This is a genomic window from Achromobacter sp. FW305-C-28, assembly GCF_058783235.1.
Window position 1 is genome coordinate 54715 of the sequence record NZ_JBYSYL010000007.1, and the last position, 112040, is coordinate 166754.

111 protein-coding genes and 1 tRNA gene (2 of these 112 only partly in view) are annotated in these 112040 nt (G+C 67.2%); 57 read left to right on the top strand and 55 right to left on the bottom strand.

Going from position 1 to position 112040, the window contains the following annotated elements:
- Window positions 1–227, top strand: the end of a protein-coding gene (locus AC3WMR_RS18070) for a flavodoxin family protein (protein ID WP_492265607.1). It extends 433 nt beyond the left edge of the window; only the last 227 of its 660 coding nucleotides appear in the window; its start codon lies beyond the left edge, outside the window; it ends in the stop codon at window positions 225–227.
- Here AC3WMR_RS18070 and AC3WMR_RS18075 read toward each other — a convergent pair.
- From AC3WMR_RS18075 to AC3WMR_RS18110, 8 genes are all read right to left on the bottom strand, one after another.
- Window positions 136–1158: an alpha/beta hydrolase family protein gene (locus tag AC3WMR_RS18075; RefSeq protein ID WP_492265608.1), complete on the bottom strand. Its 1023-nt coding sequence runs from the start codon at window positions 1156–1158 to the stop codon at window positions 136–138. The two genes, AC3WMR_RS18070 and AC3WMR_RS18075, sit on opposite strands and share 92 nt — an antisense overlap.
- An 87-nt stretch (window positions 1159–1245) precedes the next feature.
- Window positions 1246–2112, bottom strand: coding sequence for an AraC family transcriptional regulator (locus tag AC3WMR_RS18080; protein WP_492265609.1), 867 nt, complete (start codon window positions 2110–2112; stop codon window positions 1246–1248).
- A gap of 51 nt (window positions 2113–2163) precedes the next feature.
- Window positions 2164–3123 (bottom strand): proline dehydrogenase family protein, encoded by a 960-nt coding sequence (locus tag AC3WMR_RS18085; RefSeq protein WP_492265610.1) that lies wholly within the window; start codon window positions 3121–3123, stop codon window positions 2164–2166.
- A 90-nt stretch (window positions 3124–3213) separates the two neighbouring features.
- Window positions 3214–4128: a DMT family transporter gene (locus AC3WMR_RS18090; protein ID WP_492265611.1), complete on the bottom strand. Its 915-nt coding sequence runs from the start codon at window positions 4126–4128 to the stop codon at window positions 3214–3216.
- A 190-nt stretch (window positions 4129–4318) separates the two neighbouring features.
- Complete coding sequence (locus AC3WMR_RS18095) at window positions 4319–5566, bottom strand: D-amino acid dehydrogenase (protein ID WP_492265612.1); 1248 nt, start codon at window positions 5564–5566, stop codon at window positions 4319–4321.
- Window positions 5567–5747: 181 nt separating this feature from the next.
- A complete protein-coding gene (locus AC3WMR_RS18100; RefSeq protein ID WP_492265613.1) occupies window positions 5748–6185 on the bottom strand; it encodes an Rrf2 family transcriptional regulator in 438 nt (145 codons plus the stop codon).
- Between the two features lie 19 nt (window positions 6186–6204).
- Window positions 6205–7422 (bottom strand): NO-inducible flavohemoprotein, encoded by a 1218-nt coding sequence (gene hmpA / locus AC3WMR_RS18105; protein WP_492265614.1) that lies wholly within the window; start codon window positions 7420–7422, stop codon window positions 6205–6207.
- A 111-nt stretch (window positions 7423–7533) separates the two neighbouring features.
- Window positions 7534–8196 carry a 4'-phosphopantetheinyl transferase family protein gene (locus AC3WMR_RS18110; protein ID WP_492265615.1) on the bottom strand — a complete coding sequence of 221 codons (663 nt, stop codon included), beginning with the start codon at window positions 8194–8196 and terminating at the stop codon, window positions 7534–7536.
- Window positions 8197–8309: 113 nt separating this feature from the next.
- Here AC3WMR_RS18110 and AC3WMR_RS18115 point away from each other — a divergent pair, with 113 nt between their 5' ends.
- The 20 genes from AC3WMR_RS18115 to AC3WMR_RS18210 all read left to right on the top strand — a co-directional run bounded on the left by AC3WMR_RS18115 (window position 8310) and on the right by AC3WMR_RS18210 (window position 25558).
- Window positions 8310–9047 carry a beta-ketoacyl synthase chain length factor gene (locus AC3WMR_RS18115; protein ID WP_492265616.1) on the top strand — a complete coding sequence of 246 codons (738 nt, stop codon included), beginning with the start codon at window positions 8310–8312 and terminating at the stop codon, window positions 9045–9047.
- Window positions 9023–9922: a lysophospholipid acyltransferase family protein gene (locus AC3WMR_RS18120; protein WP_492265617.1), complete on the top strand. Its 900-nt coding sequence runs from the start codon at window positions 9023–9025 to the stop codon at window positions 9920–9922. The genes AC3WMR_RS18115 and AC3WMR_RS18120 overlap by 25 nt, the downstream gene beginning before the upstream one ends.
- 44 nt (window positions 9923–9966) lie before the next feature.
- Window positions 9967–10227: a phosphopantetheine-binding protein gene (locus tag AC3WMR_RS18125; protein ID WP_025135430.1), complete on the top strand. Its 261-nt coding sequence runs from the start codon at window positions 9967–9969 to the stop codon at window positions 10225–10227.
- A gap of 16 nt (window positions 10228–10243) precedes the next feature.
- Window positions 10244–10501, top strand: a complete 258-nt coding sequence (locus AC3WMR_RS18130) for an acyl carrier protein (RefSeq protein ID WP_025135429.1) — start codon at window positions 10244–10246, stop codon at window positions 10499–10501.
- Window positions 10498–11046 (top strand): COG4648 family protein, encoded by a 549-nt coding sequence (locus AC3WMR_RS18135; RefSeq protein ID WP_492265618.1) that lies wholly within the window; start codon window positions 10498–10500, stop codon window positions 11044–11046. Before AC3WMR_RS18130 ends, AC3WMR_RS18135 begins: the two co-directional genes overlap by 4 nt.
- A gap of 3 nt (window positions 11047–11049) precedes the next feature.
- Window positions 11050–12738, top strand: a complete 1689-nt coding sequence (locus AC3WMR_RS18140) for an ApeI family dehydratase (protein WP_492265619.1) — start codon at window positions 11050–11052, stop codon at window positions 12736–12738.
- The gene (locus tag AC3WMR_RS18145; protein ID WP_492265620.1) at window positions 12725–13477 is read left to right on the top strand and encodes a glycosyltransferase family 2 protein; all 753 of its coding nucleotides are present in this window, start codon (window positions 12725–12727) and stop codon (window positions 13475–13477) included. Before AC3WMR_RS18140 ends, AC3WMR_RS18145 begins: the two co-directional genes overlap by 14 nt.
- Window positions 13474–14397 carry a lysophospholipid acyltransferase family protein gene (locus AC3WMR_RS18150; RefSeq protein WP_492265621.1) on the top strand — a complete coding sequence of 308 codons (924 nt, stop codon included), beginning with the start codon at window positions 13474–13476 and terminating at the stop codon, window positions 14395–14397. Before AC3WMR_RS18145 ends, AC3WMR_RS18150 begins: the two co-directional genes overlap by 4 nt.
- On the top strand, window positions 14390–14839 hold the full coding sequence (locus AC3WMR_RS18155) for an acyl-CoA thioesterase (protein ID WP_492265622.1): 450 nt from the start codon (window positions 14390–14392) through the stop codon (window positions 14837–14839). The genes AC3WMR_RS18150 and AC3WMR_RS18155 overlap by 8 nt, the downstream gene beginning before the upstream one ends.
- Window positions 14836–15564, top strand: coding sequence for an outer membrane lipoprotein carrier protein LolA (locus tag AC3WMR_RS18160; protein ID WP_492265623.1), 729 nt, complete (start codon window positions 14836–14838; stop codon window positions 15562–15564). Before AC3WMR_RS18155 ends, AC3WMR_RS18160 begins: the two co-directional genes overlap by 4 nt.
- On the top strand, window positions 15548–17875 hold the full coding sequence (locus AC3WMR_RS18165; protein WP_492265624.1) for an MMPL family transporter: 2328 nt from the start codon (window positions 15548–15550) through the stop codon (window positions 17873–17875). Before AC3WMR_RS18160 ends, AC3WMR_RS18165 begins: the two co-directional genes overlap by 17 nt.
- A gap of 42 nt (window positions 17876–17917) precedes the next feature.
- Entirely contained in the window at window positions 17918–19165 is a 1248-nt protein-coding gene (locus AC3WMR_RS18170) for an NAD(P)/FAD-dependent oxidoreductase (protein ID WP_492265625.1), read from the top strand.
- 7 nt (window positions 19166–19172) lie between these two features.
- Window positions 19173–19742, top strand: a complete 570-nt coding sequence (locus AC3WMR_RS18175) for a DUF3261 domain-containing protein (protein ID WP_492265626.1) — start codon at window positions 19173–19175, stop codon at window positions 19740–19742.
- Window positions 19739–20938 (top strand): beta-ketoacyl-ACP synthase, encoded by a 1200-nt coding sequence (locus AC3WMR_RS18180; protein ID WP_492265627.1) that lies wholly within the window; start codon window positions 19739–19741, stop codon window positions 20936–20938. The genes AC3WMR_RS18175 and AC3WMR_RS18180 overlap by 4 nt, the downstream gene beginning before the upstream one ends.
- Complete coding sequence (locus tag AC3WMR_RS18185) at window positions 20935–21390, top strand: hotdog family protein (protein WP_492265628.1); 456 nt, start codon at window positions 20935–20937, stop codon at window positions 21388–21390. Before AC3WMR_RS18180 ends, AC3WMR_RS18185 begins: the two co-directional genes overlap by 4 nt.
- On the top strand, window positions 21387–22118 hold the full coding sequence (fabG, locus tag AC3WMR_RS18190; RefSeq protein ID WP_492265629.1) for a 3-oxoacyl-ACP reductase FabG: 732 nt from the start codon (window positions 21387–21389) through the stop codon (window positions 22116–22118). The genes AC3WMR_RS18185 and fabG overlap by 4 nt, the downstream gene beginning before the upstream one ends.
- Window positions 22118–23341, top strand: a complete 1224-nt coding sequence (locus AC3WMR_RS18195) for a beta-ketoacyl-ACP synthase (protein WP_492265630.1) — start codon at window positions 22118–22120, stop codon at window positions 23339–23341. The genes fabG and AC3WMR_RS18195 overlap by 1 nt, the downstream gene beginning before the upstream one ends.
- 35 nt (window positions 23342–23376) lie before the next feature.
- Entirely contained in the window at window positions 23377–23817 is a 441-nt protein-coding gene (locus tag AC3WMR_RS18200; protein WP_492265631.1) for an excinuclease, read from the top strand.
- Window positions 23818–23954: 137 nt separating this feature from the next.
- On the top strand, window positions 23955–24416 hold the full coding sequence (locus AC3WMR_RS18205; RefSeq protein WP_025135414.1) for a GatB/YqeY domain-containing protein: 462 nt from the start codon (window positions 23955–23957) through the stop codon (window positions 24414–24416).
- A 56-nt stretch (window positions 24417–24472) separates the two neighbouring features.
- Entirely contained in the window at window positions 24473–25558 is a 1086-nt protein-coding gene (locus AC3WMR_RS18210; RefSeq protein ID WP_492265632.1) for a hypothetical protein, read from the top strand.
- A gap of 76 nt (window positions 25559–25634) precedes the next feature.
- On the opposite strand, the gene dinB is transcribed toward AC3WMR_RS18210, so the two are convergent.
- Complete coding sequence (gene dinB, locus AC3WMR_RS18215; RefSeq protein ID WP_025135413.1) at window positions 25635–26717, bottom strand: DNA polymerase IV; 1083 nt, start codon at window positions 26715–26717, stop codon at window positions 25635–25637.
- 181 nt (window positions 26718–26898) lie between these two features.
- On the opposite strand from dinB, the gene AC3WMR_RS18220 reads away from it, so the two are divergent.
- Complete coding sequence (locus AC3WMR_RS18220; RefSeq protein ID WP_445658658.1) at window positions 26899–27324, top strand: PaaI family thioesterase; 426 nt, start codon at window positions 26899–26901, stop codon at window positions 27322–27324.
- Between the two features lie 4 nt (window positions 27325–27328).
- On the opposite strand, the gene AC3WMR_RS18225 is transcribed toward AC3WMR_RS18220, so the two are convergent.
- Window positions 27329–27781 carry a BPTD_2524 family lipoprotein gene (locus AC3WMR_RS18225; RefSeq protein ID WP_492265633.1) on the bottom strand — a complete coding sequence of 151 codons (453 nt, stop codon included), beginning with the start codon at window positions 27779–27781 and terminating at the stop codon, window positions 27329–27331.
- Between the two features lie 182 nt (window positions 27782–27963).
- Here AC3WMR_RS18225 and AC3WMR_RS18230 point away from each other — a divergent pair, with 182 nt between their 5' ends.
- A complete protein-coding gene (locus tag AC3WMR_RS18230; protein ID WP_492265634.1) occupies window positions 27964–29868 on the top strand; it encodes an alpha/beta hydrolase family protein in 1905 nt (634 codons plus the stop codon).
- Here AC3WMR_RS18230 and AC3WMR_RS18235 read toward each other — a convergent pair.
- Window positions 29858–31087 (bottom strand): sensor domain-containing diguanylate cyclase, encoded by a 1230-nt coding sequence (locus AC3WMR_RS18235; protein ID WP_492265635.1) that lies wholly within the window; start codon window positions 31085–31087, stop codon window positions 29858–29860. The two genes, AC3WMR_RS18230 and AC3WMR_RS18235, sit on opposite strands and share 11 nt — an antisense overlap.
- A gap of 553 nt (window positions 31088–31640) precedes the next feature.
- Between AC3WMR_RS18235 and pgaA the strand changes: the two genes are divergently transcribed.
- From pgaA to pgaD, 4 genes are read left to right on the top strand one after another with little or no spacing between them, the layout of a single operon-like run.
- Window positions 31641–34163 carry a poly-beta-1,6 N-acetyl-D-glucosamine export porin PgaA gene (gene pgaA / locus AC3WMR_RS18240; RefSeq protein ID WP_492265636.1) on the top strand — a complete coding sequence of 841 codons (2523 nt, stop codon included), beginning with the start codon at window positions 31641–31643 and terminating at the stop codon, window positions 34161–34163.
- 7 nt (window positions 34164–34170) lie between these two features.
- A complete protein-coding gene (pgaB, locus tag AC3WMR_RS18245) occupies window positions 34171–36210 on the top strand; it encodes a poly-beta-1,6-N-acetyl-D-glucosamine N-deacetylase PgaB (RefSeq protein ID WP_492265637.1) in 2040 nt (679 codons plus the stop codon).
- On the top strand, window positions 36207–37544 hold the full coding sequence (gene pgaC / locus AC3WMR_RS18250; RefSeq protein ID WP_492265638.1) for a poly-beta-1,6-N-acetyl-D-glucosamine synthase: 1338 nt from the start codon (window positions 36207–36209) through the stop codon (window positions 37542–37544). Before pgaB ends, pgaC begins: the two co-directional genes overlap by 4 nt.
- Window positions 37541–37993, top strand: coding sequence for a poly-beta-1,6-N-acetyl-D-glucosamine biosynthesis protein PgaD (gene pgaD, locus AC3WMR_RS18255; RefSeq protein ID WP_492265639.1), 453 nt, complete (start codon window positions 37541–37543; stop codon window positions 37991–37993). Before pgaC ends, pgaD begins: the two co-directional genes overlap by 4 nt.
- Here pgaD and AC3WMR_RS18260 read toward each other — a convergent pair whose 3' ends face one another.
- On the bottom strand, window positions 37994–39259 hold the full coding sequence (locus tag AC3WMR_RS18260; RefSeq protein WP_492265640.1) for an MFS transporter: 1266 nt from the start codon (window positions 39257–39259) through the stop codon (window positions 37994–37996).
- Window positions 39260–39462: 203 nt separating this feature from the next.
- Here AC3WMR_RS18260 and AC3WMR_RS18265 point away from each other — a divergent pair, with 203 nt between their 5' ends.
- Window positions 39463–40266, top strand: coding sequence for an AraC family transcriptional regulator (locus AC3WMR_RS18265; protein ID WP_492265641.1), 804 nt, complete (start codon window positions 39463–39465; stop codon window positions 40264–40266).
- 216 nt (window positions 40267–40482) lie between these two features.
- A complete protein-coding gene (locus tag AC3WMR_RS18270; protein ID WP_492265642.1) occupies window positions 40483–43155 on the top strand; it encodes a penicillin-binding protein 1A in 2673 nt (890 codons plus the stop codon).
- Window positions 43156–43250: 95 nt separating this feature from the next.
- Here the strand turns inward: AC3WMR_RS18270 and AC3WMR_RS18275 are convergent, their stop codons facing one another.
- Window positions 43251–43967, bottom strand: a complete 717-nt coding sequence (locus tag AC3WMR_RS18275; protein WP_492265643.1) for a metallophosphoesterase — start codon at window positions 43965–43967, stop codon at window positions 43251–43253.
- Window positions 43968–44155: 188 nt separating this feature from the next.
- Here AC3WMR_RS18275 and AC3WMR_RS18280 point away from each other — a divergent pair, with 188 nt between their 5' ends.
- Together AC3WMR_RS18280 and AC3WMR_RS18285 are read left to right on the top strand one after the other, a co-directional pair.
- On the top strand, window positions 44156–45331 hold the full coding sequence (locus AC3WMR_RS18280; RefSeq protein WP_025135400.1) for a PepSY-associated TM helix domain-containing protein: 1176 nt from the start codon (window positions 44156–44158) through the stop codon (window positions 45329–45331).
- On the top strand, window positions 45328–45522 hold the full coding sequence (locus AC3WMR_RS18285; protein WP_025135399.1) for a hypothetical protein: 195 nt from the start codon (window positions 45328–45330) through the stop codon (window positions 45520–45522). Before AC3WMR_RS18280 ends, AC3WMR_RS18285 begins: the two co-directional genes overlap by 4 nt.
- 16 nt (window positions 45523–45538) lie before the next feature.
- Here the strand turns inward: AC3WMR_RS18285 and AC3WMR_RS18290 are convergent, their stop codons facing one another.
- The gene (locus AC3WMR_RS18290) at window positions 45539–46366 is read right to left on the bottom strand and encodes an aldo/keto reductase (protein ID WP_492265644.1); all 828 of its coding nucleotides are present in this window, start codon (window positions 46364–46366) and stop codon (window positions 45539–45541) included.
- Window positions 46367–46536: 170 nt separating this feature from the next.
- Between AC3WMR_RS18290 and AC3WMR_RS18295 the strand changes: the two genes are divergently transcribed.
- Window positions 46537–48342, top strand: coding sequence for an ABCB family ABC transporter ATP-binding protein/permease (locus tag AC3WMR_RS18295; protein WP_492265645.1), 1806 nt, complete (start codon window positions 46537–46539; stop codon window positions 48340–48342).
- Window positions 48343–48394: 52 nt separating this feature from the next.
- The gene (locus AC3WMR_RS18300) at window positions 48395–48784 is read left to right on the top strand and encodes a Rieske (2Fe-2S) protein (protein WP_175219896.1); all 390 of its coding nucleotides are present in this window, start codon (window positions 48395–48397) and stop codon (window positions 48782–48784) included.
- A gap of 73 nt (window positions 48785–48857) precedes the next feature.
- Here AC3WMR_RS18300 and AC3WMR_RS18305 read toward each other — a convergent pair whose 3' ends face one another.
- On the bottom strand, window positions 48858–49844 hold the full coding sequence (locus AC3WMR_RS18305; protein ID WP_492265646.1) for a bile acid:sodium symporter family protein: 987 nt from the start codon (window positions 49842–49844) through the stop codon (window positions 48858–48860).
- A gap of 105 nt (window positions 49845–49949) precedes the next feature.
- Here AC3WMR_RS18305 and AC3WMR_RS18310 point away from each other — a divergent pair, with 105 nt between their 5' ends.
- Window positions 49950–50792, top strand: a complete 843-nt coding sequence (locus tag AC3WMR_RS18310; RefSeq protein ID WP_492265647.1) for a LysR family transcriptional regulator — start codon at window positions 49950–49952, stop codon at window positions 50790–50792.
- Between the two features lie 61 nt (window positions 50793–50853).
- Here the strand turns inward: AC3WMR_RS18310 and AC3WMR_RS18315 are convergent, their stop codons facing one another.
- The 8 genes from AC3WMR_RS18315 to AC3WMR_RS18350 all read right to left on the bottom strand — a co-directional run bounded on the left by AC3WMR_RS18315 (window position 50854) and on the right by AC3WMR_RS18350 (window position 58275).
- Complete coding sequence (locus AC3WMR_RS18315) at window positions 50854–51387, bottom strand: OsmC family protein (RefSeq protein ID WP_175192545.1); 534 nt, start codon at window positions 51385–51387, stop codon at window positions 50854–50856.
- A gap of 57 nt (window positions 51388–51444) precedes the next feature.
- A complete protein-coding gene (locus AC3WMR_RS18320) occupies window positions 51445–52914 on the bottom strand; it encodes a c-type cytochrome (protein WP_492265648.1) in 1470 nt (489 codons plus the stop codon).
- Window positions 52908–53720, bottom strand: coding sequence for an ABC transporter ATP-binding protein (locus AC3WMR_RS18325; RefSeq protein ID WP_492265649.1), 813 nt, complete (start codon window positions 53718–53720; stop codon window positions 52908–52910). The genes AC3WMR_RS18320 and AC3WMR_RS18325 overlap by 7 nt, the downstream gene beginning before the upstream one ends.
- Window positions 53714–54733 carry an ABC transporter permease gene (locus tag AC3WMR_RS18330; RefSeq protein ID WP_492265650.1) on the bottom strand — a complete coding sequence of 340 codons (1020 nt, stop codon included), beginning with the start codon at window positions 54731–54733 and terminating at the stop codon, window positions 53714–53716. The genes AC3WMR_RS18325 and AC3WMR_RS18330 overlap by 7 nt, the downstream gene beginning before the upstream one ends.
- Window positions 54720–55751 carry an ABC transporter substrate-binding protein gene (locus tag AC3WMR_RS18335; protein WP_492265651.1) on the bottom strand — a complete coding sequence of 344 codons (1032 nt, stop codon included), beginning with the start codon at window positions 55749–55751 and terminating at the stop codon, window positions 54720–54722. The genes AC3WMR_RS18330 and AC3WMR_RS18335 overlap by 14 nt, the downstream gene beginning before the upstream one ends.
- A gap of 166 nt (window positions 55752–55917) precedes the next feature.
- Window positions 55918–56238, bottom strand: a complete 321-nt coding sequence (locus tag AC3WMR_RS18340; protein WP_175192549.1) for a hypothetical protein — start codon at window positions 56236–56238, stop codon at window positions 55918–55920.
- Window positions 56239–56385: 147 nt separating this feature from the next.
- Entirely contained in the window at window positions 56386–57264 is an 879-nt protein-coding gene (locus AC3WMR_RS18345; RefSeq protein WP_492265652.1) for an N-formylglutamate amidohydrolase, read from the bottom strand.
- Between the two features lie 24 nt (window positions 57265–57288).
- Window positions 57289–58275, bottom strand: a complete 987-nt coding sequence (locus tag AC3WMR_RS18350) for a Bug family tripartite tricarboxylate transporter substrate binding protein (RefSeq protein ID WP_492265653.1) — start codon at window positions 58273–58275, stop codon at window positions 57289–57291.
- A gap of 151 nt (window positions 58276–58426) precedes the next feature.
- Here AC3WMR_RS18350 and AC3WMR_RS18355 point away from each other — a divergent pair, with 151 nt between their 5' ends.
- Window positions 58427–59350, top strand: a complete 924-nt coding sequence (locus tag AC3WMR_RS18355; RefSeq protein ID WP_492265715.1) for a LysR substrate-binding domain-containing protein — start codon at window positions 58427–58429, stop codon at window positions 59348–59350.
- A gap of 73 nt (window positions 59351–59423) precedes the next feature.
- On the opposite strand, the gene AC3WMR_RS18360 is transcribed toward AC3WMR_RS18355, so the two are convergent.
- The 5 genes from AC3WMR_RS18360 to AC3WMR_RS18380 all read right to left on the bottom strand — a co-directional run bounded on the left by AC3WMR_RS18360 (window position 59424) and on the right by AC3WMR_RS18380 (window position 62741).
- Complete coding sequence (locus AC3WMR_RS18360; protein ID WP_025135384.1) at window positions 59424–59639, bottom strand: hypothetical protein; 216 nt, start codon at window positions 59637–59639, stop codon at window positions 59424–59426.
- A gap of 102 nt (window positions 59640–59741) precedes the next feature.
- Window positions 59742–60848 carry an AGE family epimerase/isomerase gene (locus tag AC3WMR_RS18365; RefSeq protein ID WP_492265654.1) on the bottom strand — a complete coding sequence of 369 codons (1107 nt, stop codon included), beginning with the start codon at window positions 60846–60848 and terminating at the stop codon, window positions 59742–59744.
- A gap of 151 nt (window positions 60849–60999) precedes the next feature.
- Window positions 61000–61212 (bottom strand): hypothetical protein, encoded by a 213-nt coding sequence (locus tag AC3WMR_RS18370; RefSeq protein WP_006218759.1) that lies wholly within the window; start codon window positions 61210–61212, stop codon window positions 61000–61002.
- A gap of 345 nt (window positions 61213–61557) precedes the next feature.
- The gene (locus AC3WMR_RS18375) at window positions 61558–61779 is read right to left on the bottom strand and encodes a hypothetical protein (RefSeq protein ID WP_492265655.1); all 222 of its coding nucleotides are present in this window, start codon (window positions 61777–61779) and stop codon (window positions 61558–61560) included.
- Window positions 61780–61847: 68 nt separating this feature from the next.
- Entirely contained in the window at window positions 61848–62741 is an 894-nt protein-coding gene (locus tag AC3WMR_RS18380) for a DMT family transporter (protein WP_437340702.1), read from the bottom strand.
- A 175-nt stretch (window positions 62742–62916) separates the two neighbouring features.
- Here AC3WMR_RS18380 and AC3WMR_RS18385 point away from each other — a divergent pair, with 175 nt between their 5' ends.
- Entirely contained in the window at window positions 62917–63387 is a 471-nt protein-coding gene (locus AC3WMR_RS18385) for an Lrp/AsnC family transcriptional regulator (RefSeq protein WP_025135380.1), read from the top strand.
- Between the two features lie 102 nt (window positions 63388–63489).
- Window positions 63490–63723 carry a hypothetical protein gene (locus AC3WMR_RS18390; protein WP_025135379.1) on the top strand — a complete coding sequence of 78 codons (234 nt, stop codon included), beginning with the start codon at window positions 63490–63492 and terminating at the stop codon, window positions 63721–63723.
- Window positions 63724–63812: 89 nt separating this feature from the next.
- Here AC3WMR_RS18390 and AC3WMR_RS18395 read toward each other — a convergent pair whose 3' ends face one another.
- The 3 genes from AC3WMR_RS18395 to AC3WMR_RS18405 form a co-directional block, all read right to left on the bottom strand.
- Window positions 63813–64406 (bottom strand): BPSL1445 family SYLF domain-containing lipoprotein, encoded by a 594-nt coding sequence (locus AC3WMR_RS18395; protein ID WP_492265656.1) that lies wholly within the window; start codon window positions 64404–64406, stop codon window positions 63813–63815.
- 248 nt (window positions 64407–64654) lie between these two features.
- On the bottom strand, window positions 64655–64909 hold the full coding sequence (locus AC3WMR_RS18400) for a hypothetical protein (protein WP_492265657.1): 255 nt from the start codon (window positions 64907–64909) through the stop codon (window positions 64655–64657).
- Between the two features lie 157 nt (window positions 64910–65066).
- Entirely contained in the window at window positions 65067–65930 is an 864-nt protein-coding gene (locus AC3WMR_RS18405) for a MurR/RpiR family transcriptional regulator (RefSeq protein WP_492265658.1), read from the bottom strand.
- Window positions 65931–66094: 164 nt separating this feature from the next.
- On the opposite strand from AC3WMR_RS18405, the gene AC3WMR_RS18410 reads away from it, so the two are divergent.
- Both AC3WMR_RS18410 and AC3WMR_RS18415 read left to right on the top strand, forming a co-directional pair.
- Window positions 66095–67093 (top strand): Bug family tripartite tricarboxylate transporter substrate binding protein, encoded by a 999-nt coding sequence (locus AC3WMR_RS18410; RefSeq protein ID WP_492265659.1) that lies wholly within the window; start codon window positions 66095–66097, stop codon window positions 67091–67093.
- 12 nt (window positions 67094–67105) lie between these two features.
- Window positions 67106–68059 (top strand): M14 family metallopeptidase, encoded by a 954-nt coding sequence (locus tag AC3WMR_RS18415; protein ID WP_492265660.1) that lies wholly within the window; start codon window positions 67106–67108, stop codon window positions 68057–68059.
- Between the two features lie 83 nt (window positions 68060–68142).
- Here AC3WMR_RS18415 and AC3WMR_RS18420 read toward each other — a convergent pair whose 3' ends face one another.
- The 3 genes from AC3WMR_RS18420 to AC3WMR_RS18430 all read right to left on the bottom strand — a co-directional run bounded on the left by AC3WMR_RS18420 (window position 68143) and on the right by AC3WMR_RS18430 (window position 70279).
- Window positions 68143–68577 carry a GNAT family acetyltransferase gene (locus AC3WMR_RS18420; protein ID WP_492265661.1) on the bottom strand — a complete coding sequence of 145 codons (435 nt, stop codon included), beginning with the start codon at window positions 68575–68577 and terminating at the stop codon, window positions 68143–68145.
- 314 nt (window positions 68578–68891) lie between these two features.
- Window positions 68892–69809 carry a PhzF family phenazine biosynthesis protein gene (locus AC3WMR_RS18425; RefSeq protein ID WP_492265662.1) on the bottom strand — a complete coding sequence of 306 codons (918 nt, stop codon included), beginning with the start codon at window positions 69807–69809 and terminating at the stop codon, window positions 68892–68894.
- Window positions 69810–69973: 164 nt separating this feature from the next.
- A complete protein-coding gene (locus tag AC3WMR_RS18430) occupies window positions 69974–70279 on the bottom strand; it encodes an NIPSNAP family protein (protein ID WP_199163619.1) in 306 nt (101 codons plus the stop codon).
- A 364-nt stretch (window positions 70280–70643) separates the two neighbouring features.
- Between AC3WMR_RS18430 and AC3WMR_RS18435 the strand changes: the two genes are divergently transcribed.
- On the top strand, window positions 70644–70802 hold the full coding sequence (locus tag AC3WMR_RS18435; protein WP_183003318.1) for a DUF6726 family protein: 159 nt from the start codon (window positions 70644–70646) through the stop codon (window positions 70800–70802).
- Between the two features lie 73 nt (window positions 70803–70875).
- Here the strand turns inward: AC3WMR_RS18435 and AC3WMR_RS18440 are convergent, their stop codons facing one another.
- From AC3WMR_RS18440 to AC3WMR_RS18490, 11 genes are all read right to left on the bottom strand, one after another.
- Window positions 70876–73716: an autotransporter family protein gene (locus AC3WMR_RS18440; RefSeq protein ID WP_492281580.1), complete on the bottom strand. Its 2841-nt coding sequence runs from the start codon at window positions 73714–73716 to the stop codon at window positions 70876–70878.
- Window positions 73717–74367: 651 nt separating this feature from the next.
- Window positions 74368–74444, bottom strand: a tRNA-Pro gene (locus AC3WMR_RS18445).
- A gap of 191 nt (window positions 74445–74635) precedes the next feature.
- Complete coding sequence (locus tag AC3WMR_RS18450) at window positions 74636–75052, bottom strand: MerR family transcriptional regulator (protein ID WP_492265664.1); 417 nt, start codon at window positions 75050–75052, stop codon at window positions 74636–74638.
- Between the two features lie 58 nt (window positions 75053–75110).
- Window positions 75111–75449 carry an integration host factor subunit alpha gene (locus AC3WMR_RS18455; protein ID WP_025135360.1) on the bottom strand — a complete coding sequence of 113 codons (339 nt, stop codon included), beginning with the start codon at window positions 75447–75449 and terminating at the stop codon, window positions 75111–75113.
- Between the two features lie 3 nt (window positions 75450–75452).
- The gene (pheT, locus tag AC3WMR_RS18460; RefSeq protein ID WP_492265665.1) at window positions 75453–77870 is read right to left on the bottom strand and encodes a phenylalanine--tRNA ligase subunit beta; all 2418 of its coding nucleotides are present in this window, start codon (window positions 77868–77870) and stop codon (window positions 75453–75455) included.
- A gap of 12 nt (window positions 77871–77882) precedes the next feature.
- Window positions 77883–78905, bottom strand: a complete 1023-nt coding sequence (gene pheS, locus AC3WMR_RS18465; protein ID WP_006387999.1) for a phenylalanine--tRNA ligase subunit alpha — start codon at window positions 78903–78905, stop codon at window positions 77883–77885.
- 77 nt (window positions 78906–78982) lie between these two features.
- Window positions 78983–79342 carry a 50S ribosomal protein L20 gene (rplT, locus tag AC3WMR_RS18470; protein WP_006387998.1) on the bottom strand — a complete coding sequence of 120 codons (360 nt, stop codon included), beginning with the start codon at window positions 79340–79342 and terminating at the stop codon, window positions 78983–78985.
- A gap of 17 nt (window positions 79343–79359) precedes the next feature.
- Window positions 79360–79557 (bottom strand): 50S ribosomal protein L35, encoded by a 198-nt coding sequence (gene rpmI / locus AC3WMR_RS18475; protein ID WP_003812834.1) that lies wholly within the window; start codon window positions 79555–79557, stop codon window positions 79360–79362.
- Between the two features lie 374 nt (window positions 79558–79931).
- Window positions 79932–81458, bottom strand: a complete 1527-nt coding sequence (locus tag AC3WMR_RS18480; protein ID WP_492265666.1) for a YifB family Mg chelatase-like AAA ATPase — start codon at window positions 81456–81458, stop codon at window positions 79932–79934.
- A gap of 88 nt (window positions 81459–81546) precedes the next feature.
- Window positions 81547–81798, bottom strand: a complete 252-nt coding sequence (locus tag AC3WMR_RS18485; protein ID WP_025135357.1) for an accessory factor UbiK family protein — start codon at window positions 81796–81798, stop codon at window positions 81547–81549.
- A 150-nt stretch (window positions 81799–81948) separates the two neighbouring features.
- Complete coding sequence (locus AC3WMR_RS18490) at window positions 81949–82374, bottom strand: DUF5339 family protein (RefSeq protein WP_492265667.1); 426 nt, start codon at window positions 82372–82374, stop codon at window positions 81949–81951.
- A 540-nt stretch (window positions 82375–82914) separates the two neighbouring features.
- On the opposite strand from AC3WMR_RS18490, the gene AC3WMR_RS18495 reads away from it, so the two are divergent.
- A complete protein-coding gene (locus AC3WMR_RS18495; RefSeq protein WP_006218735.1) occupies window positions 82915–83253 on the top strand; it encodes a P-II family nitrogen regulator in 339 nt (112 codons plus the stop codon).
- Window positions 83254–83284: 31 nt separating this feature from the next.
- Window positions 83285–84523, top strand: coding sequence for an ammonium transporter (gene amt, locus AC3WMR_RS18500; RefSeq protein ID WP_025135355.1), 1239 nt, complete (start codon window positions 83285–83287; stop codon window positions 84521–84523).
- 136 nt (window positions 84524–84659) lie between these two features.
- On the opposite strand, the gene ptsP is transcribed toward amt, so the two are convergent.
- The 7 genes from ptsP to rfbD form a co-directional block, all read right to left on the bottom strand.
- On the bottom strand, window positions 84660–86435 hold the full coding sequence (gene ptsP, locus AC3WMR_RS18505; protein ID WP_492265716.1) for a phosphoenolpyruvate--protein phosphotransferase: 1776 nt from the start codon (window positions 86433–86435) through the stop codon (window positions 84660–84662).
- Between the two features lie 43 nt (window positions 86436–86478).
- On the bottom strand, window positions 86479–86748 hold the full coding sequence (locus AC3WMR_RS18510) for an HPr family phosphocarrier protein (RefSeq protein WP_025135351.1): 270 nt from the start codon (window positions 86746–86748) through the stop codon (window positions 86479–86481).
- A 109-nt stretch (window positions 86749–86857) separates the two neighbouring features.
- Window positions 86858–87259, bottom strand: coding sequence for a PTS sugar transporter subunit IIA (locus AC3WMR_RS18515; RefSeq protein ID WP_492265668.1), 402 nt, complete (start codon window positions 87257–87259; stop codon window positions 86858–86860).
- A gap of 13 nt (window positions 87260–87272) precedes the next feature.
- Complete coding sequence (gene gshB / locus AC3WMR_RS18520) at window positions 87273–88244, bottom strand: glutathione synthase (protein WP_492265669.1); 972 nt, start codon at window positions 88242–88244, stop codon at window positions 87273–87275.
- 180 nt (window positions 88245–88424) lie between these two features.
- Window positions 88425–88976: a translation initiation factor IF-3 gene (gene infC, locus AC3WMR_RS18525; RefSeq protein WP_076812461.1), complete on the bottom strand. Its 552-nt coding sequence runs from the start codon at window positions 88974–88976 to the stop codon at window positions 88425–88427.
- A 20-nt stretch (window positions 88977–88996) separates the two neighbouring features.
- Complete coding sequence (thrS, locus tag AC3WMR_RS18530) at window positions 88997–90949, bottom strand: threonine--tRNA ligase (RefSeq protein ID WP_199163611.1); 1953 nt, start codon at window positions 90947–90949, stop codon at window positions 88997–88999.
- A 334-nt stretch (window positions 90950–91283) separates the two neighbouring features.
- On the bottom strand, window positions 91284–92198 hold the full coding sequence (gene rfbD / locus AC3WMR_RS18535) for a dTDP-4-dehydrorhamnose reductase (protein ID WP_492265670.1): 915 nt from the start codon (window positions 92196–92198) through the stop codon (window positions 91284–91286).
- A gap of 400 nt (window positions 92199–92598) precedes the next feature.
- On the opposite strand from rfbD, the gene AC3WMR_RS18540 reads away from it, so the two are divergent.
- Window positions 92599–93240 carry a response regulator gene (locus AC3WMR_RS18540; RefSeq protein ID WP_492265671.1) on the top strand — a complete coding sequence of 214 codons (642 nt, stop codon included), beginning with the start codon at window positions 92599–92601 and terminating at the stop codon, window positions 93238–93240.
- 75 nt (window positions 93241–93315) lie between these two features.
- On the opposite strand, the gene hemN is transcribed toward AC3WMR_RS18540, so the two are convergent.
- Window positions 93316–94743 carry an oxygen-independent coproporphyrinogen III oxidase gene (gene hemN / locus AC3WMR_RS18545; protein WP_492265672.1) on the bottom strand — a complete coding sequence of 476 codons (1428 nt, stop codon included), beginning with the start codon at window positions 94741–94743 and terminating at the stop codon, window positions 93316–93318.
- 119 nt (window positions 94744–94862) lie between these two features.
- On the opposite strand from hemN, the gene AC3WMR_RS18550 reads away from it, so the two are divergent.
- The gene (locus tag AC3WMR_RS18550) at window positions 94863–95126 is read left to right on the top strand and encodes a hypothetical protein (RefSeq protein ID WP_492265673.1); all 264 of its coding nucleotides are present in this window, start codon (window positions 94863–94865) and stop codon (window positions 95124–95126) included.
- 36 nt (window positions 95127–95162) lie between these two features.
- Here the strand turns inward: AC3WMR_RS18550 and AC3WMR_RS18555 are convergent, their stop codons facing one another.
- Window positions 95163–96650, bottom strand: a complete 1488-nt coding sequence (locus AC3WMR_RS18555; protein ID WP_492265674.1) for an ArnT family glycosyltransferase — start codon at window positions 96648–96650, stop codon at window positions 95163–95165.
- 299 nt (window positions 96651–96949) lie between these two features.
- Between AC3WMR_RS18555 and AC3WMR_RS18560 the strand changes: the two genes are divergently transcribed.
- From AC3WMR_RS18560 to AC3WMR_RS18610, 11 genes are all read left to right on the top strand, one after another.
- Window positions 96950–97648, top strand: a complete 699-nt coding sequence (locus tag AC3WMR_RS18560) for a FadR/GntR family transcriptional regulator (RefSeq protein WP_492265675.1) — start codon at window positions 96950–96952, stop codon at window positions 97646–97648.
- Entirely contained in the window at window positions 97645–99360 is a 1716-nt protein-coding gene (locus AC3WMR_RS18565) for a thiamine pyrophosphate-binding protein (protein WP_492265676.1), read from the top strand. The genes AC3WMR_RS18560 and AC3WMR_RS18565 overlap by 4 nt, the downstream gene beginning before the upstream one ends.
- An 18-nt stretch (window positions 99361–99378) precedes the next feature.
- A complete protein-coding gene (locus AC3WMR_RS18570) occupies window positions 99379–100620 on the top strand; it encodes a Zn-dependent hydrolase (RefSeq protein WP_492265677.1) in 1242 nt (413 codons plus the stop codon).
- A gap of 18 nt (window positions 100621–100638) precedes the next feature.
- On the top strand, window positions 100639–102138 hold the full coding sequence (locus tag AC3WMR_RS18575) for an aldehyde dehydrogenase (RefSeq protein WP_492265678.1): 1500 nt from the start codon (window positions 100639–100641) through the stop codon (window positions 102136–102138).
- A 195-nt stretch (window positions 102139–102333) separates the two neighbouring features.
- The gene (locus AC3WMR_RS18580) at window positions 102334–103908 is read left to right on the top strand and encodes an ABC transporter substrate-binding protein (protein WP_492265679.1); all 1575 of its coding nucleotides are present in this window, start codon (window positions 102334–102336) and stop codon (window positions 103906–103908) included.
- A 90-nt stretch (window positions 103909–103998) separates the two neighbouring features.
- Entirely contained in the window at window positions 103999–105006 is a 1008-nt protein-coding gene (locus AC3WMR_RS18585) for an ABC transporter permease (RefSeq protein WP_492265680.1), read from the top strand.
- Complete coding sequence (locus tag AC3WMR_RS18590) at window positions 105003–105842, top strand: ABC transporter permease (RefSeq protein WP_025135336.1); 840 nt, start codon at window positions 105003–105005, stop codon at window positions 105840–105842. The genes AC3WMR_RS18585 and AC3WMR_RS18590 overlap by 4 nt, the downstream gene beginning before the upstream one ends.
- A 9-nt stretch (window positions 105843–105851) precedes the next feature.
- Window positions 105852–107486, top strand: a complete 1635-nt coding sequence (locus AC3WMR_RS18595) for an ABC transporter ATP-binding protein (RefSeq protein WP_492265681.1) — start codon at window positions 105852–105854, stop codon at window positions 107484–107486.
- Window positions 107487–107513: 27 nt separating this feature from the next.
- Window positions 107514–107807: a cupin domain-containing protein gene (locus tag AC3WMR_RS18600; protein ID WP_492265682.1), complete on the top strand. Its 294-nt coding sequence runs from the start codon at window positions 107514–107516 to the stop codon at window positions 107805–107807.
- A gap of 22 nt (window positions 107808–107829) precedes the next feature.
- On the top strand, window positions 107830–108894 hold the full coding sequence (locus tag AC3WMR_RS18605) for a histone deacetylase family protein (protein ID WP_492265683.1): 1065 nt from the start codon (window positions 107830–107832) through the stop codon (window positions 108892–108894).
- A 7-nt stretch (window positions 108895–108901) separates the two neighbouring features.
- The gene (locus AC3WMR_RS18610; RefSeq protein WP_492265684.1) at window positions 108902–109918 is read left to right on the top strand and encodes a DMT family transporter; all 1017 of its coding nucleotides are present in this window, start codon (window positions 108902–108904) and stop codon (window positions 109916–109918) included.
- 29 nt (window positions 109919–109947) lie between these two features.
- Here the strand turns inward: AC3WMR_RS18610 and gntR are convergent, their stop codons facing one another.
- The gene (gene gntR, locus AC3WMR_RS18615) at window positions 109948–110973 is read right to left on the bottom strand and encodes an HTH-type transcriptional regulator GntR (RefSeq protein ID WP_492265685.1); all 1026 of its coding nucleotides are present in this window, start codon (window positions 110971–110973) and stop codon (window positions 109948–109950) included.
- Window positions 110974–111106: 133 nt separating this feature from the next.
- Between gntR and AC3WMR_RS18620 the strand changes: the two genes are divergently transcribed.
- Both AC3WMR_RS18620 and AC3WMR_RS18625 read left to right on the top strand, forming a co-directional pair.
- Window positions 111107–111649: a TRAP transporter small permease gene (locus tag AC3WMR_RS18620; RefSeq protein ID WP_492265686.1), complete on the top strand. Its 543-nt coding sequence runs from the start codon at window positions 111107–111109 to the stop codon at window positions 111647–111649.
- Window positions 111650–111687: 38 nt separating this feature from the next.
- Window positions 111688–112040, top strand: the 5' end (the start) of a protein-coding gene (locus tag AC3WMR_RS18625; RefSeq protein WP_492265687.1) for a TRAP transporter large permease. The gene runs 928 nt beyond the window's last position; the window shows 353 of its 1281 coding nt (coding positions 1–353); the start codon lies at window positions 111688–111690; the stop codon falls past the right edge of the window.

Consider the following 112040-nt stretch of genomic DNA (forward strand, 5'->3'; position numbering starts at 1 on the left):
AGTTGCAGGAATTTGCCCGCTACACGCATGCGGACTTCGTCGGCTGCGTGCACGGGTCGGGCAACACCCGCGGCGAGATCGCGGCAGACCCGCGCCACCCGCTGCTGGCCGCCCAGACCCTGGGCGCCGAGTTCTTCACGCGGAAATACTCGGACTACCGGCTAGAGACGCCACGCAGTCGCAACGTATGGGCGTCGCCCCCGCCAGCCGACGCTCGCCCCGCATGAGCCAGCCCAACGCGATGGGCCAGAGCGTATCGCGGAAACGTTCGTGGAAGAAGGCGAAATGGCCAATGGCCTCCAGCCCCAGCGAGGCGGGCGCCAGCCGCAGATGGGTGCGCGCGCTGCCCGTGAAATAACCCAGCAACCGGCCGATGGCGGCTTCGGTGCCGAATTCGTCGTCGGTCACGCTCAACGCCAGGATGGGCGCCGTGATCGCCGCCATCGCGGCCACCCGGCGTGCGCCTGCTGGCCCGCCGCGCGTCTCGAAACGCGGGCCCATGAAGCTCCAGTCCCGCACCACGCCGCGTGGCGTGTCTTCCAGCCAGCCCAGCCGGCGTCCCGGGAAGTAGCCCAGGCCAGCAGCCAGCAGCGGCATGGCCACGTGCCATTTGGCCAGCATGCGCAGGCGATGCCCTGCGGCGTAATCGCGCCAGTAGGCGTATTGCGCGCCCATGGTGAAGATGCGGCGCAAGCCCTGCGCGGACGGCGCCAGGCCCGTGACGAAGCCGCCGATGCTGTGCGCCACCACGTCCACGGGCTGGCCTGGAAAATGCGCCGCGACAAAGCGCAGCACCGCTTCGAAGTCCTGCTCGCCCCAGTCCATCCACGAGGCCTGGAACCCCCGCAGGGAATCGGGACGCGACTCGCCGATGCCGCGATAGTCGTAGGTGACGACGTCGAAGCCGTGCTGGTACAGGTAGGCGGCGAAGCGGGCGTAGTAGCGGCAGCGCACGGAAGTGGCCGCGTTGATGACGACGACGGGCCGTCGGGCTGCCCCAGGTTCAGCGTCATCAGGCCGATTCCCATCAGGCCGGATGGCGTCGAACCAGGCCGCCTCTGGATCGGCGCCGCTCGCGGCCGCATCCGCATGGCGCCACACATAGCCCCCCAGCGCCACCCCATCCGCGGCACGCAAGGTGATGCGTTGAGCTTCCATTTTCACATTCCTTTTTATCAATCGATAAAGCAAAGAAACCCATCGAATGACTCGATTAAAGCCGTGCAAAACACCTGCTTCAACCGATTATTCGTTGCTCATCACATGATTTACAGGAATGTCTGAAGCCCCCATGGCGCGGGCGGCCGACCGGTTCATCACCCCGGGCGGACTGCCGTAGACCTGCTTGAATACCCGCGTCAGATGGGCCTGGTCCGCGAACCCGACCGCCGCCGCGGCCTGCGCCAAGGGCAAGCCACCGCGCAGCAGCGCACGGGCGCGCGCCACCCGCCAGTTGCGCAGCCATGCCTGCGGCGGCAGACCATAGCGCCGCGCAAACTGCTTGACCAGCGTGCTGCGGTGCTTGCCTTCGGCCTGCGCCAGCGCCTGCAGGTCCGGCGCGCAGGCCGGATCGGACCGCATGCGCTCGAACAGCAGCGCGCAGACATCCGGTTCGGTCGAACCCGTTGCCCCGCCCCCGTCCGTCCCCTCGCTGGACGGCTGCCCATGCGCGGCCAGCAAGGCGAACAACGCTGCCGACAAGCGGCCGCGGCGCACGGCGTCGCCGGTTTCGTCCGGCGCCAGCGCCGCCAGCCATTGATCGCACAGCGCCGCGTCGCGGATGACCGGCCCCGGCAACGCCAGGCCGTTCTCACGCAACGCCCATGCATGATCCCGAAACCAGGCTGGCTCGATATACGCCATGCGATACGCCAGCAAGCCCGCCGAGGTGCCGCCGGTATGCACCTGCCCGGGCGCGATCACCACCAGGTCGCCCTCGCCCGCCTCGAAGGCAGCACCGCGCACGGTGAAGGTACAGCGCCCCTGGGCGATGGCGCCGATGGACCAGGCGTCGTGAAAGTGGGCGTCGAAACGGTAGGCGCGCAGGTCGGCAATCAGCACGTCGCCGGGCAGGCCCGCGCCGCAATGCCAGATATGTTGGGAAACCGCCATCGAAAGACCGCCAGCAAAAAACAGGGCACGCCACCGCGAGGATGACGGCGGCTAGCCGAAATAGTCGGCATCCGACGCCAGCGAGCGCGCCAGCAGCCAGGCATTGCGGGGATTTTCGCCCACCCGGCGGATGGCGTAGGGCCACCAGTCGGCGCCGAACGGCAGATACACCCTGACGTTATAGCCCAGCCGACGCAGCGTCAGCTGCCAGTCGGGCCGCACACCGTAGAGCATCTCGAATTCAAAGGCATCGGGCGCCCAGCCGCGCTCGCGGGCCAGCGCCATGATGGCGCCGGCCAGGCGGTCGTCGTGGGTGCCGAACACCGGCAGACAGCCGGCCTCGCGCGCAGCGGGCGACAACATGATGGACGCGGCGTCCAGATAGGCGTGGTCGATGCCCGCGCGGCCCGCGTGGTCCAGCGCGCGCTCCGGAAAGGCCCCCTTCACCAGCCGCAGCGAGGTGCGCTGGCCGATCGCCCAGGCCAGGTCTTCGGGGGTGCGGCGGCGTCGCGCCTGCAAGGTCAGGCCGATGGGCAGGCCTGCCGCCAGCAGCGTGCGGTGCAGCGCGCAGGTACGGTCACGGATGGCCGAGTCTTCCATGTCCAGCACCACCCAATCGCGGCCGCCGGCCGCCGCCTGGCGCGCGCTGTCGGCGATGCGCCGCGCGTTGCCCGCCCCCAGCGCGTCGTCGCGCATGTAGCCAATGGCGGTGGGGTCGATGGAGACGTGCACATCCAGCCCCGCCTGGCCCAGGGCCGTTGCCGCCTCGATCGCCTGGCGCACGTTGTGCTCGATGGCGGCCGGGTCGGCCACGTATTCACCCAGGTAGAACAGCGACGCGCGGATGCCGTGCGCCTCGCGCAGCCGGACGGCGGTGCGCACCGCCTGGGCGATGTCGGCGCCGCCGACGAAGCGCCGCGCCAGCGAGGTCCGGGCGGCCAGGCCGCGCATGGCCCGGCCGATGCCCGGGCTGCGCGCCAGCGTGATGGCGGTTTTCTGGAATAGGCTCATGGGCGCTCCGTGCGAAAAGCGCCACTATGGAAGGGCCGCGCGGGCCTGTCTTGAACAGGAGTGAATCCCGCGCGGCGTGCACCGATTGCGTCAGACCTTGCCGGCGGCCAGCCCCGCCGCCCGGCCGCGGCCGAACAAGGGGCGCTGCACCGTCTGCGCCAGCAACACCCCGGCCAGCGTCACCGCCCCGCCCAGCAGGTGATAGCCGTGCAGTTGTTCGCGCAGCAGCACGAAGGCAGCCAGCGCGGTAAACAGCGGCAGCAAGTTGATGAAGATGCTGCAGCGGTTGGGCCCCAGGCGATGCACGCCTTCGATCCACAGGAACGACAGCAGCACCGACGAGAAAATGCCGGCATACAGGATCAGCGGAATCGTCTTCGTGTCCAGCGCGGCCTGCGCCGCGGGCACCTGCAAATACAGCGGCAGCATGTACAACAGCGCAAAGATCGACTGCACGAAAGTGGACTGCCACGCCGGCACCGGCACCTTCCAGTGGCGCAGCAGCACGCCATACAGCGCATAGGAGAACGCCGCCAGCAGCATCAGGCCGTCGCCCACGTGGATGCCGTGCTGGAACACGCTGAGCATGTCGCCCTGCCCCACCAGGTACAGCAGCCCCAGGAACGACAGCGCGCCCCCGGCCGCCATGCCCAGCGTCAGCGGATCACGCAGGATCACCACGCTGAGCAGCATGCTCAGCAGCGGAATCAGCGCGGTCAGGATCGCCATGTTGGTGGCGGTGGTGGTTTCGGCGGCGCGGTACGACAGCGCCTGGAACAGGGCCGACGACAGCGCACCGTACAGCGCCAGCTTGGGCCAGTGGCGCAGGATGGTCTTGCGGTTGCGCCAGGCGGGTACGGCCGTGAAGAGACTCATGATCGCCAGCGCCAGGATCAGCCGATAGAAGGTGATGGCAGTGGGCGAGATGGCGCTGGCGGCCATCTTGGACACGATGACATTGCCCGCCCAGAACAGGATGGCGAACAATGGAAACAGGTAGGACATGATGGGTTCACTCGCAGGAGGGGAATCGGCACATCCGCGGCCAGGCAAGCGCCCGGCCAGCAGATGACCGCCATCCTATTGAGCGCCCGCGCGCCCGTCTGCCGATGAACTGGCACAGACTATCTTGAAATGGACATTTTTCCAGCCCCGCCGTCACGAGGCGGCAACGCCAGCCTGGATCGCGCCGCGGTCAGGGCCGGAACATGGCCTCGTCCAGCGGCGCCTGCAATCCCGCCATGCGCGCCGTCAGCAGCGCCGCGCTGCCGCAGGCCAGCGTGAAGCCCAGCGCGCCCTGGCCGATGTTCAGCCACAGGTTGTCCGCGGCCGGGCTGCGGCCGATCAGCGGCTTGCCCGTGGGGGTGGCCGGACGCAGGCCGGCCCAGGGAATGGCCTGCCCCAGGTCCAGCGCCGGAAAGGCTTCGGCCACCTGGCGCTTGAGCAGCGCGATGCGCACGGGGTCGATGTCGGCGTTGCCGCTGCCGATGTCGACCATGGCGGCAATGCGCAACACCCCGCCGACGCGGGCGTAGACGATGCGGCGTTCGTAGTCGGTGACGCTGATGCGCGGCGCCACGGTGTCGTCGTCCGCCAGCGGCACGGTCAGGCTGTAGCCCTTCAGAGGATACAAGGGCACGTCGTGCCCCAGCGGCCGCAACAGGTCGCGCGTGCCGATGCCCGTGGCCAGCACGATGGCATCGGCGCCGATGTCGCCGTCGCGGGAGTGCACGGCCACGATGCGGCGGCCTTCCCGCTGCAAACCCGACACCGGGTTCGACATGGCGCACTGCACATTGGCCAGGCCTTGCAGCCGGTCGAACAGGGCCTGCGTGAACTGGCGGCAATCGCCGGCTTCTTCGCTGGGGGTGTAGATAGCGCCTGCCAGGCTGGCGCCCATGCCGGCCAACGCGGGTTCGCGCGCCAACGTCTGGGCCGCGTCCAGCACCTGCTGATCGGACCCGTGGGCGGCCTGGTAGGCCACCAGCGCGCGCGCCTTGTCCAGCAGGGCCGCGCTGCGGTAGGCGATCAGCTTGCCGTTCTTGAGATGGCCGAATTCCAGGTTTTCCTGGTCCAGCAGGGTGTGCATGGCGTCGCGGCTCAGATACGACAGCGCCAGCAGTTGCGCGGTGGAATCGCGCGCCACCGACGCGCGGCAGGCCAGCGCGAATTGCAGGCTCCAGCGCCATTGGTGAGGGTCCAGCCGTGGCCGAAAACGCAGCGGCGAATCGTTGCGCAGCAACCAGCCGGGCACACTGGGCAGCACCCCTGGCCCGGCCAGCGGCGCCACGTAGCTGTAGCTGAGCTGGCCGCCGTTGGCATAGCTGGAGACCTCGGCCGGGTGCGCATGCGCATCCACCAGCACCACGTCATGCCCCTGGCGCGCCAGGAAATAGGCCGACGTCACGCCCACCACCCCGGCCCCGATTACGCACACGCGCATACCTGCATCCAAATAAAAGATTGGCAACCTTTCTATTCTGGCGGGTGAGACGAACGGTAGCAAATCACCAGGCCCGGGGTAGCCATAACCCAGGCTCATGGGCCCGGCGGGCGCGCCCCGACCCGAGCGACTGACCCCACGCGGACAACAAAGCCGGCCGTCCGCCGCGACGGGCGCAGGCCTACGCCGCCCGATGCAGCTTGATGATGGCCGCGGCCGTCGGGTCGCGCACCAGGTCGGCCAGGGTATGGCCATTGAGGGCGTCATAGAAAGCCTGCAGCGTCTGCGCCAGCACGCCCGCCAGGCGGCAGGCGCCGTCCAGCGCACAGGGCGGCTCGCGGCAGTCGATCAGGGGTCCCTGCTGTTCCAGTTCGCGCACCAGGTCGCCCAGCCGGTACTGCCCGGGCGGATGCGCCAGCGTCAGGCCGCCGCCCTTGCCGCGCGACGTGCTGACCCAGCCGCGTTGCGACATGAAGTGCACCACCTTGACCAGGTGGTTGCGCGACACGTCAAAGCGCGCAGCGATCTCCGGAATGGTGACCGCCGCGGGCCGGTCGCGGCATTGCGTCAGGTACATCAGGACGCGCAGGCCGAAGTCGGTGAATCGGGTCAGTTGCATGGGCGCCAGGATACACCGGTCAGGCGGGTGCGCCGCCGCTGCCGAAGGCCTCGGCGTGGATCCGGTCCGCCGCCACCCCCAACGCCAGCAGCGTCTCGCGCTGGGCCCGCATGAAGCCGGCCGGGCCGCACAGGTAGTAATCGGCGTCCGGCACGATGGCCTGGTCGCGGATGGCGTGCAGGTCGACGCGGCCGGCATGGTCGTAATCGCGCCCCGGCTGGTCGCCGCTGGCGACTTCCTCGTAGAACACCGCCTTGCGCACGTTGCCGCGCGCGGCGGCCACTGCGTTCACGTGGTCTTTCATGGCATGCGCGGCGCCATTGCGGCAGCCGTGCACGAAACGGATCTGGCGCGGGTCGTCGGAAGACACCAGGTGGTTCAGCATCGACACCATGGGCGTCAGGCCCACCCCGCCGCTGACCAGCACCACCGGCGCGGCGTTGTCTGCGCGCAGGTGAAAATCCCCCTGCGGCGGCGCCACGTCCAGCACGCCGCCTTCCTGCAGGCGGTCATGCAGCGCGTTGGAGACGCGGCCGGCAGGCGTCTCTGCGCCCGCGGGTTCGCGCTTGACGGAAATGCGCAGGCGGTCCTGCCCCGGCGCGTCCGACAGGCTGTATTGGCGCGGCTGCATCAGGCCCAGTTCGGGCACGAAGATGCGCACCGACACATATTGGCCGGGGCGGTAGTCGGGCACCGCGCCGCCGTCGGCCGGCGCCAGGTAGAACGAGGTGATGTCCGCGCTTTCGGGCTGCTTGCCCACCACGCGGAAGGCGCGCCAGCCGGTCCAGCCGCCCGGCTTGGCCGCCGACTCCGCATACAGCCGAGCCTCTTCGGCGATCAGCATGTCGGCCAGCTGGCCATAGGCGGCAGCCCAGGCGTCCACCAGTTCATCGGTGGCGGCTTCGCCCAGCACCTCGCCGATGGACGCCAGCAGGTGGCGGCCCACGATCGGGTAATGCTCGGGCCGGATGCCCAGGCTGACGTGCTTGTGCACGATGCGCGTCACCACCGGCGCCAGCACCGACGGGTCGTCGATGTGCTCGGCATAGGCGGCCACCGCGCCCGCCAGCGCCTGCTGCTGCTCGCCGCCCGCCTGGTGCCCCTGATTGAAGACATGCTTGAGTTCGGGATTGCCGTCAAACATGCGGGCGTAGAAATGGCGGGTCAACGCCACCCCATGGGTCTTCAGGACGGGGGCCGTGGCCTTGACCAGGGCGCGGATCTGCGGGCTCAACATCGACTGCTCCTTGCGCTGCGGATGGCGCCGGCGGGGTTGCCGGGCATCCGGTTTTAAAGATGCATTAATAATACATGTTTAAATGCGCACGGCAAAACCACCTGATGCGTGTCAGCCCGCACCGCCCTCCCATTGGCCCAGTTGCCGCAGCGGCGGCAGCTCGCAGCCGGCCGCCGTGCGCCAGTCGATACCCGGGTCCGGTTCGCCCGCGGCGATCTGCCAGACGGCTGCCGCAACCCAATCGTCGCCCAGTTGCCAGACCGCCGCCCGCCAGCGCCCGGGCGGCGGGCACAGCGCCGGGCGGCCCGAAAGCTGGGGCGCCAGGCCGACCGAGGCCATGTCTGCCGGAAAATCCAGCCCGGCAGCTTTGATGAAGGCTTCTTTCAGGGTCCAGAGCAGGTAGAAGCGCGTCTGCCGCAACGGCATGGCGGTGTCCTGCAGCCAGGCGCGTTCGGTATCGCTGCACACCCAGCCGGCCAGGGCGTCGAGATCGCGTGGCCGCAGGCGTTCCAGGTCGGCGCCGACGGCCCGGCCGGCCGGCGCCTGCGCACACAGGGCGTGGCCGCCACTGTGGCTCAGCGATAGCGCGTGGGGCCCGGCGCTGGCAGCGCGCACCTCTTGCAGCAGCGCGCGGCTGACGCGCCAGTCAAGCCAGGCCTTGGCCGAGCGGATGGCTGGGGCGCGGCGAGTGTCGTCGGCGGATAGCTGCTCAGGCCGGTATTGATGGGCGGCGCTTTGGCTGGCCCACCACAAGGCAAGTTCCCGATTACTCACGCCATTTGGTAACAAATTGATATTTCAAAATGACAAATACGTGCCGTTAACACGATCTTGGTAACGTCTAAAAACAATTCACCTATTTACGATCATAGTAATATCGCGCGCTTATGCTGACCTTCTCAATCGCGCAGTGGCAGGGTTGGACATCGGGTATTGAAGACGCGAGCAGCTGGAAGCATTGGGCTGAACATCCTTATTGTCCCGTTGGCGAAACCTGCCCGCCCCGCCTGGAATTCCTGCCTTCGATGCAGCGCCGTCGCCTGACCCCGATGGCGCGCTCGGTGTTCGAATGCGCCTGGCCGGTGGCTGATGGTCACGCCCCCATGCCGCTGGTATTTGCCTCGCGCCACGGCGAAACCACTCGCAATTTCGGCTTGCTGCAATCCCTGGCTGCCGGCGAACCGCTGTCGCCAACCGCTTTCGGCCTGTCGGTGCACAACGCCATCGCCGGACAGTGGTCAATCATACGCCGCGAAACCACCGAATCCGTGGCCCTGTCGGTCGAAGACGACGGATTGGAACACGCTTTCCTGGAAGCCGGGCTCCTGCTGGCCGAGGGCCACGCCGACGTGCTCGTGGTGCTGGCCGAAGAACGCCCTCCCGTTCCGTATGCGCCCTGGATCGACGACGTGCCCTTCTCGTACGCGGCGGCCTTCCGCCTGCGCGCCGGCACCGATTGGCGTCTCGAAGCGGCCACGCGCCCGGCCTTGTCCGACAAGTCCGGCGCCGGTGCGTCGCAGCCCTGGCCCAATACCCTGAACCTGCTGCGCCATCTGGCGCTGCACACCCCCACCTGGCGGCACGCTAACCGCGCCCGCCAATGGCTCTGGACCCGTTCGGCATGACGCCCTCGCCGCTTTCCCCCGCTCCCGCCGTCGCACGCCAGGACTTCTGGCTCTGGCGCCTGATCGCCACCGGCATGGCCTTCACGATGTTCGGCCTGGGCGGACTGCTGCTGCGCCTGGTGGTGTTCCCGCCGCAGCGCCTGATCCCCGGCAATGCCGCCGACCGCCAGCGCCGCGCGCGCTGGGCCCTGAACGGCACATTCCGCTTCTTCATCCGCTTCATGGTGCGGGTGGGCATCCTGACGGTCGAATTCAAGGGCGCCGAACGCCTGGGCAAGCCGGGCCAGATGATCCTGGCCAATCACCCGTCGCTGCTCGACGTGGTGTTTCTGGTGGGCCATGTCAAGAATGCCAACTGCATCGTCAAGCACGGCCTGGCAACCAACGCGTTCACGCGCGGCCCCATCAGCAACGCCGGCTACATCACCAACGATGAAAGCTTCGACATGTTCGACCGCGCGGCCGACGTACTGCGCAACGGCGAAACCCTGATCGTCTTCCCCGAAGGCACCCGCACGCCGCCCGACCGCCTGCCGCAGTTTCACCGCGGCGCCTGCGCCATCGCGCTGCGCGGCGCCCGCGTGGTGACGCCGGTGGTCATCCGCATGAATCCGCGCAGCCTGACCAAGGGCGAACCCTGGTATCGCATCCCGCCGTGCCGCATGCGCTATGTCATTCAGGTTGGCGAAGACATTGATCCGGCAACATGGTCCAATGCGCACCCGCTGCCCATCGCCGGACGCAAGATGAACGACTACCTGCACGCCTATTTCGAAGTCGAACTGACGCGTGATGCGTCCAGCGGCATCGCGGGGCCTGACTCAACGCCGGCAGTCGTCTGCCCGGCCGCCAAGACCGATAACGAACACGCCTGATAACGAACAAGCGCGAACCGCGCCGCAAGTGGAGTGCAAGCTGGATGAATCAACTGGAAACCGAGCTCAAGACGCTCGTCATTGAATCCCTGGGCCTGGAAGACATCACGCCCGACGACATCGACCGCGAGGCCCATCTGTTCGGCGACGGCCTCGGGCTGGATTCCGTCGACGCGCTGGAATTGGGCCTGGCGCTGCAAAAGCGCTACGGCATCACCATCGACCCCGAAACGCGCAACATGCGCGAGCACTTCGCCAGTATTGCCAACCTGGCCGAATTCGTCGCGGCCCAGCGCCGCAACTAAGGCATTGGAGTTGACTATGCACACCCGCGACGAAATCTTCGACACGCTGCGCGACGCGCTCAGCGAACTGTTCGAGATCGAGCCCGAGCGCATCACGCCAGAGGCCAACCTGTACACCGACCTGGAAATCGACAGCATCGATGCCATCGACCTGATCGACCACGTGCGCCGCCAGACGGGCCGCAAGCTCGACGCCAACGACTTCCGCAGCGTGCGCACGGTCGAAGACGTGGTGCAGGCCATCTGCAAGAAGCAGCAGGACGCCGCCGCATGATGCGAGGCGCGGCACCCGCCCTGGCTGTAGCCGGTCTGGCCTACCCCTTCGTCGTGCATGCGACGCTGGGGCGGGTGGACGCGGCCTGGCTGGCGCTGCCGCTGGCCCTGCTGTGGCTGGCGCGCGCCCTGACGCGCGGCGCCGACACGCCCGGCGGGCGCCTCTTGCCGCTGGCCGCCGTGGCGTTCTGCCTGGTGCTGGCGCTATCGAATTCGCAAGCCTGGCTGCGCTGGTATCCGGTGATGATCAACGCCATGCTGCTGGCCGTGTTCGGCGCCAGCCTGCGCCGGGGCCGGCCGGTGATCGAACGCCTGGCGCGGCTGCGCCACCCCAATCTGCCCGAGGCCGGCGTGCGCTACACGCGCAAGGTCACGCAGGTCTGGTGCGGTTTCTTCACCCTCAACGGTGCCATCGCGGCCGCCCTGGCCGCCTGGGGGCCCTGGACGTGGTGGACGGCCTACAACGGCGCCATCAGCTATGCGCTGATGGGCCTGTTGCTGGGCGGCGAATGGATGTTGCGGCCCGCCGCGGCAAAGGCGGTTTGAGCGGTGGCCTGGATTCCCCTGACGCATCTGCTGCTGCCCGCCGACAACGCGCCAGTCGCCGACGGCCCACCCCTGTCGCGCGCCGCATTCGCCGCGCAATGCCTGACGGTGGCCGGTGCGCTGCAGGCCCGCGCTATCGGCCGCGCCGCGCTCTGGTTCGATGACGCGGCCGAGCTGGCCACCGCCTTGTATGCCTGCTGGCGCGCCGGCATCACCGCCGTGCTGCCCGGCGATGCACGGCCCGCCACCTGCACGCTGCTCGACGCCAGTGTCGACGCCTGGTTGACCGACACCGATCTGCCGCCCACCGCCCGCCCGGCCTGGCACCTGCACACGCTGCAAGACGCGCCGCCCCTGCCGCCCGCCGCGCTGGACCCGGCGCAGGCCTTGGTGCTGTGCACGTCCGGTTCCAGCGGCACGCCCAAGCACCTCCTGAAAAGCTGGGGCCAACTGGCGCGCGAAGTCGACGCCCTGCAACGCCAGTGGCCCGAAGCCATCGGCCCGGTGCTGGGCAGCGTGTCGGCGCAGCACATGTATGGCCTGCCATTTCGCGTGCTGTGGCCCCTGTGCGCCGGCCGACTTATCGACCGCCGCCAGCGCCACTACCCCGAAGACCTGCAACAGGCCAGCCTGAGCCACGCGGCGTTCACCTGGATCGCCAGCCCGGCGCTACTGCGCCGGCTGGGTGACCGGCTGGACTGGGCCCAGTTGCGCGGCCGCCTGGGTCGCATCTATTCGTCGGGCGGCGCGTTGCCCGCCGACGTCTCCGACGCCATCGAGCAGCAGCTGGGCCTGCGTCCCACCGAGATCTACGGCAGCTCGGAAACCGGCGCCGTGGCCTGGCGCAGCGGCGCCGCCCCGTGGCAGCCGCTGCCCGGCGTGGCGATCAGCCTGGATGCCCAAGGCGCGCTGCGCGTGGCGTCACCCTGGGTCGAGGCCGCCGACGAACAGACCGCCGACGGCGCGGACCTCACCGCTGGCGGCTTTCAGCTGCTGGGGCGCCTGGACCGTATCGTCAAGATCGAAGAAAAACGTATCGCGCTGCCCATGATCGAACAGGCGCTGGCGCACCACCCCTTCGTGGCCGAGGCCCGCGTCGGCCGGCCCACGGACGCGCTGCGCCTGACGGCCCTGGTGGCGCTGTCCGCAGCCGGCCTGCACGCGCTGCGCAACCAGGGACGCCGCGCCGTGGTCGACGCGCTGCGCCTGCACCTGGCGGCAAACGTCGATTCGCTGGCAATACCCCGCAGTTGGCGGCTGCTGCGCCAACTGCCCTGGAATGCGCAGGGCAAGATGCCGCAGGCGGATTTCGATGCCGCGGCGGGCGAGCGCCCGCTGCATCCCATGGCCGACAGCCACCCCGCCGACAGCGCCGACGAACGCCGCTACCGCGTCGAGATTCCCTGCGACCTGGCCTACTTCAGCGGGCACTTCCCGACCGCCCCCGTGGTGCCCGGCGTGGCGCAGATCACCTGGGCCCTGTCGCTGACGCAGCGCGACCTGCAACCCAGGCTGCGTTTCGCCGGCATGGAAGCCCTGAAATTCCAGCGCTTGCTGCGCCCCGGCGACGTCGCCGAACTCGCCCTGCGCTGGGATGCCGGCAAGCAGAAGCTGTATTTCGCCTACACGCTGGACGGCGCCCCCTGCTCGTCAGGCCGCGTGCTGCACGGAAGCTGCCATGACGCCGCATAAGCTCTGCGCGGTCATCCCCGTGTACAACCATGGCGCCACCGTGGCCGCCGTGCACGCGCAACTGGCAGCGCTGGGCCTGCCTTGCGTGCTGGTGGACGACGGCTCGGCGCCTGATTGCGCCGCGGTGCTGGACGCCCTGGCAACCGGGCCGGACACGCACCTGGTGCGCCGTCCAGAGAACGGCGGCAAGGGCGCCGCCGTACAAGACGGCCTGCGCGCAGCGCGCCGCCTGGGCTACAGCCACGCACTGCAGGTCGACGCCGACGGCCAGCATGCCCTGACAGACACCGCCGCCTTCGCGCAGGCCTCGCGCAACCAGCCGCAAGCCGTCATCTGCGGCGCCCCGGTGTATGGCGACGATGTGCCGCGCAGCCGCCTGTACGGCCGCTGGCTGACCCGCGTGTGGGTCTGGATCAATACCCTGTCGCTCGATATTCCCGACGCCATGTGCGGTTTCCGCGTCTATCCGCTGGACGCCGTGCTGCAGGTCATCGACGGCGCGCAGGTCGGCCGGCGCATGGACTTCGACATCGCCATCCTGGTGCGGCTGCATTGGCGCGGCCTGCCCATGGCCTGGCTGCCCACGCGCGTGGTCTACCCCGAAGACGGGGTGTCGCATTTCAAGGCGCTGCGCGACAACGTCCTGATCAGCCGCATGCACGCCCGCCTGTTCTTCGGCATGCTGGCGCGCTCGCCCGCGCTGCTGCTTCGCCGGCTGGCCAAAGGCGTACGCACATGACGGCCGCCGATCCCCACTGGGCTGACCAATCCGAACGCGGCAGCCCCCTGCTGATGCGCCTGACAGCCTGGGCCGCGCGCAACATCGGCCGCCGCGCCGTGGCGCCGGTGGTGTGGCTGGTGGTGCTGTATTTCTATGCGTTCGGTCCGCGCGCGCGCCGCGCCATCACCGCCTACCAGCGCCGGCTGGCCGCGGCCGGCGGCCTGGCCACGCCGCTGCCCCGGCCCTTGCCCGTCTACCGTCAATACCTGGCATTTGCCCAGGCGCTGCTGGACAAGCTGGACGTATGGCAGGGCAAGATCACGCTGGCCGACCTGGACATCATCGACCCCGACGCCCTGCATGCGCAGATGGGCGTGGGGCGCGGCCAGATCCTGGTGGGTTCGCACCTGGGCAATCTTGAGGTGTGCCGCGCACTGGCCGAAAAATCCGGCCTGCTCAAACTGAACGTGCTGGTGCACACCAAGCACGCCGTGCATTTCGGCCGGCTGCTCGACGAAGCCGGCGGCGGCCTGCGCATGATCCAGGTCAGCGAACTGGATGCGGGCGTCATGCTCGACCTGGCCCAGCGCCTGGATCGCGGCGAATGGCTGGCCATTGCCGGCGATCGCGTGCCGTTGGCCGGCGACCGCACGACCCAGGTCGACCTGCTGGGCAGCGCCGCGCTGCTGCCGCAGGGCCCCTGGCTGCTGGCCGGCCTGCTGCGCTGCCCGGTCAATCTGTTGTTCTGCACCCGCCACGGCGCGCGCTACCGCGTGGCCATGGAACGCTTGAGCGACGGCATCGAATGGACGCGCGCCACGCGCCAGCCGCAGATCGCGTACTGGACGCAGCGTTACGCCGACCGCCTGGGCGCACACTGCCGCCAGGCGCCGCTGCAATGGTTCAACTTCTACCCTTTCTGGAAAGACGATGCGTAAACGCGGCGCCCTGGGCGCGCAAGTCGAGATCCGGGTGCCTTTCTACGACGTCGATTCGATCAACGTCGTCTGGCACGGCCATTACGTCAAATACCTGGAAGAAGCCCGCTGCGAACTGCTCGACAGCCTGGGCTATGGCTATGACGCCATGCGCGCCAGCGGCTACGTGTGGCCGGTCATCGACCTGCAGCTGCGCTACGCCCACGCCGCCCAGTTCGGCCAGCGTCTGGTGGTGCGCGCCGAGCTGGTCGAATGGGAAAACCGCTTGAAGATCAACTATCTCATCTGCGAAACCACGACCGGCCAGCGCCTGACCCGGGCCAGCTCCGTGCAGGTGGCCGTCTGCATGCAGACCCGCGAGATGCAGCTGGCCTCGCCTGCCGCCCTGGTGGATGCGGTGCGGCGCAAACTTGAAAGCAATGCCTCGGAGCACGCCGCATGAATCGCTACCCGAACGCGCTGCCGCATCACGGGCTGAACCGCCAGCCGAACCGTTTGTCGACCGGGCTGCCGGATCGCTTGTGGCCGCGGGGGTTGCCGAATTGGCTACCCAAACTGCCCGGCCGCATCGTGCAGCGCTTGCTGCTGTGCGTCGCGCTGGCCATGCTGCCCTGGGCCGCCCACGCCTTCACACTGGATGATCTGCAGCAGCAACTGCGCGCCACCCCCATCGTGCGCGGCCATTTCGTGCAGCAGAAATTCCTGCGCTCGCTGCCCCAGCCGCTGACCAGCCGCGGCGACTTCACCCTGGCCAACGGCCGCGGGCTGCTGTGGCTGCTGCGCAGCCCCATCGCGCAGGACTTGCGCATCAGCGCCGACGGCATCGCGCGCCGCGGCCCCGACGGCGCCTGGCAGGCGTTGCCGCAGCATACCGGCGCCGGTCGTGAAAACCGCCTGTTCCTGTCAGTGCTGGCTGGCGACACCAGCGGCCTGCGCGAGAACTTCGACCTGACGCTCACCGGCGACGCCAACGCCTGGCAGCTGATGCTGCTGCCGCGCTCGGTGCTGCTGCGCCAGATATTCGAGAATATCCAGATCAACGGCGGCAAGCTGGTCGACCGCATCGAACTGCGTGAAGTGCAAGGCGACCGCAGCGTGCTGCAGATGACCGACGCCGTGGCGGCCGATGCGCTGACGCCCGAGGAGCAACGTGCCTTCGGCCTTTGAACGCTGGCTGCCGCGGCTGTTCAAGCTGGGGCTGTTGCTGCTGCTGTGCCTGGGCGCATGGCAGTGCCGCAACGGCTGGCCCGTGTCCGCCAACCTGATGGAACTGGTGCCGCAGGCGCAGGCCGACGCCACCCGTCAACTGGCCGAAGCCCGCATCCAGGAACCCCTCAGCCGCCAACTGGTGGCGCTGGTGGCGGCCCCTGCGGGCGGCGACAGCGCTGCCCCGGCACGACTGCTGGCCCAGCGCTGGCAGCAAAGCGGCCTGTTCGAATCCGCGATGGTCGACGTCGACGTGGACCTGCCCGAACTGCGTACGATCCTGCTGGCCAACCGCCTGGCCCTGCTGTCCGCCGCGCAGCGCCTGCAGTTGCTGCAAGACACCCCTGCCTTTGCCCAACGCCGCGCGCGCGAACTGGTCGACCCCTTTGCGTCGTCCAGCGCCGTGCCGGTCAACCAGGACCTGCTCGGCCTGACCCGGCTGGGCGAACAGGCGCTGCGCCCGGGCGGCGCGGTGCAGTATGACGTAGCCACCGGCACGCTGCTGGCCGAGCATGCCGGCCGCGCCTGGGTGCTGGTACGCGCCACCACGCGCGAAGACGCCTTCGACAGCAATGCCCCCGCGCGCATCGCCGCGCAGATCGCGCAAGACCGCCAGGCGCTGGCCGCCACCGGCGCCGACCTGCTGGTGGCCGGCGGCGCGCTGTACGCCGCGGCCGGGCGCGCCCAGGCCGTGGCCGAAAGCAGCTGGATCGGCGGCATTGCGGTTGCCGGCATCGTGCTGGTGCTGCTGCTGGCGCTGCGCCGCTGGCAGGCGCTGCTGGCGCTGGCGCCCGTGGTCGTCGGCCTGATCTCCGGCACGGTGGCCTGCGTGGCCGTGTTCGGTTCGATCCACGTGCTGACCCTGGTGATCGGCGCCAGCCTGATCGGCGTGGCGGTCGATTTTCCGATGCACTGGCTGGGCAAGAGCTACGGTATGCCCGACTGGCGCGCCTGGCCCGCGCTGCACCGCGTGCTGCCGGGCCTGACCATCAGCCTGGCGGCCAGCCTGGTGGGCTACGTCGCACTGGCGTTCACGCCCTTTCCCGCCCTGACCCAGACCGCGGTGTTTTCCGCCGCCGGCTTGCTGGGCGCCTATGCCTGCACCGTATGCCAACTGCCCGCCTGGCTGCGCAACTTCCGCCCCCGCCCGTGGCCGCCGCTGCTGCGGGTGGCGCAGGCGGCACTGGCCGCACGCGAACGCCTGGCCGGCCGCCGCGGCGTGCTGTGGGCCGGCGCCCTGCTGCTGGCCGCCACCACCGCCGGCGGCATCGGCCGCCTGAACATCCAGGACGACTTGCGCCAATGGCTTGCCCTGCCCGCGCCGCTGTTGCAGCAGGCGCGCCAGATCGGCGAAATCACCGGTTTCATGCCCACCAGCCAGTTCTTCCTGGTGCGCGCCCAAGACCCGGACGAACTGCTGCGCCGGCAAGCGCAGATCGCGCGGCAACTGGATACGCTGGTCGCTGCCGGCGGCCTGCAGGCCTACAACGCCCTCAGCCAGCGCGTGGCGCCCATGGCCGACCAGCAGGCCGCCGCGGCTGCGCTGAACCGGCTGGCCGACCAGCCCCAGGCCTGGCAACCGCTGACCGACATCGGCGTGCCGTTCGACGTCATCCGACAGGAACTTCAATCGCTGGCGGCCCTGCCGCCCGTCACGCTGGACGCTGCCATGCAGGGCCAGGTCGGTGAACGCTGGCGCCCGCTGTGGCTGGGCCAGCGGGATAGCGAAGCCGCCGGCATGGTCACGCTGCTGGGGCTGCGCGACCCGGCGGCCCTGGCCGCCATCGCCCAATCCACGCCCGGCGTCACGCTGGTGGACCGCAGTGGCGAGCTGAACCGCATGTTCACCGCCACCCGCATCGAGGCAGCCGAACTCAAGCTGCTGTCGTACGCCGTAGCGGCGCTGCTGCTGTGCCTGACGTTGGGCCGCGCGGCCGCCTGGCGCATTCTCACCGTGCCGCTGGCCGCCACCGCGTGCAGCCTGGCCGCGCTGGGCTACCTGGGCCAGCCGCTCACGCTGTTCAGCCTGTTCGGGCTGCTGCTGGTGTCGGCCATCGGCGTGGACTACGCCATCTTCATGTACGAGCGGGTCGCCGGTGCGGCGGCCAGCCTGGTGGGCATCGTCCTGGGCGCCCTGACCACCTTGCTGTCGTTCGGCCTGCTGGCCGTCAGCAGCACCCCCGCCATCGCCAACTTCGGCATGGCGGTGGCGCTGGGCGTGGGCTTTTCGCTGCTGTGGGCGCCATGGGTGCGGCCCGTGGCCAAGGCCTGACACCGTCATTCTTTCTAACGTCTCTTCAAGGAAACAGCCGGCATGGAACATCGGGAAGTGGTTGTCATCGGGGCAGGCCCCGCCGGGGCGGTGGCCGCCGCGCTGCTCAAGCGCCAGGGACATGACGTCTTGGTGCTCGAACGCCAGCAGTTTCCGCGCTTTTCCATCGGCGAAAGCCTGCTGGCCCACTGCCTGGAATTCATCGAAGAAGCCGGCATGATGCCGGCCGTACAGGCGGCCGGCTTCCAGGTCAAGAACGGCGCCGCCTTCGCCCGCGGTGAACGCTATACCTACTTTGATTTCCGCGACAAGTTCACTGCCGGCCCCGGCACCACCTTCCAGGTACAGCGCGCCCAGTTCGACAAGGTGCTGGCCGACGACGCCGCGCGCCAGGGTGTAGAAGTGCGCTACCAGCAGGAAATGACCGCCGCCGATTTCTCGGGCGACGGCCCGCTCCTGGACGTGCGCGGCGCCGATGGCAGCCAATACCAGGTGCGCAGCCGGTTCGTGCTGGACGCCAGCGGCTACGGCCGCGTGCTGGCGCGTCTGCTCGATCTGGAACGGCCGTCGTCGATGCCGCCGCGCAAGGCCATCTTTACCCACATCGAAGACCGCATCGACGACCCCGGTTTTGACCGCGACAAGATTCTCATCAGCGTGCACCCCGAACAGAGCGGCATCTGGTATTGGCTGATACCGTTCTCGAACGGCCGCTGCTCGTTCGGCGTGGTGGGCGGACAGGACCTGTTCGGCGGCCCCGACCAAGACCTGATGACCACCCTGCGCGCCATGGCCGACGCCGCCCCCAACCTGAAGCGGGTGCTGCGCAACGCCGTGTGGGACACGCCCGCCAACACCATTGGCGGCTATTCCGCCAGCGTCACCCGGCTGCACGGCGAAGGCTTCGCCCTGCTGGGCAACGCCGCCGAATTCCTGGACCCCGTGTTCTCGTCCGGCGTCACCATCGCGCTGCGCTCGTCCAAGCTGGCCGCCGACGCCCTGCACCGCCAGCTGGGCGGCGACACCGTCGACTGGCAGGCCGATTTCGCCGACCCGCTGATGGTCGGCGTCGAGACCTTCCGCGCCTACGTGCAAGGCTGGTACAGCGGCGAATTCCAGGATGTGGTCTTCTATGAAAACGCCCAACCCGAGATCCGCCGCATGATCAGTTCGATCCTGGCCGGCTACGCCTGGGACCAGACCAACCCGTTCGTGGCCAGCCCGCAGCGCCGCCTGCGCATGCTGAGCGAACTGTGCCGCGCGCCCGGCGCCGAACCGGTACCCGCCTGACCCGCCCATGACGCCCGCTTTCTTCCCGTTCCCGCCACTGCCGCGCGCCATCCGCCACACGGCCGCTGCCGCGCTGGCCCTGGCGCTGCTGGCCGGGTGCGCCGGGGCGCCGCCGGTGCCTGCCCGGCTGGCGCCGTTCGACCTGCCGCGCCAGCTGCACGTGGTGCAGTCGCGCCCCGGCCAGCCCGTGCAGGACACGCTGCTGGTGGTGCAGCGCGAGGCCGGCGCCACACGCTGGTCGCTGTTCGACCCCATGGGCGTGCCGCAGGCGCGCCAGATGCTCGAAGACGGCCGCTGGCGCAACGACGGCTTCCTGCGGCCCAACGCCCAAGCGCGCGACCTGTTTGCCGCCCTGGTGTTCGCCTGGACGCCCGAAGCCGACCTGGACGCCGCTTACGGCGCTGGCAGCTGGCGCGCCAGCCAGGCGGCCGACGGCGCAGCGCAGCGCGAGCTGCTGCAACGCGGCCAGGCGCGCTGGACCGTACGCTGGCCGCAAGGCGCGGCCGCGGGCGAACTCGATATCCGCGATGCCGACGGCAGCACCTGGCACGTCGCGCCGCTGAAGGAGCAGCCATGAACACCTGGTTGAACACCCCGGGCGTGGTCTGCGCGCTGGGCGCCGGCATCGAGACCGTGGCACGCGCCGCCCTGGCAGGCGACACCGGCGGCATGCGCCGCCAGGCCGGCTGGGTCGCCGGCCGAGAACTCACACTGGGCGCCTGCGCCACGCCGCTGCCCGCCATCCCCGACACCTTTGCGGCGCATCACCACAGCCGCAACAACCAGTTGCTGCTGGCCGCGGCCCGCCAGATCGAAGCCCCGCTGCGCGCTGCGGTGGCCCGCCACGGCGCGCACCGGGTCGCCGTGGTGCTGGGCACCAGCACGTCGGGCGTCAATGACAACGCGCCCGCGTTCCGCCCCCTGGCGGCCGAGGGTGCCTGGCCCGCCAGCTACGACTACCGGCGCCAGGCGCTGTCTGCGCCCGCCTCGTTCCTGGCCGAATGGCTGGGCGCCACCGGCCCGGCCTACACGCTGTCCACCGCCTGCACCTCCAGCGCCCGCGCCTTGCTTTCCGCGCGGCGCCTGCTGGCCCTGGGCCTGGCCGACGCCGTGGTCTGCGGCGGCGCCGACACGCTGTGCCGCCTGACCATCAATGGCTTCGCCACCCTGGAAGCGGTGGACGAAGCCCTGTGCCTACCGTTCTCGGCCAACCGCCGCGGCATCAACATCGGCGAGGCCGGCGTGCTGTTCCTGATGCAGCGCGAACCCGCTGGCGATGACGCGGTAGCCCTGCTGGGCGGCGGCGCCAGTTCCGACGCCTGGCACATGTCTGCGCCCGAACCCACCGGCGCCGGCGCGCTGCAGGCCATGCGCGCCGCCCTGCGGTCCGCCGACCTGGCGCCCGCCGACATCGGCTGGGTCAACCTGCACGGCACCGGCACGCAGCACAACGACGCCATGGAAAGCCTGGCGGTGCACGCACTGTTTGCGCAAGGCGTGCCGTGCGCCTCGACCAAACCCCTGACCGGCCACGCGCTGGGCGCCGCCGGCGCGCTTGAAGCGGCGCTGGCCTGGATCACCCTGGCGCCGGCCAACGCCGACGGCCGGCTGCTGCCCCACGTGTGGGACGGCCAGCCCGATCCGGCCCTGCCCGCGCTGGACTTCTCCACCACGCAGCACCGCTATGCGCCGGGCCGGCCGCGCGTGGCCATGAGCAACTCGTTCGCCTTCGGCGGCAACAATGCCAGCCTGATCCTGGGGATGCCATCATGACCGCCTGGCCCATCGCCAGCCTGCTGCCGCACGCGGGCAACATGATCATGATCGACGAGGTGCTGACGCACGACGCCGACAGCCTCACCGCGCGCACGGTCGTCAAGCCCGGCCCCTACTCGCTGCCCGACGGTTCGCTGCCGCCGTGGCTGGGCCTGGAACTCATGGCCCAGGCCGTGGGCGCCTGGGCCGGCTGCCAGGCGCGGCTGGCCGGCACCGACGTCAAGCTCGGCTTTCTGCTGGGCACGCGCCGCTACGATTGCCACGCCGACAGCCTGCCGGCCGGCGCCATGCTCACCATTCCCGTCAAGCGCGGGTTCATCGACGACAGCGGCATGAGCGTCTTCGAATGCGAACTGCGCGACGGCGACCGCCTGCTGGCGGCCGCCCGGCTGAACGTCTACCAGCCCAAGGACCCCAACGTTTTCATCCAGGAAGATTCGCCCCAATGAGCGCCGCCCCCATTCTCGTCACCGGCTCCAGCCGCGGCATCGGCCGCGCCATCGCGTTGGCCCTGGCCGACGCCGGCCACGACCTGGTACTGCACTGCCGCCAGCAACGCGCCCAGGCAGAAGCCGTGCAGGCTGAAGTCGCCGCCCGCGGCCGCCAGGCGCGCGTGCTGCGGTTCGACGTCGCCGACCGCGCCCAGTGCGCCGCCGTGCTGCAGGCCGATGTCGACACCCACGGCGCCTACTACGGCGTCGTGCTCAACGCCGGCCTGACCCGCGACGGCGCCTTTCCCGCCCTGACCGGCGACGACTGGGACCAGGTGCTGCGCACCAACCTGGACGGCTTCTACAACGTGCTCAGCCCACTGGCGATGCCCATGATCCGCCGCCGCGCCCCCGGCCGGGTGGTCTGCATGGCATCGGTCTCGGGCCTGGTCGGCAACCGCGGCCAGGTCAACTACAGCGCGTCCAAGGCCGGCCTGATCGGCGCCGCCAAGGCCCTGGCCGTGGAACTGGCCAAACGCCAGATCACCGTCAATTGCGTGGCCCCCGGCCTGATCGACACCGACATGATCGACGAGCACGTGCCCGTCGATGAAATCCTGAAAGCCATTCCCGCCCAGCGCATGGGCCGCCCCGAAGAAGTCGCGGCCACGGTCGCATTCCTGATGTCGCCGGGCGCCGCCTACATCACGCGCCAGGTCATCGCCGTCAACGGAGGTCTTTGCTGATGAAACGCGTCGTCATCACCGGCATGGCCGGCATCAGCGCGCTGGGGTCCGACTGGGCCACCATCCAGCAGGCGTTCCAGGCCGGCCGCAGCGCCATCCGGGTCATGCCCGACTGGTCACGCTACACCGAACTGAACACCCGCCTGGGCGGCCCCATCGACGACTTCCAGGTGCCCGCCCACTGGACGCGCAAGCAACTGCGCAGCATGGGCCGTGTGTCGCAGCTGAGCGTGCGCGCCGCCGAACTGGCGCTGGACGGCGCCGGCCTCCTGGGCGACCCGATCATCGCCGATGGCCGCATGGGCGTGGCCTGCGGCTCGTCGGTGGGCAGCACCGCCGAAATCCGCGCCTTCGGCAACATGCTGCTGAACGGCGTCACCGACGACTTGAACGCCAATTCCTACGTGCGCATGATGCCGCACACCACCGCGGCCAACGTCGGTATCTTCTTTGAACTGAAAGGCCGCATCATCCCGACGTCCAGCGCCTGCACCTCGGGCAGCCAGGGCATCGGCTATGCCTTCGAGGCCATCCGCTACGGCCGCCAAGACCTGATGCTGGCTGGCGGCGCCGAAGAATTGTGTCCCAGCGAAGCGCTGGTCTTCGACGCCCTGTACGCCACCAGCCAGAAGAACGACACGCCTGAACTGACCCCGCGCCCCTACGACCGTGACCGCGACGGCCTGGTCATCGGCGAAGGCGGCGGCATGCTGGTGCTGGAATCGCTGGAACACGCCCAGGCCCGCGGCGCCACGATCTACGCGGAAATCGTCGGCTTCGGCAGCAATTCCGACGGCACCCACATCACCCGGCCCGAAGCCCGCACGATGCGCATCGCGATGGAAATGGCGCTGGCCGACGCCGGCCTGGCGCCCGACGCCATCGGCTATGTCAACGGCCACGGCACCGCCACCGAGCAGGGCGACATCGCCGAAACCCAGGCCACCCACAGCCTGTTCGGCGCGCGCATGCCGATCAGCTCGCAGAAGAGCTACCTGGGCCACACCCTGGGCGCCTGCGGCGTGCTGGAGTCCTGGTTCAGCATCGAAATGATGCGCGGCGACTGGTATGCACCCACGCTCAACCTTCAGAACGTCGACCCGCGCTGTGGCGACCTGGACTATCTGCGCGAAGGCCGCCGCATGAGCCACGAATACGTCATGAACAACAACTTCGCCTTCGGCGGCATCAATACGTCGCTGATTTTCCGCCGCTGGCCTTGAACCCTTCCCTCAACCTGTCACCTGGAACGCAACCCATGAACGTCTCCCATAAGCTGTTTGGCGCCCTGGCCCTGTCGCTGGCCTGCTCGGCCCCCGTGCTCGCCCGGGACACCTCGGTCTACCAGCCCCTGGAAGCGGCCGTTGACGCCGCGCTGGCCGGTGGCAAGATCGACGGCAGCGTCAAGTTCTACCTGGCCGGCACCGGCCCCAAAGGCCGCGTCGTGGAAGCTGGCGTGGTCACCAACCGCAAGACCAACGCCGTCGGCAAGTCCGACGACGAAGCGTGCCTGTGGGTCGCCCAGTCGGCCGTGATCGCCCTGCACGAAGCCGCCAAGAAGGCCGGCGCCAATGCGGTCACCAATATCGTTAGCTACTACCGCAAGAACGAATACAGCAACAAGATCAACTACGAGTGCCATGCCGGCGCCACCGTGGCGGGCGTCGCCCTGCGCGGCGATCTGACCAACGTGAAGTGACCCTTGCCCGGGCCCCGGGGCCGACGCCCAGCCCGCGGCTGCGCTGCGGGGCGCACCGACGCGGATGACTGCCACCCGCCCTTGGCCCGGGCCGGTTAAACTTCCGCTTTGCCGCAACACCACACAAAGGTTCCCCCATGAGCTCCGCTACGCTCAAGACCCGCCTGTCCGACGCCGTCAAGGACGCCATGCGCGCCAAGGCGAGCGAACGCCTTGCCACCCTGCGCTTCCTGCTGGCCGCGGTGAAGCAGAAAGAAGTGGACGAGCGCCGCGACCTGACCGACGCCGAAATCACCGCCATCATCGAAAAGCAGGTCAAGCAACGCCGCGAATCCATCGCCGCGTTCGAGCAGGCCGGCCGCACCGAAACGGCAGAACAGGAAAAGGCCGAATTGGTCGTGCTGCAGGAATTCCTGCCGCAGGCCGCCACGCCTGAAGAAGTGGCCGCCGCCATCGACGCCGCCTTGGCCGACGTGGCCGCCCAGGGCGTCACCGGCGCTCCGGCCATGGGCAAGGTCATGGCCCTGCTCAAGCAATCGCTGGCCGGCCGCGCCGACATGACCGCGCTGTCGCAGCAAGTCAAAGGGCGGCTCGCCTGAAGCCGCCCGCCAGCGCCATCGCGCTGGACGCCGTCGCCCCGCCCTTGCGCGGGGCGATGCGCGACTGTGTCGAGGCCATCAATATCGGCCGCCGGCATTTCGAATCCCGCTACGACACCACCCTTGCCGATCCGCTGAAGGCAGACCCGGACGCCCTGCGCCGCCTGTCTGACGCCATTGCGCCGGTCATCGAGGCCTTGGCCGCCGCGCCCGACAACGGCTACGGCTGGGGTTGCGGCGGCGGCTCCCCGCTGGCCTACCGCGAAGCGCGCAAGGTCACGTTGGGCCTGTGGCGCGGCAGCCATCATTCCAGCCGACCCGACGCCGACGGCGCGCTGGACTACTCCCGCTGCCTGTACCTGTTGTTCCAGGCCGCGCGCCTGTCGCCCGCCGGCATGGCGCAGGCCGTGGCCGGGCTGCAAGACGACATCGTCTTCAATCACGTCACCTTGCACATCATCGAAGACGCGCTGGCCCTGGCCGCGCAAGACGGCGCCGGCCAGGCCGCCCGCGCCGCGGCCGTCGAAGCCTACGTCCAGCAGCTGCGTACCACCCAAATCTTTCGCGAAGAAGACAACCGTTACCAGGGCTACCGCATCCTGCTGCGCGATGCCGCCGATCATGGCGACGCCGCCGCCGCCCTGAAACTGCTGCCCCAGTGCAACACGCGCAGCGAACGCGACGAGATCGCCATCATCAAGAGCCGGCTGGTGGCCAGCGTCAGCGCGCGTGACGGGCTGCAGGCGGCGTTGGACCTGTGCGACCACAAGCGTATCGGCCCGGCCTGCCGCGAATACGCCTTGCAGCCGGTCGTGGACGCCGGGCAGTACCAGGCGGTGCAGGCCGCGCTGACCGCACACCCCGACCTGGCCAGCGTCGACAGCGGCGACGGCCTGGCGTTCCTGGTGCCTGCGTTCTGCCAGCAGCAGAAAAAAGCGGCCGACCCACCGGATACCGTGCAATTCGATGCGCTGTTCGAACGCGTGAACGCCATGAACCCCAAGCTCAAGCACGGCGATGCGCGGCTGCGCGACTGGCTGCTGCTGGAGCTGGGGCTGGCCTCGCGGGACAAGGCCTACATCGCGCGCTGCCGCAAGGCCATCAAGCACAATTCCATCAAGCGCGAGCTGGACCCGGCGTAGCCCGATTCCGCATGCGCGGACGCATACTCGGACGCACACACGGATTCAGCAGCGCTCCGCTCGAGCACGCCCCTCGCTAGAACGCCCCGCCGAACAGATCCGGCTGACGCGACTGCTCGGCCGGATCGGCGAAGTTGCTCATGCCCACCCCCGCCAGCCGGTACAGCGTATCGGCCGGCAATTCCACCCGCTCGCACAGCAGCCGCGCCACCGCCGCCAGCTCGGCGGCCGACGACGGCGGATTGGGGCTGGTCTGGCTGCGCGTCAGAATGCGAAAGCGGTCAGTCTTGAGCTTGAGCACCACCGTACGACCCAGCGCGCCCTTCTTCAGCGCCTGGTCCCAGACCTTGTCCGCCATGCGGTCGATGGCATCGCCCAGCGCATCCAGCCGGATATCTTCCGAAAACGTGGTTTCGGCCGACACCTGCTGCAGCGGCTGGTCGGTCTGTACCTCGCGTTCGTCGATGCCCCGCGCCAGCTCAAACAGGCGCCGCCCATAGCGGCCGAAATAGTGTTCGAGTTCTTCGGCGCCGTGCGTGGCCAGGTCGCCCACGGTATGGATGCCTAACTGTTCCAGCCGGGCCTGCGTCACCTTGCCCACGCCCGGCACCTTGCGCACCGGCAGTGGCTGCAGGAATTCCAGCACCTTGGTCGGGCGGATCACGAACTGGCCATCGGGCTTGTTCCAGTCGGACGCTATCTTGGCCAGGAACTTGTTGGGCGCAATGCCGGCCGAAGCCGTCAGCCCGGTTTCGGTACGGATCTGCTGGCGGATCACCTGCGCCACCTCGGTCGCCGACGGCAGGCCAAGCTTGTTGACGGTGACGTCCAGATAGGCCTCGTCCAGCGACAGGGGTTCGATCAGGTCGGTGTGGCGGGCGAAGATCTGGCGGATCTGGCGCGAGACGTCGCGGTACCGGTTGAAATCGGGCGGCACGTAGACCGCCTGCGGACAGAGCCGCTGCGCGCGGATGGCCGACATGGCCGAATGCACGCCAAAGCGGCGCGCCTCGTACGAGGCGGCGCACACGACCGAGCGCGGTCCGGTCCAGGCCACCACCACCGGCTTGCCGCGCAGGTCGGGGTTGTCGCGCTGTTCCACCGACGCGTAGAACGCGTCCATGTCGATGTGTACGATCTTGCGGCTGGGCTCGCTCATGGGGCAAAACGGTTGCAGGCAAAACGGGCGCGGACCCTGCAACGAGTTCGATCAACGAACACTATCGAAGGCCCACTGGACGCTTGCCGGACACCCGGGAGTGCCAGGCCATGCGCGCGCCGGAAAAGTGGATATTATGACCGGCAAATTCCCGACTTCTTCCATTCCGCACACCGCTTCCATGACTGCAACCGCAACCCCCGCCCCGGGTGAGTATTTCGGCCTGGCGATTCCCTTCATGAGTTTTCTGGGCCTGGTGCCCGAAAGCATCGCGCCGGCCTACGCCCGCACCACGCTGCCCTGGCGCCAAGACCTGACCAACAGCCGCGGCGACGTGCACGGCGGCACCCTGATGAGCGTGCTGGACTTCACCCTCAGCGCCGCCGCTCGCGGGTCGGCCGACGCCACCGAAGGCATGGCCACGATCGACATGAACACCACGTTCCTGTCCCCCGCCACCGGCGACCTGATCATCGAAGCCCGCTGCCTGCGCCGCGGCGCATCCATCGCCTTCTGCGAAGGCGACATCCGCCGCGCCGACGGCGAACTCGTCGCCCGCGCCACCGCCACCTTCAAGATCATCCGCCGCCGACCTGGCGGCGATTGATTCTCTACCTCAGATCACGAGACGACTTGGCCGGCGGGCGCGGGTCCAGCGGCATGTAGGACGAGCACGACGTCAGGTTGTAGTAGATCGCGTCCTGCATGGCGCGCATCGCGGCCGCGTCCCAGGTGCCCTTGCCCCACATCACGATGCGGGTGTCGGTGGTCTTGGGGCCCGCCGCCTTGAGGTCGACGCGGGTCATTTCGTTGTCGGTGTAGGGCGCCAGCACCCGCACCACGCCGGACTGCGCGCTTTCGTCCAGGTTGGACACCACGCGGTAGGCGTTGTCGGTGCTGCGCAGGCAGGCATTGGCCTGGCGCACGACGGTCGCGTAGGCGTCCTTGTAGTTCACGGGCGCCTTGAATTCGCTGTGCGGCGACGCGCTGTCTTGCGAGATGCCGAGCGAGCAGCCCGCCAGGCCCAGGGCCAGCGCCGACACCGCGACCAGATTCCTAACCATGTGATTCTCCAGATTGATAGCCGCGATTATCCCGCAAACGAGGCAATCCCGGGGACCGCTCCCGGCGGGACAATTCGGTCACCCGGCGGTTCGACACCCCGGGCGCGGCTATGGCATTATCGATGAGTCCGGCGGCAAGTGCAGCCGGCTGCATCCGTCGGAGGTCCGCCTTGCTCTCATTCATGAAACACACCCTTCTGGCTGCCGGCATCGTCGGCGCTTCGCTGGGCGCTCACGCCGCGCAGCCCCCCCGTGCCTACCCGCTGAAAGACTTCTTCCGCAATCCGGAACGCGGCTTTTTCCGCCTGGCCGACGACGGCAAGACCCTGGGCTTCATGCAGCCCACCAGCGTGGACGGCAAGCCGCCCCGCATGAACATCTACGTGCAGGCCCTGGAAGGCAGCAAGCCGGTGGGCGAACCCCGCAAGCTGACCAGCGAAACCGCCCGTGACATCAGCAATTTCTTCTGGAAAGGCCCCGACGTGGTGCTCTACCAGAAAGACTTCGGCGGCGACGAGAACTTCCACGTCCTGGCGGTGGACGCCAAGACCGGCAAGATCACCGACCTGACCCCGTATGACGGCGTGCGCGCCAGCATCGAAGACGATCTCGAAGACGATCCCGACCACATCCTGATCAGCCACAACCAGCGCGACCCGCAGGTGTTCGACGTCTACCGCGTCAACGTGCACACCGGCGCCGGCGTGCTGGTAGCCCAGAACCCCGGCAATATCGTCGGCTGGCAGACCGACCACGCCGGCAAGGTGCGCGCGGCCGTCACCAGCGACGGCCTGAACACCACCCTGCTCTACCGCGACAACGAAGCCTCGGAATTCCGTCCGCTGCTCACCACCGACTACCGCACCAGCGTCAGCCCGGCCTTCTTCACCTTCGACGACAAGAAGTTCTACGCCCTGTCCAACCGCGGCCGCGACAAGCTCGGCCTGGTGGTCATCGACCCGGCCACGCCCGACAAAGAAGACGAGATCTTCACCCCGGACACCGTCGACCTCGACGCCGCCGGCTTCTCGCGCAAGCGCCGCGTCCTGACCGTCGCGTCCTACCAGACCGACAAGCCGCAGTTCAAGTTCTTCGACAAAGAAACCGAAACGCTGTTCAAGAACCTGTCGGCCAAGCTCGAGGGCTACCAGTTCGCCATCCAGGGCGCCAACCGCGACGAAGACAAATTCATCGTCGCCGCCTACAACGACCGCACGGCGGGTTCGCGCTACATCTACGATGCCCGCGCCGACACGCTCAGCAAGCTGGCCGACATCAACCCGGCCCTGCCCGAGGCCGACATGGCGCGGGTGCAGCCCATCAGCTACCAAAGCCGCGACGGCCTGACCATCCACGGCTACCTGACGCTGCCGGCCGGCCGCGACCCCAAGAACCTGGCGTGCATCGTCAATCCGCACGGCGGTCCGTGGGCCCGCGACGGCTGGGGCTACAACCCTGAAGTGCAGTTCCTGGCCAACCGCGGCTTCTGCGTGCTGCAGATGAACTTCCGCGGGTCCACCGGCTACGGCCGCCGCTTCTGGGAAGCCAGCTTCGGCCAATGGGGCCTGAAGATGCAGGACGACATCACCGACGGCGTGCAGTGGCTGGTGCAGCAAGGCATTGCCGACCCCAAGCGCATCGGCATCTATGGTGCCAGCTACGGCGGCTACGCCACGCTGGCGGGCGTGACCTTCACGCCTGACCTGTACGCGGCCGCGGTCGACTACGTGGGCGTGTCCAACCTGTTCACGTTCATGAAGTCGATTCCGCCCTACTGGAAGCCGATGCTGGCCAAGATGCAGGACATGGTCGGCGACCCCGAACGCGACAAGGCCCGCCTGGCGGCCACCTCGCCCGCGCTGCACGCCGACAAGATCAAGACGCCCCTGTTCATTGCCCAGGGCGCCAAGGACCCGCGCGTCAACAAAGACGAAAGCGACCAGATGGTCAAGGCGCTGAAGGCCCGCGGCGTCGAAGTGGAATACATGGTCAAGGACAACGAAGGCCACGGCTTCCACAATGACGAAAACAAGTTCGAGTTCTACGAGGCGATGGAAAAGTTCTTCACCCAGCACCTCAAACCGTAGGGCTTTGCGCCGGCGTCGCCAACGCGGCGGCGCCGTCTTCCCGGGCGGCCGCCTGGCGGCCCGGCAGGCGCCCGCTCCAGGCCATCTCGATGCGGTCGCGCCCCAGTTCCTTGGCCTTGTACAGCGCCAGGTCGGCGCGGGCCAGAATCCCATCGGCCGTATCGCCCGACTGAAACGTCGCCACGCCGCCGCTGGTGGTCATGCGCACTTCCTGCCCTTGCAGGTAAAGCGGCGAATCCCGCAATGCATCGCACACCCGCTGGGCCTGCACCAGCGCATGGGCGGCATCACAGCCATACATCAGCAGCACGAATTCCTCGCCCCCCAGGCGGCCGAAACGGTCGCTGGCGCGCACCGCCTTGGGCACCACCTGGGCGAAATGCCGCAACGCGCTGTCGCCCGCCGCGTGGCCGTGGCGGTCGTTGATGGACTTGAAGTGGTCGATGTCCAGCACCAGCACGGCCAGCCGGCCGTCGCCGCGCTCGCAGCGCTGCAATTCATGTTCCAGCTCGTCCAGGATGCTGCGGCGCGAATAGGCGCGCGTCAGGCTGTCGAAGGTCAGCGCGGCCTGCATCTGCTCGGACAGCGTCGTCTGGATCAACAGTAGCAGCGCCAGGAACAGCGCCGGCACCGTCACCGAACCGCAGACAATGAAGAACAGGCCCCACGGCGCCGGGTCCAGCAGCGACGCCGCATGGACCCAGCCGCTGCCGTAGACCACGGCGCGCAGCGCACTCAACGCGGCCAGGCCGAACATCGACAACATCACGTACAGCATCACGCCCGGCGTCTGGATGCGTTGGCGCTGGCGATAGACCACCCGCCCCGTGGCGCCCATCAACACACAGGTGTAGCCGGAAAAAAGCGTCATGCGCCCGACCAGGTTATCCGTGGCATACAGCATCAGCGCCATGGCCAGGATGCCGACGACGGCGGCCACGGCGGCGCGCCGCGCATGCGGGCGCAGGCCGAAGAACTGCCGCACGCCTACGTACACCAGGCTCATCGCGGCCAGCCACGCGGCGTTGGACACCATCACGTAAAGGCTGGGCGGCACGAGGTCGGCCGAGGCATAAGCCAAGAGCGACAACACCGCCAGCGCGTTGGCCACTGTGAAGGTCCGCACGCCCTCGATGCCGCGCGCATGAAACGGCAGCAGCAGCGGCAGCGCCAGCGCCGTCGCCAGGCCCCAGACCAGAAAAAATAGAGCAGTCGTCATGTGTTTGCCGGCTTCTCGCCCCCGTGGGCGGTCGCCGTCGCTTGGAACATCTGTTGCACCGGATTCACAGTCGGGGACACGTTACACACTCGCATCTTTGACGTTTTTTGTTACCAGCAAGGCAAAAGGCCCCTGCCATCTCCGTCGCGTGAAACGTTCCGTGCCGGGTCGGCCCGACTGTCGGCATACCGCCACGACGGTTGTGCGGTATGCGGCAGAGAATACGCCAAGGCTTAGCAAAGCGGCCCATCCTTTGCAGTAATTGACAGTTGGATTCGCCGAAAACCCATAAAGTTCGACCTGTCGACGGCGCCACCAGAAGCGCTGCGATCACGCCCTGCGGGCGTGGCGCGTACTAGCCATGCACTCCCTGATTTCCGCGCGAGTGCGAAGGTCCCCGTAGCGGGCGCCGCGCAGTGAAAACCTGAACGCTCATCCCCTTCGCCGCCGGCGCCGTTGGCGCTTGCGCTGCGCATGATTTGGCAACGCGGCCTGCCCGCGTCCGGCCGGCGGAGCCACGAGCGCCCATATCGCAACTGCGGAAGTGCTACAGATGCTGAAAAAAGGAACGCCCCGACGGGGCGAGGACGCCCGCCACGCCCCGATTACGCCGCTGGCCACGCCCCGGCGGCGCACGGCCAGCCCCTGCTGGCAGGCGCTGACGGCCTGCGCGGTGCTGGCGCCGGCCCTGGCGTGGGCCGCGCCGACCAACGATTACGACGCGCTGATCGCACGCGCCCGGGCCGGCGATTACGAACCTGCGCTGGCCATGCTGCGCCAGCAAGGGCCGGGCGCCGGCCGCCAGGCAGTCTACGACCACATCGTCATCGCCAGTTGGGCCGGCAAGCCCGCCGAAACCGTGGCCGCCTACGAAACGCTGCCGGCCGCCGCCGCCCTGCCCGCCGACATCCAGCTGGCTGCAGCGCGCGCCTATCGCGACCTGCAGCGTTGGCCCGAAGCCCTGGCCGCGTACCGCGCCGGCCTGCGCCGCCACCCCGGCCAGGCCGCCTTTGCCGCCGGTGAAATCATGACCCTGGCCGACGCCGGCCAGACCGCCGCGGCGCGCGAGGCGGGCCAAGCCTGGATCCAGCGCGAACCGCGCAACGCCGACGCCCGCCTGGCCCTGAGCTACGTCCACGCGCGCCTGCGCCAGCCGTACGAGGCCCTGCACCAGGCCGACCAGGCGCTGGCCATCGCCCCCGGCACGCCCTACGTGCTGCGCGAATACATCGACGCGCTCAGCCGCGCCCGCATGGCCGAACAGGCCTTGACGCTGGCCCGCCAACATCCCGACCTGTACAACGCCGCCCAGCTGCGGCGCCTGGAGGCCGACGCCGTGGCCCAACAAGTGCGGCTGGCGTCCATGCCCACCCGCAGCGAAGCCGAACGCTTCGTCATCGCCGACCGCGCCCTGGCCCGTTACGCCGACCTGATTCCCGCCTGGCAGGCGCTGGGCGAACCGGCGCAGGCCGACGTGCTGCGCGCCCGCATCGACCGCCTGCATGCGCTGCATGCGCGGGTTCGCATGGCCGACCTGGTGGCTGAATACGAGGCGTTGCGCGCGCAGGGCGTGGCCGTGCCGCGCTATGCGCTGAACGACGTGGCGTCGGCCTACCTGTATCTGCGCCAACCGGAAAAAGCGCGCGACCTGTACCGCGACGTTGCCGCCGACGACGCCTGGCGCCAGGACGATCCCGAAGACCGCCTCAGCACCGAGACCGGCCTGTACTACGCGCTGGCCGAAGCCGAACAGTTCGACCAGACCGCCCCGGTCACCGACGCGGTCGGTTCGGGCTATGCCCCGTGGCTGTATTACAAAGGCCAGGCCACCCGCAACCCCAACGACCTGAAGCTGGCCAGCGCCCAGACCGTGGCGTCCGCGCGGCTGCTGGCCGACGACACGGTGGCCGCCCAGCAGCAACAGGAAGACATGGTCGCCAACGCGCCCAACAATTCCACGCTGCGCGCCGACCTGGCGTCCACCTACCGCAAGCGCGACTGGCCGCGGGCGTCCGAACGCGAACTGAAGCTGGCCGAAACGCTGGCGCCGCGCGCGTTGTCGGTCGAAAACGGCCAGGGCTTCACCGCCATGGATCTGCAGGAATGGCGCCAGGCCGAAGCCCTGTCCGCCGACACGCTGGCACGCGCGCCCGACGACCTGACCAGCCGCCGCCTGGCCCGCGAATGGGAAGTGCACAACAAGGCCGAACTGCGCATCGAAGGCTACCGCGGGCTGGCGTCCGACAGCCCGGTGAACGGCAATGGCGACTTCGGCATCGACGCGGTGCTGTACTCGCCGCCCATCGACTACAACTGGCGCGCCTTTGGCGGCGGCGGTTACGCCACCGGCAATTTCGAGGAAGGCCGCGGCAACTACCGCTGGCTGCGCACCGGCGTCGAGTGGCGCGGCCGCGACCTGACCGTGGAAGGCGAAGTCTCGACCCACAGCTATGGCCACGGGGTCAAACCCGGCGTGCGCCTGTCGGCCGCCTACGACCTGGACGACCACTGGCAAGTAGGCGGTGGCGGCGAAATCATGTCGCGCGAGACACCGCTGCGCGCCTTGACCAACGACATCTCGTCCAACCGGCTGAACGGCTTTGTACGCTGGCGCGCCAACGAGCGGCGCGAATGGACGCTGTCGCTGGCGCCGTCGCGTTTTTCCGACGGCAACCAGCGCTGGGAATTGGGCCTGGCCGGCCGCGAACGCGTCTACACCGCGCCGCACCTGAAGGCCGACCTGACGCTGGACCTGTCGACCCAGCGCAACAACCGCGACGACGCGCCCTACTTCAATCCCCGCTCGGACCTGATGCTGCTGCCCGGCGCACGCGCCACGCACACGCTGTACCGGCGCTACGAAACCGCGTGGGAACAGATCGGCACGCTCGGGGCCGGCACCTATACCCAGCAGGGCTACGGCACCGGCGGCGTCATCGCCCTGGGCTACGGCCAGCGCTACCGCGCCAACGACGTGCTGGACATGGGCGCCATGGTCACCGGCATCAGCCGCCCGTACGACGGCCAGCGCGAGCGCGAACTGCGCATCACGTTCGACCTTGCCTATCGCTTCTGAGACCGACATGCTGCTCAAGCTACCCACCCGCATTTTCCTGGCAGCCTTGCTGCTGGGGCTCATCCTGGTGCTGACCGCGTGCGCCAAGGACATCCCCGTCTACACGCCGCCGTCCGCGCGCCCCCTGGCCGCGGCTGAACAACCCTGGCAACCCGGCCACTTCCTGGCGCTGGCCTACCACGATGTGGAAGACGAAGACCCCGACCAGGGCTTTCTCAGCGTGCGCACCGACCGCCTGGTCGACCAGTTGGCCTGGCTGCGCGAAAACGGCTACCAGGCCGTCACCGTCGACCAGATCCTGGCGGCGCGGCAAGGCGGCACGCCGCTGCCCGAGCGCGCCGTGCTGCTGTCGTTCGACGACGGCTACCGCAGCTTCTACACCCGCGTGCTGCCCATCCTGAAGGCCTACCGCTGGCCCGCCCTGCTGGCCCCCGTGGGCACCTGGATGGACACGCCGGCCGACAAGCCCGTGGACTTCGGCGGCAGCCCCGAGCCGCGCGGCCGCTTTCTGAACTGGGACGAGATCCGTGAAATCTCGCAGTCGGGCCTGGTCGAGATCGCCGCGCACACCAACGCCTCGCACTACGGCGCGCTGGCCAATCCGCAAGGCAATACCGAGCCCGCCGCCGCCGTGCGCGCCTACGACGCCGCCGCCGGCCAATACGAAACCGAAGCGCAGTTCAACGCCCGCATGGGCGCCGACGTGGCCGCCATCAGCCGCAAGATCGAGCGCGTGACGGGCAAGGCGCCGCGCGTCTGGGTCTGGCCCTACGGCGCCGAAGGCGGCACCACCCTGCGCATCACCGCCGAACACGGCTACCAGCTGGCCCTGACGCTGGAAGACGGCGCCGGCCGGCTCGACCGGCTGATGTCCACCCCGCGCCTGCTGCTGGCCAGCGATCCGGCGCTGAAGTCCTTCGCCAACAGCGTCGTGGGCATGGAAGCCACGCCCTTCATGCGCGTGGCCCACGTGGACCTGGACTACGTCTACGACCCGGACCCGGCCCAGACCGACCGCAACCTGGGCGAGCTGGTGCAGCGCATTCTGGACATGCAGATCAACACCGTGTTCCTGCAGGCCTATTCGGACCCCACTGGCGACGGCCTGGTGCGTTCGGTGTACTTCCCCAACCGCTGGCTGCCGATGCGCGCCGATCTGTTCAACCGCGCCGCCTGGCAGCTGCACAACCGCGCCAACGTGATGGTCTACGCCTGGATGCCGGTGCTGGCCTATGACCTGGACCCGGCCATCGCGCGGGTCACGCGCTGGCAGCCGGACTCGCCGCAGGCCGCGCCCCAGCCCGACCCCGACCAGTACCGCCGCCTGTCGCCGTTCGACGCCACCGCGCGGGCCCGCATCGGCGACCTGTACGAAGACCTGGCGCGCCACGCGATCTTCGACGGCATCCTGTTCCATGACGACGCGGTGCTGTCCGACTTCGAAGACGCCAGCCCTGGCGCGCTGGCCGCCTACCGCGCCGCCGGCCTGCCGGGCGACATCGCGCAACTGCGCGCCGACCCCGCCACGATGCAGCGCTGGACTCGCGTGAAGAGCCGCGCGCTGATCGACTTCACCGCCGAACTGACCGCCAAGGTGCGCGCCGTGCGCGGCCCGCAGATCAAGACCGCGCGCAACATCTTCGCCATGCCGATCCTGGACCCGCAGTCCGAAGCCTGGTTCGCGCAGAACCTGGACGACTTCCTGGGCGCCTACGACTGGACCGCGCCGATGGCCATGCCGCTGATGGAAAACGTGCCCAAAGGCCAGGAAAACGCCTGGCTCGACCGGCTGGTCGACCAGGTGGCCAAACGCCCCCGCGGCCTGGACCGCACCGTGTTCGAACTGCAGGCGCGCGACTGGCGCACGGGCCCCGGCCGCCCCGAAGTGACGCCGGTGGACACCGCCGTGCTGGCCGGCTGGATGCAGCGCCTGCAACTGCGCGGCGCCCGCAGCTTCGGCTACTACCCCGACGACTTCTCGCAAGACCAGCCCCGGCTGCAAGGCATCCGGCCCGCCATCTCTGAAGCGTGGTACCCCATCCGATGATCGACCGACTGATCGCCCTGATTATCCTGCTGGCGGTGCTTGGCGCGCCGTTCGGCTTCACCATGATGCTGACCGGCCAGGCGCTGCTCGGCTTCGTCTTCTTCTACCCCCTGTTCATGTCCGGCATGTGGATGGCCGGCGGCCTGTACTTCTGGTGGCACTGGGAACGGCGCTGGGACTGGGGCCCCGGCCGCCCGCCGCCCGCCCTGGCCGGCGACCCGCTGGTGTCGATCCTGGTGCCCTGCTACAACGAGGCCGACAACGGCGAAGAGACCTTGCTGGCCGCACTGGGCCAGCACTATCCGAACATCGAGGTCATCGCCATCAATGATGGTTCCAGCGACGGCACGGGCGCCATGCTGGACCGCCTGGCCGCGCAGCATCCGCGCCTGCGCGTCGTGCACCTGGCGCAGAACCAGGGCAAGGCCATGGCGCTGCGCATGGGCGCCCTGGCCGCACGCAGCGAATACCTGGTGTGCATCGACGGCGACGCGGTGCTCGACCCCGACGCCGCCGCCTACCTGGTGGCGCCGCTGATCGACAACCCGCGGGTCGGCGCCGTCACCGGCAACCCGCGCATCCGCACCCGCTCGACCCTGATCGGCCGCATCCAGGTCGGCGAGTTCTCGTCCATCATCGGGCTGATCAAGCGCACCCAGCGCGTCTACGGCCAGGTCTTCACCGTGTCCGGCGTGGTCGCGGCCTTTCGCCGCGCCGCGCTCGACCGGGTGGGCTACTGGAGCCTGGACATGATCACCGAAGACATCGACATCAGCTGGAAGCTGCAACGCGACCACTGGTCGATCTTCTACGAGCCGCGCGGCCTGTGCTGGATCCTGATGCCGGAAACGCTGCGCGGGCTGTGGAAGCAGCGCCTGCGCTGGGCCCAGGGCGGCGCCGAGGTGTTCCTGAAGAACCTGCGGTCGATCTGGACCTGGCGCCACCGCCGCCTGTGGCCGCTGATGCTGGAATTCTGCCTGTCCACCGCCTGGGCCTTCGCCTTTGGCGTGTCGGTGCTGCTGTGGCTGGTGAGCCAGGTCGTGACCCTGCCGCACAACATGCACATCGCCAGCCTGATGCCGCCTGCCTTCACCGGCATGATGCTGGCCGTGGTCTGCCTGCTGCAGTTCGCCGTCAGCATCCTGATCGACCGCCGCTACGAGCCCGGCCTGTGGCGCGCGCTGTATTGGGTCATCTGGTATCCGCTGGCGTACTGGATGGTCAGTCTGTTCACCACCCTGGTCAGTTTCCCCAAAGTCATGCTGCGCAAGCAGGCCCGGCGCGCGCGCTGGACCAGCCCCGACCGCGGCATCAAATCTTCGGACGCCTCATGATCATCACCACGCAACGTTCGCGCGCGGGCTACCTGTTCGACCTGCTGCTGACGGCGGCAGGCTGGTTCGCCTTCGTCTACCTGTTCGGTTCCGGCATCGCCGCCATCCTGCGCGGCGCCGCCAGCGGCCCGCAGGCGCCGCTGTGGCCGACCTTCCTGCCCACGCTGCACACGCTGGCCGGCTACGCCCTGCTGGCGCTGGCCAACGCCGCCGTGCTGGTGGCGTGGGCCGTCTACAACCACCTGCGCTTTCGCGGCAAAGACCGCCGCCAGCCCATCGATGCCCTGACCGACCATCAACTGGCCATGAGCTTCGCGGTGACGCCGCAGCAACTGGCCCAGCTGCGCGGCGCCCGCATCGCCGTCATCCACCACAGTGGCGATGGCGAAATCCGGGGCATCGAAGCGGCGCGGCCGCGGCTGGCGGCAGTGGCGGGCGCCGCGGCCTGATCAGGCCTGCTTGCGCGCCACCGGTTTTCGCTCCACATTCGGCAGCAGCACCGCCACCACGCCCAAGAGCGGCAGGTACGCGCACACCTGGTACACATAGCCGATGCTGGTCGCGTCGGCCAGCTTGCCCAGCGCGGCCGCGCCCAGCCCGCCCATGCCGAAGGCAAAGCCGAAGAACAGGCCCGCGATCATGCCGACCTTGCCCGGCACCAATTCCTGCGCATACACCACGATGGCCGAGAACGCCGACGCCAGCACCATGCCGATGATCACCACCAGCACGCCCGTCCAGAACAGGTTGGCGTAGGGCAGCATCAGCGTGAACGGCGCCACGCCCAGGATCGACACCCAGATCACGATCTTGCGGCCGATGCGGTCGCCCACCGGCCCGCCCACCACCGTGCCTACCGCCACCGCGGCCAGGAACAGGAACAGGTACAGCTGGGCTTCCCGCACGGACAAGGCGAACTTGTCGATCAGGTAGAACGTGAAATAGCTGTTCAGGCTGGACAGGTAGAAGTACTTGGAAAACACCAGCAGGCCCAGCACCCCCAACGCACCCAGCACCTGGTTGCGCGTCAGGCCGTTGTCCGCGCCTTCGCGCCGGGCGCGCGGTTTCAGACGCACGCGGTTGGCGCTGTACCAGCGGCCAATGCCCGTCAGCACCACGATGCCGAACAGCGCGGCCAGCGAAAACCAGGCCACGCTGCCCTGGCCGTGCGGAATGATGAACAGCGCCGCCAGCAGCGGCCCCAGGGCCGACCCGACGTTGCCGCCCACCTGGAACAGCGACTGCGCCAGGCCGTGGCGCCCGCCCGAAGCCATGCGCGCCACCCGCGACGACTCGGGGTGGAACACCGACGAGCCCGTGCCCACCAGCACCGCGGCCACCAGCAGCCAGCCGAACGACGGCGCCACCGACAGCAGCAGCAAGCCCACCAGCGTGAAGCCCATGCCCACCGGCAGCGAATACGGCTTGGGATTGCGATCGGTATAGAAACCGATGAAGGGCTGCAGCAGCGACGCCGCCAATTGGTACACCAGCGTGATCAGGCCGATCTGCGCGAATGACAGGCTGAACGACTCCTTCAGCATCGGGTAGATGGCCAACAGGATCGACTGGATCATGTCGTTCATCAGGTGCGCCACGCTGATCGCGCCCAGCACCTTGAAGGCGGTGGACGGATCGGACACGGCGGGGGTCGGCGCGGCCGCCGGGGCGGACAGGTCCGGCAGGTCGGCGGCGGGATTCTGGGCGGAATTCATGGGGTGGCGGGATCAGGAAAAAAAGGACCCTGCGCCGGCGATACGCCAGGAACAGGGGGCCATCGGGGCGACAAGACGCCTCGCACAGGTCCCAGTGTAGGAACGGCGGCGTTCCCCTGCCTGCCAATTTTCGTCGGGAAAGTGACAAAATAGCCTCATCCCTACCCTTATTTCGGCCTCATCCTGTTGCTGGAAGTGACACCATGCCGACCTGGCCCACCCGCCCCGACCCCGCCCGCAGCATCGACGCGCAGGACTACCAGCACCGTCCGCGCAGCGTCACCGCCATGGCCAAGGAATTCTCGGCCGGCGCCCGCACCGGCGCCCACTCACACCCGCGTGCCCAGTTGATTTACGCCGTCCAGGGGGTGATGCACGTCACCACGCCCAGCGGCTTCTGGGCCCTGCCGCCCCTGCGCGCGCTGTGGGTGCCTGCGGGCGTGCCGCATGGGGTCGACATGATCGGCGCGGTCTCGATGCGTTCGCTCTACATCCAGCCCGATGCCGCCCACACGTATTGGCCGCAGTGCCAGGTCATCGAGGTCAGCGGCCTGTTGCGCGAACTGATCCTGACCCTCACCGCCGAGCCCATCGACTATCCGCTGGGCGGCCGGGCCGAGCAGGTGGCCGCGCTGATCCTGTCCGAGCTGGCCGCCGCCCGCGTGGTGCCGATCCAGATTCCCTGGCCGCGCGACCGCCGCCTGCAGACCATCTGCGAGGCCATCCTGGACCAGCCCGGCCTGCAGCGCGGCATTGAAGACTGGGGCAGCGAAGTCGGCGCCAGCGCGCGCACACTGATCCGGCTATTCCAGGCTGAATTGGGACTGAATTACCGACAATGGGTGCAGCAGGTGCGGCTGGCCGACGCCGTCTGCCGGTTATCTTTGGGAGAGCCGGTCGCGCGCATCGCGGCCGATCTCGGCTACCGCAGCCCCAGTGCGTTCAGCGCCATGTTTCACCGCGCGCTGGGTGCACCGCCGCAACGCTACCTGCAAAACGCCGCATGACATCTGCAACCGGCCTTGCCGTTTGTCACGGCGCGCAATACATTTCACGGCGCGCTTGTGCAGCGCCGCAGCGCGAAACCCGCGCAGCGCGTATGCTCAACCCCGTCCCTATATCCTTTACCCGTCGTGCGGACCATCCCGCCGGGCAAGTTTGGTTACTGAAACCTTCCGGTGCGGTCGCCGGTCTATGAAGGTTCTGCCCTAGAATCGCCAGCAATGAGCACCCCCCAGCAATCCTCCGCCACCCCGGGCGGCAAATCGGGCTTCCCCTGGAAACGACTCCTCATCAAGGCGGGGGTCGCCGTCGCCGGACTCGGCGTCTGCGGGGCGGTGCTCGTCGGCCTGGCGCTGGCCCTGGCCTGGCCCAGCCTGCCCGACCTGCACGCCATGACCGACTACCGGCCGCGGGTGCCGCTGCGCATCTACACGGCCGACAAGGTCCTCATCGGCGAATACGGCGAAGAACACCGCAACGTGCTGCGTTTCGATGAAATCCCGCCGGTGATGCGCCAGGCGGTGCTGGCCGCCGAAGACGACCGCTTCTACCAGCACGGCGGCGTCGACTGGATGGGCATGGTGCGCGCCGTGCTCGTCAACCTGGTCAAGCAATCCAAGACCCAGGGCGGCAGCACCATCACCATGCAGGTGGCGCGCAACTTCTACCTGTCGTCGGAAAAAACGTATTCGCGCAAGTTCTACGAACTGCTGCTGACCTACAAGATCGAATCCGAGCTCACCAAGGACCAGATCCTTGAGCTCTACATGAACCAGATTTACCTGGGGCATCGCGCCTACGGCTTTGCTGCGGCCTCGCGCACCTACCTGGGCAAGCCGCTGGCGGAAGTCACGCCGGCCGAAGCTGCCATGCTGGCCGGCATTCCCAAGGCGCCGTCGCGCTTTAACCCCATCACCAATTTTCCGCGCGCCGAAATCCGCCAGCACTACGTGCTGGGCCGCATGAAGACGCTGGGCTACCTGACGCCCGAACAGGCCGACGAAGCCCTCAAGCAGCACATCACCATCCGCGGCGCCGACGGCTCCAGCACGCGCGGCTTCGCCATCCACGGCGACTACCCCGCCGAACTGGCGCGCCAGCTGATGTACGGCGTCTTCCAGGAACAGACCTACTCCAAGGGCATCGACGTCTACACCACCATCGATTCCAAGGCCCAGGAAGCCGCCTACCGCGCCGTGCGCGACGGCGTGCTGGACTACACCCGCCGCGCCGTCTACCCCGGCCCCGAAGACCAGATCGAGCTGCCCGACGGCGTTGAAAAAGACCCGGCCGCGCTGGACGACATCCTGGACGGCGTGCAGGAAAAAACGCCCGACAGCGAAGACCTGCTCGCCGCCGTGGTGCTGGCCGCCAGCCCCCAGGAAGTCACCGTGGCGCGCAGCGCGCGCGACATCATCACCATTTCCGACAAGAAGGCGCTGGCCGTGGTGGCGCGCGCCCTGAACCCCAAGGCCAGCGACAGCCAGCGCATCAGCCGCGGCTCGGTGGTCTACATCCACAAAAACGGCGACAGCTGGGAAATCATCAACATGCCGGCGTTGCAGGCGGCGCTGGTGTCGATGGCCCCGCAAGACGGCGCCATCCGCGCCATGATCGGCGGCTTCGACTACAACCGCGGCACCTTCAACCGCGTCACGCAGGCCTGGCGCCAGCCCGGTTCCAACATCAAGCCCTTCGTCTACGCCGCGGCGCTTGAACGCGGCCTGACCCCGGCCACGCAGATTTCCGATCAGCCCTTCATGCTGACCGCCGCGCAGACCGGCTCGAAAGACTGGCAGCCCAAGAACGACGGCAATCGCTACGAGCCCATGCTGACGCTGCGCCAGGGTCTGTACAAGTCCAAGAACATGGTCACCATCCGCATCCTGCAGGCCATCTCGCCGCAGTACGCACAGGACTACCTGACCCGCTTCGGCTTCGACAAGGCCCGCTGGCCGGCCGTGCTGCCGCTGGGCCTGGGCGCCGGCGGCGCCACGCCGCTGCAGGTGGTCAACGGCTACAGCGTCTTCGCCAACGGCGGCTACCGCGTCACGCCCTACCTGGTGGACCGCGTCACCGACCGCTCGGGCAACGTACTGATGCAGGCCCAGCCCGTGGTGGCCGGCGACGCCGCCGCGCGCGCCATCGACCCGCGCACCGCCTGGGTCATGGACGACATCCTGCGCGGCGTCACCACCAGCGGCACCGCCGCGCGCGCGCACCAGGTGCTCAAGCGCAACGACGTCGGCGGCAAGACCGGCACCACCAACGAAGCCGTCGACGTCTGGTTCTCGGGCTTCACCCCCACCTTGGCCACCACCGTCTGGATGGGCTTTGACCAGCCCAAGTCGCTGGGCACCAATGAATTCGGCAGCGGCCTGGCCCTGACCACCTGGCTCGACTACATGCAGCCGGTGCTCAAGGGCGTGCCCGAAACCAAGCCCGCGCCCCGGCCCGACGGCCTGTTGGTCGATAACGGCGAATACTATTTCTCGGAATTCCCGCCGGGCCAGGCCGTGGCCTCGCTGGACCTGTCCAGCGGCGACGCGCTGACCGACTTCCTGAACAACAACCGCTCGACCGACGGCGTGGACAACTCGGTCAAGCCCCTGCCGGTGCCGGGCGCCGCCGCGCCGCAGACGCAGGTGCCGCAATCGCAGGCCCCGCAAGCCCAGACGCCGCAATCGCCGAACAACGGCGCTGCGCAACAAGCGCCCGTGGCCCAGCCCATTCCGGTGCCGGCGGCCAGCGGCGGCGTCCTCAACAACGGGGGCAGCAGCGGCGGCAATGCGCCCATTCCGCCGATCCCGGTGCCGCGCGTGGACGCAGGCAGCGATGGCGTGCGCACCAGCGCGGTCAATGGCAGCGGCCCGCTGGCCGCTCGCCCGCTGTAAGCCGCGTTTTTCCCGCCGCCGTCATCCGTCGGCGCGCAATCGCGCGCCGACTCACCCCAGCGGCATTCCGTGCCCGGGGCGCCGCCCCTCCGACGTCAATCCCCGGTTTCCGCCAGCTCGGTCACCACCGCGCGCGGCCACGCCGTCAGCGTTTCCAGATCCAGGAAGGTGAAGTAGCCGCCGCGCCAGCCCTCGGTGTCGATGTGGTAGACGTTGCCCAGCATCAGCGGCTCGGCCACCGGGGTGTGCCCCGCCACCACCGCCCGCACGCCGCGGATGCCGGTGCGGTCCATCTGGCGCAAGCGATCACGCGACCACTGGCAGGCGGCGCTGGTGCGCTTGTAGCGGTCTTGCAGGGCCGATTCCAGCCGCGGCCAGAACAGCACCGGGCAATCCGCGTGCAGCAGCCCCACGGGGCCCGACGACGTTTCCACCTCGATCGCGATCGGCAATTGGTCGAAGGCGTCGGCAAAGACCTGCTGGCGTTCGGGCGGCAGGTCCAGGAACCAGCCGCCGCCATAGCTGCGCCAGTTGTCCACGTCGACCTGTTTCGTACGGATGTGCCGCACTGCGTAGTCTTCGTGGTTGCCCTGCACCGCGTAGAACCAGGGTTGTTCCAGCCAGGCCAGCACGGTTTCGCATTCCGGGCCGCGGTCGACCAGGTCGCCCACGGAAAACAGGCGGTCGCGCACGGGGTCAAACCCCAGTTGGTCCAGGCCCTGCTGCAGGCGGGAAAAACAGCCGTGCACATCGCCCACCGCGAAATCACGGCCCAGCGCGTTGCGCGGCACTTTCAGAAAACGTTGCTGCATGATGATCCAGCTTGCCCGATCGGGCCCAAGCCTCTTTTTTAACCCGCTTTGAATGCGTCCCTTATTAATAACCCCATTCGCTTCGTCGTGCAAATTCCGGTACGAGAATAGCTATTATTCGTGATAATGTTCCGACTTTCCCAAACCATACCTTGAACGGGGCCGCGCCTGCCGCCCCCGCCGTCGCCATGACCGCCGCCTCCACCATCAAAACCTGGTACCTGGTCCATAAATGGACCAGCCTGGTCTGCACGATCTTCCTGCTCATCATCTGTCTTACCGGGTTGCCGCTGGTGTTCCACCACGAGATCGAGCACTGGCTGGACGACGCCAAGCCGCTGTCCGACGTGCCCGCCTCGACCCCGCCGGCCAACCTGGACAAGCTGGTCGAAAACGCCAAGGCCATGTACCCGGGCGAGGTCGTCGACTACCTGTTCTTCGACCCCGACGAACCCCAGGTCTACGTCGGCATGGCCAAGAAGCCCGGCGACGGCCAGGTGTCCGGCCACGCGGTGCGCATGGACGGCCGCACCGGCGACGTCCTGCTCGACGGCCCGCTCTACACCGAAGACAAATTCTCGTTCATGGGCATCATGCTGGCCTTGCACGTCGACCTGTTCGCGGGCCTGCCCGGCGAACTGTTCCTGGGCTTCATGGGGCTGTTGTTCTGCATCGCCATCGTCTCCGGCGTGGTGCTGTACGGCCCGTTCATGAAAAAGCTGGAATTCGGCACGGTGCGCGCCGGCCGCTCCACCCGCCTGAAGTGGCTGGACCTGCACAACCTGCTGGGCATCGTCACGCTGGTGTGGGCCTTCGTGGTGGGCGTCACCGGCGTCATCAACGAACTGTCCACGCCGCTGTTCCGCCTGTGGCAGGGCACCGAGCTCGTGCGCATCCTGGAACCCTACAAGGGCCAGAGCGTGCCCGCCCAGCTGGCCTCGGCCCAGGGCGCGGCCGACACGGCGCGCAAGGCCCTGCCGGGCAATGAAGTGTCGTTCATCGCCTTCCCCGGCAACGCCTTCGGCAGCCCGCACCACTACATCACCTGGATGCGCGGCGCGACCCCGCTGACGTCCAAGATGAACACGCCCGTCCTGGTCGATGGGCGCACCGGCGAGCTCACCACCGTCGCCAAGATGCCCTGGTACCTGACCGCCCTGGAACTGTCGCGGCCGCTGCACTTCGGCGACTACGCCGGCCTGCCGCTCAAGATCATCTGGGCCGTCCTGGACCTGATCACCATCGTGGTACTGGTCAGCGGCCTGTACCTGTGGCTGGCACGGCGCCGCGCCACCGAAGCCCGCATCGCCGAACTGGTGCGCAAGCACCAGGCCGCCGCCACGCCCCAACGGAGCCCCGCATGAGCAAGAACAGCCGTGGCTTCATGTTCGTCTGGGGCGTGCCGATCCTGTTGGGCATCCTCAGCGTCTTCGGCCTGCTGGCCGCCCTGCTGGGCACCGGCGGCTGGCACTGGGCGTCCTGGACGACGCTGACCGTACTGATCATCGTCATCGTGCGCTACTGGTTCTTCCCGCCCAGGCAGCCGGCGCAGTAGCCGCGCCAGGCCCGCCTTACTTGCCGAACTTCTCCGGATCGGGTCCCAGGCGGCCCGCTTCCTTGATCGCATCGATGGCGTCCATCTCGGCGCGCGACAGCTCGAAGCCGAACACGTCGATGTTCTCGCGGATGCGCGCCGGCGTCACCGACTTCGGAATCACGATCAGGCCGTGCTGCAGATGCCAGCGCAGCGTCACCTGCGCCGGCGACTTGCCATGCTTTTTGGCCAGTTCCAGGATCGTCTTCTCTTTAGTGATGCCGCCCTGCGCCAGCGGGCTCCAGGACTCGGTCGCGATGCCATGCTTGTCATGGAACGCGCGCAGTTCGCGCTGCGCAAAGCCCGGGTGCAGCTCGATCTGGTTGACCGATGGCGTCACGCCGGTGGCGTCGATCAGCCGTTCGAGATTGGCCTGCGTGAAGTTGGACACGCCGATCGAACGCGCGCGGCCGTCTTCCTTCATCTCGATCATGGCGCGCCAGGCGTCCACGAACTTGTCGCTGCCGGCCACCGGCCAGTGGATCAGGTACAGATCCACGTAGGCCAGGCCCAGTTTTTCCAGGCTCTCATCCAGCGCCTGGTGCGCCGCGTCGAAACCGTGCTTGTCGTTCCAGAGCTTGGTCGTGACGAACAGGTCCTTGCGCGCCACGCCCGCGGCGCGCAGCCCGGCGCCCACGCCGGATTCGTTGCCGTAGATTGCGGCCGTGTCCACCGAACGGTAGCCCGCCGCCAGGGCCTCCTTGACGCAGGCGGCGGCCTGGTCGTCGGGCACTTGCCAGACCCCCAGGCCCAATTGCGGAATCTTGCTGCCGTCGTTCAGTTTTACTGCGGGTACCTTCACCATGAGTCCCTCCGAAGTAGGCGAAATGCGGATGCAAAACCCCTGGAATCCGGCAGAAAGTGGTACTTCCGTCCCAGGGGTTTTCCACTAAATAATAGCGCCCGTGCCGGATAATGGCCGTCATACCCGGCCTGCGCCTTGCGCCGGCCACCACCATTGCTCCCTGCCGACCCATGCCCGCACCTGACTCCCGGCCGCCCGGCCGCGGCGGTTTTTCCACCCTTCGCACCCTGTTTCCCTACCTCTGGCCGCCCGGCCAGACGGGGCTCAAGCTGCGGGTAGTGGCCGCCCTGCTCTGCCTGTTCGCCGCCAAGGCGGCCACCGTCTACGTGCCCATCCTGTACAAGCACGCCATCGACGAACTGGGCCAGGGCGCGCCGGGCGCCGTGACCGTGCCGCTGGGCCTGATCCTGGCCTACGGCGCCGCCCGGGTTCTGTCCCTGTTGTTTTCCGAACTGCGCGACGCCATCTTTGCCCGCGTCGGCCAGCACGCCATCCGCTCGGTCGGCCTGCAGATCTTTCGCCACCTGCATGGCCTGGCGCTGCGCTTTCACCTGACCCGCCAGACCGGCGGCCTGACCCGCGCCATCGAACGCGGCACCAAGGGCATCCAGACCCTGCTGTCGTTCCTTCTGTTCAACATCCTGCCCACCTTCTTCGAGATCGGGTTGGTCTGTATCGTGCTGTGGAAGATGTTCGATGCCTGGCTGGCGGTGGCCACCGGCGCCACCGTCATTCTCTACATGGGCTACACGCTGGCCGTCACCGAGTGGCGCTCGAAGTTCCGGCGCCAGATGAACGAAACCGATTCCGAAGCCAACACCAAGGCCATCGAAAGCCTGCTGAACTACGAAACGGTCAAGTACTTCGGCAACGAAGAACACGAGGCCCGCCGCTACGACGCCTCGCTGACCCGCTACGAACGCGCCGCCGTGCGCAGCCAGGTCAGCCTGTCGGTGCTGAACATCGGCCAGGCCGTCATCATTTCCGCCGGCCTCACCCTGGTCATGTGGATGGCCGCCCGCGGCATTGCCCAGGGGCGCTACACGCTGGGCGACTTCGTCCTGGTCAACACCTACCTGCTGCAGCTTTACACGCCGCTCAGTTTCTTCGGCTTCATCTACCGCGAAATCAAGCAGGCCCTGATCGACATGGAACGCATGTTCGAACTGCTGGGCCAGGACCGCGAGGTGGCCGACCGCCCCGGCGCACAACCGCTGCGCGTGGCCGGCGGCGAGGTCGAATTCCGCGACGTGCGCTTCGGCTACGACGAGCGGCGCCAGATCCTCAAGGGCGTCAGCTTCACCATTCCGGCCGGCAAGACCGTGGCCGTGGTGGGCACTTCGGGCGCGGGCAAATCCACCATCGCCCGGCTGCTGTTCCGCTTCTACGACGCCGACAGCGGCGCCATCCTGGTCGACGGCCAGGACGTGCGCGAAGTCACCCAGGCCAGCCTGCGCGCCGCCATCGGCGTGGTGCCGCAAGACACCGTGCTGTTCAACGACACCATCCGCTACAACATCGGCTATGGCCGCCCCGGCGCGTCCGATGCCGAGATCGAAGCCGCCGCCCGCCTGGCCCACATCCACGACCTGGTCATGGCCATGCCCGACGGCTACCAGACCATGGTGGGCGAACGCGGCCTGAAGCTGTCCGGCGGCGAAAAACAGCGCGTGGCCATTGCCCGCACGCTGCTCAAGAACCCCGCCATCTTCCTGTTCGACGAAGCCACCAGCGCGCTGGATACCCACACCGAGCGCGAAATCCAGGCCAACCTGCGCGAAGTCAGCCAGGGCCGCAGCACGCTCATCATCGCGCACCGCCTGTCCACCGTGGCCGATGCCGACGAAATCATCGTGCTCGAAGACGGCCGCATCGCCGAACGCGGCCGCCACGCGCGGCTGCTGGCCCAGAATGGCCTGTACGCCGCCATGTGGACCCGCCAGCAGGAAAGCGCGGCCGCCGCGCCCGCGGATTGACAAGCCCGCCCCCCCTATCCGAATATCGCACCCTTTGATTCCAAGGCCCGCCATGCAGGATTCCTCCAGCGCCCCCGAAATCCGCGTCTGCGCCGCCTCCGACCTGGTCAACGGCGGCCTGGGCGTCAAGGTCCCCGTCACCGACAGCGCCGGCCAGACCACGGCGTTCTTCGTGCGCTACCAGGACCGCGTGCACGGGTACCTGAACCGCTGCGCCCACGTGGGCGTCGAACTCGACTGGGAAGGCAGCTTCTTCACCCGCGCCGGCGACCTGATCATGTGCGCGCGCCACGGCGCCACCTATGAACCCGACACGGGCTTGTGCGTGGGCGGCCCCTGCCGCAATGGCCGCCTGACGGTGCTGGCGGTGCAGGAACGCGAGGGCGCCGTCTATTGGCAGCCCAGTGGCAAGATACGGCCGCTGGACGCCGCCGAAGGCTGACCGCCACAGCCTCGGCCGCCCGCCCTGCGCGGCAATCGGTTGCGCCGGGTGCCGGCGCGGCGGCACGCCAGGCTCAGGCCTGGGCGGGCGCGACAACCTGGCCCGGCTCGCCGCGGTCCGCATAACGGCGCGCCAGCACCGCGCAGACCATCAGCTGCATCTGGTGAAAGATCATCAGCGGCAGCACCACGATGCCCATCTGCGAGGTGCCGAACAGCACCGTCGCCAGCGGAATGCCCGAGGCCAGCGACTTCTTCGAGCCGCAGAACACCAGCGTGATCTCGTTTTCCTTGGACAGGCCCAGCTTGCGGCTGCCCCACGTGGTGATCAGCAGCACCGCGCCCAGCAGCAGCGCATTGACCAGCACCATCGTCGCCAGGTCGATGGCCGGAAACGCGTGCCAGATGCCCTGCGCCACCGCCTCGCTGAATGCCGTGTACACCGCCAGCAGGATCGAGCTGCGGTCCACCTTGGACAGCACACGGCTGTTGCGCTGCGCCCAGGCGCCGATCCACGGCCGCAGCAGGCTGCCCACCGCGAACGGCAGCAGCAGCTGCAGCAGGATGCGGCCGGCGTCGGCCAGGCCATGCCCGCCGCCCTGGCGATGCAGCAGCACCGCCACCAGCAGCGGCGTCAGCACCGTGCCCAGCAGGTTCGACGCCGTGGCCGCGCAGATGGCGCCGGGCACATTGCCGCGCGCCATCGAGGTGAACGCAATCGACGACTGCACGGTGGACGACAGCGTGCACACGAAGATCACGCCCAGCCACAGCGCCGGCGTCAACAGGCCCGGGAACAGCGCGCGCAGCCCCAGGCCCAGCGCGGGAAACAGGAAGAAGGTACAGCCCAGGATCAGCGCATGCAGCCGCACGTCCTTGACCCCCGCGACGATCGCATCGGTGGACAGGCGCGCCCCGTGCAGGAAGAACAGCAGCGAAATGGCCACGTTGCTGGCCACCATCATGAACGACGCCCCCTTGCCTACCGCGGGAAAGAAGCTGGCGAACGCCACGGTGGCGATCAGGATGAGCGTGAATGGGTCGGGTAAAAAGCGGCGCATGGCGGGTTTTCCGGGAAATTTGCGCCACTATAGGCGCGCCGCTTGCTATCGTGAAGGCCACTGGTTACTTTAACTGTCATCGGAATATCCTATGACCAGCCCGCCATGCTCAACCCGCTCTGGCTCAAGACCTTCGCCGCGGCCGCGGCCTCGCCCAGCTTCAGCGAAGCCGCACGCCGGCTGGGCCTGACCCAGCCCACCGTCAGCGAACACATCCGCCAGCTCGAACAGGCGCTGAACCGCCGCCTGTTCCTGCGCGATACGCATTCACTGGCCCTGACCAGCGACGGCCGCAGCCTCCTGGTTCACGCCGAAATCATCCTGGATGCCCACGAACGCGCCGAACGCCTGTTCGATGCCCCGCGGCTGCGTGGCCGCGTGCGCCTGGGCACATCCGACGACCTGGCGATGGGGCCGCTGCCCGACGTGCTGGCCGCGTTCCGGCAAGCCCACCCCGAAGTGGAACTGGACATCACCATCGGCGTCACCAGCGATCTTTACCGCTTGCTGGACGACAACGGACTGGATGTCATGATCGGCAAGCGCCGCCGCGGCGACCGCCGCGGCCAGACCCTGCACAAGGAAGCGCTGCTGTGGCGCGCCAAGGAAGGCCTGCGCATCGCGCCGGACGCCCCGCTGCCGCTGATCCTGCTGCGCGAACCCAGCGTCACCCGCACGCTGGCGCTGGATGCGCTGGCGCGGGCCGGACGCAACTGGCAGATCGTCTGCACCAGCACCAGCTACGCGGGGTGCCAGGCAGCGGCCCGCGCCGGCCTGGGCATCACCGTGCAGCCCTCGCACCTGTCCACGGCCGGGCTGGCCGCGCCGGCCGGCGTGCACGCCCTGCCGGCCCTGCCCCAGGTGGAATTCATCGTCATCTCGGCCCCCGCGCCCAACAAACCCACTCGCGCGTTGACCGAGATCCTGATGCGCAGCTCGCTGACCTGACGCTGCTGCGCAAGACTGGCCCCCTCAGGCGCTGCCGGGGGGCCGGTGGCGGGACAGTGTCCTACTGAGCCGACGGCCGCGTGTGCCGCACGCTGCCTTCCAGCGGCTGCGGCTGCTTGAGCAGGTTCAGGATCGGGCACCACTGCTCCACCGCCTCGTGCACGGCGCGTACCGCGCTTTCGTCGGCCGGCGACACGATATGTGCGGTATAGCGGATGTTGTGCGGAAAGAACGGCACCTTTTCATAGCCCGGCTTGCCGCCGCGCGGGTCAAGGTCGCCCTCGATCTCGACTTCCAGCGATTCCAGCGGCAATTCCAGCTCGGCCGCCTTGATGAGGAAAATGTGCGTCAGGCAACTGCCCAACGACCCCAGCAGCAGTTCGGGCGAACTCGGCCCCAGGTCGTAGCCCGCGAAATCGGCCGGGCTGTCACTCACCACCTGGTGGTCGCGGATGCGAATGCGGCGCACGCCGCTGCGGCCTTCGGCGCTGACATGGGCGCGCAGCTTCACCGGCGTCACCGTCTGCGGATCGCGCGCATTGCGCACCAGCACGGCCTGCCGCTTCTGGCCCAGGTATTCGTTCAACGTACTCATGTTCCTGCCTCGCGTAAGTAAGAGTGGAAGGGTTAAAGCGGATGTGCCCGCACGGCGCTACTGCCAGCGCCGCGTATCCGGAATGCCGATGGGGGCACGGTCCATCGCCAGTAACAGCGCGCCCAGCCCCTGGGCGGATGTGTTTTCCATGCGGCCGCCCGGGCCGCAGACGTTGTCCGCGCTGGTCCAGGCCGGGGCCGCGCCTGGCAGCCGCCGCGCGCGCAGCCAGCCGCGGCGGTCCACCATGAACTGCGCGCCGGCCAGCGCGTCCGGCGGCACGCCCGCCGCCAGCGCGTAGGCGTTCCAGGCGTCTTCGCCCGACGCCACGCAATCGGCGTCCGCCGAATTGCCGTCCGCCGAATACCCGCCGCCCCAGGTCAGGGCCACGGTCAACAGACGCGGGTCCAGCGGCTCTTGCATCGCCTTCGACGCAGACGCGCTTGCCGCCGCGGCCCCAATCCACAGCGGCAGGCCGCGCAGCCCCGCCAGCGTGGTCGCACGGCCATCACGGCACGTCACCGCCACGCCCGGCGCCGGAATCGCCGGCATGCCCGTGCCGCCGCTCACGCCATAGGCCCGCAACCGCAAGTAGTCCAACACCTGCCAGATTTCATCAGGGCCCAGCGCCGCGCCAAAGCTTGGCATGGCCGACGCCCCGCCCCGTCCATCGCCGCCGTGCGCCACCCGCCAATGCAGCTCGCCTTCCAGGCGGTTGTCGAACAGCGCCGGCCCCAGCACGCTTGGCCAGGCGGGCAACCCCGCCGCCAACGGCCCGCGGCCATCGGCCTGGGCGCCGTGGCAACCCGCGCAGTGCGCCTGATACAGCTGGCCGCCTTGCAGCACGTTGCGATCCGTGAACGCCAGCGGCGATCGCTGATACGACGTGCGCGTCGCCTCCGTCATCAGCAGTTGCGGCGCGGGCCAGTTGGCGGAGGCCAGCAGGCCGGCCGCGGCCGTCAGCCATACCAGGCGGCCGCGCCGCGCGAACAAGGCCGCCACCAGCAATGCCAACGCCAGCCCCGTCAGCCCCGCCGCCAACCACAGCCGACGCCAGGTCTGCGTTCCTACCGGCAGGTCGGGGTCAAAGCGCCAGGCGAAGGGCCAGTGCGCAATGGCCAGCGCCTCTTCGGGCTGCCACGCAATCGCCGCCGCGAGCAGGCCGGCCAACAGCGCCAGCGCCCCCAACAACATGGTCGCGGCGTGACGCCACGGCGCCTGCGCCGCGCGCCCCGTGGCACGGCTGTGCAACCAGGCGGCCGCCAGCGCGGTCAGCAGCAACACCGCCACCGCCGCCAGCACCAGATGCCCAAGGCGCGACCCCAGCAGGCCCGGCGCACCCTGCGCCCGCTGCCAGCCCAAGGCCAGCACGGCGATAGCCGCGATCAGGGCCAGGGCCGCCTGCCCCGACAACGGCATGCCGACGGTGATCGCCGCGCTGCCGGCACGCCTGCGCGCCGCGGCCAGGCCCGCCAACATGCCGGCCGGCGCCGCCAGGGCCGCCAGCGCCACCGCCGCGTTGCTCACCACGTCGCATCCAGCCCCAGCAACGCCAACGCCTGGCGGCGCAATTCGGCCAGCCGCGGATCGCCGCGATGGCGCGGGTACGGCAAATCATTGACGATCTCGTCCTTGATCCGCGCCGGCCGCTCGCTCAGCACGATGATGCGCGACGCCATGAACAGCGCCTCTTCCACATCGTGCGTCACCAGCAGGGCCGTCACGCCGGTGCGCTGCCACAGTTCCACCAGCTCGGACTGCATCGCGATCCGCGTCAGTGAATCGAGCTTGCCCAGCGGCTCGTCCAGGATCAGGATTCGCGGGTCGTTCACCAGCGCACGCGCCAGGGCCGCGCGTTGCGCCATGCCGCCCGACAGCTGGTGCGGGTAGGCCTGGCTGAAGGCCGCCAGCCCCACGCGCTGCAATGCGTCGTCGACACGGTCGCGCTGCGTCTTGAGCAGCCCGCGCGCCTGCAAGCCCAGCGCCACGTTGTGCCACACCGTGCGCCAGGGGTACAGCGTGGGGTCCTGGAACACCACGATGCGCGACGGCGACGGGCCTTCGATGGGTACCCCATCGGCCAGCAGGTCGCCTTCGGCCGGCGGCTCCAGCCCCGCCACCAGCCGCAGCAGCGTCGACTTGCCGCAGCCGCTGGGGCCCAGCAGGGCCACGAACTCGCCGGGTTGCACGTCCAGGTCGATCCCGTCCAGCACCGGCAGCGCCGCGCCATCCAGGTCGAAGCGGTGGTTCACGCCGCGCACCGCCAAGGCGGCGCCGCGCGCATCGGCTTGCGCCGCCGCATGGGAAGGCTTGGACACCTGCGCCACCGCTACCATTTCACGACTCCCTTCTGCCAGGCCAGCAGGCGGTCACGCCCCAGGAACAGCAGCGTGATCAGGCCCGAGAACACCAGTGCCATCACGATCAGCGCGCCGTACATGTTGGCGTACGAAGCCCAGCCCTGCGCCCACGACAAATACCAGCCCAGGCCGGATTTCACGCCCATCATCTCGGCCGCCACCAGCACCGAGAACGACGCCCCCAGCCCCATGAACAGGCCCACGAATACCTGCGGCAGCGCCGCCGGAATCGCCACCCGCAGCACCAGGAACCATTCGCTGGCCCCCATGGTGCGCGCCACGTCGTAGTACGCGCGGTTCACCCCAGCCACGCCGGACCAGGTCAGCACCGTGACGGGAAACCAGGTTGCCAGCGCAATCAGGAACACGGCCGCGGACCAGCTCGACGGAAAGAAGAAGAACGCCATCGGCAGCAATGCCGTCGACGGCACCGGCCCCAGAAAGCGCAGCACCGGATGCACCCAATATCCCAACCCGCGCGACCAGCCGATCGCCACCCCCGTCAGAAAACCCGCGGCCGCGCCCAGCAGGAAGCCATTGGCCAGCAGCCATAGCGAATTGACCAGGCTATCGGCCAACCGCTTGTAGTCGCTGACATACACCTCGATCAGCGACTGCGGCGGCGCAAAGAATGGGCTGGGCAGCAGCGCCAGCTTGGCGGTCGCGACTTCCCACACGCCCACCGCCACCGCCAGGACCAGCAGCCAGGGGCCGGCGCGGTGCAGCGCGCGCACCGGCCGCCAATGGGCCACGCCCGCCACCGCCACCAGCAGCAGCACGGCCGCCAGCGCCAGCGCGGCCACGCCGAACTCCTGCGTGTAGCCCCACGACGTGAAGCCCACTTCCACGTTGGGCCAGCGCAACGTCAGCCCGCCCACCACGGCCCACAGGGCCGCGGCCGCCACGCCGGTCTTCCACAGACGCCAGGGTTGCACGGCCGTCGGCGCGCCGCGCAACCCGCCCGCTGCCAGCGCATCAGCCGAGGACATTGGGCACCACCGCTTGCGCGTACTTGTTGATGTCCAGGTTGGCGCTCAGCACCTTGATCGTCTTCAGGTCCTTGGCGTATCCCACGATTTCCTCGCGCAGCGCCGCGCCCGTCGACGCATGGCCGTGGCTGTGCGTGCGCAAGATCGCCGCCACGCGCTCGGCCGGCACCTTGCCCGGCACGTACGGCGCGAAGATGCGCGCCGTCTCGTCCGGATTGGACGCGGTCCAGCGCTGCGCGTCGATGACCGCGCGCGTGATCGCCGCGGCCGATTCCGGATCCTTGCGCACCAGGTCGCCGCGCAGGCCCAGCACGCAGCAGGTACGGTTCTCGTAGTCGCCTTCGATGTTGGTGGCGATTTCGCGCAGCTTGTTGTCTTCGCGCAGCGTGTAGATCAGCGGATCGTCGCCCGCAATCGCATCCACCTCGCCCTTGCGCAGCACCTCGCCGAACAGGTCCTGCGGATACTGGCGCCAGTCCACCGATTCCGGATCGATGCCCAGCTGCGCCACGCGGATCGCAAAGAAGTTCTTCACCGGGCTGGCCTGGTCCGACACCGCGATGCGGCGGCCCTTCAGGTCCTGCACGCTCTTGATCGGCGAGTCCGCCGCAGTCAGCAAGCGCATGCAGCCGCCGTGCGTGCCCACCGCCAGCTTCACGTCAAAGCCCTGCTCCAGCGGCTTGAGCCAGCGCAGCGCCATGCCGATGCCGCCGTCGGCGTGGCCGGTGGCGATGGCTTCCAGCAATTGATCGGTCGAGCCGCTGAAATTGATGCGCTCGACCTTCAGGTTGTACTTGTCGAAAAAGCCGCGCTCCAGCGCCACCGATACGGGCGACTGGCATACCGCGGTCTGGCTCCATGCGATCTTGTAGGTGCGCGGCGCGGTGTTCGCCGCCAGCACCCGCGATCCCAACATGCCCAGCGGCGCGGCCAGGCCTGCAAGGCTGGCCGCACGCAACAGCGTGCGCCGCGATATTGCGCGCGCCGCGTGGGCGCCCGATTGGACGTTCGTATTCATCAACCTTCCTTTTGAGCAGACTGTGAATGGCGATGCTTGCCATGCGGCATCATCGGCCCGTGCTCAGGCGTTCGACAAATACAAAGTGGGGATAACAATATGGGCGGGCCCTCTCGCAGAGGACTCGCCCAGGGTCTTGTTCAATCCGGCGGATGCGCCGGAAAACTCAGTCCGGCAGATGGTCCGGCACGCCCTCGGCATCCACGGCTTTCACACGATCAAGCGCGTTGCGCGCAGCCGACATGGCCTCGACCGTGCTGCGAAAACGGCGCGTCACGAAAATCTCGAACGCCAGGCTTTCCGGTTCGTCCGCGGGCGCGGGTTCGTCCTCGACCTGCGGCTCGGGGGGCACCGGTGCGCCCTTGGCCGGCTTCACGGGCTTGGCCGGCAAGCGCCGCGTTTCCAGGAAAGCGCGCGCGGGCACACGGCCTTCAGGCTGCGTGGCATACGCCACGACGGAAAAACCGTTGATGATCTTCTCGGCCATACAGGTTCCCTATAGGCCGCGCCCAGTGGCGGCGCAGCACGTTGTTAGCGACAACGGCCGGCCACGGCGAAACTTAAGCGCATGTAGCGCGGCCCCGGTTGATCTCCATCAACCGGGGCCGCACCGCCACGCAATATGCACGCGCGTCTATTTTGTCGACGATATGGCCGTCATGCGTGAACGCACATAATGCGCCACCCGTTCCAGCACCTGCGACAGGTCGGCGCGCAGGCTGTCAAAGCCCGCATTGCGCTCGCGCGTCGCCTCGTCCATGTAGAGCGGACGGCGGATCTCGACCTGCAGGCTGTGGCGGTTCAGCGCTGGCTGGCCGATCTGCGCGATCAACTGCACGCCCTTGTACGGATCATTGCGCGCCACCGTGTAGCCGCGATCGCGCAGTTCGGCTTCGATCAGCGCGATGAATTCCGGCTCACAGGTGGTGCCGTCGCGGTCACCCAGCACGAAGTCCGCCAGCGGATGCTCGCTCTGGCGCCCCAGGCGCTCGTAGGCGTCGTTCGGCATCGAATGCAGGTTCAGATGCCAGACCGCGCCGAAATCGCGCTGCGCGGTTTCAATCGCCTGCGCCAGCGCCGCATGGTAGGGCTCGTAGTACGCCTGGATGCGATGCCGCACTTCGGCCAGCGTCAGCTGGCGGTCGTAGATCGGCGTGGCCTTGTCCATGCGGCGCCAGATCAGCCCCTTCCCCAGGCGCGTCTTTTCGCCGGGGTCCAGCGGTTCGGGCCAGGGCTCGGCCAGCAGTTCCGGATCCAGGTCGCGCAACGTGCGGTTCGGGTCGATGTAGACCCGCGGAAAATGCGCCGCGATCAACGTGGCGCCCAGCGCGGGGGCCGCCGACCACAAGGCGTCCACGTGCGTGTCCTCTCCCTGGCGCAATTGCGCCAGGCTGGCGGCGGCGTTGAAGTCAGCGGGATATTGCTCGCCGCTATGCGGCGAATCGCAGACCAGCGGCAAGGCCGGCGCGGTCGGTGCGTGCACGGAAACGGCTTGGAAATCGGCGTGTGTCATCGTCGGGTGTCGGGTTGACAGGCCTTAATCGGCCTGGATATTGGCGGCCTTCGCGACCTTGGCATAACGCGCCAGGGCCTGCTCGATCTGGACCTTGAATTCCTGCGGCGTCGTGGGCATCAGCGTACCACCGACGTCCTCGGCCTTCTTGCGGAATTCCGGGTCCTTCATCGCCGCGCGCACCGCCTGATTCAGGCGCTCCACCACCGCGGGCGGCGTGCCCGCCGGCGCCACCAGGCCAAACCAGCCGCCCGTGCCCATGTCGGGATAGCCCAGCTCGATGTAGGTAGGCACGTCCGGCAGCAGCGGCGAGCGCTCGGCGCCCAGCACGGCCAGGGGACGCAGCTTGCCGCCCAGCACCTGGGGCAGCGTCGACGACAGATTGTCGGTGATCGCATCCACCTGCCCGCCCATCACGTCGTTCAGCGCCGGGCCCGCGCCGCGGTACGGCACGTGCAGCAGCTTGATGCCGGCCAGCATCATGAAATTCTCGATGTTCACGTGGCCCAGCGAGCCCACGCCCGGCGAGGCAAAGCTGTACTTGTCCGGCGAGCCTTTGGCCAGCGCCACGAACTCGGCCATGTTCTTGACCGGGATGTTCGGGTTGATCGCGAAGATGCTGGGCACGGCCAGCACGTTGGCCACGGGTTCGAAATCCTTGACCGGGTCGTAGTTCATCTTGCGGTACACGGCCGGGTTCGAGCCGTGCGTGCTCATCGTCGCCATGCCGATGGTGTAGCCGTCGGCCACCGAGCGCGCCACCTGTTCCATGCCCAGCGAACCGCCCGCCCCCGCCTTGTTCTCCACCACGATGGTCTGCTTCAGGTCGCGGCCGGCATACTCTGCCACCAGGCGCGCCACGATGTCGGTCGAGCCACCCGCGGCGAAAGGCACCACCAGCTTGATGGGGCGCGAGGGATAGTCGGCGGCGGTGGCCGTGCCAGCGAAAGACAGCGCGGCGATGACGCCGGCAAGCGCAATGCGCGCGGAACAGCCGAAAAGGCGGGACATGGAGCGACTCCGAAAATAAGGTGCAGGTCTTGCTGCGAGGCCGCCAGTGTCCAAACTTTACGATCGCCTTTCAAACGACTATATTGCACGCCTTCATTACCAATGCTCATGCTAGAACCCGTGCTTGACGGGTTCCAAGGACCGCCGCGCCATGCGCCTGCACTCGCCGTCCATGTCCGAGCTGCACGCCTTCATGACCGCGGCGCGGCTGGGCAGCTTCACCCTGGCGGCCGACCACCTGTGCGTCACCCAGGGCGCCGTCAGCCGCGCCATCGCCCGTCTGGAAGCGCATTTCGGCCAGCCGCTGATGCGCCGCAACGCCCACGGCCTGACCCTCACCGACACCGGCCGCAAGCTCTACGAAGGCGGCCTGGCGCCGCTGCAGGCCATCGAGGCGCTCAGCGCCGAACTGCGCGCCGACAACCGCCGCCTGCGGCTGACGCTGGCCAGCGTGCCCACCCTGGCCAGCGCCTGGCTGGTGCCCCGCCTGCCCGACTTCCACCGCCGTCATCCCGACATCCAGCTGGGCTTTGCCGCCTACCGCCGCAACGAGGACTTCTCCGGCGCCACGCCGGACGCCGCGATCCTGTCGGGCGTGGCCGGCCAATGGCCCGGCTGGCAGGCGGACTACGTGATGGGTCGTGAAATGGTCGTCATCTGCAGCCCGGCGCGGCTGGCCGCCCGGCGCGCGTGCGGCCTGTGGGACCGGCCCGTCGGCCTGCTCGGCGAACCCCTGCTCTACCACTCCAACGGCCCGGACAACTGGGCCCGGTGGTTCGACGCGGCCGGCGTGCAGCGCGACGCCATCACCCTGGCCAGCGGCTTCGAACAGGTCAGCATCCTGGTGCGCGCCGTCATGGCGGACATGGGTATTGCGGTGTTGCAACGCTGCCTGGTACAGGACGACCTGCAGGCCGGCCACGTGGTTTCGCCCTTTCCCGACCTGCGCATCGCCATCGCCCGCGGCTACCACCTGTGCGCCCCGCCGCAACGGCGCGACCACTACGCGCTGGCCTGCTTTCGCGACTGGCTGCTGGACACCGCCCGGCAAGACCCCGAAGCGGCCATGCCGTAACAAAAACAAACGGGCCCCTCGCGGGGCCCGGCACTTGCACGACATGGGCGGCCTGGGCGCCGCCGCCAGCCCGTCAGGGGGCCAGCTTGAATCCCAGGTCCACACCCCACTTGTCCGTCTCGCGCAGCCACTTGGCGCCGCAGCTCAAGCAGCGGAAGTGGTCTTCGCGGCTTTCCTCGCGGCCCTTCTGTGTCGGATTGGTGAATCCCTGGTGCCCCAAATGAGAATGCGGTGCAACGCCCGCAAGCCCGGGGTTAATGCGTTGGCAAGCCAAGCACATAACGCTCATTGATGCTTCCCCACAAACATAGTTACCAAATTGTAAGGGATTTCACCAATGTTTTTCTATCAAAACCTGTCCCCGATTAGACAAAAATTGTTAACGGCGCAATTAAACAACGGCCGGCAGCGCCGCCAGGCAGGTTGCCAGGTGGTAAGGCGAGGTCGACGGCATGTCCGCGCGCACCACGTTGCCGCTGCCGTCCAGGCATTCGTACCAGCCGCCCGCATGCAGGAAACGGGTGCGGAAATGCCCCAATGCCGACACCAGCGCCGGCAGGTCACCCACCACCGCCAACACACGCAGGTATTCGGTCTGCGCCCAGATCCGGCGCGTGTCGTCCAGCACCCCGCCGCGCTCGTCCAGCGCGGCAATGACGCCGCCGGCATCCACGCCGTGTCCACGGGCCCAATGGACCCCGCGCGGCAGGGATTCGGCCAGGTCCAGCCCGTCGAACACGTCGGCCGCGCCGCGCACCAATGACAGCCATTCGAACTGATGGCCCGGTTCGATGCGATTGCCGGCCGCGCCTTGCGGCGCTTCCGAAATGCATTGCGTCGGCGCGCTCAGGAAAGACTGCGTCATCGCCTGCGCCAGCCCGCGCAGGCGCTGCGCGAACAGGGCCGGTTCAGCCACCTGCGCCGCGGCCAGGTAGGCCTCGGTCAGGTGCATCATGGGATTCTGCGCCGGGCCGCGCAGCACCTGGCCCCAGTCCGGGCTCAGTGCGGCGTGGTACAGCGAATCGGCCGCCTTGAAGCGCGACTCGATGGTCTCGGCCGTGGCCAGCAGCAACTTGCGTGCGTCCGCGTTGCGGGACCGGCGAAAATACGCCGCGCACGCGAACACGATGAAGGCATGGGTGTAGAGATCCTGCGTGTCGTCCAGCGGCCGCCCCGCTGCGTCGATGCTGTAGCGCCAGCCGCCATGCGACTCGTCGCGAAACAGGCGGCGCAATGATGCAAACAGGCGGTCGGCATGTGCGCCGGCCGCAGCGCCCGGCGCTTCGGCATACACATAGAGTTGACGCGCGCAGGCCATGGCGCGATAGCGCTCGGCCGGCAATGGCTGGCCCGTGGCCGCATCCAGGGATTCGAAAGGCAGACCCAGCGCGTCGTTGAAGCCCGGCCCGATCCACATGGGTAGGATGACGGAGTCGAAATGCGCGCGAAAAGCGTTGATGTGCTCCGCCAGCGCGGAGTTGGTCTGTGCGGCAGTCATCTTGGAACGACGCATGCCCGATAAGGGCCGCTTGTTAGGGAGCAGCGACGATAACCCAAATTTACGTCGCCATCGTGCAAGCATCATTCGAAGCGTCATGCGCACACAGACCGGTACAGCCGTTCAGCTTCCTTCAAGGGCGTGCCATGCCCTACCGGAAGATGTTTTCCTCGACCCAGTTCTGCGCGAAGATTTCCGCGCGATCTCGTGCTTCGTCCAACGAAGCGCAGTTGCCCAAGTGGGAAAACGCGGCATCCACTTCGGTGCCGCCCTCAGCCGTTACCGTCAGCAGTACGCCATATCCGCCGGTATCCATGGCCGCTGTGGAAACGTCGATCAGTACTTCCTGGTCACGATGCTGCATGTGTTACCTCCCAGTCGGTTACCTAAACGCGTGAACCACGCGTGACGTAGCGGGTTGCAGAATTCCCGCGCAATGAATAGACCTGAAAACGTCACGCAAGTTCATCTTACCGGCGCGCACCCGCCCGCGATACGTCCGGACGCAGCCAAATCAGACAAACCGTCTCAGGAGATTCCCGTACAGGGCAAATATAGGCCTGAAAGTCGTGCAATAACGCGCCAAAGTTCGCAAGAAACGCACTAATTCGCCACGAAACGCGCGAAGCGATACGTCACAAACACGTAGCGGGAAATGACGATGCAGGAGGGGTCGGCCTGATGCCCTAAGGCCAATGACGCAGGCGCGCTAGCGCAAATGCATGGCGCCGGGTTCTTCCATGCGCAGGGACAGCTTGCCCTTTTCGGTGATGCGCCAGGCGCCGTCGGCACCCTCGATGCAGCGCAGGGTTTGCAGCGCTTGCGCGACATGCTCGGGCACGCTGGTCTGGACGGCGCCCGGTTCCGAATTGTCGGCAACGATGCGCAGCCAATGACCCAGTTCGCCCTTCTCGAAACGATGCAATGCCATGCGTGGTGACTCTCAAATGAATACCGCAACGATAGCATGCCGCCCCGGGTCACCGGCCCACGCGCGCCCTACGAAGGCCGCAACGCCAGAGGCCGCTTCATGCGCGCCGCCGCGGCCGAGGCTGCCACGCTCAGCGCGATCAAGCCCAGGCCCAGCGCCAGGTCCGGCGAAATGCGTTCATGGAACACCACCGACGACACGATCAGGCCGATGACCGGCACGCACAGCATTGCAATCGAGGTCGCCACCGGCGGGAGTTTCTGCGTCATGCCCAGCACCACGATGAACGTCAGCGCCGTGGCCAGCGGCCCGGTATACAGAATGATCGGCCAGGCATCCGGCACCGCCAGGAAGGTGGGTGCGCCATCGCGCAGCCAGGCCAATGCCGCCAGCGGCACGGTCGCAATCGCGGTTTGCCACGGAATCATGTCGGCGCCCAGCCGCACGTGGCGGTTGCCCCGCAGCTGGATGATGTTGCAGGCCCAGGCGAACGAAGCGCCCAGCAGCATCACCAGGCCGATCACCGTGTGCGCCTGCCACGGGCTGAATGCCGGCGCGACGATCACGCCGATGCCGGCATAGCTCAACGCCGTCGCGCCCCACTGGGCGGGCGACAGGCGCTCTTTGAGCACCAGCGACGACAGCGGAATGACCCAGATCGACGTGGCGTAGGCGATCACCGATGCGCGCCCCGGCGCCACGTATTGCAGCGCCCACAGCGCCAGCGCGGTAAACGCCCCCATCTGCAGCAAGGCAACGCCCGCCACCAGCGGCCATTCCTGGCGCGTCGGCAAGCGCAGCCGCCCCAGCATGGCCAGCACCGCCACGCTGATCAGCGCGGCCGAACCGAACCGGCTGGCCGCCAGCCAGAGCGGGCTCATGTGCGCCAACCCCAGCTTCATGACGGGCCAATTGCCGCCCCAGATCATGACCGCCCCCGCCAGGGGCAACAACTTGCGCAAGGTGCTCTCGTGGCTCACAGCTACATCTACCGCTTGAATATTCCGTGCTTTGGCGAATTGACCAAAGAAAGGAACAGTCTATAGGGTAAACCCCAGCATATTTCACCTCAATTCACCGCCATTCCATGCATACTCGGCACAAATGAACTGCCTACCCCAGAACCACAGGTGACTTATGCCGGACATCAACCTGGATGCCACCGACATCCGCATTCTCAATGAACTCCAGCGCGACGCCCGCCTGACCAACGTCGAGCTGGCCGCGCGCGTCAATCTGTCTGCCTCGCCTTGCCTGGCGCGCGTGCGGCGGCTGGAAACCGAAGGCCTGATCGACCGTCGGGTCACGCTGCTCAACGCCCGCAAACTCGGCCTGAAGGTCAACGTGTTCATCCAGATCTCGCTGGACAAGCAGCGCAAGGCCGCGCTGGACGTGTTCGAACGCGAAATCGCCGTGCTGCCCGAAATCATGGAGTGCTACCTGATGTCGGGCGACGCCGACTACCTGATCCGCGCATTGGTGCCCGACGTCGACGCACTCGAACGCCTGATCGTCGAACACATCACGCGCATTCCCGGCGTGGCCAGCATCCGCTCCAGCTTCGCGCTCAAGCAGGTGCTCTACACCACCGCCGTGCCGCTGGCCTGATGCGCGCTTGCGGTATCGGGCCGGCAAGCCCACAATGAAAATGTCCGCCGCCGAACCGACCCGGCGGCGGCGCCCCCTCCATCGCTTAGCAAGGAGCACACCATGCCTGAAACCGAATGGTTCCCCGGCAGCACGCTACCCGATCGTCAGGGCTACTTTGAAGTGGCGTTCGACACCGGCGAAACCGAAATCACCCGCTACGGCATCCTGGGCTGGGAACCCGCCGAAGAACGTGGCCACATCCTGCGCTGGCGCGGCCTGGACCCGAAAATAGAAGCCGCTGAAATCGAACGCGAAAGCGCGGTCCGCAACCACGGCGACGACATCCTGCGCTGACCCGCGCCAACGCCTTCCAAAGAAAAAACGCCGCGGTGAAACCACCGCGGCGTTTTGCATGGGATAGACATCCCTGAGGGCAATGCCCCTTACATATCGATCTTCGAGATCTTGGTGCCTTCCAGCGACACGCCGGCCATCAAGCCGCCATTGTTCAGCACGAAGCCCACGATCGGCTGTTGCGCCGTGTTGGAATCGATGCGGCCGTTGGCGCCGATGTTGACCACCGCGACCGTGGCATCCGCGCCCACCGTCCAGCCATTGCTGTTGCGGAATTTGTTCAGGGCGTCGTCCGTCATGAACAGCACGAACATCGCCTTGGACTGCGCGCCAGCCTGGAAGCCGATCGAGCCTGCCGTGGTGCTGTAGTAGCCGGCATTGGCGCCGCCCACCCGCAACACGCCCTTGCCGTGCTCGGCGCCGATGAAGAAGCTGCCGCTCAGCACGTCAGGGAAAATCAGCACGCCCTTGGCGCGCGCGATCAATTCCTTGGATTGGGGGGAGGCTTCGTACAGCTTGCCCAACGACGCGTTGGCCGCGCTGTTGATCGATTGCCGTTGCTCGGTCGCCGATGCGGCGGACTTGGGGGTGGTGGTGGTGCAGCCGGCAAACAGCAGCCCGGCTACGCCGATCGTCGCGGCGGCCATGCCTGCGCGGCGCAAGCGAGGAAAACTGTCGAACATGGAACTCTCCTTGTTGTTGTCATCCGTTAACAACTCTACCGGCCCCTGGCCACGGCGCAAGGCACATGATGTGATAAACGAAACAAAACCTACACCGTCCACACCCTGCCAGAGCCCGCTTCAAACTACGGGCCACAAGATTTGCGGCCCATGGCACCTGGTGGCGCACCGCAACATTCAGTAGGGCAAGCCGTGTCTGGATACCTGCCTGCAAGCAGATCGACATCTGGCCGCGCCGAGCCCGTGCGTCAAAGAATACCGTAACGCGGCTCGCCCGTCGCCGGGTCCACCGACACGATGCCGGACAGCACCAGTTCCGCATGGCGCCTGGCCACGCTCTCGTCGGCAAAGGTCACGAAACGCGGCAGGGACCAGCGCTGCTGGAAGTCCGCATCGCCTGGCCGCGACACGGCGATCTCGATCGCCAGCACGCCCGCATCCAGGCTGACCACTTCACACTTCACCTCGAAGCCGTCAATGTGACGTTGCGGCCACAAGTTCATTTCCCGCACTCCTGAAATCTGCTTGTCCGGCCGCAATATGCCAAAAAAAAAACGGCTTGAAAAGCCGTGTTTTGGCGCAGTCATACCGTACTAGAACAGCTAGTGCCGGCGTATCTGGACAAGCCCTGAAAGGAGGCAAAATCGGGCCGATTTTGCGTCAACGCGCGGGCGGATGGATCCACTGCGAATCCCACAATGCCTCGCCGCGTTCCAGCGTGGCCGCGAGTTCCTTTTTACGGCGCAACGCCACCGCTGCCAAGAGCGCGTTGCAGATCGACATCGCCGCCGCATAGGAATCGAACGGCGACGCGCTGGACGTGCGGGTCAGCAGCACGTGATGCGCAAACGCGGCGGCCGGCGCGGCCGCAGAATCGGTGATCAGCACCACCTTGCCGCCGCGCTCCTTGAACACCTTCACCGCGTTGGCCGCGGCCACCGAATAACGCCGGAACGTGAACGCCAGCAAGACATCCTGCTCGTCCAGCCACAGCAACTGGTCTTCCAGGAACAGCGGCCCGGACGCCGTCATGGCCTTCACGCCGGGCAGGCACAGATTCAGGTACAGCGCCACGTGGCTAGCCAACGGCGCGGCCTGGCGCAGGCCCAGCACGTGCACCCGCGCCTTGCGCTGGGTCAGGGCGCGCACAGCGGCTTCGAATGCGGCCACGTCGAGGGCGGCAAACGTCGCTTCCAGATTGTGCTGGTCGTGCAGCAAGGCGTTCTGCAGGCAGGCCTGCGCCGACGGGTTATCGACGCTGACCGCATCGGCCCGCTCGCCCGGCGAGGCCAGCATCGCCGTGACCTCGGCCCGCGCCTGCATCTGCGCCTGCGCGTAGCTGTCGTAGCCCAGCTTGGCCAACAGGCGCACCACCGTGGATGCACTGGTGCCGACCTTGCGCGCCAGCGCCGTGGCGGATTCCAGCAGGCCATGGGGATAGCGCGACTGCATGTCCTCGACCACCAGCCGTTCGGTCTTGGTCAGTTTCTTGTCGTAGGCGGCGATGCGTTGGTGCAGGTTCACGTGCGGTCGGGCTCCATGAGGGGGCCACCCGCCTGCCGCCTTGCAGCCATGCAACGCAGCTAGGTGATAACCCCAAATTCAACAACGTTCGTTGCAGACTATATTTCATCCTGCAATTTTCGTTGCAGAATAGACCGAACCGTCCGTCACTACAAGAGAGCTTCATGAAGCATCGATCCGAGGCACCGTCGCCAGGCCGCCGCAACCTGCTCGCCGCCGGCGTGGGCGCCGCCCTGCTGCCCCTGGCCGCACGCGCCGACGCCTACCCGTCGCGCCCCATCAGCCTGGTCGTGCCGTTTCCGGCCGGCGGCTCCGTCGACCTGGTCGGCCGCCTGTACGCCGAAGCGCTCGGCAAGGTGCTGGGCGTGACCCTTGTTGTCGAGAACCGCGATGGCGCCGGCGGCGCCATCGGCAGCCAGCGCGTGGCGCGCGCCAAGCCCGACGGCTACACGCTGGTTGCCTCGTCGCAAAGCTCGCACCTGGCCAACCCCATCATGCACCCCAACCTGGGCTACGACCCGATCAAGGACTTCACCTCGATCTCGCAGCTGGCGCGCACCCCCAACGTGCTGGTCACCAGCGCCGAACTGCCCGTCAAGACCTTCGCCGACTTCGTCGCCTACCTGAAGGCGCATCCCGACGAGGTGCACTTCGCCACCGCCGGCGTGGGCAGCATGGGCCAGCTCAATGCCGAACTGCTCAAGAACACCGTGCAGGTCAAGGCCGTGCACGTGCCCTACCGCGGCGGCGCACCGCTGTTGAATGCCCTGCTGGCCAACGAAGCCCAGTTCGCGCTGGACAACCTGGCACCCTTCCTGCCGCACATCCAGATGGGCAAGATGCGCGCCCTGGCCGTGGCCGCCCCGAACCGCCTGGACACACTGCCGGACATCCCCACTTTTGCCGAACTGGGTTATCCCGTGCTTAACTCGATGTCCTGGATCGGACTGGCCGCGCCCGCCGGCACGCCGCCCGATATCGTGCAAAAACTGCTGACCGCCGTCCAGACCGCGGCCCGCGAGCCCGCTACCGTGCAATCCCTGGAAAAAAGCGGCGCCCTGCCGCCCGAATTGCAGACGCCTCAAGCATTCACCACCATGATGTCGCAACGCCTGGCCTTGTACAAAGACCTGGTCGACCGCGCCGGCATCCGCCCCGAATAGGCCCAACCCCAGATGTCCAATCCCGCTTTCGCTCCCGACACCGCGCCGCTCGAAGTCCTGCCGCGCGACCTTTCCGCCTACCGCCAGGGCAACACCGGCATCGACTACGTGCACCGCTTCGAATCGGGCAAGCCCGGCCCGCACGTACTCATCAACGCCTTGACCCATGGCAACGAAATCTGTGGCATGGTCGCGGCCACCCACCTGCTCGATACCGGCGTGCGGCCCAAGATCGGCACGCTCACCGTCAGCTTCGCCAACATCGAGGCCTACAACGCCTTCGACATCGACAACCCCTACGAAAACCGCCAGCTGGTTCACAACCTGAACCGCATCTGGTCGCCCGAATGGCTGGACGGCGCCGAGCAAAGCCCCGAACTGCGACGCGCCCGTGAACTGCGGCCGGTGCTGGACGCGGCCGACTACGTGCTGGATATCCATTCCACCCGCGCCCCCGTCCAGCCCTTCTGGGTCTACCCAGAGATCGACCGCAACACCACCCTGGCCGCCGCCGTCGGCGCGCCCGCGGTGCAGCTGGTCATGCCGGCCGGGCGTTTCCCCGGCACCGGCGTGCTCAACTACGGCCGCCATGGCGATCCCGCCTCGAACAGCGGCGGCGCGCTGGTGGTCGAATGCGGCCAGCACTTCGCGCAATCGGCGGCCGACCTGGCCACCGACGTCACGCTGCGCTTCCTGGCCCACCTGGGCCTGATCGATACCCCCGCCGCCGCCGCGCCGCCCCCGCCCGCCCAGCCGTTCCGGCTGCTGGAAGTGCATATGGTCAAGTCGGAAGACTTCTCCTTCGTGCGCCCCGTCATCGGTTTCGAGGTCTTCAACAAAGGCGAACTCATCGCCATCAACGCTGGCGAAGAAATCCGCTCGCCCTGCGACCACTGCACGATCTTCATGCCGACCCGCATGCCGATCGTTGGCCGCGAAGGCGTCTACCTGACCGAGCCCATGTAAATGTGGGAGCCCCATCCCTGGGGCTTGAACGACCCTGCCGCCGGTCTCAAGCGGCAGGGTTTCGAAGCCAGCGACCCTGGGCCTCACAGATCCGGGATGAGGCGCTTGCCCAGGCTGATCACCTGATCCTGCTCGAACCCCAGGCTGGCATAAAAATGCTGCACCGCCTCGTTGCCCGCGCGAATCAGCAGGTTGATCTTGGGGCAGCCTTTTTCCAGCAGCTTGCGTTCCACCGCCCGCATCAAGGCGGACGCATGGCCACGGCGCTGATGCGCCGGGGATACCGCCAGGTAATTGATCCAGCCACGGTGGCCGTCATACCCGCCCATCAAGGTGCCCACGATCTCGCCGTCCGCCTCACCGACCAGGAACAGGTCGGACTGCACGGTCAGCTTGCGGGCCACGTCCTTGCGCGGATCGTTCCACGGCCGCGTCAGCCCGCAGGCGGTCCATAGCCCGATCACGGCGGTTTCGTCGGACGGGTGGAAAGGCCGGATGGCCAGTTCGGGGTGCTTCATGCTTCGTTCCTCTTTGCAGGAAAAACGAAGGCCGGACGCGACACCTCGATGGCTGGAAAACAGGTCGCGCATGCCGCGCAAACAAAAAGGCCACGAGGGGTATCGTGGCCTTCTGGTGGGAGCGCCGGAAATCCGGCGCTTGAACACGGTTTGCCACTCAACGCAGGCGTCGAGTGATTCGTCGGTTGTCTGCCCGGGTCGGCAAGGCCGGCGGGGCGAAATGGGCGATAGGCATGGCGGCCAGCATACAAGAAGATTGTGCGTCGCAGCAAGCCCTCACGACACTCAGCTTGCCCCCAAGCCGGCGCGGCGGGTCAATCCCTCATCGGCGCCGGCAACGTGCCTTCCATCACCACCACGGCCTGCCCGGCCACGCCCGCCCAGACGCCGTCGGCGCGAACCTCGGCCTGCGCCAGCAGCAGGCTGGCCCGCCCCATGTCCACGCCCTGCCCCACCCGCAACCGCAGTTCGCCCGCGCCGCGCAAGGCGGCCCGCAATGCCGTCGCGGCGCCTGTCGCACTGCCCGTGGCGGGATCCTCCGTCATGCGTCCGGTGAACATGCGCGCCTGGATATCTGTCGGCCCCTGCGCCGTATCGGAGCCGGTATCGGTGGTGTAGGCATAAATGGAACGCGCCTCGTCCCGCAACCCCAACGCGGCGTAGCCCGCGGCATCCGGCGCCGCGCGGCGCAAGGCATCGCGGTCAGCCAATTGCACCACCAGGAATGGCAGGCCAACGGACACCACCTGTGGCGCGTGTTCGGACAATTCGATATCGGCGGGCTGCAAGCGCAGCGCCCGTGCCACGGCCTCGGCCGTCGCCTGGCTGCCGCGCGTCAGGGGTTGCGGAGCGGCCAGTTCCGCGCCCAGCAATTGCCCGGGCTCGTCATACTGCAATTCGATCCGCACCAAGCCCGCCGCTTCCTCGAACTCGAAACGCGCCGGCGCCGGCCGGCCCGCCGCGATCATGTCGCGCGCCAGCACCACCGCCGTGCCCACATTAGGATGCCCTGCGAACGGCACCTCGCGGTCGGGCGTGAAAATGCGCACCCAAGCGGTATGTGCGGCCTCGCGCGGGGCCAGCACGAAGCTGGTTTCGGTGTAATTGAATTCGCGCGCAATACGCTGCATCTGCGCGGTGTCCAGCCCCTCGGCGCCCAGCACGACGGCCAGCGGATTGCCCTGGTAGGCGTGGGCGGTGAATACATCGGCGGTGACGTAGCGGTATCGCATGCGGATTCCTGGCATCGGATGGGGATTGCCAGCAATTATGCGGCCCGCCCGGCCGGCGCAACAGGCACAGAGCGGACAGAATCGCGCCATAACAGCCTGGCGGCCCTATGCTTATGCGCTGCGATCAGGCGCCGATGACACCCGTGCCGCGCCGCCTTCCATGCTCAGTCGAACACGGGCCGGAAAAAGCTGCGCTCGTAGCTCAGGATGCAGCGCGTATCCTCGGCATACTTGAAGGCCGCCTGGCAAGCCGCATCGTCCATCGACTGCTGACGATAGCGCTCGTATTCGGCCAGGCTGGGAAACGTGAACAGCGCCAGCGCGATATTGTTGGCGCCTTCGGACGGCAGGAAATAGCCATGATGCGTGCCGCCGAACTTCTCCACCAGCGGAATCCACATCTTGCCGTAGGCCTCGAATTCCTTCAGGCGGCTGGGATCGATCACGTAACGCAGATAGCAGGTAACCATGGAAGCTCCGTATAGCTTGACGCCACAGCGCAAGCTGCGGCAAGCCGGCGCCACTGCCAGGCAGCGCGCCGTTGGGGGTTGGACAATCCCATAAGCCCTGCCCCGCGTCAATGCATGCAACCCTTGCGCCGGCCTGTTCATCAAGCGGATCGCTCACCTCCGGATCGCCGCCGCCGGGCTCGCCCCTCTACCCCCCTGGCAACGGCCCGGCGCCCCGTTACATCCAGTACGGCCGACTGCACAGATATTCACACTCCCCCATCATTTGCGCAAAAGAGTCGCTGCGCGCCTCACCCAGAATTCCAGGACTGTGCCCGAGGGCGAAACGGCGGCCCTGCCCGCCATTCCTTTCCAAGCGAATTCGATGAAGTGGATCCTGGTTTCAACGTTGTGTCTGCTTGCCTCCGGCTGTGGCCTGGCGGCCGCCCCATGCCGGATCACCTCCGCCGTCATCAAGATCGTCCCGGTCGTCGGCGACGTCGCGGCGGCGCCGACCGACGCCTGCGCAGAGATCATCGACTGACATCCATCCGCGATGCCGTCGGTCAAGCGCCGACCCCCGATTCATGCCTTGTCAATCACCGGGGATCCCATCGCTACCAGCGATAACCCAAGTTGACCATGCCCCCATAACCACGCTGGCTGTTGTTGCCAGCCTGACCAAAGACGTGACCCGACACCTGGACCGCACGGCTGATGCGGCCTTCGGCGCCCAACTTCAGTTCGAGCGCATTGCGGGCGGGCGCGGCGTCAAGCGCGTTGGCCCCCATACGCACGGACGCCCCATTGAACCGATGCAGCCAGTTGGCCTCGAGGAAAGGCCGCACCGCCGGGGCCCCGGCCGTCGCCCGCGGATACAGGCGCACGCCGAAGCGCGAGTTCCAGGCGTTGTCGCTGCCACTGCGCATGCGCGTGCCCTGCAGCGTCGCATCCTGGGCGTCATACCGGCTGTAGACCAGTTGCGCGTGCGGCTCCAGCACGACCGGGCCCAGCGCAGATCCCGCGGCAAACGGCGTGATCGCGTAGCCGGCCTCGATCGACGCACTGAAAACGGTGGAGCGGTAGCTAGCCGAGCCCACCTCGCTGTTCACCTGATTGCGGTAGCGCGCCACCTGCATCCAGGTGTCCGCGTAAGCGCCCAGCCGCGTGGCGTCATCCTGGTACGCGGTGCCGTACACCCCCACCGAATAGCCGGATACCTTGCCGTGCGCGCGGGACTGCACGGCGGCGCCGTCGGGCAGCCTCAGCGTGGACGCCGAGCGTGTGCGCGCATCGCCGTAGCCACCCATGATGCCGCCATAAATGGCACCGTTGCGGCCGGCCGGCAACTTGATGAGATCCGCGCCCAGCTGCACCATCGAGCTGTCAGTGGCGATATCGACGCGGCCCTGGGTCAAGCCCAGGCCGCTATCCTGGCGCCCTTCGACGCGGACCCACAGGCCGCGGCCAGTCCGTGCCATGGTCCCGTCGGCGGCCGGCGCATCGGCGCTTGCAGCGCCATAGGCGGCCACGCGGTCGTGCAGGCCGTGAGTGAAGAGCCGGGTACTGGCCAACTGGTTGCCGATATAAGCGCCGCTCTCTGGCGACACGTTCCGGAAACCCGGCCTCGGGGGCGGCACGATTGCGGTGGGATCCGTGGGGTTCGTAGGTTCCAGGGGCTCTGGCACCGGGGGGCTATAGCTGGACGTCAGGTACCAGTCGGGCACCGCGCCGCCATTGCCGCCACGGACCAGACTGTAATCGTAGCCATTCAAGGCGATCGTGCCCGCGCTGGCGCGGTAGCCGCTGGAACCGGCGTCCAGATGGAACGCGTCGGACGCGGTGGTGCCGCCGTTGATCGTCTGCACCACCCGGATGCCGGTGCCGGTAATACCGCCGGTGCCACCGGTGTTGATGACCCGCAGGCCGGTATTGCCCGTTGCCGAACCGCCGTCGATGACCAACCTGTCGGTGCCCGAGGCGTCGTCTCCCAACCGGGTGTTGAGTACCAACGTGCCGCCGCCCACGTAGTTGCCTACGGTCAGCGTCTTGAAGCTTGTGCCGTCGGCCGGCGAGGAAAAGGCGACGAGGCCCGCGTTGGACAGCGAACCCAGCGTGGAATCGCCGCGCACGTGCCAGGTGCTGCTGGCGTCGAGCGTCACGCTATTGACTCGTCCCGTGCCGCGCTGCACGGCGGCCCCCGTCAACATGGAGCCATTCGTGAGCGCGGCATCAATAATCCCGCCCTCTTCGGCCACCAGATCCCCCCTGAGGACGGCATTGGAGGCATCCAGGTCGACCTGTGCGTCGCCCGCCCCTGGCCAGGACCGCAGCAGTATACCCTTGGCTTCGTCACCGTCGGCGTCGGTGGTGACAATGGACGAATCCGCGACCCGGAAGACATAAGGACCACTGCGGGCAACGCCCAAGGCGGCTCCCCCCTTGACGCTGATCTGACTGCCGTTCCTGATCGTCACAGTGGGAGGGTTCCTACCCGAATAACTCGAGAAGCCCAGAATGCCAAAGACAGTGGGCTCCCCCTCGACGAGCATGCGTGTATTGTCCAGCGTCACCGCTGCGCCTGAGCCAACCAAGAGTCCTCTCCCGAAGTTATAACCAGAGGCCTGTATCACGCTGCCGTACACAGACAGGCTACTGCCCTCCTCGACGTTCAGGGCGATACTCGTCGACTTCAACGTCACGTTTTCCAGCGTGGCGGTGCTGGGGACCCCTACGCCTCCCGCGGAGCGGCCAACAACGATTGCAGAGCCGCCGGCACTATCCCCGTCTTGGATGTCCACCCCTGTCAACTTAATGACGCCTCCGCGCACCACCACACTCCCATTACGAATAGTGCCGCCAATCATTTCCAACCTGGCGCCCTCGGTTACCCGAATGGCGAGCCCCCCGTCTTGGAAGATATCAGTATCGCGTAGCAAAGCCACGGAGCCCTGATCCGTCACGCCCACACCGGCTGCGTTGGTGCTGGTCGTGATTTGGCTGGCTTCCAGCGAGAGTTCAGCCCCGTCACGCACGGACACCCCTACGGAGTCTACGGCGTTGGAGTTAGCGGTGATGGTCAAATTTTTGCCATGAATGGCCGCGCCCGCCCCGCTACTGACCAGCGCGGAACCAGCAGCGGCAAGAACGCTGCCACCCTCAAGCTGGATTTGACCGCCCGCTCCCGCAGAGGCACCGATGTACTGACCGGTGACGCTGCTATCGGTCAACGAAATCGTGCCGCCCGACATCGCCCCCAGGCCGATACCGTTCTGGTCGCTAGCCATGACGGAGATTCCCTCCCCGCTCACACGATTGCTGCCGGACACGGCCACAGCAGCGCCTGAACCGGCATACGTAACCGTGTCGCCTCTATCAAGCACGGTGTTGACGTTATTGCTGGCGGGAGGATCGAGGACGATCTGGCCGTAGTCGGCGGCATTGACAGGAGCGGCCATTGCGGACATCAAGCCGAGCATGATGGGAGTTAAGGTTGTACGCACAGATACCTTCGCATTGATGCTCGACGGCGGTGCGTACTTCACTTCACGGGCCAGGACTTAAAACGACCTTGAAATCGATACGAATCAGCGCCCCTTACCGAGCAATTCGGTTGTTGACCTTGTCATGGTCGCTGGCGCAGCCTGAACGGGGAATTAGAAATTTCTGAAAATTGCAATATCCAACTGATCGTCCCTGAAATTTTCTCCAGGCCCACCCGCAGCTGGCGCAACCCGCCGCACATCGGCAAGCGGTATCTGAATGATCGAGACGATCCCCCTGCAACCTTGCCTCGAGGATCGGCGGGAACGCGGCCGCGAGCCGTAGACGATCAATATCGCGCCGCTGCAAATAGAAGGTCAAAGCGCACGAGCCGAGAACCAGTGCCTTTCCAATCCTCGCGAATTGGTTGTGGATGTGTTCTATGGATGTGTGCTGCGGCTGTGTGCCGTGGATGCGTGCTACGGATGCTGCGGATGCGTGCCGTAGACACACGCCACGCAAGATCCGAACGTTCAGGCGGCGCCATGGCCAGGCCCCTCCACAAACGCCTCAAAAATGAGAAAGGGGGTTAGTGATTTTCATCACTAACCCCCTTAGGGTATTGCTGGTCGGGACGGCGGGATTCGAACTCGCGACCCCTTGCACCCCATGCAAGTGCGCTACCAGGCTGCGCTACGCCCCGAAAGAAAAAGAGTATAGCAGAACAAAAAATTGTTTGCACGCATTGGTGCAAAAAAAGTGCTGAATACTCAAAAAAATTTGCGTCCCCTGCGCGATACCTGCATCACCTGCCTGCAGGTCTCGCGCACAAGACGCAAGGGTCCAGATGTCGTGCTTGAAAAAAGTGCGTGCTTGCTCGATGCGCGCCGCGCATCAAGCCTGTGCAGTGCTGCTGGGGCTTGTGGCCGGCGTGCCCAGCGCTTCACCGAGCATCGTCGACACATTGCCCAGCTCGTTGCGCAAGGCTTGCATCTCGGCGCCGGTCAGGCGCACGGCGGCGTCTTGATCATGCGGCGTATCACGCGCATCGCCCAGACGATTGCGCGCACCGCTGATGGTGAAGCCCTGCTCGTACAGCAACGACCGGATGCGGCGGATCAGCAGCACTTCGTGGTGCTGATAGTAGCGGCGATTGCCGCGCCGCTTGACCGGCTTGAGCTGCGTGAATTCCTGTTCCCAGTACCGCAAGACATGAGGCTTGACGCCACACAGGTCGCTGACTTCACCGATGGTGAAATAGCGCTTGGCGGGAATGGGCGGTAGGGTTACGGTGGATTCAGTACGTGTCATAAGAGAATTTTATGCCGCGCGGAAGTCGAGTGCCGATAACAATTACCGACAAAGCGTATCACTCCTCGGCGTCGGGCGCCGTGGGAGTGGCCTGCTCGACCACGCTCTTGAGTTTCTGGCTGGCGTGGAACGTGACCACGCGGCGGGCGGCGATGGGTATGGTCTCGCCGGTCTTGGGATTGCGGCCGGGGCGCGGCGGTTTGTCGCGCACCTGGAAGTTTCCGAAGCCCGAAAGCTTGACGGAATCCCCGCGCGCCAAGGCGTCGCGGATTTCCTCGAAGAACGTGTCGACGATGTCCTTGGCTTCGCGTTTGTTCAGGCCGACCCGCTCAAAGAGCAGTTCGGCCAGCTCGGCCTTGGTCAGGGTGCGCGGCTCGGCAAGCATACTGTTCCCCATGGTTCAAGCACGCTGGCGCGCGCCGTGGGCACTGACCAAAGCGTCTTTGATGCGTGCCAGGCAATCGGCCACCCGGGCTTCGTCCAGTGTGACTTCAGTGTCCTGTAGCCAGAAACGGAACGCAAGGCTTTTTTCGGCCACGGGCTGGTCGCCCTGGGCCTTCTCGCGCCACACGTCGAACAGGCGCACGTCCTGCACCACCGCCAGTTGCGGATCGGCCTTGACGGCGGCGGCCACGGTGTCCAGCATCGACTGCGCGGTGACCGGCGCATCGACCCACAGGGCCAGATCGCGCACCACCACGGGCTGCCGCGACAGCTCGCGCACCTGCGGCAATTCGCCTTCGGACAGCGCGGCCACGTCGACTTCGAACACGACCGGCGCGTGCGCCAGGTCGGCTTGCTGGGCCAGGCGCGGGTGCAATTCACCGATCCAGCCGACCTGCTGGCCGTCCAGTTCGATGCGGGCGCTGCGGCCCGGATGCAGTGCCGGGTAGGCGGCGGCTTCGAAGCGCAGGCGGCTGCCGCGCGCGCCGAACAGCGCCTGCACATCCGTCTTCACGTCGTAGAAATCCACCTGGCGCGTGGGCACGCCCCATTGTTCTTCGACCACCGGACCCCAGGCAGCGCCGGCCAGCTTCAGGGGCTGGCGCACGCCGGCCACGGCCAGCGGGCCGTCTTGGGCCGAGGCATCGCGCACGAAAACGCGGCCCAGCTCGAACAGGCGCACGCGCGTCTGCTTGCGGTTGGCGTTGTGGCGGATGTTGGCAACCAGGCTGGCGATCAGGCTGGAACGCATCACCGACAAGTGGCTGGCGATGGGGTTGACCAGCTTGACCGGCGTGTCGTTGCCCGCGTAGTCGCGTTCCCAGTCGGCTTCGACGAAGCTGTAGTTCACGACTTCCTGGTAGTCCTGCGCAGCGGCCAGGCGGCGCAGCGCATGGGCGCCACGGCGCACTTCGGGCTGCGAGAACATCTTGGCGCGCGCCATCGGCGGCACGGTGGGAATGTTCTCGAAGCCATAGATGCGAGCCACTTCCTCGATCAGGTCTTCTTCGATTACCAGGTCGAAACGGTACGACGGCGGCGTGACGATGAAGTCATCGCCTTCGACCGTGAATTCCAGGCCCAGGCTGTTGAAGATCTTGGCCACGTCGGCTTGCGTGACGGGCACGCCCAGCACGCGGTGGCAACGCGCCAGGCGCATGCGCACCGGCTCGCGCTTGGGCAGGTTGACGATCTGGTCGTCCAGCGGACCGGCCTGGCCGCCGCAGATGTCGACGATCAGGCGCGTGATGAATTCAATGTGCTGCGGGATCGTGGCGTAGTCCACGCCGCGCTCGCCGCGGTGGCTGGCTTCAGAGCTGAACTTGAAGCGGCGCGCGCGGCCGGCCAGCGACTGCGGCCACCAGAACGCGGCTTCCAGATAGATGTTGGTCGTGTCCAGCGTGACCGACGTGGCTTCGCCGCCCATGATGCCGGCCAGGCTTTCGACCTGGTCGCCCGCCACCACCACGCCGACCTTGGCGTCCAGCGTGACGGTCTGGCCGTTCAGCAATTCAAGGGTCTCGCCTTCGCGGGCCCAACGCACCGACAGGTCGCCATGGATCTTGTCCAGGTCGAACACGTGCGAGGGGCGACCCAGTTCCAGCATGACGTAGTTGGAGATGTCGACCAGCGCCGACACCGAACGCTGACCGGCGCGCTCAAGGCGCGTCTTCATCCATTCCGGCGTCTCTGCGCGCGCATTCACGCCGCGGATCACGCGGCCGCCGAAACGGCCGCACAGATCAGGGGCTTCGACCTTCACGGGCAGCACTTCGTCCAGCGTCACCGGCACGGCCTTGGCCGTGGGCACCGACAGCGGCGCGCCGGTCAGGGCGGCGACTTCGCGCGCCACGCCCAGGATCGACAGGCAGTCGGCGCGGTTGGGCGTCATTTTCAGCGTGAAGAGCGTGTCGTCCAGGTCCAGCGCGTCGCGGATCGACTGACCCGGCACAAAGTCGGCCGGCAGTTCCAACAGGCCGCCGTGGTCTTGCGACAGGCCCAGTTCGCGGGCCGAGCACAGCATGCCCGACGATTGCACGCCGCGCATCTTGGCCACGCCGATCTTCATGCCGCCGGGCAGTTCCGCACCCACGCGGGCCAGCGGCACTTTCAGGCCGGCGGCCGCGTTGGGCGCGCCGCAGACGATCGTCAGCAGCGTGCCCGAGCCGTCGTCCACTTGGCAGACGCGCAGCTTGTCGGCATCGGGATGCGGAGCGATATCGACGATATGGCCCACCACCACGCCGCTGAACGCGGGCGCGGCCGGCACGGTGTCTTCGACTTCCAGGCCGGCCATGGTGAGCCGGTGCGCGAGTTCGTCGGTTGCGATCGGGGGATTGACCAGCGTACGCAGCCAGGATTCGGGAAATTGCATGATCAGCCGTCTTTATTCGTTGAACTGGCGCAGGAAGCGCAAATCGCCTTCGTAGAACTGGCGCAGGTCGTTGACGCCATAGCGCAGCATCGTCAGGCGCTCAAGGCCGGAACCGAAGGCAAAGCCGATGTAGCGCTCGGGGTCCAGGCCGAAGTTGCGCACCACCTGGGGGTGCACCTGGCCCGAACCGGAGATCTCCAGCCAGCGGCCACGATTGGGCCCCGACGTGAACATCATGTCGATTTCGGCGGACGGTTCGGTGAACGGGAAGAACGACGGGCGGAAACGCACGACGAGGTCGTCGCTTTCGAAGAAGCAACGCAGGAAATCGGTGTACACGCCCTTCAGGTCGGCGAACGAAATGTCTTCGGCGATCCAGAGCCCTTCCACCTGGTGGAACATGGGCGAGTGCGTGGCGTCGCTATCGACGCGATAGGTGCGCCCCGGCGCAATGACCTTGATGGGCGGCTTGTGCATGCGGGCATAACGCACCTGCATGGGGCTGGTGTGCGTGCGCAGCAGCAGCGGCAGGCCGTCAGCGTCTTTCATGTCGACGTAGAACGTGTCCTGCATCGAACGCGCCGGATGGTCCAGCGGATTGTTCAGCGCGGTGAAATTGGTCCAGTCGTTTTCCACTTCGGGGCCGTCGGCCACATCGAAGCCAATGGAGCGGAAGATCTCTTCGACGCGTTCCCAGGTCCGGATCACCGGATGGATGCCGCCCGGCACGCGGCCGCGGCCCGGCAGCGATACGTCAATGGTTTCGGAAGCCAGTCGGGCGTCCAGTTCGGCCTGCGCCAACGCGGCGCGGCGCAAATTCAGGAGCTCTTCGACCTTTTGCTTGGCCTGATTGATCCGGGCGCCCATGTCGCGCTTCTGCTCGGGATCGAGCTTGCCCAAGCCTTTGAGCAGCACCGTCAGCGCGCCATCCTTGCCCAGGAAGCGGGCCTTTGCATTTTCGAGCGCGGCGGCGTCCGTGGCCGCGGCGAAGCGTTCTTGCGCCTGGGAAACCAGGTCGTCAACCGATTGAGTCATGAAATCCAGCCTTCAAAACGCAAACGGGGCCATTACAGCCCCGTTTGCAGCGATGCGCGATGAGTTAAAGCGCGCGATCAGGCAGCCAAGGCAGCCTTGGCTTGCTGCACGATGGCGGCAAAGCCGGCCTTGTCGCGCACGGCCAGATCGGCCAGGACCTTGCGGTCGAGTTCGATGGCAGCCTTCTTCAAGCCAGCGATGAACACGCTGTAGCTGACGCCGTGTTCGCGGACGGCGGCGTTGATACGCGTGATCCACAGCGCGCGGAACGTGCGCTTCTTGTTACGACGGTCGCGGTAGGCGTATTGGCCAGCGCGCATGACGGCTTGCTTGGCAATACGGAACACATTACCGCGGCGGCCACGGTAACCCTTGGCGGCGGAAATGACTTTCTTGTGACGTGCGCGGGCAGTAACGCCGCGTTTGACGCGAGGCATAGTAGATCTCCCTTAGATCAAGCGAAAGGCATCATGGCCTTGACGGAGGCCACGTTGGTTTCATGGACCGCAGCCGAACCGCGCAGTTGGCGCTTGTTCTTGGTGGTCTTCTTGGTCAGGATGTGACGCTTGAACGCCTGACCACGCTTGATGGATCCGCTGCCGCGAACCTTAAAGCGCTTTGCGGCGCTTTTCTTGGTTTTCATCTTGGGCATGATGATTCCCTAAACTAAACACTGATTGTTGATTTACATGACGCGAGGTGCTTGGCGCAAGGCGGTTGGCGGTCTGTCCGCACCCGGCATCGCTGCCTGGGGAACACGCTACCTACACCATTGCGGCAAAACTTTAGAACCTCTTGCCACTTCTTGGGGGGGGTACTGCTTAGGTACTGCCTAGGTACTGCTTGGGGTACTACGCTTTCCCAAACATTCCAGACAAAAAAGATAGCCTGGAGCCGGGAAAGCCTTTGATTATATGGTGATTTCCCAAATTTTGTCGAGCCGGTTGGCAGGTCGGCGCGGCGCCCTGCCTGCGCCAGGGGGACGGAACCCGCCCGAACGGGCGCCCAAGCGCGGGAAACGGGCCATCATACGCCCGGCTGGCGGTACTGCACCGCCTGGGCGACATGGCTGGCGCCCAGCATGTCCTGCCCGTCCAGGTCGGCGATCGTCCTGGCCACCCGCAGGGCCCGGTGCATGGCCCGCCCCGACCCCGCCAGGCGCCGCATGGCCTGCAAGAGCAGGTCGCGGGCATCGGCCTGCAGCGGACAGTGGCATTCCAGTTCGGCCCCGGCCAGCCCGGCGTTGGGCTTGCCCTGGCGCACGTGCTGGCGCTCGCGGCAGCGCGCCACCCGCTCGCGCACCGGCTCGGAAGGCTCGCCCGGCGGCCCCTGCATGCATTCCAGGTCAGAGGGCGGCAATGCCACATGCAGGTCGATCCGGTCCAGCAAGGGGCCGGATATCTTGCCCGTGTAGCGCGCCACCTGGTCGGGCGTGCAGGTGCAGGCCCTGCGCGGATGGCCGCGCCAGCCGCAAGGGCACGGATTCATTGCCGCCACCAACTGGAACCGCGCGGGAAACTGCGCCGTATGCAGGGCGCGGGCGATGATCACCCTGCCCGTTTCCAGCGGCTCGCGCAACGCTTCCAGCGTACGGCGGCTGAATTCCGGCAATTCGTCCAGGAACAGCACGCCGTGATGCGCCAGGCTGATCTCTCCAGGCCGCGGCCGACCGCCGCCACCTACCAATGCCATGGCGGACGCCGAATGATGCGGCGACCTGAACGACGGCGTGCCCATCCTGGCATCCGGCACGCCCGCCAACGCCGCAATGGCCGCGGCCTCCAGCGCCTGGCGCCGCGTCAACGGCGGCAACAGGCCGGGCAAGCGCGCGGCCAGCATGCTCTTGCCCGCGCCTGGCGGCCCGACCATCAGCAGGCTATGGCCGCCCGCCGCGGCAACCTCCAGCGCCCGCCGCGCCCCCGGCTGCCCTCGCAGATCGGACAGGCACGGCCCGGGCGGGGCTTCCGGCCACGCCAGCGGAATCGCGTCGGGCAAGCGGCAATGTCCCGCCACGTGCGCCGCCACGTCCGCCAGGCTGCGGGCGGACAGCACCCGCAGCCCCTCCACCCAGGCCGCCTGCTCGGCGCTGCCGGCAGGCAGGATCAAGGTGGCGCCGGGTGATTCCTGCACCACGCTCAGCGCGATAACCAGGGCTGCTGCCACCGGCACCAGCGCGCCGGTCAGCGACAGTTCCCCCGCCAGCACCACCCCCGCCAGCAACGGGTCGGGCGCAACACCGGCCTTGTCATCTGGTGCAGGCGCGGCCAATTGGCCCGTCGCCAACAACACCCCCAACGCAATGGGCAAGTCAAAGCGGCCGGATTCCTTGGGCAGATCCGCCGGCGACAGATTGACCGTGATGCGGCCCGCAGGAAAGTTGAAGCCGCTGTTGATGATCGCCGCCCGCACGCGCTCGCGGCTTTCACGCACCTCGGTGTCGGGCAGCCCCACCACGTTGAAACTGGGCAGGCCCGGCCCCAGGTGCGTCTCGACCCGCACCGCATGGGCATGCAGGCCGCTGAGGGTACGGCTGGCAATAACGGCAAGGGTCAAGGCGGTCTCCGGTTGCGATCGAAAACCAGTATGCCCAAAACAAAAACGGCCGCATCAGCGGCCGTGGCAAAAGTGTCCCCGCGACAGCCTACTTGTCCAGGGCGGACAGGCGGGTTTCCAGTTGCTCGACCGTCGCGGCCAGTTGGTCCACGCGGGCACGGGTGCGCGCCAGCAGGTCGGCCTGAACGTCGAATTCCTCGCGCGTGACCAGATCCAGCTTCGAGAACGCCTGCGTCATCATGGCGCGCACGTTGCGTTCGACGTCCGCGGCGGGGCTGCGGGCGATCAGGTCGGAAATGTTCTTCTGGATGTCTTCCATCCATTGGGTGCGATTGTTCATAGCGGCCTCACGGTGTTCTTGGTGCCTCAAGTGTAGTGCTTTCCCCGCCCCTGCCGCAGGCAAAAAAAAGGGCGGGCCGCATGCGGTGACCGCCCATCAAAGCACAGGAGAAAACCGGGCCGCCTTGGGGGCAGCCCCCTACCAACATCGTTACGGGCAGCCCATCTGCGTCGCGGATTGCGCGAACAGGTCGGCCGACTGCTTGCATTGCGCGGCCAGCTGCGTCTTGTCGCTGATCGTGGCCCACTGCGTCTTGGCGGCGTCCAGCTGCTGCTTGAAGCTGGCTGCGGCCGGGTTGGAAGCGCCCAGCTTGTCCATGCACGCGCTGACCTTGCTCAGGTAGGCGTCGCACTCCGCGGGCAGGCCGGCGGTGGCGCCCGTGGCGGGTGCGGGCGTGGTGGTGGCGGGCGGCGTGGTTGCGGCCGGCGGCGTACCCGGCGTGGTGGTGCTGGGAGCCGGCGCGGTCGATGCCGCGGGCGGCGCGGCCTTTTCGTCGCTCTTGTTGCAGCCGGCCAGTACGGCCAGCGCAGCAGTCAGCGCCAGCACGCCAAGGGTCTTGCGTTGGATCGTCATCATTCCTCTTTCCTTTCTTGCTTTTCGTATGTAGAGAGCCGCAACGCCGGAACCCCTTGCAGCGGCCCGATCAAGCCCATCAACCGTCATGAGCTGGATTCGATTCTTCTTCAGCCTACCTTTGGCAACAAGCTTATGCGTGTAAACCCTCGTATCACGCCCCGCCCCCGTTTTAGGACCTCTTGCAATTCGCTTTCAGCCTGCTGAAAAAGAGGCTATTGCCGTGCGAAGCCCAGCCAGCAACGATCCGCGGCCGACGCGACATTTCGCCCCATGCCGATGCAGGGATTTGCAAACCCTGCAAAGCGCAACGCCGGTGGCATCAACTGGCAACAAATAGCGGCAGGGACACATATTCCGTTGCATTCCTCACCACAGCCGGGCCATGCACCGGTTTGAGGCTGACGTGTGGTGCATGGCGCACTATATTGGTGCATGCAGGCACAACAAACGCGCCTGCCTGCCAGCCCTACGGGGTTCGCACCCCATGGCATGGAATTTGCTTGAATGACGAGGCCAAGTGCAACCATGAGAGGAAATGCCATGAAACTCATCATCGCCATCATCAAGCCATTCAAGCTCGACGAAGTGCGGGTGGCTCTATCCGGAATCGGCGTCCAGGGCCTCACTGTTACTGAAGTGAAAGGGTTCGGCCGCCAGAAGGGCCACACCGAACTCTATCGAGGCGCGGAATACGCGGTCGACTTCCTGCCCAAGCTGCGAGTCGAAGCCGCCGTGCCCGACCACCTGGTCGACCAGGTCATCGAAGCCATCGAACAAGCCGCTCGCACCGGCAAGATCGGCGACGGCAAGATCTTTGCCGCTCCCCTTGAACAAGTGATCCGCATCCGGACGGGCGAAGCCGGCGAAGCTGCACTGTAGACAAATAAGAAAGACTCATTGGAGCCTGAAAATGGATAAAGCAGATATCTCCTGGTTGCTCGTCTCTACCCTCCTCGTATTGATGATGGCCGTACCCGGTCTGGCGATGTTCTATGGCGGCCTGGTACGCAGCAAGAATGTGCTGTCGGTGCTGCTGCAAGTGTTGTGCACGTTCGTGCTGGGCCTGGTCCTCTGGTTCATCTACGGTTATTCGCTTGCCTTCACGGAAGGCAACGCGTTCTTCGGCGGCCTCTCGCGCGCCTTCTTCTCTGGCATGTTCACCCCTGCCGACGGCAAGTACGCGATGTCGAATTCGCTGACCGAGCTGCTGTTCGCCTCGTTCCAGGCGACGTTCGCAGGCATCACCTGCGCGCTTATCGTCGGCAGCTTCGCCGAACGCGCCCGCTTCTCGGCGGTGCTGGTGTTCACGGTGATCTGGTTCACGTTTGCCTACATCCCCATCGCGCACATGGTGTGGTTCGCTTCTGAAACGGCCCCGGGCCTGCTGAACGCCAAGGGCGCGCTGGACTTTGCCGGCGGCACCGTGGTGCACATCAACGCCGGCGTGGCCGGCCTGGTGGGCGCCTATGTAGTGGGCAAGCGCGTGGGCTACGGCCGCGAAGCGATGCAGCCGCACAACCTGCCGATGACGTTCGTGGGCGCCGCGCTGCTGTGGGTGGGCTGGTTCGGCTTCAACGCCGGCTCGGCGCTGGCCGCCAACGAGAACGCCACGCTGGCCTTCTTCAACACCATGATCGCCACCGCGGGCGCCGTACTGTCCTGGCTGTTCACCGAATGGGCCATCAAGGGCAAGCCGTCCATGCTGGGCGCTGCGTCCGGCGCCATCGCCGGCCTGGTGGGCATCACCCCGGCCGCCGGCCTGGTCGGCCCGGTGGGCGCGCTGATCATCGGCGTGATCGCCGGCATCGTCTGCGTCTGGGGCGTCAACGGCCTGAAGCGCCTGCTGCGTGCCGATGATGCGCTGGACGTGTTCGGCGTGCACGGCGTGGGCGGCATTGTCGGCGCCCTGCTGACGGGCGTTTTCAATGCCCAGGTCCTGGGCGGCCCCGGCCTGGCGGAACCCGGCATGATCCTGGGCCAGTTGTGGGTGCAGCTCGAAGGCGTGCTGATCACCATCGTCTGGTCTGGCGTGGTGGCCTGGATTGCCTACAAGATCGCCAACGCCCTGTGCGGCCTGCGCGTGCCGGAAGACCAGGAACGCGAAGGCCTGGACGTCACCAGCCACGGCGAATCGGCCTATCACAGCTGATCCCGCTGAATGCCCATGCCCGCCCGCGCCAACAGGCCGGGCGGCGCTCCCAGCCCCCTCTTGCAGGGGGCTTTTTCATGGCCGAAAAAAAGCCCGTCACGCGACGGGCTTGGGCCGAGCAGGCGTCCGGACGGCCTCAGGCCAGGTCCAGGGTATCCAGGTCCACCGGCAAGGCGCGGTTCAGCGCGCTGGCTACCTTGACCCGCAGCGCATTGGTGTGGGCGCGCCGAACTTCGCGTTTCACGTCCAGCAATTGCTGGGGATGCATCGAGAATTCGGTCAGCCCCAGGCCCAGCAGCAAGCGGGTCATGCGCGAGTCGCCCGCCATTTCGCCGCAGACGGCAACGGGCTTGCCCGCGCGTTCACCAGCGTTGATGGTGTGCGCGACCAGACGCAGCACGGCGGGATGCAGCGGATCGTAGAGCGCCGCGACGTCGTGGTCGCCGCGGTCGATGGCCAGCGTGTACTGGATCAGGTCGTTCGTGCCGATGGACAGGAAATCCAGCGCCTGGGCAAAGGGTTCGATCGCGATGGCGATCGCGGGCACCTCGACCATGGCGCCCACTTCCATGTGCGGCGCGTAGGCCTGCCCCCGCGCATCGAGCTCGCGCCGGGCCGACTCGATGGCCGCGCGCGTGGCCACGACTTCATGCATGTGCGCGATCATGGGAATCAACAGGCGCACCGGCCCATGGGCCGAGGCCCGCAGGATGGCGCGCAACTGCGTGGCGAACATTTCCGGACGCGCCAGGCAGTAGCGGATGGCGCGCTGCCCCAGGGCCGGATTGGTGGCCACCGTAGCCTCGCCGTCCAGCGTCTTGTCCGAGCCGATATCCAGCGTGCGGATGGTGACCGGACGGCCCGCCATCACTTTCACCACGGAGGAATAAGCCTCGTACTGTTCTTCTTCGCCCGGCAGGTCAGGACGGCCCATGAACAGGAATTCGCTGCGGAACAGCCCGATACCGTGCGCACCCGAGGCCAGCGCCAGCGCGGCTTCTTCAGGCAGTTCGATATTGGCGTGCAGCACGATGTCGATGCCGTCCAGCGTGACGGAAGGCTCGTCGCGCAGCAAGCTGAGTTCGGCCCGTTCGTCGGCGTAGGCGGCCTGGCGGCGGCGGTATTCCTGCAGGATGCGATCCGACGGGTTGACCACCACGGCGCCGGCGGCGCCGTCGATGATCAGCATGTCGCCGTCGCGCACCAGCTCGCGCACGTTGCCCATGGCCACCACGGCCGGCACGCCCATGCTGCGCGCCACGATGGCCGTGTGCGAGGTCGGGCCGCCCAGGTCGGTCACGAAGGCGGCAAACCGCCCTCCTCGCAGGCGCAGCATGTCGGCCGGCGAAATATCGTGCGCGACCACCACCAGCGCGTCATCGCCGCCCATGTGCGACATGTCGGGCAGGATGGCGGAGGTGCCGGCCAACACGTGCAGCACCCGCTCGATGACCTGGCGCACGTCGGCGCCGCGTTCGCGCAGGTATTCGTCTTCCATGGCGTCGAACTGCTGGCCCAGGATCTGGCCCTGGGTGGTCAGCGCCCATTCGGCGTTGTAGTGACGTTCGGCGATCAGGGCCAGGGTCTGCTCGGCCAGCAACGGGTCGCCCAGCAGCAGGCTGTGCACGTTCAGCATGGCGCCCAGCTCGCGCGGCGCATCGGCCGGCAAGGTATCGGCCAACAGCCGCAATTCCTGCTGGGCCGAGTCCAGCGCCTCGGTCAGGCGGCGGCTTTCGGCGGGGATGTCGTCAGGGGAAATGCGGTAATGCGCGACTTCAAGCGCCGCCGCCCCCATGACCACCGCGCGGCCGATGGCGTAACCACGCGCCACGCCCTTGCCGTACAAACAAATGACGGGGCTGGCAGCGCCAGTCCCGTCATGGACCTGAGCCGCGGCAGCGGCCGCGGACATGCCGGCCCGGGCGTTGCCCGGACCGGCGGATTCGGAAGCGCTGCTATTCCTGTTCACCGAATTTGCTGTCGAACAGAGTTTCAATTTCGGAAAGGGCCTGGTCGGCATCGTTGCCGGAAGCCTCGAGCTTGACGGTCACGCCCAACCCGGCGGCCAGCATCATGACGCCCATGATGCTCTTGGCGTTCACGCGTTGCGCGCCGCGGGAAATGAAGATCTCGCTCGAGAACTTGCTGGCCAACTGCGTCAGTTTGGCGGCCGCCCGCGCATGCAAACCCAGTTTATTGCTGATGACGATGTCTGTATTAGGCATAGGAAATATCGTGACCGCGGTGGCAAGCCGCAGTGGTGGTTGCAGCAAAAGGTCGAACCGCCCATCGGCTTGAAATATTAGCCGACATAATAGGGCAAATTCCCGCCCGTCAGTCTACACGCAAGACGCCCTGAACCCCGCCGGCCAGCGCTTTTTCGCGGGTCTCGGCCAGGGTCAGGTTGCGGTAGGTCAGCGCCCGCAGCAGCATGGGGGTATTCAGCCCCGCCAGGACACAGCACTGGATGCCCTGCGCCTGGGCATCGGCCACGGCCCGCTTGGAGATATTGGCGGGCGTGGCGCCGATCAGGTCGGTCAGCACCAGGACGCCGGCGCCGTGGTCTTGCTCGAGGATGTCCTTGAGCACAGCGGGCGCCTGGTCGTCCGGCCGATCTTCGGGCTGGATGTCGTGAATGGCCAGCATGCCGTCAAGGTTGCCCATGACGTGGCTGGCGCATTCGCGCATGGCTGCGCCCAGGGGCGCATGCACGACGATGACAATACCCGTGGTCATGACGGTTTCCGGATCAGGCCGCAGCCGGCGCGGCGGCCACGGCTTTTTCGAGCGCCGTGACAAACATGCCGGCGACGTCGAAGCCGGTCTGTTCGGCGATTTCCACGAAACACGTCGGGCTGGTGACGTTGACCTCGGTGACGTAGTCGCCAATGACGTCCAGGCCGACCAGCAGCAGGCCGCGTGCGGCCAGCTTGGGCGCCACGGCCTCGGCGATCTCGCGATCGCGCGCGGACAATTCCTGGGCCACGCCACGGCCGCCGGCAGCCAGGTTGCCGCGCGTTTCGCCGGCCAGCGGGATGCGCGCCAGCGAATACGGCACCGGTTCGCCGCCGATCAGCAGGATGCGCTTGTCGCCCTTGACGATTTCAGGGATGTAACGCTGCGCCATGATGGTACGCGCGCCGTTGTCGGTGAGCGTTTCCAGAATGGCGTTCAGGTTGGGATCCTTGGGCTGCAGGCGGAAAACGCCCGTGCCGCCCATGCCGTCCAGCGGCTTGACGATCACATCGTGGTGTGTGTCGTGAAAGGCCTTCAGGCGCGCCATGTTGCGCGTCACCAGCGTCGGTGCGGTGAATTCACTGATTTCGGTGATGGCCAGCTTTTCGGGATGGTTGCGGATCGCCGCGCCGCTGTTGAACACGTGGGCGCCTTGGGCCTGGGCGTATTCGAGCAGATGCGTCGAATACACGTATTCCATGTCGAAAGGCGGGTCTTTGCGCATGACCACCGCGCCGAAATCGGCCAGGGGCAGGTCACGGGCAGCGCCTTCGCGCCACCAGTCATGGCCGTGCAGGTCGGCGTCGGCCACCAATTCGATGGGCGTGGTGACGGCCTTGACCGTGCCGGTCTCGATGTAAAGGTCGCCCTGCATGGCCACGCTGAGCGTATGGCCGCGCGCAACCAGCGCACGCATCATGGCGACAGAACTGTCCTTGTACGCTTTCAAGAGCGGCAAGGGATCCAAAACGAACAAAACATGCATCGCGACACCCCGAACGTACGCCGCCTTCCCTTTCGGGAAGGCGGCTATCTATGACATCGTAGCGCAGAGCCGTCCAATAAGCGAACCCGCCGAACACGGTATGGACGGCGGGTCGCGAGGGGGAGCGGCAGGGGCCGACCCGGAAGGAACGAGCCTGTCGGGAAGGCTCCGCTGGGAGCTTTACGCCGCCGATTCAGGCTTGCCCGCGGGCACGGCCTTCTTCTTGGGCGCCAGCACCATGACCATCTGACGGCCTTCGAGCTTCGGCATGGCTTCGACCTGGGCCAGTTCCAGCAGGTCGTCGCGCACACGTTCAAGCACCCGCATACCCAGTTCCTGGTGCGCCATTTCGCGGCCACGGAACCGCAGCGTCACCTTGGCCTTGTCGCCTTCTTCGAGGAAGCGGCGCAGGTTGCGCAGCTTGACTTGGTAGTCGCCCTCGTCGGTGGCCGGACGGAATTTGACTTCCTTGACCTGGATGACCTTCTGCTTCGAACGAGCTTCGGCTTGACGCTTCTGCTCTTGGTACTTGAACTTACCGTAGTCCATCAAACGGCAGACCGGCGGCTCGGCGTTCGGCGCGATTTCCACCAGATCCACGTCGTTTTGCTCGGAAAGACGGAACGCGTCGGCAATCTTGACGATGCCCAGCTGTTCTCCGTCCAGACCTATCAGGCGCACCTCGGGGACGCGGATTTCACCGTTGATGCGATTGGCTTTTTCAGTGGCGATGTTGAAAGCTCCTAGAAATGTTAAGCAGCGCTGCTATCAGGTTGATTGACGTCGCGGCGGGTGGACACGTCCTCGGACAGTCGCGCGACGAACTCGTCGTATGCGATGGCGCCAAGGTCCAGTCCGCCCAGTCCGCGTACGGCGACGGTGCCGTTTTGCTTTTCCTTGTCGCCGACGACGAGGATGTACGGCACCTTTTGCAGGCTGTGCTCCCGAATTTTACGAGTGATTTTTTCACCGCGCAAATCGGACTCTACTCTAAAGCCTTGTTTTTTCAGGCTTTGCGTGATTTGGGCCGCATAATCGGCCGAAGGTTCGGAAATGCAGCACACCACGGCCTGCACCGGAGCCAGCCAGGGCGGCATCGCACCGGCGTGGTTTTCGATCAGCATGCCGATGAAACGCTCGAGCGAACCCAGGATGGCGCGGTGCAGCATGACGGGCGGGCGGCGCTGGTCGTTCTGGTCCACGTACTCGGCGCCCAGGCGCACGGGCATGGAAAAGTCGACCTGGATCGTGCCGCACTGCCAGTGGCGACCGATGGCGTCTTTCAGGGTGTATTCCACCTTGGGGCCATAGAACGCGCCTTCTCCGGGCGAGATCTCGAATTCGCAGCCGGTGCGGCGCAGGCTTTCCATCAGCGCCTGTTCGGCCGTATCCCAGACTTCGTCCGAGCCGATGCGCTTTTCAGGGCGCGTAGCGACCTTGTACAGCACTTCGGTGAAGCCGAAGTCGCGGTAGACCTTCTGCAGCAAGGCCGTGAAGTCGGCGCATTCGTCCTGGAGCTGTTCTTCGGTACAGAAAATGTGGCCGTCGTCCTGCGTGAAGCCGCGCACGCGCATCATGCCGTGCAGCGAGCCCGACGGTTCGTTGCGGTGGCATTGGCCGAATTCGCCGTAGCGCAGGGGCAGTTCGCGGTACGAGTGCAGGCCGGCGTTGAAGATCTGCACGTGGCCCGGGCAGTTCATCGGCTTGAGGCCGTAGACGCGGTTCTCGGACTCGGTCGTGAACATGTTTTCACGATAGTTGTCCCAGTGGCCCGTCTTTTTCCACAGCGACAGATCGAGGATCTGCGGCGCTTTGACTTCCTGGTAGCCGTTGTTGTTGTAGACAGCGCGCATGTACTGCTCGACCTGCTGCCACAGGGCCCAGCCCTTGGGGTGCCAGAAGATCAGGCCCGGAGCCTCGTCCTGGAAGTGGAACAGGTCCAGTTCGCGGCCAATCTTGCGGTGGTCGCGGCGCTCGGCCTCTTCCAGCATGTGCAGGTAGGCCTCTTGCTCTTCCTTGGTGGCCCAGGCCGTGCCGTAGATGCGCTGGAGCATCTCGTTCTTGCTGTCGCCGCGCCAGTAGGCGCCCGCGACCTTCATCAGCTTGAAGACCTTGAGCTTGCCCGTGGACGGCACGTGGGGGCCGCGGCACAGGTCGATGAAATCGCCTTCGCGGTACAGGCTGAGCGGCTCGTTGGACGGGATGGACGCGATGATCTCGGCCTTGTACTTTTCGCCGATGCCCTTGAAGAATTCGACGGCGTCGTCGCGCGACCAGACTTCGCGCGTCACGACTTCGTCTTTCTTGGCCAGTTCGGCCATCTTTTTCTCGATGGCGGCCAGGTCTTCGGGCGTGAACGGACGCTTGTAAGAAAAGTCGTAGTAGAAGCCGTTGTCGATCACGGGGCCGATGGTGACCTGTGCGTCAGGGAACAATTCCTTGACGGCGTAGGCCAGCAAGTGGGCCGTGGAGTGGCGGATCAGATCCAGGCCGTCGGCGTCCTTGGCGGTCACGATGGCCAGGCGCGCGTCGCCCTCGATGCGGTAGCTGGTGTCGACCAGCTGGGAGTCGGCGCCGTCAAAGGTCACGCGGCCGCCCAAGGCGGCTTTGGCCAATCCCGCGCCGATCGATTGCGCCACCTCGGCGACCGTGACCGGTCCCGGGTATTGGCGCTGCGAACCATCGGGCAATGTGATCTGTACCATCGGGAGTGCTTCCTGGGGTTCTGGGAATGAAAAACGAAATTCAGAAACGACAAACGCGGCTGGTAGCCGCGTTTATCTGGTTGTCTTGCTGAGTCCTACCGCTGACCTGACACGGTGAAACCCGACGCACGAAAAACTAACGCGACATAGGGCGAAAGTTCCGGGTCGTAGTTCGTGCCAGCGGGAAAAACATGATGCTTGGGCCTTCAGGGGTGGACTGGGTGAGCGCGGGCGCAATGGCTGGCGCGCTTATCGTTGCCGATTGTAGCACCCTTTGGACCTATTTCGTGGCGAAAACGCCACGCCCTTCCTGGAGACGCCCCCGGGGCGTGCGTCAGGCGAGGTTGCGGCTGTCCGCAATCGCGGCCAGGGCATGCAGCACGCCCTCTTCCCAGTGCGGCGCGCGGATGCCGAAGGTACGTTCGAACAGGCGGCAGTCCAGCCGCGAATTCAAGGGGCGGCGCGCGGACGTGGGGTATTGGTCAGACGGCACCGGGCGGATGTCGCCCGGGGTCAGCGTCACCGCCAGCCCGGCCCGGCGCGCCTGCTGGGCAATGAAACAGGCGTATTCGTGCCAGCTGGCGTCTCCCGAGGCGGCCAGGTGATACAGGCCGAAGGGGAAGTCGTCGTGCGCGGGCCGGGCCAGGTAGCGGGCCACGACCAGCGCGGTCGCGTCGGCGATGAAGGCGGCGCCGGTAGGCGCGCCGCGCTGGTCGCTCACCACCCGCAGCGATTCCGGCTGGCGCAGGGCCATCAGCATGGTCTTCAGGAAACTATTGCCGAAGACCCCATAGATCCACGACGTGCGAAACACCAGATGCGCCGGGTTCATCGCCTGCACGGCCTGCTCGCCGGCCAGCTTGCTGCGGCCGTAGGCATTGAGCGGCGCGGGCGTATCGCGCTCGTCGTAGGCGCCGGCCTTGGCCCCATCGAACACGTAGTCGGACGAATAATGGACGATCAACGCGCCGCGGCCGGCCGCCAGGGCTGCCAGTTCACCCGCAGCCTCGGCATTGATGCGCATGGCGCGCACCGGGTCTTGCTCCGCACGCTCGACCGCGGTATAGGCCGCCGCGTTGACAATGACGTCAGGTTTTTCACGACGCACCAGCCGCGCGATCTGCAACGGGTAGGTCAGGTCGCAGTCGCTGCGTCCGGTGGCCACCACGGCGCCCAGGGGCGCAAGGCTGCGCCGCAGCTCGAAGCCCAGCTGACCGTCCCTGCCTAGCACCAGAATCTTCTTGGGCATTCGCCACCCGCCACCTTGCTTGCCGTGCGCCGCGGTCCGGCAACAGGCCGGTTTCCGGACGCGATTATGACCCGACCGCCGACACGCCGGGCATGCCGTGCCGACGGGGACCTGTCGACCCCGAGTAAACCCGACCGGTAGTTCAGTCCGATTTTGGCCTGAAGGCGATCCGGAAGGCCCAACAAAACGTAATCTGCCCGTACAAATTTAAGACCAATCACAACCCCGACACGCACCGGACGCCATCGCCACACCAGCTCTGACGCCGCCCGCGTTCCCTTGGCCACACCGTGGAGCATCGATGAACAGTGTTTCAGCGCAAGATTCCGCCTTCCTTCCTGCCGACAGGTCTTGCGGCAAGAAAGAGGGCAATCGCACCCATTCGCGCAAGCATCTCCTGATGTCGCAACCGCCCCCCTTGATACGCGTGGCGATCCTGGACGACCACCCCGTGGTTGCGCTGGGTGTGGGCGCGTTCCTGGATTCCCGGCCGGGCTTTCGCGTCGTGCACCGCGAGACCTCGGCCCGCGGCCTGCTCGACAAGCTGACCGTGGCGCCGTGCCATGTCGCCCTGATCGACTTCTATCTGCCCCATGAACCCTGGGACGGCGTGAATTTCCTGCGACGAGTCAGGCGTTATCACCCGAACATGGCAATCATCACGTTCTCGGCCGGCAACCGGCTGGAAACGCAGTACGCTGCCTTTCGGGCGGGCGCCAACGGCTACCTGGCCAAGCAATGGGGCATGATCCTGCTGCCCGACATGATCCAGGGCGTAGTGAGCGGCAAAGAGCCTTTCCTGTCCGTCCAGGACGGCAAGGTGCGCGCCATTTCTCCGACGCATCCACACGCCCTGCTGACCGCCTCCGAAGTCGAGATCCTGCGGCATATCAGCCAGGGGCTGTCGGTCACGCAGATTTCCGCGCGGCTGATGCGTAGCAAGAAAACCATCAGCACGCACAAGCGTCGCGCAATGCGCAAGCTGCAGCTGTCTGACGACTTGGCGCTGGCGCTTTACCTGAGAGAGAAATTCACGGAATAGGCCGCACGCACGGTCCGACCCGATCCGTGCCGGCAACAACCGGCCGGGCGCAACCGGTGGGCCGGGCGGTGGGCCCTAGATGATCCGCGAGTAGCTGGCCGCGGTGCTGGCGCTGCGCAGGTAGCCGTCAAACGCCATGGCAACGGCCCGGACGAAGTACCAGCCCAGGCCGGTTACCCGCAACTCCCCTGCCCGCAGGTTGACCAGGCCCAACTCGGCCAGGTTGGTCATCTGCGACAGTTCGGGTCCGAAATAGTCGCCAAAGCGCAAGCCATGGCGCGCTTCGATGCGGGCGAAATCCACGCGGCCCTGGCACATGATGTCCATGATGACCTCGCGTCGCGCCAGGTCGTCGGCATTGAGTGCCAGGCCGCGTTCCACCGCAAAGTGATCCGACTCGATCGCGGCGTAGTAGCCGTCCAGGTCCTTGGCGTTCTGGCTGTAGGTGTTGCCGATGCGACCGATGGCCGACACGCCCAGCGCTATCAGGTCGCGGTCGGGCTGGGTGCTGTACCCCTGGAAATTGCGGTGCAGTTCGCCGCGCTGCTTGGCAATCGCCAAGGCATCGGTATTCAGCGCGAAATGGTCCATGCCGATGTAGGTGTAGCCCTGCTTGAGAAAGCCGTCGATGGCCGCGCTGAGCAGGCCGACGCGCGTCTCGCGATCGGGCAGATCCGCCTGGTCGATGCGGCGCTGCGGCTTGAAGCGCTCGGGCAGGTGGGCGTAGGCATACAGGGCGATGCGGTCGGGCCGCAGCGTGGTGACCTGCGCAATGGTGCGCGCGAACGATTCGGTGGTTTGCAGCGGCAAGCCGTAGATCAGGTCGACGTTGACCGACGCGTAGCCCAGTGTGCGGGCGCTTTGCATCAGGTCGCGCACGTCCTCGAACGATTGCACGCGATGCACCGCCACCTGCACCCGCGCATCGAAGTCCTGCACGCCAAAGCTCAGGCGGTTGAAACCCAGTTTGCGCAACTGCGCCAGGCGTTGGGGCGTGGCGGTGCGGGGGTCCACTTCAATGGAGATTTCGGCGTCGGGTTCAAAGACGAATGCGGCGCGCAGGTCGGCCATCAGGCGTTCAAGTTCGTCGTCCGAGAGGAAGGTCGGCGTGCCGCCGCCGAAATGCAGCTGCGATACCGGCACGCGCCGCCCCAGTTCGGCAACATGCAGGGAAATTTCGCGCGCCAGCGCATCGAGGTAGCGGGCGGCACGGTCGTGATGGCGGGTCACGACCTTATTACAGGCGCAGTAATAACAGACCGAATCACAGAACGGGATGTGCACGTACAGCGACAGGGGCTCGACGGGGCTCGCTTCACCCCGCTGGCGCAAGGCCTGGCGGTATTCGTGTTCACCAAAACCGCCGTGGTAGCGGTCTGCCGTGGGGTACGACGTATAGCGTGGCCCGTTCTTGTCCAACCGGGCCAGCAACTGGGGCGGAAAGAAGGGTTCGGCGGCTTGCGCCGGGGGGTCTGCGAGTAAAGGACGTAGGGCGGCTTGCATACCTTGAATTATTCGCTTGCGGCGGCCTGGCCGCCTTGATCTTGCGCAAGTATCCGCCCGCTGGCATGGCGGGCGGCCCGTAAAATGCGGTCATTCCCCTACACGACAAGGACACCCCCGTGGACACCGAACTGGACGGCCGCCTGCTGGCCCTGCGCCAAGCCCTGGCGATTGCCATCGCCCTTTCCACCCGCAGCAGCCCCCAGGCCACCGACATGGCGCTGGAGCTGCTTGACGACCTGAAGGCCAACCTGGACAAGGCGCCGTCGGACAGCCCGTTCGAAAAGCCGGACTGGGTCGTTGGCGCCCACGACGAACTGGACGGCATCGCCCGCATGGTGCGCGCGTTTACCCAGACGCCCGAACCCGGCGAAGAAGGCTGAGCCAGGCGGTCACGCCCCGCTTTCCTTCCCCTGCCGTCAGCCGGCCACCCTTGCGCCGCACGCAGCGGCCGGACGCCTGATGCGCCAGTACAGCCGGGGAAACGCCGCCCCCACCGGATCAAATCCATCGGGCGGCGTCCTGGCCCGCAACAATTCCAACGCGCCACACTCGGCCACCAGGTCGGCCCGCACCCAGGGGCTGAATTGAAATTGCCCATCGATCAACACCACAGGCTTCTCGGGCAGGCGTAGCGCCAGCGCGCCGGACTCGGCCCACGAACCCGAAATCACCTTGACCGGCCCGCCCAGTTCGGTCACGGCGCGGCCATGCAGGGTGTCGGCCAGCGCCTGCGCATCGAAATAACGCCAGTCCGACGCGCGGCGCAGCAGACCCGCGCCGGTAGGCGACATGAGTTCCACGCGCGCCATCAGCAGCAGCTGGATCACGAGGAAGACCCACACCGCATGGCGCAGCTGCACGGCCCCGGCCCAGACTCCCCGTGCCAGTTCCATGGCGGCAGGCACGATGAAGAGCAGGAACGGCGTGCCCCAATGCAGCTGGATGTGCGAACCGGAGACCAGCGTCATGACGCTGACGAAAAGCAGCGGCGTCAGGCCAAAGGACAGCAGCAAGGCACGGCTGGCCGCGTCGGCGCGGGTGGCCGCTGCGGGCGGCTGAACGGCAGCCCGGCGTGCGCGGCGCCCCAGCAGCCACGACACCGCCAGGAACAGCCACGCCGGCAACGCGCGGTTGAACAGCTGGTCGCCCCACCAATTGGCGATTTCATGCAGTCGCTCCCCCCACGGCAAGCCGGCGGCCAGGGACGAAGTCATGGCGTACTGCAGGGGCTTGAAGTCGTGGCTGATCAACCAGATCAGGTGCGGGGCGAACAGCGCCAACGCCGCCAGCCCCGCCACCTGCAAGCCAAAGACGTGCATGGGATCCCGCCAGGCTTTCTGGCTTAGCCAGAACAGCAGCACCGCCAGGCCCGCGACGGCGATCTGGTACTTGGCCAGGGCGCCCAGGCCCAGGCAGATGCCCAATACGATCCACCAGCCGATCTTGCGGGAGGAATAGGCTTTCCAGCAAGCCGCCGCACACCCCGCGACCAATGGAATCAGGACGATTTCATGGTTGTAGAAATGCAGCCGGCCGTTATAGAACGTGATGCACAAGCCTGCCAGGGCGGCGATGGCGGCATACGCCTCGCCCCGCATGCCGCGCAGCATGCCCCACATCAACGCGAAGGCCCCCAACGTGCAGGCCGCCCCCAGCAGGTAGGTAGCCCAGGCCGTCCAGCCCAGAAGCTGCACCACCGGCCACAGCAGCCAGGTGGGCAGGGGCGGATGCTTGTAGTAGCCCCATTCCAGGCTGCGGACCCATATCAGCTGTTCGATGTTGTCGGTCGGCGGGGCCAGCACGGCACGGTCGGACAACCATAGCCAAGCCAGGGCGAAGACCGCCATGCCGATACCGATACGCCAGAGATCCGGCTTTCCCGCCGCGGATTCCCCATGCTGCACGCCATTCTCCTGTTTCCGGCGTACGCAATGCCCCGCCCATGTCGCCCCGCCTTGGGACGCAGCGATTATCGGGTTCGCCAGTTGTCACACGCGCAGGGGTTTTGTTCGGCAATTGTTCGAAAAATGTAAAGCGCTAGCGGCCGCACGGGTCATCCGTAACTGGCCTGACCACCAGATAGAAAGACGGGAAACCCCTCTGATCGTTTTCCCTTGATAGGCCTATTTTTTGTTTGATTTCAATGACAAGCTTTGCACATGAGTGGCCTGACCACTAGACCATGAGATTGACGCAGCCGTTGATGAACACCTTCCAAGCCGTGGCCGTTACCCGCCTGTACCGCATGATTGCCGACCAGATCGCCGGCCGCATCCGGGCGGGCGATTTTCCCCGGGGCGGCCGCCTGCCTTCCGAACGCGAACTGGCCGAACAATTGCAGGTCAGCCGCGCGTCGATCCGCGAAGCCTTGATCGCCCTGGAAATCGAAGGCTACGTCGAGGTACGGGTGGGTTCGGGCGTGTTCGTCACGGCCGCCCGGGACAGCGCCGCCCCCTCGTCGGCGGCCCTGGACGAGATCGGCCCGTTCGACCTGCTCGAGGCGCGGATGCTGATCGAACCCGAATGCGCCGCGCTGGCTGCGCAGCAGGGATCCGATGCGCAGCTTGCGGGCATTCGCAAGGCTCACGAGGGCATGTCGTTGACGGATTCGCCCGGCCTGCATGACCGCGAGTTCCACCGCGCCATCGCCGCCGCCTGCGGCAACGCGGCGCTGGCCTCGTCGGTGGCGCACTTGTGGGACCTGAGCCTGGCCAGCCCGGTGTTCAGCCGCATGCAGGACTACTTCGTCAACACCAAGGTGTGGGCCGTGGCCCACGCCGAACACCAACGCATCCTGACGGCCATCCTGGCCCGCGACCCGATCCGCGCGCGGCATGCCATGCACGCCCACCTGATCGGCATCCTGGCCCGCCTGCGGGAAGACTTCGGAGTGTTTGCATGACAGTTGTATCCCCGCTTACCCGCAACGGCGGCCAGATCCTGATGCAGCAATTGCGCATCCATGGCACCCGCCGGATCTTCATGATTCCGGGCGAAAGCTACCTGCCCTGCATCGACGCGCTGAACGAACACCACGGCGCCATCGAGCCCATCGTCTGCCGCCAGGAAAGCGGCGCGGCCTACATGGCCGAGGCCTACGGCAAGCTGACCGGCGAACCGGGCGTGTGCTTTGTCACCCGGGGGCCGGGCGCCACCAATGCCAGCATCGGCGTGCACACCGCCTTCCAGGATTCCACGCCGATGATCCTGTTCGTCGGCCAGGTCGGCAACGACTTCTACGAACGCGAGGCCTTCCAGGAAATCGACTACCGCCGCATGTTCGGGCAGATGGCCAAGTGGGTCGCGCAGATCGACCGCACCGACCGCATTCCCGAATTCGTGGCGCGCGCCTTTGCCACCGCCACCAGCGGCCGCCCAGGCCCCGTGGTGCTGGCGCTGCCGGAAGACACGCTTTGGGGGACCGCATCGGTGCCCGACCTGCCACCCTACCCGCGCATCGTGGCGCATCCGGGCGAACCCGACCTGGATCGCCTGCGGCAGTTGCTCGATGCCGCCGAACGCCCCGTCATGGTGGTGGGCGGCAGCGGCTGGACGGGCGAGGCCATCGGCCAGGTTGCCGCCTTTGCCGAGCGCTTCGAACTGCCGGTGGGCACGGCCTGGCGCCGGCTGGAGTGCTTTGACCAGCGCCATGCCAACGCCGCGGGCCAAGTGGGCTGGGGCATGACCGAGGCGCTGCGCGCTCGCATCCAGTCGGCCGACCTGATCCTGGCGGTGGGCACGCGCCTGGGCGAAGCCACCTCCGAGGGCTACCAGCTGGTGCAAAGCCCGCAGCCGCGCCAGAAGCTGATTCATGTGTATCCCGACGCCCAGGAGCTGGGCCGCGTGTATGCACCGACCCAGGCCATTGTCGCCAGCGTGACGGGCTTTGCGCAGGCCGTGGCCCGCCTGCAGCCGGGCCACGCCCAGCCCCGCGGCGACGCTGTGCGCCAGGCGCATGGCGACTATCTGGATTCGCTGGCGCCGCTGCCCGCGCCAGGACCGCTGAGCCTGGACACGATCGCCGCCCAAGCCCATCAGCGCCTGCCCGCGGATGCCTGCGTGACGGTGGGCGCCGGCAACTACGCGCTGTATCCGCACCGCTACCGCCAGTTCACCGGTCCCGGCACCAGCCTGGCGCCTACCGTGGGCGCCATGGGCTACGGGCTGCCGGCAGCCGTGTCCGCCAAGCTGGAGCATCCCGGCAAGACCGTGGTCTGCTATGCCGGCGACGGCTGCTTCCAGATGAACCTGCAGGAACTGGGCGTGGCGCAGCAATACCGGCTGGGCATCGTGGTGCTGGTGTTCAACAACGGCATGTGGGGCACCATCCGCGCCCACCAGGAACGCGAATTCCCCGGCCGCCCCATCGCGCTGGGCTTCGAGAACCCGGACTTCACCCAGATCGTGCGCGGCTACGGCGGTTATGGCGAAGCCGTCGAGCGCACCGAGGACTTCGCCGCGGCGTTCGACCGCGCACTGGCCTACGCCGACCGCGAACAGCGGCCCGCGCTGCTGGAAATTCGCTACGACGCTGACGGCATCGCGCCCGGCCAGACGCTTACCTCCATCCGCGCCGCGGCCCTGGCACGCCAAGCCGCCGTGCCCTCCCACTGACCCGAACGAGGCTCATCCATGACTTCTTCCCTATCCGTCAACGGCAATCGTCTCTGGCAATCCCTGATGGATCTGGCGCTGATCGGCGCCACCCCCAAGGGCGGCAACTGCCGCCTGGCCCTGACCGCGCTGGACGGCCAGGGCCGCGACCTGGTCACGGGCTGGATGCGCGACGCCGGCCTCACGGTGCGCGTGGACCAGGTGGGCAACATCTTCGCCCGCCGCGCCGGCCGCAACGACGCGCTGCCGCCGGTCATGACCGGCAGCCACATCGACACGCAGCCCACCGGCGGCAAGTTCGATGGCTGCTACGGCGTGCTGGCCGGGCTGGAAGTGATGCGCACGCTGAACGATGCGGGCGTGCAGACCGAGGCACCGCTGGAAGTGGCCATCTGGACCAACGAGGAAGGCTCGCGCTTCGTGCCGGTGATGATGGGATCGGGCGTGTTCGCTGGCAAGTTCCCGCTGGAAACGGCGCTGAACGCGCGCGACGCCAAGGGCATCGCGGTGCGCGACGAACTGCAGGCCATCGGCTATGCCGGGCCGGACCCCGTGGGCGGCCGCCCGGTGGATGCCTATTTCGAGGCCCACATCGAACAGGGTCCGATACTGGAGCATGAAGAAAAAGTCATCGGCGTGGTGACCGGGTCGCTGGGCCTGCGTTGGTATGACGTGACGGTGACCGGCATGGAAATGCACGCCGGCCCTACGCCGATGGGCATCCGCCGCGACGCGCTGTTCGCCGCCAGCTACCTGCTGCAGGCGGTGGTCAACATCGCCAACGCCAATCAACCCCACGGCCGCGGCACCGTGGGCGAGATCCATGCCCACCCAGGTTCGCGCAACGTCATTCCTGGCCAGGTGCGCTTCACCACCGACCTGCGCCACGAAGACGAAGCGACGCTGACCCGCATGGATGCCGCCTGGCGCGACGCCTGCCGCCAGATCGCCGACAAGCATGGCGTGACGGTCGACGTGAAGGACGTGCAGTACTTCCGCCCCACCCCGTTCGATCCGGACCTGGTGGACAAGGTGCGCCAGGGAGCCGCCCAGCGAGGCCTCGCGGCCATGAACATCGTGACGGGCGCCGGCCACGACGCCGTCTACATGGCGGCGGTGGCGCCCACGGCCATGATCTTCGTGCCATGCAAAGACGGCATCAGCCACAACGAAATCGAAGACGCCCAGCCCGGCCACCTGGAAGCCGGCTGCAACGTGCTGCTGGACGCCATGGTGGCGCGCGCCAACAGCACGCGCTGACTCGACAAGGACACCGCCATGACCCCCTATACCTTTGACGACTGGCAGGCCCGGGCCCGCTCGCTGACCTTGCGCGGCCAGGCCTACATCGACGGCGCCTATACCGATGCCGCCGACGGCGCCACGTTCGTCGCCACCAGCCCCATCGATGGCCGCAAGCTGGCCGACGTGGCCGCCTGCGGCCAGGCCGACGTCGACCGCGCGGTCGCCGCAGCCCGCCGCGCCTTCGACAGCGGCGTCTGGTCCGGGCTGCCGCCGCGCGAACGCAAGGCCCGCTTGCTCAAGCTGGCGCAGCTCATCACCGACCACGGCGAAGAGCTGGCCCTGATCGAAACCCTGGACATGGGCAAGCCGATCCGCGACGCGCTGGCCTTCGACCTGCCCGAAACCGCGCAGTGCTATGCCTGGTACGGCGAGGCCATCGACAAGGTCTACGACGAAATCGCCCCCACCGGGCAGAACGTGCTGGCCACGGTGACGCGCGAACCGGTCGGCGTGGTGGCCGCGGTGGTGCCCTGGAACTACCCGCTGCTGATGGCCGCCTGGAAGGTGGCGCCTGCACTGGCCGCCGGCAACAGCGTCATTCTCAAGCCGGCCGAACAGTCGTCGCTGAGCGCGTTACGGCTGGCGGCGCTGGCCGAGCATGCCGGCATACCCGCCGGCGTCTTCAACGTCGTGCCCGGCACCGGCCCCGTCGCCGGCCAGGCCCTGGGCCTGCATCCGGACGTGGACTGCGTGGCGTTCACCGGGTCCACCGCCACCGGCAAGCGCTTCATGACCTATTCGGGCGAGTCGAACCTGAAGCGGGTCTGGCTGGAATGCGGCGGCAAGTCGCCGCACATCGTGTTCGAAGACTGCCCCGACCTGGACCGCGCCGCGCTGATCGCCGCGCTGGCGATCTTCTCGAACCAGGGCGAAGTGTGCATCGCCGGCTCGCGCTTGTACGTGCACGACGCCATCTACGACACCTTCATGGAAAAAGTGGCGCGCCACGCCGCCGACATGCGGCCCGGCAATCCGCTGGACCCGGACACCACGCTGGGCGCCATGGTCGATGAGCGCCAGACACAGTCGGTGATGGCGCGCATTGCAGCCGGCCAGGCCGACGGCGCCACGCTGCGCATCGGCGGGCGCCAGGTGCGCACCGACAGCGGCGGCTTCTACATCGAGCCCACCATCTTCGACTGCGTTGACGCCACCCACGCGCTGGTTCGGGAAGAGATCTTCGGGCCGGTGCTGACCGCGCAACGCTTTCGCAGCGAAGACGAAGCCATCGCCCTGGCCAACGATTCGGCCTACGGCCTGGGCGCGGGGCTCTGGACCGCCAACCTGGGCCGCGCGCATCGCCTGTCGCGGCGGCTGCGCGCCGGCCTGGTCTGGGTCAATTGCTATGCCGACGGCGACATCACCGTACCGTTCGGCGGCGTCAAGCAATCGGGCTTTGGACGCGACAAGTCGCTGCATGCGCTGGACAAGTACAGCGACCTGAAGACCACCTGGATCGACATCAGCCTGTAGGCCCCGGGCCGTGCACTGTTTTCGCCGCATTGGTGCGCGGCGCCGTACTTGCACCTGAACGTAGCATTGTTGTAGCAGCTCCACCCGCAGTTCCCTGAGAAACCCAGGTGGCACGAGGTTTGCTTGTCATAGCCGGCACGCGCCGCGTAAACAGGCGCCCACCTGATTGACACTCTTCCAGCCCGGAGGCTCGCAGTGAAATCGAAGAAATGGTTCTCCCTCAGCATCGGCGCCCTGCTCCTGGCCGCCGCCTTGCCCGCCACCCAGGCCCTGGCCCAGACCAAGGGCGGCACGCTGAACATGATCGTCCAGCCCGAACCGCCCGTGATCGTCACGGCCATCAACCAGCAGGGCCCAACCCAGTTCGTCGCCGGCAAGATCTACGAAAGCCTGTTGACCTACTCCACCGACCTGAAGCCGCAGCCGGGCCTGGCCAAATCGTGGGAAGCGTCGCCTGACGGCCTGACCTACACCTTCCACCTGCAGGACAACGTCAAATGGCATGACGGCAAGCCGTTCACCGCCGACGACGTCGTCTTCACGCTCTCGGACATGCTGCCCAAGACCCATGCGCGGGCCCGCGTGATCCTGAACAAGTTCGTCGACTCGGTGCAGGCGCCCGACCCCAAGACCGTGGTCATCAAGCTGAAGTCGCCTTTCCCGGCCTTCATGCTGATGTTCGAGCCGGGCTTTGCGCCGATGATGCCCAAGCACATCTACGCCGGCACCGACTACATGACCAATCCGGCCAACCAGAAGCCCGTCGGCACCGGCCCCTTCATGTTCAAGGAATGGAAGCGCGGCGAATACATCAAGCTGGTGCGCAACCCCGACTACTGGAAGCCGGGCATGCCCTACCTGGATGAACTGGTGTTCAACGTGATCCCGGATGCGGCCTCGCGCGCGGTGGCGTTCGAGCGCGGCAGCGTGGACGTGCTGCGCGGCGGCGACGTCGACAACGTCGACATCAAGCGCCTGCGCGCGCTGCCCAAGGTGGAATACACCACGGCCGGCTGGGAGATGTTTTCGCCCCAGGCCTACCTGATCTTCAACATGCGCAAGCCGCCGTTCGACAACCTGAAGGTGCGCCAGGCGGTCATGGCCGCGATGAACCGCAACATGGTGGTCAACAACATCTTCTTCGGCCTGGGCAAGGTGTCCACCAGCCCGTTCGTGACGACCGAGATGTTCTATGACAAGAACATGCCGCCCATGGCGTTCGACATGAAGAAGGCGCGCGAGCTGATCAAGGAATCGGGCATCAAGCCCGGTGACTACACCATCCGCCAGTTGAGCTTCCCGTACGGCTCGACCTGGGACCGCCTGGGCGAATACACCAAGCAGGCGCTGGAACAGCTGGGCTTCAAGGTCAATCTGGAATCGACCGATGCGGGCGGCTGGGCCAGCCGCACCGGCAACTGGGACTTCGACCTGACCACCAACTTCACCTACCAGTACGGCGACCCCGCGCTGGGCGTGCAGCGCCTGTACATCTCGTCCAACATCGTCAAGGGTTCGCCGTTTGCCAACGTGCAGGGCTACAGCAACCCCGAGACCGACAAGCAGTGGGAAGCGGCGGCGTCCGAAGTCGACCCGGCCAAGCGCCAGGCGCTCTACACGCAACTGCAGACCACGCTGGTCAACGAGGTCGCCAACGGCTTCCTGGTGGACATGGAATTTCCCACGCTGTATCGCGCCAACGTCAAGAACCTGGTCAAGACCGCCATCGGTCTGAACGAATCGTTCGACGACGTCTACATCGAGAAGTAAGCGCCGCACACCGCCACCGGGGCCGGCACCCCGGCGGCGGCGCCCGGCCGCGCGACGGACACCCGCGCCCGTCCACGGAGGACCTTGAGCATGAAATTCCTGTCTTTCCTCGTATCCCGCATCGGCAAGGCCCTGGTGGTCGTGCTGGGCGTGGTCATCATCAATTTCTTCCTGATCCGCCTGGCGCCCGGCGACCCCGCCGCCGTGCTGGCGGGCCAGGCGGGCGCGGGCGATGCCGCCTATGTCGAACAGTTGCGCGTGGCGTTCGGGCTGGACAAGCCCGTGCTGACGCAGCTGTTCCTGTACCTGAAAGGCGTGGTCCAGCTGGACCTGGGCTTTTCCTACCGCAACCACGTGCCGGTGCTGGACCTGATCGTCGAGCGCCTGCCCGCCACCTTCCTGCTGATGTCCTGCGCCTTCGTGTTCTCGATCGTGCTGGGCGTGCTGCTGGGCGTGGTGGCTGCCAAGGCGCGCTACCGCAACAAGCGCCGCTGGATCGACAGCTCGGTCATGACCGGCGCCCTGCTGCTTTACGCCACACCGCTGTTCTGGCTGTCGCTGATGGGCATCCTGCTGTTCTCGGTGGTGCTGGGCTGGCTGCCGGCCTTCGGCATGGAAACCGTGGGCGCCGGCCTGACCGGCTGGGCCCGCGCGGCCGACATCGCGCAGCACCTGATCCTGCCGACCGTCACGCTGGGCTGCTTCTTCATGGCCGTCTACGTGCGGCTGACCCGGGCGTCGATGCTGGAGGTCATCGGCATGGACTTCGTCAAGACGGCGCGCGCCAAGGGCGTCAGCCCCAGCCGCGTCATCCGCGCCCACGTACTGCGCAACGCGCTGTTGCCCGTCATTACGTTTGCCGGCATCCAGCTGGGCCAGATGGCCGGCGGCGCGGTGCTGACCGAGACGGTTTTCGCGTGGCCCGGCATCGGCCGGCTGATGTTCGATGCGCTGCTGCAGCGTGACTACCAGCTGCTGCTGGGCATTTTCCTGGTGACCTCGATCATGGTGGTGGTGTTCAACCTGCTGACTGACGTGCTGTACCGGCTGATCGATCCGCGCATCGGCGCGGGCGCCCAACAAGGAGCCTCGGCATGAGCCCCTTTGCCCGACGCTATATGCGCAACTACGGCGCGGTGGCCGGCCTGGCCATCATGCTGGTCGTCGTCATCGTGGCCCTGGCCGCGCCGCTCTTGTACCCGGATTCGCCGTGGATGATGGTGGCGGACCCGCTGATCCCGCCGTTCACCGACGCGGCCTACCCATTCGGTACCGACATGCTGGGCCGCGACATCACCGCCGGCCTGGTGTGGGGGGCCCGCGTATCGTTAATGGTGGGCTTGCTGTCCACCACCGTGGCGCTGGTGTTCGGCATCGTGGTGGGGTCCATCGCCGGGTATTGCGGCGGCCGCGTGGACGACGCGCTGATGCGCTTCACCGAGTTCTTCCAGACCATTCCGCAGCTGGCCATGGCGGTGGTGCTGGTGGCCATCCTGAGCCCGTCGGTGTATTCCATCATGGGCGCCATCGCGGTGGTGTCCTGGCCGCCGGCCGCGCGTCTGGTACGGTCGGAATTCATGACCCTCAAGCAGCGCGAGTTCGTGCAGGCGGCCATCGTCATCGGCCAGACGCCGGCCCGCATCGTGGGCACGCAGATCCTGCCCAACGCCATGTCGCCCATCATCGTGTCGGCCTCGTTCATGGTGGCCACCGCCATCCTGACCGAATCGTCGCTGTCCTTCCTGGGCCTGGGCGACCGCAACCTGATGAGCTGGGGCTTCATGATCGGCGCGGCCCGCACCATGATCCGCGAAGCCTGGTGGATGAGCGTGTGGCCGGGCGTGGCCATCCTGCTGACCGTGCTGGCCATCAACCTGATCGGCGAAGGCCTGAACGACGCCCTCAACCCGCAACTGCGCAAGCGCGGTGAATAGGAGACCGGCATGAACGCATCCACGCCCCTGCTTTCCATCCAGAACCTCAGCATTGCGCTGCCCAGCGGCGGCGACCGCCCGTTCGCAGTACAGGACGTCTCGTACGACATCCATGCCGGTGAAATCCTGTGCATCGTCGGCGAATCCGGCTCGGGCAAGTCCATGAGCGCCAACGCCATCATGGGCCTGTTGCCCGACTACCTGACCCCGCAGCAGGGCCGCATCCTGTTCCGCGGCACCGACCTGCTGCAACAGGACGAAGCCACCCTGCAGGGCATGCGCGGCAAGGACATGGCCATGATCTTCCAGGAACCGCTGTCGGCGCTGAACCCGCTGATGACGGTGGGCGAACAGATCAGCGAGGTCATGCGGGTGCACAACGCCTACCCCGGCGCCGAGCGCATGAAGCGCACGCTGGACCTGCTGGCGTTCGTCGGCCTGCCGGACCCGGCCACGCTCTATCACGTGTACCCGTTCCGGTTGTCCGGTGGCCAGCGCCAGCGCGTCATGATCGCCATGGCCCTGGCGCTGGAACCCGCGCTGCTGATCGCCGACGAGCCCACCACCGCGCTGGACGTCACCACCCAGGCCCAGATCCTGGCGCTGATTGCACGCATCCAGAAGGAAAAGGGCATGGGGGTGATGTTCGTCACCCATGACTTCGGCGTGGTGGCCGAGATCGCGCACCGGGTGGCCGTCATGGAAAAGGGCATACTGGTCGAACAGGGGCCGGCCGACGAGGTGCTGAACCGGCCGCGCCATCCGTACACCCAGCGGCTGATCGCCGCCGTGCCGCACCGCCGCGGCGAAGAACGCGCCGCGACCGCCGACGACCGGCCCGTGCTGGAAGTCAAAGACCTGAAGAAAACCTACGTCATCGGCCACGGCTGGCTGGGCAACAAGCGCGAAGTGCATGCGGTGGACGGCGTGAGCTTTACCGTGCGCCGCGGCGAAACGCTGGGCATCGTGGGCGAATCCGGGTCGGGCAAATCCACCATCGGCAAATGCCTGCTCAAGCTGGTCGGCATCAATGGCGGCCAGCTGATCTTCAACGGCCAGGATATCGCCACCCTGCCCGAGTCGCGCTTTCGGCCGCTGCGCAAAGATATCCAGATGATCTTCCAGGACCCGTTTGCGTCGCTCAACCCGCGCCACACCGTGGGCCGCATCATCAGCGACGGCCCGGTAGCCAACGGCGTGCCGCGCGCCCAGGCCGAGGCCCGGGTGCGCGAGCTGCTGTCGCTGGTGGGGCTGGACCCGTCGGCGTTCGACCGCTATCCCAACCAGTTCTCGGGCGGCCAGCGCCAGCGCATCGGCATCGCGCGCGCGCTGGCGCTGGAACCCAAGGTACTGGTGGCCGACGAATCCGTGTCGGCGCTGGACGTATCCGTGCAGGCCCAGGTGCTGCAATTGCTGCACGACCTGCAGCAGCGCCTGAAGATCGCGCTGGTGTTCATTACCCATGACCTGCGCGTGGCTGCCCAGATCTGCAATTCGGTGCTGGTCATGCACCGCGGCAAGGTGGTGGAATACGGATCACCCAGCCAGATCTTCGACAACCCGCAACACGCCTATACGCAACAACTCATCGCCGCGGTGCCCGGCCAGCACTGGGATCCCACCCAGGCGCAGGCCGCCGCCTGAAAGCGGCATCAACCAGGAGACTCGACCATGCAACGCCCCGCTGCCACCTCGACCGTCCAGATCGACAACGCCCAGGTCACTGTGACCGAATGGCGCTTTCCGCCGGGCGGCGAGACCGGCTGGCACCGTCACGGCATGAACTATGTGGTCGTGCCGCAGACCACCGGCCCGCTGCTGCTGGACACCCCCGACGGCCCGATCACCAGCCAGCTCACCACCGGCGTGGCCTACTACCGGCCGGTGGGCGTCGAGCACAACGTCATCAACCCCAGCGACACCGAATTCGTGTTCGTCGAAATCGAAATCAAGCAGGCGGCCTGACGCCCCCTCGACAAGGATCATCATGAAGGCGTTTTTCTCGGAAGAACAGCTACTGCATTCGCCCCAGCAGTTCATGCGGCTGGGACGCATCAGCGCGCCGACCGACCTGCCCGCGCGCGCCGAAAGCCTGCAAAGCGCCCTGGCGGCGCGCGGCATCACGGTCCAGGCGCCGTCGGATTACGGCCGCAAGCCGCTGGAAGGCATCCACAGCCAGGATTACCTGGACTACCTGGAAACCGCGTATGCCCGCTGGCAGGCCTTGAAGGCGCCCGGCGTGGACCCCGGCCCGGAGGTGCTGCCGAACCTGTCGCCCTACTACAACGGCCGCGTCGAAACGGCCGGGCGCGGCCCCTGCCCGTCGCCGTCCATCGTGGCGCAGACGGGGTATTACCTGAGCGACCTGTCGTGCCCCATCGGCCCGCAGACCTGGCGGTCGGCGCTGCGCTCGACCCACAGCGCCGTGGCCGCGGCCGATCACGTTGCCGCGGGCGGCAAGCTGGCCTATGCGCTGTGCCGGCCGTCGGGCCACCACGCCCACCGCGACCGCGCCGGCGGGTTCTGCTACCTGAACAGCAGCGCCGCGGCCGCCAGCCGCCTGCTGCAGAGCTGGTCCAAGGTGGCGGTGCTGGACGTGGACGCACACCACGGTGACGGCACCCAGAACATCTTCTACCAGCGCGCCGACGTCATGACCGTGTCGCTGCACGCCGATCCCACCGGCTACTACCCGTTCTACACCGGCTATGCGCACGAACGCGGCCACGGCGCGGGCGAAGGCTACAACCTGAACCTGCCGCTGCCGCACGGGTCGGGCAACGACATCTTCCTGAAGGCACTGGACACCGCCCTGGCCGCGCTGGCCGGGTACGCGCCCGAGGCCCTGGTGCTGGCGCTGGGGTTCGACACCTACAAGGACGACCCCATCAGCGTGCTCAAGCTGGACATCGGCGCCTACCGCGACATCGGCGCCCGCGTGGCCAGCCTGGGCGTGCCGACGGTGGTGGTGCAGGAAGGCGGCTACATGGTCCAGGCCATCGGCCCGGCGCTGGACGCTTTCCTGCAAGGCATGAGCGAAGGCGGCGCCTGAGCGGACCATGACCCTTCCTTCATCGGCGGCGCCCGTGGCGGGCGCCGGGGCGGCCGCGGTGTCGCCCGCTGCAGCAGCGGCTGCCGCAGCACCGGCTGCCGCAGCACCGGCTGCCGCAGCATCGGCTGCCGCAGCATCGGCTGCCGCGACATCGCCCGCCGCCACGCCAGGCGGATCGCGCCGCGCCGGCATCCTGCTGTTCTTCGCCGCGCTCATGGCCTTCGCCACGTTCGACGCGGGGTCCAAGCAGCTGCTGGCCTACTACCCGGCGCCGTTCCTGAACGTCATGCGCTACATCGCCGTGGCGACGCTGGCGCTGGCGATGCTGTGGCGCCACCGCGGCCAGCGGCTGCGCGATGCGCCGCAAAAGCCGCTCCTGGTGCTGCGCGGCGTGATGCTGGCCACGGTGGCCAGCTGCTTCATGACGGCGCTGATCTGGATGCCGCTGTCCGAGGCCACGGCGATCTACTTCACTTCGCCGCTCATCATGGTGGCGCTGTCGCCCTGGCTGCTGGGCGAGCGGGTCAAGGCGGCGCAATGGACGGCCGTGGCGGCGGGCTTTGCCGGCATGTTGCTGATCGTGCGGCCGGGGTCCGACCTGCCGGTGCTGGGCACCGTGCTGATGGCGATATCGGCCGTCAGCTATGCCTTCTTCCAAGTGCTGACCCGCAAGCTGTCGGGCAAGGTCGCCGGGCCGGTGCAATATGCCTACACGGCCTTCATCTGCCTCATCGCCACGGCGCTGCCCGCGCCGTTCTTCCTGCCGGATCCCTGGCCCCCCGCCGTCGACATGACGCTGATCGTGGCCCTGGGCGCGTGCAGCGGCCTGGCGCAGATTCTGCTGATTGCCGCGTTCCAGCGTGTGTCGGCTGCGACGCTGGCGCCGCTGAACTACTTCCAGCTGCTGCTGGCCGTGGGTTTCAGCACGTTCTGGTTCCAGCGTCCGCCCGACGGCCTGGCGCTTGCCGGCATGGGCCTGATCATGGCGTCGGGGGTTTTCCTGGCGTTGCGCCGAGCGAACTAGGGCCGGCGCTGATCGCCGCCCCCCGGTGATCAGGTGGTTTCGCGCTGGACCAGCGTGAAGCCCAGGTCCACGTGAGGCTGCTCGATGTCCTGCCCCGCCAGTTGCCGCAAGAGCAGTTGCGCGGCCTCTCGGCCGATCTCGTAGCGCGGCGTGGCGATGGTGGACAGGGGCGGCGTGGTCCACGCCGTGCCCGCCAGATCGTGAAACCCCACGATCGCCACCTGCGCCGGCACGCTCACCCCCAGGCGTCCGCATTGAAACACCGCGCCCTGCGCCAGGTCGTCGTTGCAGAAGAACACCGCATCGCAATCGGGATGCGTCGCCAGCAAGGTCTGCATCAGGGTCGCGCCCAGGCAGATGGACGATTTCTCGGGGGTCATGATTTCCAGCGACGGGTCGTACAGGCCGGCGTCGCGCAGGGCCTGGCGGCCCCCTTCGCAACGGCGCAGCGAACGTGGGTCCAGCTGCGCGCCGACGATGGCGATGCGCCGGTAACCGCGATCCACCAGATGCCGGCACGCCGCGTAGCCCGAATCCGCCTGCGAGAAGCCCACGCTCATGCCGTCGTCCCCGGTCAGCGTTTCGATCGTGTGCACGGTGGGCATGCCCTGCGCCCGCAGCAGGTCCCATACACCCGGATTGTGGTCAATGCCGGTCAGGATCAGGCCGTCGGGCAGATGCTGCAGGTACTTGCGCAGCAGCGCTTCCTCGGCGTCGGGCGAATAGCCGGTCACGCCGATCAGCAGGTGATAGCCCTGCGCGTCCAGCACGTCCTTGATACCCGTGATGATGTCGATGAACACCACATTGCTGAGCGAAGGGATCAGCACCACGATGGTCTGCGAACGCGACGACGCCAACGCGCTGGCCGCGTGGTTGGGTACGTAACCCAATTCCTGGCAGACCTGGGCAATGCGCAGGCGCAACCCCTCGGCCACCTTGTCGGGCGTGCGCAACGCGCGGGACACCGTGATGGCGCTGACCCCGGCGCGGTCCGCGACCTCTTGCATGGTCACTCGCCCGGCTCGGGTGCTGCGCGGCTTTCGGATGGACATCGATCTTTCTGACCCAGTTGGCGAGCCCGTAGTCTGACGCAAAGCGGGGGGCTTGCCAAACCAAAAATGTTAGCGCTAACATCAGGGCCGCAAGACCTCATAAAAATCCGGAAAACGGAAACTGGAGACAAGCATGCATGGTTCCCCCAAGGGGCGGCCCGGCGGCACGCGGCTGGCCCGCGCCGCAGACTGGTGCGCCCGCCTGCAGACGTGGCTGATGGTCGCCTGCCTGGCCGTCATGGTGGTGCTGCTGTTCGGCAACGTCGCCATGCGCTACCTGTTCAATTCCGGCATCAACGCGTCCGACGAAGTGTCGCGCCTGGCGTTCGTCTGGATGATCTTCCTGGGTGCGGTGCTGGCGCTGCGCGATCACCAGCACATCGGCGTGACGATGCTGGTGGACCGGTTCGGCCCCGCCGCCCGGCGCGTCTCGCACATCTTCTGTCAGTTGCTGGTGCTGTGGGTGCTGTGGCTGATGGCCGAAGGCAGCTGGGTGCAGACCGTGATCGGCCTGGACACCCGCCTGCCCGTCACGGCGATGTCGCTGGCCGTGTTCAACGCCGCGGCGCTGTATGCGGCCGTGGCGATGGGGTTGTTGACCCTGGTCGACCTGATACGCGTACTGGCCGGCGGCCCCCTGCCGGCGGAATCCAGCCCTGAGGACCCGGCGGCCTGACCGGCCGCCCCTTCCCCCTTTCCGCCCGGACCCACGCCATGATCCTGACCGTCTTCCTGCTCGTGCTGCTGGGGCTGATCGCCCTGGGCATGCCGATTGCCTTCGCGCTGCTGCTCAGCGCGATCGCCATGATGTTCCAGCTTGATTTCTTCGATACCCAGATCCTGGCGCAGAACATGCTGTCGGGCGCCAACAGCTTCACGCTGATGGCGGTGCCGCTGTTCATGCTGGCCGGCGAACTGATGAACGCCGGCGGCATCTCGCGCCGCATCGTCAACCTGGCCAGCATGTTCGTGGGCCACATCCAGGGCGGCCTGGGCTACGTGGCGATCTTCGCCAGCGTGCTGCTCGCGGCCCTGTCGGGTTCGGCCGTGGCGGACGCCGCCGCGCT

Excerpts from the sequence above, each read along its gene's own strand:
- AC3WMR_RS18335 (WP_492265651.1), bottom strand. The coding sequence starts at position 55,751 with ATGAATACGAACGTCCAATCGGGCGCCCACGCGGCGCGCGCAATATCG.
- AC3WMR_RS18490 (WP_492265667.1), bottom strand. The coding sequence starts at position 82,374 with ATGATGACGATCCAACGCAAGACCCTTGGCGTGCTGGCGCTGACTGCT.
- AC3WMR_RS18620 (WP_492265686.1), top strand. The coding sequence starts at position 111,107 with ATGCATGGTTCCCCCAAGGGGCGGCCCGGCGGCACGCGGCTGGCCCGC.
- pgaB (WP_492265637.1), top strand. The coding sequence starts at position 34,171 with ATGCTGCTCAAGCTACCCACCCGCATTTTCCTGGCAGCCTTGCTGCTG.
- AC3WMR_RS18605 (WP_492265683.1), top strand. The coding sequence starts at position 107,830 with ATGAAGGCGTTTTTCTCGGAAGAACAGCTACTGCATTCGCCCCAGCAG.
- AC3WMR_RS18220 (WP_445658658.1), top strand. The coding sequence starts at position 26,899 with ATGACTGCAACCGCAACCCCCGCCCCGGGTGAGTATTTCGGCCTGGCG.
- AC3WMR_RS18370 (WP_006218759.1), bottom strand. The coding sequence starts at position 61,212 with ATGCAGCATCGTGACCAGGAAGTACTGATCGACGTTTCCACAGCGGCC.
- AC3WMR_RS18435 (WP_183003318.1), top strand. The coding sequence starts at position 70,644 with ATGAAGTGGATCCTGGTTTCAACGTTGTGTCTGCTTGCCTCCGGCTGT.
- AC3WMR_RS18540 (WP_492265671.1), top strand. The coding sequence starts at position 92,599 with ATGTCGCAACCGCCCCCCTTGATACGCGTGGCGATCCTGGACGACCAC.
- AC3WMR_RS18305 (WP_492265646.1), bottom strand. The coding sequence starts at position 49,844 with ATGCGCCGCTTTTTACCCGACCCATTCACGCTCATCCTGATCGCCACC.
- AC3WMR_RS18195 (WP_492265630.1), top strand. The coding sequence starts at position 22,118 with ATGAAACGCGTCGTCATCACCGGCATGGCCGGCATCAGCGCGCTGGGG.
- AC3WMR_RS18310 (WP_492265647.1), top strand. The coding sequence starts at position 49,950 with ATGCTCAACCCGCTCTGGCTCAAGACCTTCGCCGCGGCCGCGGCCTCG.
- thrS (WP_199163611.1), bottom strand. The coding sequence starts at position 90,949 with ATGGTACAGATCACATTGCCCGATGGTTCGCAGCGCCAATACCCGGGA.
- AC3WMR_RS18395 (WP_492265656.1), bottom strand. The coding sequence starts at position 64,406 with ATGTTCGACAGTTTTCCTCGCTTGCGCCGCGCAGGCATGGCCGCCGCG.
- AC3WMR_RS18295 (WP_492265645.1), top strand. The coding sequence starts at position 46,537 with ATGCCCGCACCTGACTCCCGGCCGCCCGGCCGCGGCGGTTTTTCCACC.
- AC3WMR_RS18565 (WP_492265676.1), top strand. The coding sequence starts at position 97,645 with ATGACAGTTGTATCCCCGCTTACCCGCAACGGCGGCCAGATCCTGATG.
- AC3WMR_RS18275 (WP_492265643.1), bottom strand. The coding sequence starts at position 43,967 with ATGCAGCAACGTTTTCTGAAAGTGCCGCGCAACGCGCTGGGCCGTGAT.
- AC3WMR_RS18270 (WP_492265642.1), top strand. The coding sequence starts at position 40,483 with ATGAGCACCCCCCAGCAATCCTCCGCCACCCCGGGCGGCAAATCGGGC.
- AC3WMR_RS18600 (WP_492265682.1), top strand. The coding sequence starts at position 107,514 with ATGCAACGCCCCGCTGCCACCTCGACCGTCCAGATCGACAACGCCCAG.
- AC3WMR_RS18075 (WP_492265608.1), bottom strand. The coding sequence starts at position 1,158 with ATGGAAGCTCAACGCATCACCTTGCGTGCCGCGGATGGGGTGGCGCTG.
- AC3WMR_RS18080 (WP_492265609.1), bottom strand. The coding sequence starts at position 2,112 with ATGGCGGTTTCCCAACATATCTGGCATTGCGGCGCGGGCCTGCCCGGC.
- AC3WMR_RS18585 (WP_492265680.1), top strand. The coding sequence starts at position 103,999 with ATGAAATTCCTGTCTTTCCTCGTATCCCGCATCGGCAAGGCCCTGGTG.
- hmpA (WP_492265614.1), bottom strand. The coding sequence starts at position 7,422 with ATGTTGAGCCCGCAGATCCGCGCCCTGGTCAAGGCCACGGCCCCCGTC.
- AC3WMR_RS18440 (WP_492281580.1), bottom strand. The coding sequence starts at position 73,716 with ATGGCCGCTCCTGTCAATGCCGCCGACTACGGCCAGATCGTCCTCGAT.
- AC3WMR_RS18375 (WP_492265655.1), bottom strand. The coding sequence starts at position 61,779 with ATGGCATTGCATCGTTTCGAGAAGGGCGAACTGGGTCATTGGCTGCGC.
- AC3WMR_RS18115 (WP_492265616.1), top strand. The coding sequence starts at position 8,310 with ATGCTGACCTTCTCAATCGCGCAGTGGCAGGGTTGGACATCGGGTATT.
- AC3WMR_RS18410 (WP_492265659.1), top strand. The coding sequence starts at position 66,095 with ATGAAGCATCGATCCGAGGCACCGTCGCCAGGCCGCCGCAACCTGCTC.
- AC3WMR_RS18575 (WP_492265678.1), top strand. The coding sequence starts at position 100,639 with ATGACCCCCTATACCTTTGACGACTGGCAGGCCCGGGCCCGCTCGCTG.
- AC3WMR_RS18515 (WP_492265668.1), bottom strand. The coding sequence starts at position 87,259 with ATGACCACGGGTATTGTCATCGTCGTGCATGCGCCCCTGGGCGCAGCC.
- AC3WMR_RS18510 (WP_025135351.1), bottom strand. The coding sequence starts at position 86,748 with ATGCCTAATACAGACATCGTCATCAGCAATAAACTGGGTTTGCATGCG.
- AC3WMR_RS18360 (WP_025135384.1), bottom strand. The coding sequence starts at position 59,639 with ATGAGCGTTATGTGCTTGGCTTGCCAACGCATTAACCCCGGGCTTGCG.
- AC3WMR_RS18570 (WP_492265677.1), top strand. The coding sequence starts at position 99,379 with ATGACTTCTTCCCTATCCGTCAACGGCAATCGTCTCTGGCAATCCCTG.
- AC3WMR_RS18385 (WP_025135380.1), top strand. The coding sequence starts at position 62,917 with ATGCCGGACATCAACCTGGATGCCACCGACATCCGCATTCTCAATGAA.
- AC3WMR_RS18325 (WP_492265649.1), bottom strand. The coding sequence starts at position 53,720 with ATGGTAGCGGTGGCGCAGGTGTCCAAGCCTTCCCATGCGGCGGCGCAA.
- AC3WMR_RS18235 (WP_492265635.1), bottom strand. The coding sequence starts at position 31,087 with ATGACGACTGCTCTATTTTTTCTGGTCTGGGGCCTGGCGACGGCGCTG.
- AC3WMR_RS18125 (WP_025135430.1), top strand. The coding sequence starts at position 9,967 with ATGAATCAACTGGAAACCGAGCTCAAGACGCTCGTCATTGAATCCCTG.
- AC3WMR_RS18095 (WP_492265612.1), bottom strand. The coding sequence starts at position 5,566 with ATGCGCGTGTGCGTAATCGGGGCCGGGGTGGTGGGCGTGACGTCGGCC.
- AC3WMR_RS18180 (WP_492265627.1), top strand. The coding sequence starts at position 19,739 with ATGAACACCTGGTTGAACACCCCGGGCGTGGTCTGCGCGCTGGGCGCC.
- AC3WMR_RS18210 (WP_492265632.1), top strand. The coding sequence starts at position 24,473 with ATGCGCGACTGTGTCGAGGCCATCAATATCGGCCGCCGGCATTTCGAA.
- AC3WMR_RS18135 (WP_492265618.1), top strand. The coding sequence starts at position 10,498 with ATGATGCGAGGCGCGGCACCCGCCCTGGCTGTAGCCGGTCTGGCCTAC.
- amt (WP_025135355.1), top strand. The coding sequence starts at position 83,285 with ATGGATAAAGCAGATATCTCCTGGTTGCTCGTCTCTACCCTCCTCGTA.
- pheT (WP_492265665.1), bottom strand. The coding sequence starts at position 77,870 with ATGCAATTTCCCGAATCCTGGCTGCGTACGCTGGTCAATCCCCCGATC.
- AC3WMR_RS18085 (WP_492265610.1), bottom strand. The coding sequence starts at position 3,123 with ATGAGCCTATTCCAGAAAACCGCCATCACGCTGGCGCGCAGCCCGGGC.
- AC3WMR_RS18455 (WP_025135360.1), bottom strand. The coding sequence starts at position 75,449 with ATGGGGAACAGTATGCTTGCCGAGCCGCGCACCCTGACCAAGGCCGAG.
- AC3WMR_RS18205 (WP_025135414.1), top strand. The coding sequence starts at position 23,955 with ATGAGCTCCGCTACGCTCAAGACCCGCCTGTCCGACGCCGTCAAGGAC.
- rpmI (WP_003812834.1), bottom strand. The coding sequence starts at position 79,557 with ATGCCCAAGATGAAAACCAAGAAAAGCGCCGCAAAGCGCTTTAAGGTT.
- AC3WMR_RS18400 (WP_492265657.1), bottom strand. The coding sequence starts at position 64,909 with ATGAACTTGTGGCCGCAACGTCACATTGACGGCTTCGAGGTGAAGTGT.
- AC3WMR_RS18160 (WP_492265623.1), top strand. The coding sequence starts at position 14,836 with ATGAATCGCTACCCGAACGCGCTGCCGCATCACGGGCTGAACCGCCAG.
- gntR (WP_492265685.1), bottom strand. The coding sequence starts at position 110,973 with ATGTCCATCCGAAAGCCGCGCAGCACCCGAGCCGGGCGAGTGACCATG.
- AC3WMR_RS18450 (WP_492265664.1), bottom strand. The coding sequence starts at position 75,052 with ATGACACGTACTGAATCCACCGTAACCCTACCGCCCATTCCCGCCAAG.
- AC3WMR_RS18610 (WP_492265684.1), top strand. The coding sequence starts at position 108,902 with ATGACCCTTCCTTCATCGGCGGCGCCCGTGGCGGGCGCCGGGGCGGCC.
- AC3WMR_RS18425 (WP_492265662.1), bottom strand. The coding sequence starts at position 69,809 with ATGCGATACCGCTACGTCACCGCCGATGTATTCACCGCCCACGCCTAC.
- AC3WMR_RS18170 (WP_492265625.1), top strand. The coding sequence starts at position 17,918 with ATGGAACATCGGGAAGTGGTTGTCATCGGGGCAGGCCCCGCCGGGGCG.
- AC3WMR_RS18590 (WP_025135336.1), top strand. The coding sequence starts at position 105,003 with ATGAGCCCCTTTGCCCGACGCTATATGCGCAACTACGGCGCGGTGGCC.
- AC3WMR_RS18560 (WP_492265675.1), top strand. The coding sequence starts at position 96,950 with ATGAACACCTTCCAAGCCGTGGCCGTTACCCGCCTGTACCGCATGATT.
- AC3WMR_RS18365 (WP_492265654.1), bottom strand. The coding sequence starts at position 60,848 with ATGACTGCCGCACAGACCAACTCCGCGCTGGCGGAGCACATCAACGCT.
- AC3WMR_RS18260 (WP_492265640.1), bottom strand. The coding sequence starts at position 39,259 with ATGAATTCCGCCCAGAATCCCGCCGCCGACCTGCCGGACCTGTCCGCC.
- AC3WMR_RS18420 (WP_492265661.1), bottom strand. The coding sequence starts at position 68,577 with ATGAAGCACCCCGAACTGGCCATCCGGCCTTTCCACCCGTCCGACGAA.
- AC3WMR_RS18290 (WP_492265644.1), bottom strand. The coding sequence starts at position 46,366 with ATGGTGAAGGTACCCGCAGTAAAACTGAACGACGGCAGCAAGATTCCG.
- AC3WMR_RS18100 (WP_492265613.1), bottom strand. The coding sequence starts at position 6,185 with ATGCAACTGACCCGATTCACCGACTTCGGCCTGCGCGTCCTGATGTAC.
- AC3WMR_RS18345 (WP_492265652.1), bottom strand. The coding sequence starts at position 57,264 with ATGACACACGCCGATTTCCAAGCCGTTTCCGTGCACGCACCGACCGCG.
- AC3WMR_RS18330 (WP_492265650.1), bottom strand. The coding sequence starts at position 54,733 with ATGTCCTCGGCTGATGCGCTGGCAGCGGGCGGGTTGCGCGGCGCGCCG.
- AC3WMR_RS18415 (WP_492265660.1), top strand. The coding sequence starts at position 67,106 with ATGTCCAATCCCGCTTTCGCTCCCGACACCGCGCCGCTCGAAGTCCTG.
- AC3WMR_RS18175 (WP_492265626.1), top strand. The coding sequence starts at position 19,173 with ATGACGCCCGCTTTCTTCCCGTTCCCGCCACTGCCGCGCGCCATCCGC.
- AC3WMR_RS18120 (WP_492265617.1), top strand. The coding sequence starts at position 9,023 with ATGGCTCTGGACCCGTTCGGCATGACGCCCTCGCCGCTTTCCCCCGCT.
- pheS (WP_006387999.1), bottom strand. The coding sequence starts at position 78,905 with ATGACTCAATCGGTTGACGACCTGGTTTCCCAGGCGCAAGAACGCTTC.
- AC3WMR_RS18145 (WP_492265620.1), top strand. The coding sequence starts at position 12,725 with ATGACGCCGCATAAGCTCTGCGCGGTCATCCCCGTGTACAACCATGGC.
- AC3WMR_RS18150 (WP_492265621.1), top strand. The coding sequence starts at position 13,474 with ATGACGGCCGCCGATCCCCACTGGGCTGACCAATCCGAACGCGGCAGC.
- fabG (WP_492265629.1), top strand. The coding sequence starts at position 21,387 with ATGAGCGCCGCCCCCATTCTCGTCACCGGCTCCAGCCGCGGCATCGGC.
- AC3WMR_RS18130 (WP_025135429.1), top strand. The coding sequence starts at position 10,244 with ATGCACACCCGCGACGAAATCTTCGACACGCTGCGCGACGCGCTCAGC.
- pgaA (WP_492265636.1), top strand. The coding sequence starts at position 31,641 with ATGCTGAAAAAAGGAACGCCCCGACGGGGCGAGGACGCCCGCCACGCC.
- AC3WMR_RS18090 (WP_492265611.1), bottom strand. The coding sequence starts at position 4,128 with ATGTCCTACCTGTTTCCATTGTTCGCCATCCTGTTCTGGGCGGGCAAT.
- AC3WMR_RS18155 (WP_492265622.1), top strand. The coding sequence starts at position 14,390 with ATGCGTAAACGCGGCGCCCTGGGCGCGCAAGTCGAGATCCGGGTGCCT.
- AC3WMR_RS18285 (WP_025135399.1), top strand. The coding sequence starts at position 45,328 with ATGAGCAAGAACAGCCGTGGCTTCATGTTCGTCTGGGGCGTGCCGATC.
- AC3WMR_RS18265 (WP_492265641.1), top strand. The coding sequence starts at position 39,463 with ATGCCGACCTGGCCCACCCGCCCCGACCCCGCCCGCAGCATCGACGCG.
- pgaD (WP_492265639.1), top strand. The coding sequence starts at position 37,541 with ATGATCATCACCACGCAACGTTCGCGCGCGGGCTACCTGTTCGACCTG.
- rfbD (WP_492265670.1), bottom strand. The coding sequence starts at position 92,198 with ATGCCCAAGAAGATTCTGGTGCTAGGCAGGGACGGTCAGCTGGGCTTC.
- AC3WMR_RS18230 (WP_492265634.1), top strand. The coding sequence starts at position 27,964 with ATGAAACACACCCTTCTGGCTGCCGGCATCGTCGGCGCTTCGCTGGGC.
- AC3WMR_RS18185 (WP_492265628.1), top strand. The coding sequence starts at position 20,935 with ATGACCGCCTGGCCCATCGCCAGCCTGCTGCCGCACGCGGGCAACATG.
- gshB (WP_492265669.1), bottom strand. The coding sequence starts at position 88,244 with ATGCATGTTTTGTTCGTTTTGGATCCCTTGCCGCTCTTGAAAGCGTAC.
- dinB (WP_025135413.1), bottom strand. The coding sequence starts at position 26,717 with ATGAGCGAGCCCAGCCGCAAGATCGTACACATCGACATGGACGCGTTC.
- pgaC (WP_492265638.1), top strand. The coding sequence starts at position 36,207 with ATGATCGACCGACTGATCGCCCTGATTATCCTGCTGGCGGTGCTTGGC.
- AC3WMR_RS18485 (WP_025135357.1), bottom strand. The coding sequence starts at position 81,798 with ATGAACAATCGCACCCAATGGATGGAAGACATCCAGAAGAACATTTCC.
- AC3WMR_RS18595 (WP_492265681.1), top strand. The coding sequence starts at position 105,852 with ATGAACGCATCCACGCCCCTGCTTTCCATCCAGAACCTCAGCATTGCG.
- AC3WMR_RS18315 (WP_175192545.1), bottom strand. The coding sequence starts at position 51,387 with ATGAGTACGTTGAACGAATACCTGGGCCAGAAGCGGCAGGCCGTGCTG.
- AC3WMR_RS18430 (WP_199163619.1), bottom strand. The coding sequence starts at position 70,279 with ATGGTTACCTGCTATCTGCGTTACGTGATCGATCCCAGCCGCCTGAAG.
- AC3WMR_RS18280 (WP_025135400.1), top strand. The coding sequence starts at position 44,156 with ATGACCGCCGCCTCCACCATCAAAACCTGGTACCTGGTCCATAAATGG.
- AC3WMR_RS18495 (WP_006218735.1), top strand. The coding sequence starts at position 82,915 with ATGAAACTCATCATCGCCATCATCAAGCCATTCAAGCTCGACGAAGTG.
- AC3WMR_RS18350 (WP_492265653.1), bottom strand. The coding sequence starts at position 58,275 with ATGTCCCGCCTTTTCGGCTGTTCCGCGCGCATTGCGCTTGCCGGCGTC.
- ptsP (WP_492265716.1), bottom strand. The coding sequence starts at position 86,435 with ATGTCCGCGGCCGCTGCCGCGGCTCAGGTCCATGACGGGACTGGCGCT.
- hemN (WP_492265672.1), bottom strand. The coding sequence starts at position 94,743 with ATGCAAGCCGCCCTACGTCCTTTACTCGCAGACCCCCCGGCGCAAGCC.
- AC3WMR_RS18200 (WP_492265631.1), top strand. The coding sequence starts at position 23,377 with ATGAACGTCTCCCATAAGCTGTTTGGCGCCCTGGCCCTGTCGCTGGCC.
- AC3WMR_RS18390 (WP_025135379.1), top strand. The coding sequence starts at position 63,490 with ATGCCTGAAACCGAATGGTTCCCCGGCAGCACGCTACCCGATCGTCAG.
- rplT (WP_006387998.1), bottom strand. The coding sequence starts at position 79,342 with ATGCCTCGCGTCAAACGCGGCGTTACTGCCCGCGCACGTCACAAGAAA.
- AC3WMR_RS18355 (WP_492265715.1), top strand. The coding sequence starts at position 58,427 with ATGCGCCTGCACTCGCCGTCCATGTCCGAGCTGCACGCCTTCATGACC.
- AC3WMR_RS18300 (WP_175219896.1), top strand. The coding sequence starts at position 48,395 with ATGCAGGATTCCTCCAGCGCCCCCGAAATCCGCGTCTGCGCCGCCTCC.
- AC3WMR_RS18340 (WP_175192549.1), bottom strand. The coding sequence starts at position 56,238 with ATGGCCGAGAAGATCATCAACGGTTTTTCCGTCGTGGCGTATGCCACG.
- AC3WMR_RS18225 (WP_492265633.1), bottom strand. The coding sequence starts at position 27,781 with ATGGTTAGGAATCTGGTCGCGGTGTCGGCGCTGGCCCTGGGCCTGGCG.